Origin of the sequence: Bacillus sp. 7_6_55CFAA_CT2, assembly GCF_000238655.1 — a bacterium.
In the GTDB taxonomy this organism is placed as follows: Bacteria; Bacillota; Bacilli; order Bacillales; family Bacillaceae_G; genus Bacillus_A; species Bacillus_A cereus.
Map to the genome: position 1 here is coordinate 1 of NZ_JH414713.1, position 115343 is coordinate 115343.

Genomic DNA, 115343 nt, shown 5'->3' on the forward strand with positions numbered 1-115343 from the left:
ACCAGTTGTTCTGCCAAGGGCATAGCTGGGTAGCTATGTGCGGAAGGGATAAGTGCTGAAAGCATCTAAGCATGAAGCCCCCCTCAAGATGAGATTTCCCATAGCGTAAGCTAGTAAGATCCCTGAAAGATGATCAGGTTGATAGGTTCGAGGTGGAAGCATGGTGACATGTGGAGCTGACGAATACTAATAGATCGAGGACTTAACCATATAATATGTAGCAAATGTTATCTAGTTTTGAAGGAATATGCCTTCATAGTTTGGTGATGATGGCAGAGAGGTCACACCCGTTCCCATACCGAACACGGAAGTTAAGCTCTCTAGCGCCGATGGTAGTTGGGACCTTGTCCCTGTGAGAGTAGGACGTCGCCAAGCAAGAACCTAAGTCATTTTGACTTAGGTTTTTTTGTGTTTATTTCTATTTACCGAATGTTATAATCCATAAATTTAATAAAGCTAAAGACGAAAAAAGAATGAAATAGAGACTGTTTAAAATAATAGCAATAACTTTTAGTGTTCCTGATTTTCCTAATGCCACTAAAGTAATACTTAAAATAGGACACATTATTTCTATCATAAGTATATATTTTAAATAATGAGATGCTATAAATAAGTATTTAATAATTACAGAAATTACTGCAATAGAGAAAAATAAATAGGATGATAGCATAGTTCTTTCTTTAACAGTTATCCTCCTTAGAAATTAAATCGTTATAATAATACAAGAGTATATATATTTTGATTTAAAACATACTGAAGTGCCATTTAAACGATTATACGTAAAATAGATGTCTAGAAATATATATTCTAATTCCCTTTTCTTCTTGCATATAGTTGCAATTCTTCTTTTGAATATAACTAAAACACGAACGTTATTGACTACTAATAAAAAAACATTCGATTATTTATTGACATTGTTTATGAAATATTGTTAATATAGCCATAGAAACAATAATATAAGACCTCATATAATCGCGGGGATATGGCCTGCAAGTCTCTACCTAACGACCGTTATTCGTTAGACTATGAGGGAAAGTCACTCGGTATTTTTCTATTCACAAGGGATACGTATGCCTGAGTAGAGCGCTTTCTCTCATAGTAAAAGAGAAACTGTTCTATTTCAGGCTTTTTTTATTTGAATCGGGGGGATTCTAATATGAAATCACTAGTTGGAGTCATAATGGGAAGCACGTCAGACTGGGAAACAATGAAATATGCTTGTGACATTTTAGATGAATTAAATATACCGTATGAGAAAAAAGTTGTATCCGCTCATCGGACTCCGGATTATATGTTTGAATATGCAGAGACGGCTCGTGAACGTGGATTGAAAGTTATTATTGCTGGAGCTGGTGGAGCAGCACATTTACCAGGAATGGTTGCAGCGAAGACAAATCTTCCTGTAATTGGAGTTCCAGTTCAATCAAAAGCATTAAACGGCTTAGATTCATTATTATCCATCGTCCAAATGCCAGGAGGTGTTCCAGTTGCAACTGTTGCAATTGGTAAAGCTGGTTCAACGAATGCTGGATTACTTGCCGCACAAATACTTGGATCATTCCATGATGATATACATGATGCATTAGAATTGAGACGAGAAGCGATTGAAAAAGATGTGCGTGAAGGTAGTGAGCTAGTATGACGAGAATCATTTTACCTGGAAAAACAATCGGTATTATTGGAGGCGGCCAGCTAGGAAGAATGATGGCATTGGCAGCTAAGGAAATGGGATATAAAATTGCTGTTTTAGATCCTACAAAGCATTCACCATGTGCACAAGTTGCTGATATTGAAATTGTTGCACCATATGATGATTTAAAAGCAATTCAGCATTTAGCAGAGATAAGTGATGTTGTCACATATGAATTTGAGAATATTGATTATAGATGTTTACAATGGCTTGAAAAACATGCGTACTTACCACAAGGTAGTCAGTTGTTAAATACAACGCAAAATCGTTTTACAGAAAAGAATGCGATTGAGAAGGCTGGGTTACCAGTAGCAACGTATAGATTAGTTCAAAATCAAGATCAGCTTACAGAAGCAATTGCTGAGTTATCATTCTCTTCCGTCTTAAAAACGACGACAGGTGGATATGATGGGAAAGGACAAGTTGTTTTAAGAAGTGAAGCTGATGTTGAGACAGCAAGAAATCTTGTGGATAAAGCAGAATGTATTTTAGAGAAATGGGTGCCTTTTGAAAAAGAAGTATCAGTTATTGTGATTCGTAGTGTAAGTGGTGAAACAAAAGTGTTTCCAGTAGCAGAAAATATTCATGTAAATAACATTTTACATGAATCTATCGTTCCAGCTCGCATTACAGAAGAGCTTTCTCAAAAAGCAATTGCTTATGCAAAGGTACTTGCGGATGAATTAGAACTTGTGGGAACACTAGCTGTAGAGATGTTTGCTACAGATAATGGTGAGATTTATATTAATGAATTAGCGCCAAGACCTCACAATTCAGGACACTATACACAGGATGCATGTGAGACGAGTCAATTTGGTCAACATATTCGAGCAATCTGTAATTTACCTCTAGGAGAAACAAATTTGTTAAAACCAGTTGTCATGGTAAACATTTTAGGCGAACATATAGAAGGGGTCCTAAGACAAGTGAATAGATTAACCGGGTGCTATTTACACTTGTATGGAAAAGAAGAAGCAAAAGCACAGCGAAAAATGGGGCATGTTAATATTTTAAATGATAATATTGAAGTCGCTCTAGAAAAAGCGAAGAGTTTGCATATTTGGGACCATCAAGAACAACTGTTGGAGGGAAAAAGATGATTAGTCGTTATACACGCCCAGAAATGGGTGCAATTTGGACGGAAGAGAACAAATTTAAAGCATGGTTAGAAGTTGAGATTTTAGCTTGTGAAGCATGGGCTGAGCTTGGCGATATTCCAAAAGAAGATGTTAAGAAAATTCGTGAGCATGCATCATTTGATATTGATCGTATTTATGAAATTGAAAAAGAAACACGTCATGACGTAGTTGCATTCACTCGTGCTGTATCAGAAACGCCAGCATTAGGTGAGGAACGTAAATGGGTTCATTACGGTTTAACATCTACAGACGTAGTAGATACAGCATTATCTTACATCTTAAAACAAGCGAATGAAATTATATTAAAAGACTTAGAGAACTTTGTAAGCATTTTAGCTAACAAAGCGAAAGAGCATAAATACACAATCATGATGGGAAGAACACATGGTGTTCATGCAGAACCAACAACATTTGGTTTAAAACTTGGTCTTTGGTATGAAGAAATGAAACGTAACGTAGAGCGTTTCAAACAAGCTGCTGATACAGTTCGTGTTGGTAAACTATCTGGTGCGGTTGGTACATATGCAAATATCGATCCATTCGTAGAAAAATATGTTTGTGAAAACTTAGGATTAGAAGCAGCACCAATTTCAACACAAACATTGCAACGTGATCGTCACGCACACTACATGTCAACACTTGCACTAATTGCAACATCTATCGAAAAGATGGCAGTTGAGATTCGTGGTTTACAAAAGAGTGAAACACGTGAAGTTGAAGAAGCTTTCGCAAAAGGTCAAAAAGGTTCTTCTGCAATGCCACATAAACGTAATCCAATTGGTTCTGAAAATATGACTGGTTTAGCTCGTGTTATCCGCGGTTATATGATGACAGCTTACGAAAATGTTCCATTATGGCATGAGCGTGACATTTCTCACTCTTCGGCAGAACGTGTAATTTTACCAGATGCTACAATCGCATTAAATTACATGTTAAATCGCTTTGGTAATATCGTTAAAAACTTAACTGTATACCCAGAGAATATGAAACGCAATATGACAAGAACATACGGCTTAATTTATTCTCAGCGCGTAATGCTTACACTAATCGACAAAGGTATGGTACGTGAAGAAGCTTATGATATCGTACAGCCTAAAGCGATGGAAGCTTGGGAAACACAAGTACAATTTAAAGAGCTTGTAGAAGCTGATGAGCGTATTACAAGCAAGTTAACACAAGAAGAAATTAATGAATGCTTCAACTATGAGCATCATATGCAACACGTTGATACAATCTTTGAACGCCTTGGATTAAACGAAGCGTAAAATTTCATATGGCACAGAATAGAGTCATTCTGTGCCATTCTTTATAAAAACATTATTCACATTTTTCAAACTACAGGGGGCTTGCGAAATGCAAAAGCTAGAATTGCTGTATGAAGGTAAGGCAAAAAGAATTTATCGTACAGAATCAGCAGATATGGTTTGGGTAGAGTACAAAGATAGTGCGACTGCTTTCAATGGGGAGAAAAAAGAGACGATTACAGGAAAAGGTCGTTTGAACAATGAAATTACAACTTTATTGTTCAGAAAGTTACAAGAAGTGGGAATTAAAACACATTTTGTTGAGAAGTTATCTGAAACAGAACAACTTGTTAAAAAAGTGAGTATTATTCCTTTAGAAGTTGTCACAAGAAATGTAATTGCAGGAAGTCTTTCAAAACGATTAGGAATGGAAGAGGGAACTGTACTTGCAGAACCAATCGTAGAATTTTACTTCAAAGATGATGATTTAGGAGATCCGCTTGTAACGGAAGATCATATTCGTGTATTAAACGTTGCATCACCAGAGCAAGTAAGTGTATTACGAGATATGGCTCTACAAATCAATCAAGTGTTGATTGATCATTTCGCAAGCTGTCGTGTAAGATTAGTAGATTTCAAATTAGAGTTTGGTATAACGGAAGAAGGAGAAATCATTTTAGCGGATGAAATTTCACCGGATACTTGCCGTTTATGGGATGAAACGAGCAATGAAAAGTTTGATAAAGACGTATTCCGTCGCGATCTTGGAAATTTAACAGATGCTTATGAAGAGATTTTAAAACGTTTAGGGGGAATTTCACATGTATAAAGTTAAGGTATATGTAACATTAAGAGAAAGCGTATTAGATCCACAAGGAACAGCAGTAAAAGGAGCACTTCATAGTCTTTCATTCACAGAAGTACAAGATGTTCGAATCGGAAAGTACATGGAACTAACAATTGATAAATCTGTATCTGATTTAGATAGCAAGGTAAAGGAAATGTGTGAAAAACTATTAGCGAACGTTGTAATGGAAGACTTCCGTTATGAAGTTGAGGAGGTTGTCGCACAGTGAAATTTGCCGTAATAGTATTTCCGGGTTCGAACTGTGATGTCGATATGTTCCATGCAATTAAAGATGAGCTTGGCGAAGAAGTAGATTACGTTTGGCACGATACAGAGAATCTAGATGAATATGATGCAATTCTACTACCAGGTGGATTTTCTTATGGTGACTACTTACGCTGCGGTGCTATCTCTCGCTTTGCTAATGCAATGAAAGCAGTGCAAAAAGCTGCTGAGCAAGGAAAGCCGATTTTAGGTGTATGTAATGGATTCCAGATTCTTGTTGAATCAGGATTACTACCAGGAGCGTTAATGAGAAACGAAAACTTAAAATTTATGTGTCGCACTGTTCAGTTGCGTGTTGAAAATAATGAAACGATGTTTACATCACAATATGGAAAAGATGAAGTAATTAATATTCCAATCGCGCATGGTGAGGGGAATTACTATTGTGATGAAGCGACGCTTAAACAATTAGAAGAGAACAATCAAATCGCATTCCGTTACGTAGAAAACCCTAACGGTAGCGTTTCAGATATTGCTGGTATTGTAAATGAAAAAGGAAATGTACTTGGTATGATGCCACACCCAGAGCGTGCGGTAGATGAATTACTTGGCGGTGCTGAAGGGTTAAAAGTCTTTCAATCTATCTTAAAACAGTGGAGGGAAACATATGTCGTTAATGCTTGAACCAAATCCAACACAAATTAAAGAAGAGCGTATATATGCGGAAATGGGGCTAACAGACGAAGAGTTTGCCATGGTTGAAAAGATTTTAGGTCGTCTGCCAAATTATACAGAAACAGGGTTATTCTCTGTAATGTGGTCTGAACATTGTAGTTATAAAAATTCGAAACCAATTCTTCGTAAGTTTCCAACTACAGGTGAGCGCGTTCTGCAAGGACCTGGAGAAGGTGCTGGAATTGTAGATATCGGTGATAATCAAGCAGTTGTATTTAAAATGGAAAGTCATAACCATCCTTCAGCTATTGAACCATATCAAGGAGCTGCAACAGGTGTTGGTGGTATTATTCGTGACGTATTCTCTATGGGAGCACGCCCGGTAGCTCTATTAAACTCACTTCGTTTCGGTGAATTACAGTCACCACGTGTGAAATATTTATTCGAAGAAGTAGTAGCAGGAATTGCAGGATACGGTAACTGCATCGGTATTCCGACTGTTGGCGGCGAAGTACAATTTGATCCATGTTATGAAGGAAATCCACTTGTAAATGCAATGTGCGTAGGTTTGATTAACCACGAAGACATTAAAAAAGGGCAAGCGCACGGTGCTGGTAACACAGTAATGTACGTAGGAGCATCAACTGGTCGTGACGGTATTCACGGTGCAACATTCGCGTCGGAAGAACTATCTGAAAGCTCAGAAGCGAAACGTCCAGCGGTTCAAGTAGGGGACCCATTTATGGAAAAACTTCTTATTGAAGCATGTTTAGAATTAATTCAATCTGATGCACTTGTTGGAATTCAAGATATGGGTGCGGCTGGTTTAACATCATCATCTGCAGAAATGGCAAGTAAAGCAGGAATGGGTATTGAAATGTACTTAGATGATGTACCACAGCGTGAAACAGGAATGACACCATATGAAATGATGCTATCTGAATCACAAGAGCGTATGTTAATTGTTGTGAAAAAAGGTAGAGAACAAGAAATAGTAGATTTATTTGAGAAGTATGGTCTTGCAGCGGTTACGATGGGGAAAGTAACAGAAGATAAAATGCTTCGTTTATTCCATAAAGGTGAAAAGGTAGCTGAAGTTCCAGCAGATGCTTTAGCAGAAGAAGCACCAATTTATCATAAGCCATCAAAAGAAGCAGCATACTTTGCTGAATTCCAAGCAATGAAAATGGAAACGCCAAAAGTAGAAAATTATAAAGAAACGTTATTCGCTTTATTACAGCAACCAACAATTGCAAGTAAAGAGTGGGTATACGATCAATACGATTACCAGGTTCGCACAAGCACAGTTGTTACGCCAGGTTCAGATGCTGCAGTTGTACGTGTACGCGGTACAGAAAAAGGATTAGCAATGACGACAGATTGTAACTCTCGCTACATTTATCTAGACCCAGAGATGGGCGGTAAAATTGCAGTAGCAGAGGCAGCGCGTAATATCGTATGTTCTGGCGGAGAGCCACTTGCAATTACAGATTGCTTAAACTTCGGTAACCCAGAAAAACCAGAAATCTTCTGGCAGATTGAGAAATCAGTAGATGGTATGAGTGAAGCTTGTCGCACATTACAAACACCAGTTATCGGCGGAAACGTATCGATGTATAACGAGCGTAGTGGTGAAGCTGTATATCCAACACCAACTGTTGGGATGGTCGGACTTGTGCATGACTTAAAACATGTAACAACACAAGAGTTTAAGCAAGCTGGTGATTTAGTGTATGTAATTGGTGAGACGAAAGCTGAGTTTGGCGGAAGTGAATTACAGAAAATGATTCACGGCAAAATTTTCGGTCAATCACCAAGTATTGATTTAGATGTAGAATTAAAACGCCAAAAACAAGTATTAGAAGCAATTCAAGCTGGTCTTGTTCAATCTGCACATGATGTTGCTGAAGGTGGTTTAGCAGTTGCGATTTCAGAAAGTGCAATTGGTGCTAAAGGCTTAGGTGCTACTGTGAAATTAGATGGAGAAGCAACAGCAGCATTATTCGCTGAATCACAGTCTCGCTTCGTGATAACTGTAAAACGTGAAAATAAAGAGGCGTTTGAGAAAGCAGTAGAAGCAATCCAAGTTGGAGAAGTAACAAGTACAAATGAAGTAACAATTCATAATGAAGAAAATGAAGTATTACTTACAGCAAATGTAGATGAAATGAGAAAGGCTTGGAAAGGGGCAATCCCATGCTTGCTGAAATAAAGGGGTTAAACGAAGAATGTGGCGTTTTCGGAATTTGGGGGCATGAAAATGCAGCACAAGTTTCATACTACGGATTGCACAGTTTACAGCACCGTGGGCAAGAAGGCGCAGGCATTGTCGTAAATAATGGGGAAAAAATCGTCGGTCACAAGGGGTTAGGTTTAATATCAGAAGTGTTTTCAAGAGGTGAGCTAGAAGGATTAAATGGAAAATCAGCAATCGGACATGTACGATATGCAACAGCTGGTGGAAGTGAAGTTGCTAACGTTCAACCATTGTTGTTCCGTTTTTCCGATCATAGTATGGCGTTAGCTCATAACGGAAATTTAATTAATGCAAAAATGCTTCGTCGTGAATTAGAAGCAGAGGGCAGTATTTTTCAAACTAGTTCAGATACAGAAGTACTTTTACATCTTATTAAACGTAGCACGAAAGATTCTTTAATTGAAAGTGTAAAAGAGGCTTTAAATAAAGTGAAAGGTGCGTTTGCGTATCTTTTACTAACTGGAAATGAAATGATCGTTGCATTAGATCCGAATGGGTTCCGTCCGCTTTCAATTGGAAAGATGGGGGATGCTTACGTTGTAGCATCTGAAACATGTGCTTTTGATGTAGTAGGTGCAACATACATTCGCGATGTAGAACCGGGTGAATTACTTGTCATTAATGATGAAGGAATTCACGTGGATCGTTTCACAAATGATGTAGAACATGCAATTTGCAGTATGGAATACATTTACTTTGCACGCCCAGATTCAAATATTGCTGGTGTTAACGTCCATGCAGCACGTAAAAACATGGGGAAACGGTTGGCGGCAGAAGCGCCTATTGAAGCTGATGTTGTTACTGGTGTACCAGACTCTAGTATTTCAGCTGCGATTGGCTATGCGGAGGCGACAGGTATTCCATATGAGTTAGGATTAATTAAAAATCGTTACGTTGGACGTACGTTTATTCAACCTTCTCAAGAACTGCGCGAGCAAGGGGTTAAGATGAAGCTTTCCGCAGTAAGAGGTGTAGTTGAAGGGAAACGAGTTGTTATGATTGATGACTCTATCGTAAGAGGAACGACAAGTAAACGAATTGTTCGTATGCTTCGTGAAGCTGGAGCGACAGAAGTTCACGTAAGAATTGCTTCACCACCTCTGAAATATCCATGTTTCTATGGCATTGATATTCAAACGAGAAAAGAATTAATTGCAGCAAATCATACAGTAGAAGAAATCCGTGAAATGATCGGAGCAGATTCTTTAACATTTTTAAGCGAAGATGGATTAGTAGATGCAATTGGACGTCCATATGAAGGGAAATATGGCGGCCTATGCATGGCTTACTTTAATGGGGACTATCCAACAGCTCTTTATGATTATGAGCAAGAGCTTTTAGAAAGTATGAAATAAGAAAAGTGAGAAAAGCTTCTACTTCTTTTGATGTAGGAGCTAGATCCTTTCTTAAAATAGCCCGCCCTGGATGGGGAGAAATTAAAAGACGAGGTGTAAATAACGATGGCGAATGCATATAAGCAAGCAGGAGTAGATATTGAAGCTGGATATGAAGCGGTATCTCGCATGAAAAAACACGTACAAACAACTATGAGAAAAGAAGTACTAGGCGGTTTAGGCGGTTTTGGAGGTATGTTTGATCTATCAAAATTTGCATTAGAAGAACCTGTATTAGTATCTGGAACAGATGGCGTGGGAACGAAATTGATGCTCGCTTTTATGGCAGATAAACATGACACAATTGGTATTGATGCAGTAGCAATGTGTGTAAATGATATTGTTGTCCAAGGAGCAGAGCCGCTTTTCTTCCTTGATTATATTGCTTGTGGTAAAGCTGAACCTAGTAAAATTGAAAACATCGTCAAAGGTATATCAGAGGGCTGTCGCCAAGCTGGTTGTGCATTAATCGGTGGAGAAACAGCTGAAATGCCAGGAATGTATTCTACGGAAGAATATGATTTAGCTGGTTTTACAGTTGGGATTGTTGATAAAAAGAAAATTGTAACAGGTGAAAAGATTGAAGCTGGTCACGTGCTAATTGGCTTAGCATCTAGCGGTATTCATAGCAATGGTTACTCTTTAGTACGAAAAGTGTTATTAGAAGATGGGGAACTATCTTTAGAGCGTATTTATGGCCGCTTAGAACTACCTCTTGGTGAAGAATTATTAAAACCAACGAAAATTTATGTCAAACCTATTTTAGAACTATTGAAGAAACATGAAGTATACGGTATGGCGCATATTACAGGTGGTGGATTTATTGAAAATATTCCACGCATGTTGCCAGAAGGAATCGGTGCTGAGATTGAACTAGGATCTTGGGAAATTCAGCCGATCTTTAGTTTGCTTCAAGAAGTTGGAAAACTGGAAGAGAAAGAAATGTTCAATATTTTTAACATGGGTATTGGTATGGTAGTAGCAGTGAAGGAAGAAGATGCAAAAGATGTTGTTCGTCTTCTTGAAGAGCAAGGAGAAATGGCTCGTATTATTGGACGTACTATACAAGGAGCTGGCGTTACTTTTAATGGGGGCACAGCACTATGAGTAGATTAGCAGTTTTTGCTTCTGGAAGCGGATCTAACTTTCAATCTCTCGTTAATGCGGTAGAAGAAAAAAGATTGGATGCAGAAATTAGTTTATTAGTATGTGATAAACCAGAAGCACGCGCTGTTGGACGGGCAAATTATCATCATATTCCGTGTTTTGCTTTTTCAGCGAAAGCATATGAGTCAAAAGAAGCGTTTGAAAAAGAGATATTAAAGAAGCTAGAAGAATATGAAATTGATTATGTTATTTTAGCTGGATATATGCGTTTAATCGGGCCGACGTTACTAGAAGCATACGGCGGGAAGATTATTAATATTCATCCATCATTACTACCGAGCTTTCCGGGTAAAGATGCTGTCGGTCAAGCGTTAGAAGCAGGTGTGAAAGTAACTGGAGTAACAATTCATTATGTAGATGCAGGTATGGATACAGGGCCAATTATTGCACAAGAAGCAGTGGTTGTTTCTGAAGGGGATACGAGAGAAAGCTTACAAAAGAAAATTCAACAAGTTGAACATAAATTATACGTAAATACAGTGAATCAAATTGTTCAGTCTGTGAAAGAATCAACTGTTAACTAACATACAACCAGGGGTGAAGGATAAATGAAAAAGCGTGCATTAGTAAGTGTTTCAGATAAAACAGGAGTAGTAGAATTTGTTAAAGGGTTACTAGAACAAGGGATTGAAGTTATTTCAACAGGTGGTACGAAAAAGTTACTAGAAGAAAATGGCTTACAAGTAATCGGCATTTCTGAGGTAACTGGTTTCCCTGAAATTATGGATGGCCGTGTGAAAACATTACATCCAAATATTCATGGTGGTCTATTAGCAGTTCGTGATAATGAAACACATGTAACACAAATGAATGAGTTAGGTATAGAGCCAATTGACTTTGTTGTTGTTAACTTATACCCATTTAAAGAAACAATCGCTAAGCCTGATGTAACATTTGCTGATGCAATTGAAAATATTGATATCGGTGGCCCGACAATGATTCGCTCTGCTGCGAAAAATCATAAATTTGTATCGGTAATTGTAGATCCAGTAGATTACGATGTTGTATTAGCAGAACTGAAAGAAGACGGTGAAGTAAAAGAAGAAACGAAACGTAAATTAGCAGCGAAAGTATTCCGTCATACAGCGGCATATGATGCGTTAATCTCTAACTACTTAACAGAGCAAATGGGTGAAGAAAGTCCAGAAACATTAACTGTGACATTTGAGAAAAAGCAAGACTTACGTTATGGCGAGAACCCACATCAAAAAGCAACTTTCTATAAAGCGCCATTCGCAGCAACTTCTTCTGTTGCATACGCAGAACAATTACACGGTAAGGAATTATCGTATAACAATATTAATGATGCAGACGCAGCGCTTAGCATCGTAAAAGAATTTACAGAACCAGCAGTAGTAGCAGTAAAACATATGAATCCATGTGGTGTTGGAGTAGGAACTAATATTCACGAAGCATATACTCGTGCTTATGAAGCAGATCCAGTATCAATCTTCGGCGGTATTATCGCAGCAAATCGTGAAATTGATAAAGCTACAGCAGAAAAGTTACATGAAATTTTCTTAGAAATTGTTATCGCACCTTCGTTCTCGCAAGAAGCTTTAGAAGTGTTGCAAAGTAAGAAGAACTTACGTTTATTAACTATAAATATTGAAAAAGCGACAAGTGCAAGCAAAAAACTAACTTCTGTACAAGGTGGACTTCTTGTTCAAGAGGAAGATACGTTATCATTAGATGAAAGTACAATTTCAATTCCAACGAAACGTGAACCTTCAGAGCAAGAATGGAAAGATTTAAAACTCGCTTGGAAAGTTGTAAAACATGTGAAATCAAACGCAATTGTTTTAGCGAAAGATGATATGACAATTGGTGTCGGTGCGGGACAGATGAACCGTGTAGGTTCTGCAAAAATCGCAATTACACAAGCTGGTGAAAAAGCACAAGGTAGCGCGCTTGCATCTGATGCTTTCTTCCCAATGCCAGATACATTAGAAGAAGCAGCAAAAGCAGGAATTACAGCAATCATTCAACCGGGCGGATCAATCCGTGATGAAGATTCTATTAAAGTGGCAGATACTTATGGGATTGCTATGGTGTTCACTGGCGTACGTCATTTCAAACACTAATAGAGGATGTTTAAAAAGTCCGGTTAAGATAACCTTCGCATGTCGTCGTTGCATCGCCAGTGCGGTACTCATGTAGGAAAGCTACACTCCGTGTCCTCCTGGCAAATGCGCCTAGACCTGCTCGGTTCTCTTAATCCTCCTTTTTAAACCTTTATTGATATGGATGTTTAAAAAGTCCGGTCGAGATAACCTTTTATTGATATGAAAAAGCAAACTAGGAGCATAGCTTCTAGTTTGTACTTATTTAATTATTGGGGGATGAAATATGAATGTTTTAGTAATTGGCCGCGGTGGGCGTGAGCATGCTTTAGCTTGGAAGTTTGCACAATCTGAAAAAGTAGAAAAGGTATATGTAGCACCAGGTAATGAAGGTATGAGAGATGTTGCAACACCAGTTGATATTGATGAAAATGATTTTGATGCATTAGTTTTATTTGCGAAAGAGAATAATGTTGAGTTAACTTTCGTTGGACCAGAAATTCCGCTTATGAATGGAATTGTTGATCGTTTTAAAGAAGAGGGACTTCGCGTATTTGGTCCGAATAAAGCGGCTGCTGTTATTGAAGGTAGTAAAGCTTTTACAAAAGAGCTTATGAAAAAGTATGATATTCCAACTGCGGCGTACGAAACTTTTACAGATTATGAAGAAGCAGTACAGTACATTCAAAAAGTTGGTGCACCAATCGTTATTAAAGCTGACGGCCTAGCTGCTGGTAAAGGTGTAACGGTAGCGATGACGCTTGAAGAGGCATTACAAGCTGTGAAAGAAATGCTGCAAGATGTGAAATTCGGCGCGGCAAGTAAGAAGGTTGTTATTGAAGAGTTTTTAGATGGACAAGAATTTTCATTAATGGCATTCGTGAATGGAACAACTGTACATCCAATGGTAATCGCCCAAGATCATAAAAGAGCTTTTGATGGTGATAAAGGTCCAAATACGGGTGGAATGGGTGCATATTCTCCAGTACCACAAATTCCAGAATCAGCAGTTCAAGAAGCGATTCAAACCGTATTGCATCCAACTGCTAAGGCGATGATTGAAGAAAACCGTTCGTTTACAGGTATTTTATACGCAGGTCTTATTTTAACAAATAATGGTCCGAAGGTAATTGAATTTAATGCACGCTTCGGTGATCCTGAAACAGAAGTTGTATTACCTCGATTAGAAAACGATTTAGTTGATGTATGTAACGCTGTATTAGATGAAAGTGAACTAACGTTACAATGGTCAGAAGAAGCGGTAATCGGTGTTGTACTTGCTTCTAAAGGATATCCAGAAGCATATAAAAAAGGTGATATTATTAGCGGACTAGATGCACTGCAAGATGTGATTGTTTTCCATGCAGGTACAGCAATGAAACATGGGGACTTTGTAACGAACGGTGGCCGTGTATTATTTGTTGCTTGTAAGGCAAATAGTTTACAAGAAGCAAAAGATAAAGTATATAAAGAAATCGGTAAAATTGAGAGTGATGGTCTATTTTATCGAAGTGATATAGGATATCGTGCAATTGGGCATGAGATGACGAAAAGTTAATATGTAAAAATCCCGCTGAGGAATCAGCGGGATTTTTTATGCATCTTTATCTTTTTTTAATTTCCCTTTTTGCTTTGCCATTTCTCGAAGTAAATACTCGATGTGTGCATTGACGCTACGAAATTCATCATTTGCCCATTTTTCGATGACTGCGTGTAATTCAGGATCAATACGTAATGGAAAGCTTTTCTTTTTAGCCATAATTACTTATAGCCCTTAGTATAGGCTTCCTGTATTAATAACTGGCTGCGCACCTTTATCTGAAACGATGGCAACTAATAAGTTGTTTACCATATTTGCTTTACGCTCGTCATCGAGTTCTAGTACGCCTTCTTCATCTAACATATGGATGGAATCTTTCGCCATCTTCACAGCACCTTCAACAATTTCTTTTCTAGCAGCTAATACTGCTTTTGCTTGCTGGCGTTGTAGCATTGCATGGGCAATTTCTGTTGCGTAAGCTAAGTGCGTTAAACGAGTTTCTAATACTTCTACACCAGCAATTTCAAGACGCGCCTCTAACTCACGTTTTAATTCTTCAGAGATTTCTTCAGTATTTCCGCGTAACGTAACGCAGGTTTCATCTTGGAAATTGTCATAAGGATATTTTGTTGCAACATGGCGGATTGCCGTTTCGCTTTGAATTTCTACAAATCGATCATAATGTTCAACACCAAACATTGCTTTTGCAGAATCAACAACTTTATATACGATAACAGCTGCAATTTCAATTGGATTTCCATCAACGTCATTTACTTTTAATTTTTTACTGTTAAAGTTTTCAACACGTAAAGATACAGTTTGACGGAATGCGAACGGAATCGTTAAAAATAAACCGTTTTGACGAATTGTTCCTAAATAATTACCGAAGAACGTAATAACCTTCGCTTGATTCGGTTGAACAATACCGATACCTGTAGCGAGAACTGCGGCTAATATAATAGTTAGTGCCGCTCCTATGAAAATTTCTTGTGCAAGGAAAAATACACCGATAGCAGCTAAAATCAAAATTCCAATAATACCGAGAAAACCATTTACATAAAATACTTGTTTTTCTTTCATATGATCGCCTCCTGATATAAAAATGATATCACTTTTATATCATTTTAAGCAAGAGGTATGCATCTAATTTTCTGAATTTTATTGGTTGATATCTTTTATATACATTTTAAGGTTCAAAAAGAGAATATACGTTCTGTTTTATGGTAAAATAAAGAAGACTTAACCGCCCACTGCAGCAGCTAAGTCCCTTTGAGAGCATCTTGCATCGTGACAAATGATTCAAAGCGGTTTTGCCAGGATTATATCTTCAATCGCTGACTCAATCTCTTTGTCAGAAGCGTCATAACTTCCTTTTGACTCTGGCTTGTCATGAGTGGAAGTTTGATTCACTTCTTCTTTAGCATGTCCTTTTTCAGCAAAATTCATGCTAGGCATTTTAAATGCCCCCATGTTCATATATTTTCCGAATTTCCACATTTCAACAACAGGGCAGAAACGAACAATTCCTTCTGCAACTTTCATTGCACCAATCCATAGAAAAATGTTAGACCAAGTGCACCACGGCTTGCGTACAAGTTTAGTTGCACTACATCCGAAGAGGACGAGCCCAAGTGTAATTCGAATTAGAGCGTTTATTGTCCCGATATTTTGCTTCATTAGAAAAACACTCCTTTTTATGAAAGTTGAAATAGATAATACTATTTCTTTTATTAGTATCCCGTTTGATTTTTGGGATATGTAATCCAACATTTGACGTGGAAAAAGATGTTGGAATGTGCGTGTGTGTAAGTAACTTTTTTTGTTATAATGAAAGAATGCATAAAAGAAACTTCAAAATTAAATCCTCTAGTTTAAAAAATATGGAAGAGGTAATTCCAAACTTAATTCTCCGTTTTAAACAAATATTTAAGATGAAGTTAAAACAATAATGATGAAAATAAACTGTTATTTTGAACAGAAATATATATAACTAGAGAAAAGGAAGGGTGTTTTCATGTACGATATTTCCGGATGGAAACATGTATTTAAGCTTGATCCAAATAAGGAGTTAAGCGATGAACATTTAGAAATGATTTGTGAGTCTGGAACTGATGCGGTTATTGTAGGCGGAAGTGATGGAGTTACAATTGATAACGTATTACACATGCTAGTTAGCATTCGTAGATATGCAGTTCCTTGTGTATTAGAGGTTTCTGATGTAGAAGCAATTACACCAGGATTTGATTTTTATTACATCCCAAGTGTTTTAAATAGCCGAAAAGTAGAATGGGTAACAGGTGTTCATCATGAGGCATTGAAAGAATTTGGGGATATTATGGACTGGGACGAAATTTTTATGGAAGGGTATTGTGTTTTAAATCCAGAAGCGAAAGTAGCCCAGCTTACAGAAGCGAAATGTGATGTAACAGAAGATGACGTTATTGCATATGCTCGTTTAGCAGACAAGCTATTACGTTTACCGATATTTTATTTAGAATATAGCGGTACGTATGGAGATGTTGAACTTGTTAAAAATGTAAAAGCAGAATTGAAACAAGCTAAGTTATATTATGGCGGTGGTATTTCTAATGCAGAACAGGCGAAAGAAATGGCACAATATGCTGATACAGTAGTTGTTGGAAATATTATTTATGATGATATAAAATCGGCGTTAAAAACAGTTAAAGCAGTAAAAGGAGAGTAGGTGCAGGCGTATATGAGTATGACAGATAAGTTATTAAACGGTTTAAATCCACAGCAACAAAAAGCAGTACAAACAACGAATGGACCACTTCTATTAATGGCAGGTGCAGGTAGTGGTAAGACACGTGTGTTAACACATCGTATTGCGTATTTACTTGGTGAAAAAGGTGTAGCACCATGGAATGTACTAGCTATTACCTTCACAAATAAAGCAGCTCGTGAAATGCGTGAGCGTATTGATACACTTGTGGGACCAGAAGCAGAAGATATTTGGATTTCGACGTTTCACTCTATGTGTGTACGTATTTTACGACGCGATATCGATCGTATTGGTATTAATCGTAACTTTACAATCTTAGATTCAGGTGATCAGCTAACTGTAGTCAAAAAAATTATGAAAGAGCGCAATGTTGATCCGAAGAAATTTGAGCCGCGCTCTATTTTAGCGGGTATTAGTAATGCGAAAAATGAACTGTTATCTGCGGATAAATATGCAAAAAAAATTACAATGGCTGATCCATATGAAAAATTAACGAGCGATGTATACACAGAGTATCAAAAACGTCTTTTGAAAAATAATTCATTAGACTTTGATGATTTAATTATGACGACGATTCAGCTATTTGAACGTGTTCCAGAAGTACTAGAGTTTTATCAGCGTAAGTTCCAATATATTCATGTTGATGAGTATCAAGATACGAATAAAGCGCAATATCTTCTTGTTAAACATTTGGCAGCGCGTTTTAAAAATCTTTGCGTTGTGGGTGACTCTGACCAGTCTATTTATCGCTGGCGTGGTGCAGATATTTCTAACATTTTGTCATTCGAAAAAGACTATGAGAATGCACAAGTAATTCTGTTAGAACAAAACTATCGTTCGTCACAAAATATTTTAAATGCAGCGAATGCTGTTATTGAAAAAAATACGAATCGTAAGCCGAAGAAATTATGGACAGACAATCAAGTTGGAAGTAAAATCTCGTATTATCGTGCTGCAACTGAAAAGGACGAAGTGTATTTTGTTGCAAAAAAAATTCGTGACGATATTCAAATGGGGAAACGAAAATATACTGATTTTGCAGTGCTATATCGTACGAATGCTCAGTCTCGTATGGTCGAGGAGATTTTCCTTAAATCTAACATTCCATATAAAATTGTCGGGGGTACGAAGTTCTACGATCGTAAAGAGATTAAAGATATTTTGGCGTACTTACGTTTAATCGGTAATCCAGATGATGAAATTAGTTTTGCACGTATTATAAATGTGCCAAAGCGTGGCATTGGTGCGACTTCTATCGATAAAATTATTAATTACGGTGTGCAAAATGGAATTTCATTAACTGCTGTATTTGATGAGATTGAGCATGTTGGAGTAAGTGCAAAAATTACAAAGGCAGTAAAAGAATTCGCGAATTTATTAAATAACTGGGTAAATATGCAAGAGTATTTATCTGTTACAGAATTAGTAGAAGAAGTTATTGAAAAAACAGGCTATCGCGATATGTTGAAAAATGAACGTTCTTTAGAAGCGGAAGGTCGTTTAGAAAACTTAGACGAGTTCTTATCTGTTACGCAAACATTTGAATCTCAAAGCGAAGATAAGAGCCTTGTTGCATTCTTAACAGATTTAGCACTTGTTGCTGATATTGATCGTGTAGATGAAGACCCAACTGCTGGTGAAGAAGTTATTTTAATGACGATGCACTCGGCGAAAGGATTAGAGTTCCCGGTTGTCTTTATTGTTGGCTTAGAGGAAGGGATATTCCCTCATACTCGTTCTCTTATGGAAGAGGATGAAATGCAAGAAGAACGTCGTCTTGCTTATGTAGGTATTACTCGTGCAGAAGAAGAGCTATATTTATCTAACGCGCAAATGCGTACATTATTTGGTAGAACAAGTATGAACGCTGCGTCTCGATTTATTACAGAAATCCCGACAGAACTAGTGGAATCATTAAATGAAACAGCGCCGAAGCGTGAAACATCGTTTGGTACAAAAGGCAGAACGGCAAGTAGCGGCAAAACGACAATCACAACAGCAACACGCTCTCGTTCAGCTTTCGCGCGCCCTGCAGCTAAGACGACAGGCGGCGAACAAATTGGCTGGGCAGTAGGAGATAAAGCTTCCCACCAAAAATGGGGAGTCGGTACAGTTGTAAGTGTAAAAGGTGAAGGTGATGCAAAAGAATTAGATATTGCGTTCCCAAGCCCAATTGGTGTTAAACGTTTGTTAGCAAAATTTGCACCTGTGACGAAACAATAGGAAAGGAATGAGGATATGTCAAAAGAGATAGTAAAAAAACGTATAGAAGAATTACGTGACTTGTTAAATACATTTAACTATCAATATCACGTATTAGACAATCCTTCTGTTTCTGATGCGGAATATGACCGTAATATGCAGGAGCTTATAAAATTAGAAGCAGAGAACCCAGAGTTTATGAGTGAAGATTCTCCCTCCGTTCGCGTTGGGGGGACTGTTCTTGATATATTTGAAAAAGTAACACATAAGTCACCAATGTTAAGTTTAGGAAATGCATTTAACGAAGGAGATTTACGTGATTTCGACAGAAGAGTACGTCAAGGAATTGATGGTGCGAATGTAAGATATATATGTGAATTAAAAATTGACGGGCTTGCCGTTTCGCTTCATTATGAAAAAGGACGCTTCATTCAAGGGGCGACACGTGGTGATGGTGTAACGGGTGAAGATATTACTCAAAATTTAAAAACGATTAAAGCTATCCCACTTCGTTTAAATGAAGAAGTAACGTTAGAAGCAAGAGGCGAAGCTTATATGCCGAAGCGTTCATTCGTTAAACTAAATGAAGAAAAAGAGCAAAATGGAGAAGATGTATTTGCGAATCCGCGTAATGCAGCAGCAGGTTCAATACGTCAACTTGATCCGAAAATTGCAGCGAAGCGTAACTTATCTATGTTTGTGTATGGTCTTGCGAATGTAGAAGAAAAAACAATTTCATCACATAGTGAATCGCTGGATTTCTTAGGTGAACTCGGATTTAAGACAAATCCAAATCGCCGTACATGTGAAACAATTGAAGAAGTTATAGCTTATGTAGAAGAATGGCAAGAAAAACGTCCGCATCTTGATTATGAGATTGATGGAATCGTTATAAAAGTAGATGATGTTGCTCTTCAAGAAAGTCTAGGAACTACAGCGAAGAGTCCAAGATGGGCGATTGCTTATAAATTCCCAGCTGAAGAAGTTGTAACGAGATTAACAGGCATTGAATTAAGTGTTGGCCGAACAGGGGTTGTAACACCGACTGCAGAACTAGAGCCAGTGAGAGTTGCTGGTACGATTGTTCGTCGTGCTTCTTTACATAACGAAGATTTAATTCGCGAAAAAGACATTCGAATTGGTGACTACGTTGTTGTGAAGAAGGCTGGAGATATTATTCCTGAAGTTGTGAACGTTATTTTTGATAAGCGTACTGGTGAGGAAGAAGAATACCGCATGCCAACTCATTGTCCAGCATGTGAGAGTGAACTTGTTCGTTTAGAAGAAGAAGTAGCACTTCGTTGTATAAATCCAACTTGTCCTGCTCAAATTCGAGAGGGATTAATCCATTTCGTTTCAAGAAATGCGATGAATATTGATGGACTTGGAGAACGTGTCATTACACAACTCTTTGATGCAGATTATATTCGTACATTTGCTGATTTATATGCATTGACGAAAGAGCAATTATTACAGTTAGAACGTTTTGGTGAAAAATCAGCAACAAACTTAATACAAGCAATTGAAAATTCTAAAGAAAACTCGTTAGAGCGATTATTATTTGGTCTTGGAATTCGCCACGTTGGAGCGAAAGCAGCACGTACATTTGCAGAGCACTTTGAAACGATGGATGAGCTTGTAAAAGCAACGGAAGAAGAACTAAAAGCAATTAATGAAATTGGCGAAAAAATGGCTCAATCTGTTGTGACATATTTTGATAATGAAGATGTATTAGAGTTATTACAGCAGTTTAAAGAGTATGGCGTAAATATGACATACAAAGGTATAAAAATTGCAGATTTACAAAATGTTGAATCTTACTTCGCAGGAAAAACGGTTGTTTTAACAGGTAAGCTAGAAGTTATGGGACGAAGTGAAGCGAAGAAGAAGATTGAGGCATTAGGTGGAAAAGTAACAGGAAGTGTTAGTAAGAGTACGGATTTAGTTGTTGCAGGTGAAGCAGCTGGTTCGAAATTAGCACAAGCGGAGAAACATAATGTTGAGGTTTGGAATGAAGAGAGGTTCTTACAAGAGCTAAATAAGTAAGAGGTGCAAACTTACCATGAAAAAAATAGCATTAGCGGTATTAAGCCTTGGCCTACTTGTAAGTGGGTGTAGTGCAGGTGCCGACAAAGATGAAAAAGTGGCTGGGAAATCGGGGAAAGCAAAAGAACAATCAGTTGTTCCAAAATACGCTATTTCGGATGAATATTATAAGACGACTATTCCATTTGATGGTGGAAAGGCACGTGGTTTAGTGGTGCAAGGGTTAAATAGTCGCCTTGATATAGATGAATTTGAAACAGGATTAATGCGAATTGCAAAAGAATCATTTAGTACGAAAGATAATTTTTTAAAAGGCGGAAAAGCTCTAGATACTCAAACTATACAGATGCTTGTTAAAAGAAAACGTACAGATGCTGAACAAAAGGAACTAGAGGAAAAATTAAAAAAAGATGCAGTTAAATTTCCTAATATAGGATTAAATCCTGCATTAGGAACAGGATCCGAATCACTAGAAGTGAAAAATAAAAAAAATCCAATATATATTTCAAATATTTTAGAGCATGATTATTATGTGAAAAAAGGCGATAACGGCGAGGAACGTGTTGGTATGGTAGTTGGATTAGCGATGAATTCTGTTCAATATTTTAACGAAGAGCATGGTTACCCACGTGAAGCTGCAATCCCAGATGAAAAGATGTTAGCTGAAGGGAAAAAAATGGCGCAAGAAATTTTGAAAGTCATACATCAAAAAGAACCTGAAACAAAAAATATTCCGATAACATTTGCGATTTATCGCCAAGCTCCAAAGTCTTCGCTCGTGCCAGGTAATTTTGTTTCTTATGCAAATGTCGAAAAAGGTAGTGAAACGGTTGAAGATTGGAAACAAATTAATGAAAAATATTATTTGTTCCCATCAGAGCAAGCGAAAACAGATAATAAACGTGAAGATCTTGCAAGAGTATCCAACTTTAAGGCAAAACTAAGCGATTATTTCCAAGGCGACTATACAGCTGTTATTGGTACTGGTATGTATAGAGATGATGAATTAAGAGAAATGAAGCTTGATATTCCTGTCCAGTTTAATGGAAAAGCGGAAATAGTTGGTTTTACACAATATGTGGCAGGGCTTGTTATGGAATACTTCCCGAATTATATGAAAGTACAAGTAACGATTAAATCTGTAGAACGCCCAGAAGCTATTATTATACGTGAAGCAAAACAAGATGAACCACTTGTGAAAATTTTAGATTAAATATGAAGGCTGTTCCTCTATGGAACAGCTTTTTTTCTTATGTAATTTTGTTATAATTTAAAATGTTGTAAAAAATAGGGGTAAGGGGTAAAGCTCATGGAAGAATTAAGTTTTCAAGTCATTATTTTATTAATTGCATTCGGTTTTTTAGCAGCTTTTATTGATTCCGTTGTTGGAGGAGGAGGGTTAATTTCGCTTCCTGCACTTATGTTTGTTGGCCTATCGCCAGCTTCGGCAATTGCAACGAATAAATTAGCGGCAACAATGGGGACGTTTACGAGTGCGATGTATTTCATTCGATCAGGAAAAGTTGATTTTAAAATTGTAGGAAAGTTAATCCCGTTAACTATTGTTGGAGCTGTTGCAGGTGCTTTAGTAGTAAAATTTATTCCATCGGATATTTTACGCCCATTAGTACTTGTAATGTTGGTATTTATTGCTATTTATATTATTGCAAAAAAGAATTGGGGAAGTGTGTCTACCTATAAGAAGATGACGCAAAGAAAAACATTAATATTTTTCTTTGCTATTTTAATGATAGGATTTTATGATGGTTTTTTGGACCAGGGACAGGGTCGTTTTTAATTTTTGCATTTTTATTAATTGGCTTGGATTTTATTCAAGCGGCAGCATCTGGAAAACTTTTGAACTTTGTTAGTAATATTGTATCTTTAATTACTTTTTTATTCTTAGACATAATTCATTTTGAATACGGTATTATCATGGGATTATCAATGATCTTAGGTGCTTATTTTGGATCGAAGTTTGCGGTTCAAAAAGGTGTTGGATATGTAAGGACTTTATTTTTGTTGGTTACTATATTATTGATCGGGAAAAATGTTTTGGAATATACTCATATTTTGTAGATTCATACGCATGTATGAATCTCTTTTTTTATTATATTTTAAAAATTTATTAATTTTTAAAATATAAGTCTAGGAATATTTGAATAAATCTAAATTATCGTGTAGAATAATGTTGTAAAATGTAAACGTTTTTCTAAGGGGAGGCTAAAAAAATGGTAGTAGCATACAAACATGAGCCATTTACAGATTTTTCAGTGGAGGCTAACAAATTAGCGTTTGAAGAAGGTTTAAAGAAAGTAGAATCTTATCTTGGACAAGACTATCCATTAATTATCGGGGGAGAAAAAATCACTACAGAAGACAAAATTGTTTCTGTAAACCCTGCAAATAAAGAGGAACTTGTTGGTCGTGTTTCAAAAGCAAGCCGTGAGTTAGCTGAAAAAGCAATGCAAGTAGCGGATGAAACATTCCAAACTTGGAGAAAATCAAAGCCAGAAATGCGTGCAGACATTTTATTCCGTGCTGCAGCAATCGTTCGTCGCAGAAAACATGAATTCTCTGCTATTCTTGTAAAAGAAGCAGGTAAGCCATGGAATGAGGCAGATGCTGATACAGCAGAAGCAATCGACTTTATGGAATATTATGGTCGTCAAATGTTAAAATTAAAAGACGGTATTCCAGTAGAAAGCCGTCCAATTGAATATAATCGTTTCTCTTACATTCCATTAGGAGTAGGTGTTATCATTTCTCCTTGGAACTTCCCATTCGCAATTATGGCAGGTATGACAACAGCTGCTTTAGTTTCTGGTAACACAGTATTACTAAAACCAGCTAGTACAACTCCTGTAGTAGCAGCGAAATTTATGGAAGTATTAGAAGAAGCTGGCTTACCAGCTGGCGTAGTAAACTTCGTTCCAGGTAACGGTTCTGAAGTTGGTGACTACTTAGTAGATCATCCTCGTACACGTTTCATAAGCTTCACGGGATCTCGTGATGTAGGTATCCGTATCTACGAGCGTGCAGCGAAAGTAAACCCAGGACAAATTTGGTTAAAACGTGTTATCGCTGAAATGGGCGGTAAAGATACAATCGTTGTTGATAAAGAAGCAGATCTTGAATTAGCAGCTAAGTCTATCGTTGCATCAGCATTCGGATTCTCAGGACAAAAATGTTCTGCATGTTCTCGTGCAGTAATCCATGAAGATGTATACGATCACGTATTAAATCGTGCTGTTGAATTAACAAAAGAATTAACAGTTGCTAACCCAGCGGTATTAGGTACAAACATGGGTCCTGTTAATGACCAAGCTGCATTTGATAAAGTAATGAGCTATGTTGCAATTGGTAAAGAAGAAGGTAGAATCTTAGCAGGTGGCGAAGGAGACGATTCTAAAGGCTGGTTCATCCAACCAACAATCGTTGCTGACGTTGCAGAAGATGCTCGCTTAATGAAAGAAGAAATCTTCGGACCAGTAGTAGCATTCTGTAAAGCGAAAGACTTCGATCATGCACTTGCAATTGCAAACAATACGGAATACGGTTTAACAGGTGCTGTTATTACTAACAACCGTGACCATATTGAAAAAGCACGCGAAGACTTCCACGTTGGTAACTTATACTTCAACCGTGGATGTACTGGTGCAATCGTAGGTTACCAACCATTCGGTGGCTTTAACATGTCTGGTACAGACTCTAAAGCTGGTGGACCTGATTACTTAGCACTTCACATGCAAGCAAAAACTACTTCTGAAACTTTATAAGAAATAGTAGAGGAGCTCTTCACAGAATGTGAAGAGCTCCTTTTAAAATTGAACCCCCATATATTACCGTCGTTCGAAGAGAATGAGCTAAAACCTATTAATAGCGTGATAAACATGTGAACAGAAATAAAATGATGAGAAAAGTTGACTTATTAGTCATATTTTTTAGTATTCATTTTGAGAATTTCCTGTATAATACAATTTGAAAGAAAATCTATGGTTCGACAAGGAACACTCCTTTCAGTTTTGCTCACTGAAAGGAGTGTTTTTTTATGTAGCTAAAAATTCTTGCGTGTTTATTACATTTGCATATACGCCATTTAAACTAGCTAAAATTGTATTGTGAATATAAACAGCTGGTATAGTAGCGCTCTTAAAAGAAAGGTCTTTTGTAGCACAAGCGTCATGTATAACGGTACATTGAAAGCCAAAATCGAATGTAGCCCTTACTGTTGCATCGATACACATATGAGTCATCATCCCGCATACAACGACATGTTCAATATTTAAACGTTTTAATTGCTCTAGAAGATTAGTTTCTCGGAAGCTATTTGGATAATGTTTGACTATAACTGTTTCTTCTCTAAGTGGACGTACGCTTTCATGAATATGTACACCTTCTGTATTAGGTAGGAAAAAAGTAGCGTCCTCTTTTATAGCTACGTGTTGGATATGAAAAATAGGTTCGCTGTTTGTTCTAAAGTGTTGTAATAACTGATTAGCATATTCGCTTGCTTCTACTGGATTACGCAATTCCATCTTTCCATTTGGAAAATAATCGTTTTGAATATCGACGAGTAAAAGAGCTGTTTTCATATATTTATCTTCCTCCGAGTTTCATATTCAAATAAATTTATTCAATTCGTAGAGAGGATTCTCCTGTTTAAAAATATGAGGAAGAAGAATTTTAAATAACCTTGAAAGTTACTATTTTTCAGATGAATATTCATCTGAAAATTTTAATAAAGGAATAATTAATATTTTTCTAAAAAATGTATTGACTCTTATTATTCTGAGTTCTATAATGAGAATTAATTAAACGACAATTAAATCGATACATTCTTATCCAGAGAGGTGGAGGGACTGGCCCTACGATACCTCAGCAACGGGTTTTTTAATACCGTGCTAACTCCAGCAAGCCATATAAAGGCTTGGAAGATGAGAAGATGTGAACGAGTACATATAAGTGCTCTCCTTCTTATCTTTATGGTTGATAAGAAGGAGGGCACTTTTTATTTTACCTCGAAAGCTCTGCTTCAAGTTTTTACAGCATATAGGAGGGAAAAAAATGATTTCTTTTACCAATGTAAGTAAAGTGTATGAATCAGCTGGCCAATCTGTTCATGCGGTGGAGGATGTAACATTATCAGTTGAGAAAGGCGAAATTTTTGGCATTATCGGTTTTAGTGGCGCTGGAAAGAGTACGTTATTACGCCTAGTAAATATGTTAGAGAGACCGACGGCAGGAACGATTTCAATAGATGATAAAGATATTACATCATTATCGACGAAAGAATTGCGTAAACTAAGACAAAGAATCGGAATGATTTTTCAAAGTTTTAATTTATTTAATTCAAGAACAGTATTTGGAAATATTGCTTATCCATTAAAGTTAGCGAAAGTACCAAAGAATGAGATAAAAGAAAGAGTAAATGAACTGCTGAAGTTTGTAGGGTTAGAAGATAAAGCAAACTATTATCCAGAGCAGCTATCAGGTGGGCAAAAGCAGCGTGTGGGCATTGCTAGAGCACTTGCGACATCGCCAGATATTCTTATATGTGATGAGGCAACATCAGCCTTAGATCCAGAAACAACGACAGAAATTCTAAACTTATTAAAGAAAGTAAATCGAGAATACAATTTAACAATTCTTCTTATTACACATGAAATGCATGTTGTGAAAGAAATTTGTCACCGTGTAGCTGTAATGGAGAAGGGGAAAGTTATTGAAGAAGGAAAACTGTTTGATGTTTTTACGCAACCAAAAACAAAGACGACTCAAAACTTTGTACGTTCTGTCATTAATGATCATTTACCGGAAAGTGTTCTAGCGAAAATTCAAAATGGTGGTCAAATTTATCGTCTAACATTTACTGGTGAGGAGACAGGACAGCCGGTACTATCATATATCGCAAAAAACTATAACGTCGATGTAAATGTACTGTACGGAAATATTATTGAACTTCAAAATGTGCTATTTGGAAATCTTCTTGTAGAGTTGCAAGGTGAGCAGAGGGAAATTCAAAAAGCATTACAACATCTAAGACTGCAAGTGCAGCTGAAGGAGGTAGAAGCTCATGCGAGTTGATTGGAGTATATTTTGGCCGCGCATACTAGATGCGACGGGGGATACCCTCTTAATGGTAATTGTAACCCTTATATTCGCTACAATTCTGGGTATACCTCTAGGTTTACTTTTATATGTAACGAGAAAAGGAAACTTTTTAGAAAATAAATGGGTCTTTTCTATTCTTAACATCATAATTAATACAATTCGTCCGGTACCATTCATTATCTTTTTAGTAGCCTTGAGTCCACTAACAAGAAGTGTTATCGGAACGACGATTGGAACAGCAGCGGCAATTTTCCCGATGACGTTAGTCGCATCAATTGGTATTGCTAGAATGGTTGAAACAAACCTTGTTTCCGTTCCGAAAGGAGTAATTGAAGCAGCGCAAGCAATGGGCGCCTCGCCAATTAGAATTGTTTTTGAAATCCTTGTACCAGAAGCGTTAGCACCATTAATCTTAGGTGTCACATTTATGACAGTTGGTTTAATCGAATTTTCTGCAGTTGCTGGGCTTGTCGGTGGTGGAGGTCTTGGTGACTTGGCAATGACATATGGTTATCAACGTTTTGATACATCAGTTATGTTCGTAACGGTCGTGTTACTTATCATTCTCGTACAGATAGCTCAAAATTTAGGAAACTACTTTGCGAAAGTCTTGTTACGCAGATCATAAAAAGGAAGAGAGGAAAAGAAAATGAAGAAAATTTTAGCATTTGCATTATCAGTGATTGTAGGAGTCTCAGCATTAAGCGGCTGCTCAAGTGGAGACACGGGTGCAGGAGCGAAAGAAAAAGTAGTTCGCGTCGGTGTAACTGGAACGGATGGAGACGCTTGGGAAATTTTGAAGAAAAAAGCTGAAAAAGAAGGGATTAAGATTAAACTGGTGGAGTTCTCTGATTACACAACGCCAAATAAAGCGTTAGCTGATGGAGATATTGAATTAAACTCATTCCAGCATATTGCTTTCTTAGAGCAATTTAAAAAAGAGCATAAGTTAGATATTACAGCTGTTGGTACAACGCAAATTGCGCCAATGGGTTTATACTCTGAAAAATATAAGAAAGCAAATGAAATCCCAGATGGTTCAGAAATTGCAATTCCAAACGATCCAACGAACCAAGCACGTGCATTAAAACTTCTTGATGCAGCTGGATTATTAAAGCTTAAAAAAGACTTTGGTCTATTTGGAGATCCAAGTGGTATTGCTGAAAATCCGAAGAAATTAAAAATTACACCGGTTATCGCACAGCAAACACCTCGTGTGTTAAAAGATGTTGCAGCATCAGTTATTAATAACGGTGTTGCTGGTCAAGCTGGATTAGATCCAGCGAAGGATCCTATTTTCTTAGAAGATCCAAAGAATGAAAATGCGAAGCCATATATTAATATTTTTGCAGCTCGTACGAAAGATAAAGATGATCCAACATTGAAAAAAGTAATTGAACTATATCATTCAAAAGAAGTAACAGATGCAATTAAGAAAGAAACAAATGATGGTTCCATTTCAGTAGATCTTTCACTTGATGAGCTTGAAAAAATCGTAAAATAATCATTGGGTTTAATGGACTAACAGAAGGAACCCCTCCGCTGTTAGTTCGTTCAACATATAAACTTAACAAACAAACCCTAACTCTGTACCTTCCAATTTTGTATAACATAGAATCCAATGTTTGTTAAGTAGAGTGATAGACCAGGAATTTTCCTGGTCTTTTTTTATGAATGAAAGTAGCTAGCGAACAGTAAGGTGATCCAAATTATAATGGGATAAGAAAATAAGCTGAAAAGGAGTGTAATTACGAATTGCTTTGGATGAATTAAGTGTTTTTTTGATAAAAAAAGAAAATAGAAAAGAGAGTAATGAAAAATGCTGATATTACGCCGGGGTTATAAGAGCGATAAATGAAAAACAAAATAATATGTTGAACAGAGTTGAAGAAGATGGCCCCTTGTATAAAAATAATCCAGCATATAGAAGACAAGAAGTTAAGTTGATATAGAAAGACGATAAGTAATACAAAGATTGTTAATACGGAAATGGCGATGAAAAATTGTTGGCTAGTTATAAGACGGATTGAAAATTGATTAGCAAGGTATTGTGGCATTTGGAAAGCTTCTTCAAGGTTATGAATGAAAAATAATAAGGGAATGATCCAGAATATAGTAGTGGAATGTTTTTTCATCAATTTACATCACTCCAATAAAGTATAGAAAGCCTAAAAAAGGCCCTCTATACAGAGATGGTTATTCAATTATGATATTTTTTAAATTAACTTCATGATGCTCTCGTTCTTTCAGATAAGCAGCTAGTTCCTCTTGTAAAATATTTAATATTTGCTTAGCTGATTGTTGGATTGGATTAGGTAGCTCTTCTAATATATGCATCCCGACTTTTACTTTTGTACGAATTACCCTTCGTAGTAATTCCTCATGCATGTACTACACCTCCAAACCGAATATTTAGTATATCTTCTTCAAATTTTGCTCCTTGAATAGAAAGGTGTGTTAATGTTTTTGGTAACGTGATGTTCCGTTTAACAGAACCCGCTCGAATAATAAGTTCATCACCTTTTTGATTTAAGGAAAGTTCACTTTTGTTTGAGAAGGGAATGGACAGAACGAAAATATACTCATCGCCATCCTTTTTTACATATTGAGTGCGCCCGTTAAATTTTACTTCTGTAGGGGAATGATCAGTTTTAAATAAAGAATCTCCTACACGTTCTAACATAGACAAACCAACAACTTCTTGTTCAAACATTGGAGCTTCGTAAATAGGAAGGGGTTGAAAACTATCTTGAATTAATGTTTTATATTTCTTCTGTGTATCTTTCCATGCCTGAAAATAAGGATCGGTGACAGTGTTAGGGATGACGCGGTTAATCATAATGGCATCTACGTTATAATCGTATAAATTCAAATAAGTAAAGCTGCGCTGGGCTTCCTTAATGACCATTTTTTCAGGATTTACAACGATGCGGATACTTGTTACTTCTCGATTTGATAAAATATCTCTCATTTCTCCGAGCTTTTCAAGTGTACTTGTTAATTCGTCCATAATATCGTCGGTTGGAAGAGGAACACCAAGGAGTGGTTGAGCTACAGGACGAACGACTTTTAAAACTTTTCTTTTAATAGGAAATAATTTTTCCATCCACCAGCCGAGCATGTCTGGAAAGCTTAACATTGCTAATGTTTCTCCTGTTGGAGCACAATCAATGATAATAACATCATATGTGTTTTGTTTATAATAATCGAGTACGCGAAGTAGGCTAATTAAATCTTCCATACCAGGAAACATCGTTAACTCTTCTGTTGTAATATCATCAGCTGCTTTGGAAGTGAAGAGTAGTGTAATATATTTCTGTAATTTTCCCCAGCCTTTTTCCATTTCATAAATTGTATTAATTTCTTGTGCCCACAAATTTTCACGAATTTCTAGTGGTTCAGAAGATAGCTTTATACCAAATGAATCTCCTAAACTATGAGCAGGATCTGTGCTCATTACTAATGTTTTTAATCCTTGTTTCGCACTTTGAATTGCTGTTGCTGCTGAAATGCTAGTTTTTCCTACGCCGCCTTTACCTGTATACAAGATAATTCTCATCATTCATATCCCCTTTGTTTCGAATGTCGAATATTACGAGTGTCGAAGTAAATAGTTGAATAAAAACCCAGATAGGGTTTTATTCAATCGGAATGTTTTTCATTTTAGGTGTAGAAACTTTTTCTTCTGTTTTCTGCTGTGACGTAGCGATGTGATTCATGATTTTTTGGAAGATTTGTAGTAAGAATGCTTTTTCTTCTTCTGATAATGCTTCTGTTACTAAGCTAAAGTAATGGGCCGCATTTTGTTTTACTTCTTGAACGAGCATTACGCCGTTTTCTGTTAACCGAATTAATACAATACGTCGGTCATTTTCATCACGGTAGCGTTCAATAAATCCCTTTTTTACAAGGCGATTTACAACGCCCGTTGTTGTACTCATCGGTATATCAAGAAGATCAGCAATTTTCGTCATTGTAATATCGGTATTTCGTTCCATCCAAAGTAAACAAAATACTTCTGTTTTAGAAAGTGTTAAATCTAGGCTTACCCATTCTTCAGGATAGAAAAGTTTCTTGGCGTTATCTAGCAGTAAGTCTAAAAAATGTTCATATTGCAACAATTAATTCCACTCCCGTATATTTCGAGGTTCGTAATATTTATTTTTATTTTATGTAGAATAGAAATAATTGTCAATGATTTTAAATGTTTTTTCAGATTAGGCAGAAAACTTTCTTTAAAATAGTATTCTTTTATGATAGATTTATAAATATAAAACTAGAATTTACATAAAAATCCATCATGGTAAATATACTTATCTATAATGGGTATACAGCTAACGAGGGGGAGAACGATGAGAAGACGTAATACGCAAGCGTTCACGTTTTTAGCATGGACTTCATTTGTTTGTGCGCTTTCAGGTATGCTAATTGGGATTTATACGTTAGATGAAACGCTTAGTGTAAAAGGATACTATTTAATTGGAACATTATTTTTAACGATGTCTTGTTTTGTATTACAAAAAACAATTCGTGATAATGAAGAAGATAACGAGAGATTTCCGAAAAATAAACCGTTAGATAAAGAGTAAATTGTAAAGAAAGGCATTTGCCTTTCTTTTTTTATGTAAAAATGGCGTAAGTACTCTGTGTTGACTTGCTTGAAGTACTGAAAATTTGGTATCATCAATAGTATTGTAGATTGAACGATATATTATGGAGGTGGCCTAGCCGTGTCAAGAATTTCCGTTGAGAATGTAAAGCACGTAGCACATTTAGCACGTCTTGCAATTACTGATCAAGAAGCAGAAAAATTTCAAAAACAACTAGATGCAATTGTTACATTTGCAGAACAGTTAAATGAATTAGATACAACAGATGTAAAACCAACAACTCATGTATTAACTATGAAAAATGTTATGCGTGAAGATGTACCAGAAAAAGGTTTACCAGTTGAAGAAGTATTAAAAAATGCACCGGATCACAAAGATAATCAAATCCGTGTTCCAGCAGTATTAGAATAGAGGAGGGGAATTTCGATGTCATTATTTGATCATTCAGTATCAGAGTTACATAAGAAGTTAAACAGCAAAGAAATTTCCGTTACGGATTTAGTAGAAGAATCTTACAAACGTATTGCGGATGTTGAAGATAACGTAAAAGCTTTTCTTACATTAGATGAAGAAAATGCACGCGCAAAAGCGAAAGAATTAGATGCAAAAATTGGCGCTGAAGATAATGGTTTATTATTCGGTATGCCAATTGGTGTAAAAGATAACATTGTAACTAACGGTCTTCGTACAACTTGTGCGAGCAAAATGTTAGCAAACTTCGATCCAATTTATGATGCGACAGTTGTGCAAAAGCTAAAAGCTGCTGACACAATTACAATCGGTAAATTAAACATGGACGAGTTCGCAATGGGTTCTTCAAATGAAAACTCAGGATTCTACGCTACGAAAAACCCATGGAACTTAGATTACGTTCCGGGCGGATCTAGTGGTGGTTCTGCAGCAGCTGTAGCAGCAGGAGAAGTACTATTCTCTCTAGGTTCTGATACGGGTGGTTCTATCCGTCAGCCAGCTGCATATTGCGGTGTTGTAGGTTTAAAACCAACTTATGGACGCGTATCTCGTTACGGATTAGTAGCATTCGCATCTTCACTTGACCAAATCGGACCGATTACACGTACAGTAGAAGACAATGCATACTTATTACAAGCTATTTCAGGTATTGACCGCATGGATGCAACTTCTGCAAACGTTGAAGTTGGAAACTATTTAGCTGGTTTAACAGGCGATGTTAAAGGTTTACGCATTGCTGTACCGAAAGAATACTTAGGCGAAGGTGTTGGCGAAGAAGCTCGTGAGTCAGTACTAGCTGCTTTAAAAGTATTAGAAGGTATGGGCGCAACTTGGGAGGAAGTATCGCTTCCACACTCTAAATACGCTCTAGCAACGTATTACTTACTATCTTCTTCTGAAGCATCTGCGAACCTTTCACGCTTTGATGGCGTGCGTTACGGTGTTCGTTCTGATAATGTCAATAACTTATTAGATCTTTACAAAAACACACGTAGTGAAGGTTTCGGTGATGAAGTTAAACGTCGTATTATGCTTGGTACATTTGCGCTTAGCTCTGGTTACTATGATGCATATTACAAGAAAGCACAACAAGTACGTACATTAATTAAAAACGACTTTGAAAATGTATTTGCTAACTATGATGTTATTATTGGACCAACAACGCCAACTCCGGCATTTAAAGTGGGCGAAAAAGTTGATGATCCAATGACAATGTATGCAAATGACATTTTAACAATCCCAGTAAACTTAGCGGGTGTTCCAGCGATTTCTGTTCCATGTGGATTCGGTGCTAACAACATGCCACTTGGTCTACAAATCATTGGTAAACACTTCGATGAAGCGACAATTTACCGCGTTGCACATGCGTTTGAGCAAGCAACAGACTATCATACAAAAAAAGCAAGTCTGTAAGGAGGCGAGCATAGATGAATTTAGAAACAATTATTGGTTTAGAGGTTCACGTTGAGTTAAAAACAAATTCGAAAATTTTCTCTGCGAGTCCAACAGAATTCGGAGCGGAGCCAAATACACAAACAAGTGTAATTGACTTAGGATACCCAGGGGTACTTCCTACTTTAAATAAAGAAGCAGTTAACTTTGCAATGAAAGCTGCAATGGCATTAAACTGTGAAATCGCAACGGAAACAAAGTTTGACCGTAAAAACTATTTCTATCCAGATAACCCGAAAGCTTACCAAATCTCTCAATTTGATAAGCCAATTGGTGAAAATGGTTGGATTGAAATCGAAGTAGACGGTAAAAAGAAACGTATCGGTATTACACGTCTTCATTTAGAAGAAGATGCTGGTAAATCAACGCATACAGCTGATGGTTCATTAGTAGACTACAACCGTCAAGGTATGCCTTTAATCGAGATCGTATCTGAGCCAGATATGCGTACGCCAGAAGAAGCATATGCATACTTAGAGAAGTTAAAATCAATCATTCAATACACTGGTGTATCTGATTGTAAGATGGAAGAAGGTTCATTACGTTGTGATGCGAACATTTCTCTTCGTCCAGTTGGACAAGAGAAGTTCGGTACAAAAGCGGAACTGAAAAACTTAAACTCATTCACTTACGTACAAAAAGGTCTTGAGCATGAGCAAGTGCGCCAAGAAAAAGAACTGTTATCTGGTGGCATCATCCAACAAGAAACACGTCGTTATGATGAAGCAACAAAGAAAACAATCTTAATGCGTGTGAAAGAAGGATCTGACGATTACCGTTACTTCCCGGAGCCAGACTTAGTTGAACTTTACATTGATGATGAGTGGAAAGAAGCAGTTCGAGCTTCTATTCCAGAACTTCCAGATGCACGTAAAGCTCGCTACGTTGCAGAATTAGGCTTACCAGCTTATGATGCACACGTGTTAACATTAACGAAAGAAATGTCTGATTTCTTTGAAGCAACTGTTGCAGACGGTGCTGATGCGAAATTAACATCGAACTGGTTAATGGGTGAAGTACTTGCATACTTAAACAAACAACAAAAAGAATTAAAAGACGTTGCATTAACGCCTGCTGGTTTATCTAAAATGGTTCAATTAATTGAAAAAGGTACAATTTCTTCTAAAATCGCGAAGAAAGTATTTAACGAATTAATTGAAAAAGGTGGAGACCCAGAAGAAATCGTTAAAGCGAAAGGTCTTGTTCAAATTTCTGATGAGGGTACACTTCGTAAAGTTGTAACAGAAATTCTTGATAATAATGAGCAATCTATCGAAGACTTTAAAAACGGTAAAGACCGTGCAATTGGCTTCTTAGTTGGTCAAATTATGAAAGCTACAAAAGGACAAGCAAATCCACCACTTGTTAACAAAATCTTACTTGAAGAGATTAATAAGCGATAATAGTAGTGACTTTTAAAGATTAAGCAGAAAAACACCCGTACATGGGTGTTTTTCTAGGTTAATCAAACGTTTGTTTAAATGAGACAAAATCGTTTAAACAAACGTTTGATTAACTGTCAAAAGTGGAAAAATGTTTGTATAGCAACTATGGTATGATAGTTGCAAAAAGGTGGGAATAATGATAAATCTAAACATAGAGGTTTTTTTTCATCTCATGAAATAATAGATAGTTATTATTCGTTATATGTAAATTTTTATGGAAGAATGGATAGAAATAAAGTGAAACTTTAATCAGTAGGAGGTTCATCCACCATTGATTATTAGCCCTCACCAATCGGGCATTTACTGCCCGCAAATAGCGGGATAAATTTTGGAGTCAAATAAAAAAACCATTGAAATGAATATTTACTTTTGATGGACTACACGAATCGGGTTCTTACTGCCTGTTTGAGCGGGATAAAAGAAGGATAGCAAGATGAGAGGAGGTAGGCATGGGAATACTGAATAGAAGTTCAGTATGTTCTTTTTCGATACATAAAGAAATTTCCTGTGCTAATAAATGATGAAGCGAGCAAGAATTATTTATAATCCTACTTCTGGGCGTGAGCTATTTAAGAAGAGCTTACCAGAAGTATTACAAAAATTAGAACAAGCTGGCTATGAGACATCTTGTCATGCGACAACGGGTCCTGGAGACGCTACTGTGGCGGCGAGGCAAGCTGCGGATCGTAAGTTTGATGTTGTTATTGCGGCTGGTGGCGACGGTACATTAAATGAAGTAGTAAACGGTTTAGTTGGGCATGAATTCCGTCCGAAATTTGGAATTATTCCAGTTGGAACGACAAATGACTTTGCACGTGCAATTGGTGTACCTCGTTCTATTGAAGAGGCAGCAGATATTATTTGCGAAGGAAAAACAGTGCCATTAGACCTCGGTAGAGCGAACGATACATATTTTATTAACATCGCTGGTGGCGGTCGTATTACAGAATTAACATACGAAGTACCGAGTAAGTTAAAGACAGTATTAGGACAACTTGCTTATTACCTAAAAGGTATCGAGATGTTACCATCATTGCATCCGACATATGTTGAAATTGAGTATGATGGAAAGTTACTACAAGAAGAAATTACGATGTTTTTAATTACGAATACTCGTTCAGTAGGTGGATTTGAAAAGGTAGCACCGTATGCATCTATTAACGATGGGTTATTTGACCTATTAGTACTGAAAAAAGGTTCTATCGCTGATTTAATTAAAGCAGCAACACAAGCACAACGTGGTGAACATATTAATAATCCAAAAGTGTTATATACACAAGCGAACCGAATTAAAGTACATTCACCAGATAAACTAATGATTAATTTAGATGGTGAGTATGGTGGAGATGCACCGATGGAATTCGAAAATATATATCATTGTTTAGAACTATTTGTTCCTGAACATCAAGAGGATGCCCTGTAAAGGCATCCTTTTTACTTTGTTAAAATGAATTGTAAATTGGGAGTTAGTTTGATTTTTATGGTATTTTTACAATTCTTTTATTTTACATCCATACTTTATTGATACACTGGAAGAGATAAGAAATGAGAGGTAGGGTAACTAACTGTTACGATTTATTTAACCGATTATAACCAATGTTAATTAAATATATCAGTAAGCCCTGCTAGTCAAGTGATTGGCTAGTAGTGAGGGTTAACTGCGGGCAATCCCTAAAGCTGATTGAACTACAACGTGGCTAGAAATAGCGAGCGTGAATGTTGCGAAAGCAGAAAAAATCAATCAGATGGTGCAAGGTTAAATCCTAAACACTAGAACAATGGGTCTTCCGCCTCGAATCATCTAAGTCAAAAGTGATAGGATGAACGTTCAACGACTATCTCGTATAACTGACGAGAGTACATCACAAGCCTATGGTGGTGGAAAAATCCTCTATCTCTAAAGAGATAAACATATAGTCTGCGCTCATGTGAAAACATGAGAAGTTCATAAGAGAACTGGCTAAGGAATTGCGCCCTTAGTTGAACAAGATAAATTTTATTGAATCTATCAAACTTTATTGATTTTATCGAACGTACGTGCTATGTTTGGTTCGATGAGGTGAGAATAATAATGAAATTTTCACGAGTTAGTCAAGTATCGGAATTAACAGGTTTGCATCCGAGTGGTCTCAGGAGAATGCTGGTGGAACACGCTACGATTCAGAAGAACAAATCTTTCATTAAAGGAGTTACATTCTGATGATATTGGCGAAGAAAGTTAGACTGATTCCAACGCCTGAACAAGAAAAAGTGCTTAGAAACCATGCTGGTGCTGCAAGATTTGCTTATAACTATTGTAAAAGAATAAGTGATAGATATTATAAGCTATTTGGAAAATCTGTTTCACAGTTAGCTTTACAGAAACGATTTACAAAGATCAAGAAGCGAAAGAGATATGAGTGGTTACATGACATCAACGCACAAGTTCCTAAACAGGCTTCAAAAGATTTTGACAAGGCGCGAAAACATTCGTTCAAAAAGTACAAAAATGGTTATCACACTTCTTATAAATCCAAAAAAGATTTAATTCAAGGGTTTTATGCCAATTATGAAAGACTGATTATAGGAAAGAAAGTAGTTGATATTCAGTCTATTGGAGAAGTGAAAACAAGCCAACAACTACCAAGAAACAAAAAGCCATCCAATCCAAGAGTTACCTTTGATGGTCGTCACTGGTGGATTAGTGTAGGGTTCCAAGAAGACTTTGAATCACAAGAACTAACCAATGAGTCGATTGGTGTGGATGTTGGTTTAAAAGAGCTGTTTGTAGCTTCTAATGGTACGAAAGAACGAAATATAAACAAAGATGCTAAGGTTAAAAAACTTTTGAAAAGGAAAAAGTCAGCACAAAGAGATATGTCTAGGAGATTTAAAAAAGGTGTAAAAATTCAATCTGCCGGATATGAAAAAGCGAAAGCTGAGCACCTGCGGTTATCTAGGAAAATTACGAATATCCGAAATAACCATATCCATCAAGCAACAGCTAAATTGGTGAAAACCAAACCAATGAGAATTGTTGTGGAAGACTTATCTATTTCAAACCTGTTAAAAAACAAAAAACTATCGAAAGCATTTTCATTTCAAAAATTAAACTTCTTCTTTCAATGTTTGTCATACAAGTGCGAGAAGTATGGCATTGCGTATGTAAAAGCTGATAAATGGTTCGCCTCAAGCAAGATTTGTTCATATTGCGGCATGAAATACGACCATTCAGTTCAACCAGAAGGACAGTGGAGTTTAAAAATACGTGAGTGGCGTTGTGCTTCATGTAATAGCCATCACGATAGAGATTTAAATGCTTCGATAAATTTATCAAGATGGGTAAAATAAAAGCTTGATAATAGGAGGTAACGATACTGCCTCGTGTGGAGTGTTATACCCCTCGTCCCTTTGGGGCTGCGAGAACACGATGAAGCACTAACTTGTGTGAATTTGATTGAATTGTATAGATTTAGTTAAGTTTATCGTATCGGTGCTATGGAGAAGGTAAAAGCAATATTATTTGATAAAGATGGGACATTAATGGATTTTCATTCAATATGGATAAAAGTAGCTGAAGAACTTGTAGCTGAATGTATAAGTTTATATCATTTACCAAGTACAATGCGGCAGACCTTATTAGAAGAGATTGGTGTAGAGGGGGCATTTGTTAATCCAAGGAGTGCAATAGCTGCTGGAACAAGCCTTGATGTAGCGAAGGGGCTTTGTAATTATATTGAGTCTGCTAGAGAAGAAGAGATGCATCAGTGGGTAAGTGAGAAGTTATTTTCCCTTATGTATGAGCATCGTTCGCATATGAAAATGACAGCAGATTTACCGAAAGTGTTACAGGCATTAAAAGATAAAGGATTTATATTAGGGGTTGTCACGGCGGATGATTTTGCACCAACAGAATTATTTTTAAAACAATATAAGTTGGAGAACTTTTTTGATTATATTATAGCCTCGGATACATTCCCTGCGCAAAAACCAGATAAAAAGATTATAGAAGTGTTTTGTGAAAAATTTAATTTAGCATCATGTGAGGTTGCGGTTGTTGGAGATACGCCAACTGATTTACATTTAGCCCAAAATGGCGATTGCTATGCAATTGGGGTGCTATCTGGTACGGGAGACCGTCCAACATTAGAACCACTTGCTGATTTAGTGTTAGATTCTGTTGAAGAGTTTATTTCTCAATCGGGTGAGTTTTTCTGGGAGAAAGAAAAGTCTAATGTGTAAGGAAAATAAGTCTATAAAGACTCTTAATGAGTCTTTATAGACTTATTTTTTATGCCTGGATACAAAGAATATAGGATAAATGCTAGAAAAGAAAGTTGGCATACATTTTGCAATAAAAAGAGAAAACAATGTAAAGAAAAGGATGGGGTACGCAATGAACACAAAAAAATTTGCTAAAATAAATGAACAAATTCCAGGACCGAAAGCGGCATCTTTATTAGAACGCCGTCAAAATATAGTACCAAAAGGAGTAAGTAACGGCATCCCAACGTTTGTACAATCTGCAAATGGTGCTCTTGTAACAGATGTTGATGGTAATCAGTACATTGATTTTGCAGGAGCAATTGGGACAATTAACGTAGGGCATTGTCATCCAACGGTTAAAGAAGCGCTCCATAAACAAGTCGATCAATACATTCATACTGGATTTAATGTCATGATGTATGAGCCATATATTGAATTAGCGGAAAAGCTTGCGGCATTGGCACCGGGAAGTTTCGATAAGCAAGTCCTCTTTTTAAATAGTGGTGCAGAAGCAGTTGAGAACGCGGTGAAGATCGCTCGTAAATATACGAAGAGACCTGGTATTATCGCATTTTCTAAAGGTTTCCACGGGCGTACATTAATGACAATGACGATGACAAGTAAAGTGAAGCCATATAAATTTGGGTTTGGTCCCTTTGCTCCAGAAGTATATAAAGCGCCATTTCCATACGAATACCGTCGCCCAGAGGGATTAACGGAAGAGCAGTATGATGATTTTATTATTGAAGAGTTTACGAACTTCTTCATATCGGAAGTAGCACCAGAAACAATTGCAGCTGTTGTAATGGAACCTGTTCAAGGGGAAGGTGGATTTATCGTCCCAAGTAAGAAATTTGTTCAAGAAGTACGCCGCATTTGTTCAGAGAACGGCATCTTATTTGTAGCGGATGAAATACAAACAGGCTTTAGTCGTACAGGAAAATATTTTGCAATTGATCACTATGATGTCGTTCCAGATTTAATTACAGTGTCTAAATCATTAGGTGCTGGTGTACCGATAAGTGGTGTCATTGGACGTAAAGAAATTATGAATGAGTCTGCACCAGGTGAACTTGGTGGAACGTATGCAGGAAGTCCATTAGGATGTGCGGCTGCATTAGCTGTTCTCGATGTAATAGAAAATGAGAAATTAAATGATAGAGCGATAGAATTAGGAAAAGTCGTAATGAACCGATTCGAAGAGATGAAAAATAAATATCATTGCATCGGTGATGTGCGTGGGTTAGGAGCAATGTGTGCATTTGAGGTCGTTCAAGATCGTAAGACGAAAGCACCTGACAAAGCGTTAACAGCTAATCTATGTACAGAAGCAAATAAGCGTGGGTTACTGTTATTATCAGCAGGAACATATGGAAATGTTATCCGTGTGTTAATGCCTTTAGTTATTACAGATGAGCAACTTGAAGAAGGATTAACAATAATTGAAGAATCGTTGCAAGCTTGTTATGAACAAACAAACATCGCTCGCGTTTAAAAACTGAAGTATAAATAGCAAACATTCTAGCTGACTCTATATTAAATGCAGAAAATTCACTTTATAATAAAGGTAGTGAAGTGGATCGATGGATTTGAAGTTAGGGGTGGCTAGGATGGTTGCAGAAAAGGAACGAGTGTTAATGGATTTAAAAGATGTATTTGAATATGCGTTTGACGAAATTTTTGTTACAGATGAGCAAGGGATCGTTGTGCGTGTAAATAGTACATGTGAAAGGCACTACCAACTAGCTGCCGAAGAGTTAGTTGGTAAGCATGTAAAAGAACTACAAAAGGATGGAATCTTTTATCCATCAGCGACATTAGAAGTGATTGAAAAAAAGAGGCCAATTGAACTCGTTCAAACTACAAAATCAGGAGAGTATTTACACGTTCGTACAAGGCCTGTTTTTGATGATGAGGGAAATTTAAGAAGAGTGATTAGTTATTCTCGGGACCTTACTGAACTCTATCAATTACGTCAAAAGGTAGAGGAAATGGATAATCAGCTAAAAACATATAAAAAAGAATTAAGAGAAACATATGAGCATGAAGGACTTATTTTTAAAAGTCTAGCTATGCAAAAAATAGTCGATACAATCAAAAAAGTATCTGTAGTGGATAGTACTGTTCTCGTTTTAGGCGAGACTGGAGTTGGGAAAAGTCGATTAGTACGCCATTTACATGAAGTGAGTCACCGTAAGAATGAAAGTTTCTATGAAATTAATTGTGCGGCATTGCCAACTAATTTAATTGAATCAGAGCTTTTTGGATATTCAGGTGGATCTTTTACAGGTGCGAATCGTGAAGGGAAAAAGGGACTATTAGAATCCGCGCATAAAGGAACTCTTTTTTTAGATGAAATCGGTGAAATGCCGCTTGAAATTCAAGCGAAGCTTTTGCAAGTATTGCAAGAAAAAACATTTCGCCCTATAGGCGGAAGAGAATTAAAAAAAGTGGATGTCCGAATTGTGGCGGCAACAAATAGAGATTTAAGCGAGATGGTGAAACAAGGAACATTTCGGAAAGATTTATACTATCGTTTGAATGTCATTCCAATTGCAATTCCCCCGCTTAGGGAAAGAACAGAAGATATTTTGCCGCTTATTTATCATTACTTGCAGCAATTTAATAAAAAGTACGGACGTGATGTGAAACTAGCGCCGAGTACGTTACAAATGTTTGTTGGATATCCGTGGGAAGGAAACAATAGAGAAATAGAGAATGTAATTGAGAGAATTGTTATTACTGTCGATGATGTTGTAACGGTAGAGGATTTGCCACTCTCTATGCAAGAGGCTGCAGTTGAACAATCGGGGCAAAGCCTTTATAAAATGCTGGAAGAGGTAGAGAGAAATATTATTCTTAAAGCGTATAAAACGTATGGATCAAGTTATAAAGTAGCTGAGTTTTTGCAAATTAGTCAATCTGCTGCTACTAGGAAAATTAAGAAGTTCATAGAGGAGGAAGAAAACATTGGATAAAAAGGCGACTTTTGTAAGTATAGATAAAAAGGCGATGTATATAAATGGTGAGTGGATTACACTACAAGAACAAATTGAAGTAAATAATCCTGCGACGAAGGAAATATTTGCAACTGTACCAAAAGGCGAAGTAACAGAGGCAAAGCAAGCTGTTGATGCTGCACATGAAGCTTTTAAAACGTGGTCTAAGTTAACGGCAGCAGATCGTGCCACGAAGTTAAAAAAGTGGTTCATGCTTATTGATAAAAATAAAGAAGAGATCGCAGCGATTATGACGAAGGAACAAGGAAAGCCGTTTGCAGAAGCGCTTGGTGAAGTAAATTATGCAAATAGTTTTGTTGAATGGTATGCAGAAGAGGGGAAACGTGTATATGGTGAAATGATTCCTGCTTCTCATCCGAATAAGCGCATTTTAGTTATGAAGCAACCAGTTGGCGTTATGGCAGCTATTACACCTTGGAACTTCCCGGCAGCGATGATTACGAGAAAGGTAGCCCCAGCGCTTGCAGCAGGCTGTACAGCCGTTGTGAAACCGGCGAGTCAAACGCCATTAACTGCATTGAAATTAGCTGAATTAGCTCATGAAGCAGATATTCCAAAGGGCGTAATCAATATCGTAACAGGTAGTGCAAAAGCAATTGCTGATACGTGGATGGAAGATAGTCGTGTTCGAAAAGTGTCCTTTACAGGGTCAACGGAAATCGGGAAAGAGTTAATGGCTAGTGCTGCGCAAACGATGAAAAAAGTTTCACTTGAGTTAGGTGGTCACGCTCCGTTTATCGTAATGAATGATGCAGATTTAGATAAAGCGGTAGAAGCGGTGATTGGTTCGAAATTCCGTAACGCAGGACAAACGTGTATATGTACAAACCGAGTATTCGTTCAAGAAGAAGTATACGAAGTATTTGTAGAGAAGTTCCAAAAGGCAGTAGGGCAGTTGAAAGTAGGAGACGGTTTCGGTGACGGAACGACTGTCGGACCACTTATTGATGAGAATGCAGTTTCAAAAGTACAAGAACATATTGAAGATGCTATTCAAAAAGGTGGAACAGTTTTATATGGTGGTCAAAAGGTCGCAGAGTTAGAGGGACATTTCATTCAACCGACTGTAATTGGATTGGCAAATGATACGATGCTTTGTATGAATGAAGAAACATTTGGGCCAGTGGCACCAGTTGCGAAATTTAAAACAGTTGATGAAGTAATCGAACGTGCAAATAATACACCATACGGTTTAGCTGCGTATATTTTCACGAAAGACATTAGCCAAGCATTCCAAATTAGTGAAGCGTTAGAGTACGGTATTATCGGTCTAAACGACGGTCTTCCATCAGTTGCACAAGCACCATTTGGTGGATTTAAAGAAAGTGGTATCGGTCGTGAAGGAGGCCATTTCGGCATCGAGGAATATTTAGAAATTAAATATATTTCATTGGGACTATAAGTAGTATACTAGAATCTCTATAAGGTAACAGAGAAGGAGATTTTAGTATGGTATATTGGCTATTATTACTTGTTACAATTATTTTTGAAGTAGCTGGAACAATTGCGATGAAACTATCAAATGGTTTAACAAAGCTCGTTCCGAGTGTACTAATTTTCGTATTCTATGGTATTTGTTTTAGCGTATTTGCTATCGTCGTTAAAAAGATTCATTTAAGCATTGCTTATGCTATTTGGTCTGGCGTTGGAACATTACTTATTACAATCATTAGTGTTTACTTTTTTAAAGAGCATATTAGTTTATTTCAAGCATTTTGTATTCTTTTTATTGTTTTGGGTGTCATTGGGCTTAAGGTTTCATCGGCATCATGAAAGCTATCTTTTGTAGAAGATAGCTTTTTTCTATTTGTGCAGTTAGCAATTAATACGACAAAATATGACAAGAAAGCGTAAAGGATTTTGTTATGATACATATGAAATATTGTCTTATGTGGGGGAAATAGTATGTTAAAAAAGGTGAGTCGAATTTTTTTGATTTCTGGCATAGCTTTTAGTTTAAGTGCTTGCACTGAGACTAAAGATAGTAATGAAAGTAAACAAGAAGATGTTCAAGATAAAGTGTATAAAATAGGGGAGACGGTAGACGTAGATGGTTTGCAAGTAACTATCGATTCAGTTAAATTAGGATATCCAAATTATGATGAGGATAAAAAGAAAGAGGAGATTTTGGGGATTATTTTCAAAGTGGAAAATAATAGTGAAAAGGAAATGCCTTTTGCATTTTATGAATTTGAGATTACCGATAAGAAAGGTACAAGATTTAAAGAATATAATAACCCTGATAGCTTTATTAGTAAAAAGTTAGCACCAGAAGAAAAAATTCAAGATATCATGCTATTTGACGTAGCGAAAGAAAATACGTATATCGCTACGTATAGACCAGAGTTTACGCATGAAAATAGAACAATAAAATTTGAATTGAAACCAAATAAATAAAGAAACACATTGGATTATCCAATGTGTTTCTTTATGGTAATAAATTTAAAACGCCCAGTTACCTTTACGGAAGATAGGCTCATGTCTGCCATCAGCAGTAATACCGTCAATATCAAGCTCAGCTGATCCAATCATGAAGTCGTTGTGTGTAATACTAGCGTTTGCGCCGTTTTCAGCAAGTTCTTCTTTAGACATTGTTTTTCCGCCAACTAAGTTAAATGCGTAAGCATTTCCAATCGCAAGGTGGCAAGATGCATTTTCGTCAAATAGTGTATTGTAGAATAAAACATTTGTGTTTGAAATTGGTGAGTCATGAGGTACTAAAGCTACTTCCCCTAAGAAGTGAGAACCTTCATCTGTTTCTACTAAATGTTTTAAAGCTTCTTCACCAGCTTCAGCTTTATAGTCTACGATACGTCCGTTTTCAAATGTTAACGTGAAATTATCGATAATATTACCTGCAAATACTAACGGTTTTGTACTAGAAACTTGGCCGTTTACACCTGTTTTAAGTGGCATTGTAAATACTTCTTCAGTTGGAATATTAGCCATAAATGGTACGTTCTTTTCATTTAAGCTACCAGCACCAGCCCATACATGTTTTTCTGGAAGTTCGATTGTTAAATCTGTTCCAGGACCTGTATAGTGAAGAGCTTTATAATGCTTTTCGTTTAAGTAATCCACTTTTGTATGTAATGTTTCATCATGTTCTTTCCATGCTTCTACAGGATTTTCTAAATCAGCACGAGTAGCTTTGAAAATAGCATCCCATAACTTGGCTTCTTGTTCTTCTGGCGCTACGTCAGGGAATACTTTCGCAGCCCATTCTTTCGTAGGAACAGAAATGACACACCAGCTTACTTTATCTGCTTGTACGTAATCACGGTATACTTTCATTGCTTCTCCAGCTACTTTATGAGCTGTTGCGATACGCGATGGTTCTACACCTTTTAATAAATCAGGGTTTTCTGCATAGATAGACATAAATGCAGCGCCTTCTTTTGCTAATTCTTCACGAGCATGTGCTTTCCAAGATGGAAATTCAGCGAAAGCTTCTTCAGGAGCTAGATCGAATTTTAAGCGTGTTAACGTCTCATCATTCCAATCTACATATACGTGTTTTGCACCAGATTTATATGCTTTTTCTGTAACGAGGCGTACAAATTGTACAGCTTCAAGAGGTGCACTAATTGATAAAGTTTGTCCAGGTTGAATATTAACACCAACATTAACTGCAAGAGCAGCATATTTCTCTAACGTTTGTTCAAATGACATATGTATAATCTCCTTTAATTTGAAAGATTTCTTACTATATATAATACAAGAAAATTCTAAAAATATATATAAATATAAAGTAAAAAGAGAGCTCAAAATGTATTGAGCCCTTATATTTACTTAATTGAAGAAGCAAACTGCTCTACAGTCGTTGTATGGTGTATACGAACGCGCTTCATCTTTAACAATTCATCAGGTTCACCCTTCGTAATGAATTGCCCAGGCTTTGTCGTCGTCGCAAATTGATAATACTTCTTCGTTTCTGCAACAACCTTATCATCTACATGACCGAATGGATAAGCAATCGCGATAACAGGCTTACCTGTTATTTTTTCTAGCTTTTCTTTTGAACCTTTTAACTCTTCCTCATAGTTTGTAATTTTCGGTAAGTCTGCATGTGTTGCAGTATGAGATTGCACCGAGAAAATGCCGGAATCAACCATTTCTTTTATTTCAGAAGTAGACAATGCTCCTTCTACATCAACGTTATCAACAATCATATATTCTGTTGCTGCCGGTTTAAAAGTATCATCTTTTAGCTTTTGTAAAATGCGAAATGCATTCATATTATTTTTCATACCGTCATCAAATGTAACGAAAATCGGTTTATTTACTTTATTTATATCGCCCCAGCGTTCAAACGTTAAAAGCGTATAACCATTGTCCTTTAAATGTTTCATTTGTGCTTCAAAGTTAGCTGGTGATACGAATAAGTCTTTAATGCCTTGACCATGATAATCATCAATTGCGTGATACATAAGAACAGGAACCTTTTGTTCAAAAGTAATAGTAGATTTCGTACGCGGGATTGTTTTCCCATCTTCTTTCATTCCTGTTGCTTCAATTTGGAACTCACCGCGTTTTCCTTCAAATTCCTTTATATCAAAAGGAAGTGTGAATTGTTTCTCTTTTTCTTTAGAAGAAAAAGATTTAGCACTTTCCTTGCCATCAGCTGTGCGCCAAATTTTATATTGTACTTCATTTAAAGAATCTTTTATGTCTGTAATATGAATGCTTGTGTTTGTAGATTCGTGTGTAACTGAATTATATGAGATTTTACCTTGTTCTTGCACAGTCTCTCCTTGTTTCTTAATCCCTTGAGCCGTTTTCTCTTTTTTAGGTTCTGGACTTACATTGTTAGTATTACAGCCTGCTAGAATGGCAGACGTACATAAAGCAATTGCTGCGTATTTTCTCATAAAAATCACCTTCTATTGTGTAGTATGTTGCATATTGACATTAAAATCCCCACCGCTATAAGAGTGGTGGGGATATACCCTTGTTCATCATATCATTTGAAGAAAATGAGGGGAATATGATTTTTAGGAGGCTATTAATGTAATAGTTTAGTGACTTTGAATAGATGTATTTTTTTGTTTCTTATTAGAATTAATAATAATATAACCGACTACAAAGATAAGAGGAATAATGAAGACATAGATAGGCATTCCCCATACATAATAGCTTTTCAGCGTTAAGACTAGTAAATGTAAGAAATCGAAAATTGCGTGAGCTTTCATAATATCCTCCAATGGTTTTTTGAAAATTATAACATTTTAAACTTGTTATTTGTATAATTTGGAAAGTTATTTAAGCTAATTTTAAAGTAAGAAGAATACATATTAATATGCAATTTTGCATAAGGATATGTATTTTATTAAAATATAAAGATTTTATACTATAATGAAAACCGCTATAAAACTAAGTAAGAATAATGTATGGAGTGGAGAATAGAAATGAAATATAAAAAAATAATATATATCTTTTTCATATCACTATTTATAGTTGGTTGCCAAAGTGAAGTGAGTAAAGTGAATAGTGTGGAAGAGTATATTCCACCGCATCTTATGAATGCGGAAGTGACGGCGGATATTATGACACTTGAATTTCCTTATGAGATAAAAGAGAAATTAGAGAAAATCGGAAATAAAATGAGCGATAGTATTACAAATAATTTAGATTGGTATTTGAAGTATGCCGAAGAAGAAATTATACCGAAAAAAACGTTTCCTTATCATCAAAACTTAGGTATTACAAAAGAAGAATATGATTTTATGATAGATAAAATGGATAATGCAGAATATATAAATACCAAAGATGGAAAACTCTTTTTTAAAAAGAAAGATCATGAAATTCAAATTCTCTCTGATGAAAATTTGAATCTAATTAAAAATATTCGAATTGATACAGAGAAGAATACAATTAAAACTCCTTTGGGAGAATGCGAATATGAAGGTGAAATCAAGGCGTCTGATGAACAAAAAGCTACTGGTCCATGGAGTGGAAAGATGTGGACTTTAAAAAGCAATGGATTGCTTTATCATTTTTCATTAGGAAAGTTAAAAAACATAAACAAATCTATCATTTACATTTCAATAAAAGGTATATATAAAGATAGGATTATCAATACAGAAGAAGCAGTTGAATTTCACTCGGTTTCATAAATAATCAAAAAAATCACCTTACTCGTTAAAGTAAGGTGATTTTTTATTAAATAAACAATCCAGCGATTGTCGCAGATAAAATAGAAGCAAGTGTTGATGCAAATAGCATTTTCCAACCAAATTTAGAAACAACGCTTCCTTGTTTTTCAGAAAGGGCACGGATTGTACCAACGATTGCACCAATTTGGCTAATACTTGCGAAGCTAATTAAGAATACTGTAACGATTCCAACTGTACGTGGAGCTAATGTTGTAGCTGTGTCTTTTAAATCAAGGATTGCTACAAACTCATTTAAAACAATCTTCGTACCCATAATACCACCAGCTGGGATAATATCTTGAGTTGGAATACCCATTAAGAATGCGAATGGAGAAAGTACGTAACCGAAGATTTGTTGTAAAGTAATGGCATGTCCCATTGCGCCTGAAGCTGCACTAATTACGTAGTTTACAACTTCCATCACACCGATAAAGGCGATCATTAATGCGGCAACGATACCAGCTACTTTTAAACCATCAAGCGCACCGTTAATCATTGCACCGATAAAGCTGTCCCCGAATAGCGTTCTATCAAATTTTTGAATCACTTCATCTTCTTTCTTCGTATCAACTGGTGTTAATAACGAACAAACGATTAAGCTTGAGAATAAATTTAGCGGAAGAGCTGCTAGTACGTATTTTGCATCTAACATCATTACGTATGATGCTGTAACAGAAGCAGAAACGGAGCTCATCGCAGAACAACAAATGATAAACATACGGTTTTTATTGAAATGCTGTAAATCGTTTTTAATAACGATTAACGCTTCACTTGAACCGAAGAATACAGAGTTTACTGCGTGGAATGACTCAACGCGTGGCAAACCAGTAATTTTTGAAATTGCACCGCCGACAACACGAACGATGAATGGTAAAACACCTAAATAACTAAAGATTGAAAGTAGTGCTGAGAAAAATACGATAATTAATAATACGTTTAAGAAAAAGACAAAATCTCTGTGAATTCCATTAAAGAGAAAATCGACACCTGTCGTACCAAGTTTAATTAGTTTGTTGAAAACTTTACTAATGAAAATAATGATTTGTTGACCAACCTTTGTAGCAAACATAAACCAACCGATTAAAATTTGGAAACCAATCATAATTGCAATTGCACGGAAGTTGATTTTACTTTTGTTGTTTGACAAAGCAAAACATAAACCTAACACGGCAAGAATACCGATAATGCTCATTACATATTGCATGTAGTTGCCCCTTTCAGAAGTTCGTATAAAGTTTGTACATAAAACGCTCGTTATATTACTAAAAATAAAAGAACGAGGTTTTATGTCATACGTAAGATGTCTGACCTTTTAGAAAAATAAAAATAAAAAAAGACCCATATGGATTCACTTTCATCTATGAGAGAAAGCTAATCAATATGAGTCCTTTTTTGCGCATAGGCTAATATTCATTAGTTTTCCCCATAGTCCAGCAATTTAAGGTTGCCGGGTAGAAACTCTCGATCCATATTATCAAGTATATATGAGGTAACATCGTCCGTATTAAATTAGTAGTAGCGTAACATTAACAGAGAAGTATCGTCAATAGCTTTTTTTCTTCCAATAGAAAAAGACCATATAAGTATGATAAAATGTAACGCAGTGTTATGAAAAAGAGAGGTCGGAAAATGAGTACTAAAATGACGCCACCAGTTGAGAAAAACGAGTTTATAGATGTAGTATTTGAAGATTTAACACATGATGGTGCCGGTGTTGCGAAAGTAAAGGGCTATCCTATTTTCGTTAAAAACGGATTACCAGGTGAAGAAGCGCAAATTAAAATTATTAAAGTGAAGAAAAACTTCGCATTTGGTCGTTTAATGAAGCTTTATACAGAAAGTCCATATCGTAAAGATGCTGAATGTCCAGTATATAATCAGTGCGGCGGTTGTCAGCTTCAGCACTTAACTTATGAAGGACAATTACAAGCGAAAGAAAAACAAGTACGTGACGTTATGCAACGTATCGGAGGACTAGGTGATGTTCCTGTTCATCCTGTACTTGGCATGGAAAATCCGTGGGTATATCGCAATAAAGCACAAGTACCAATCGGAGAACGTGAAGGCGGACTTGTAGCTGGTTTCTATCGCCAAGGAACGCATGATATCATTAATATGGAATCATGCTTAATTCAGGCAGAAGAAAACGATACATTAATTCAAGAAGTAAAACGTATTTGTGAAAAGCACGGTATCACTGCGTACAACGAAGAGCGTAACAAAGGAACACTTCGTCACGTAATGGCTCGTTACGGACAAGTAACAGGGGAAATTATGCTTGTCTTCATTACACGTACAGCAGAATTGCCGAACAAAAACGCAATCATTGAAGAAATTGCAGCGAAATTCCCAGAAGTAAAATCCATTGTTCAAAACGTAAATACGAAGCGTACGAATGTAATCTTCGGAGATAAAACGACAGTACTGTACGGATCAGAATATATTTATGACTTTATCGGTGACATTAAATTTGCGATTTCAGCACGTTCATTCTATCAAGTAAACCCAGAACAAACGAAAGTGCTATACGATAAAACGTTAGAATACGCAAAATTAAACGGTAACGAAACAGTAATTGATGCCTATTGCGGAATCGGATCAATCTCGTTATTCCTAGCGCAAAAAGCGAAAAAAGTGTACGGCGTTGAAATCGTCCCAGAAGCAATTGAAGACGCAAACCGAAATGCAGCACTAAACAACATGACAAACGCTGAATTTGGCGTAGGAGAGGCAGAAGTAGTCATTCCAAAATGGTACAAAGAAGGCGTAATTGCTGACACAATGGTCGTAGACCCACCGCGTAAAGGCTGTGACGAAGCATTACTAAATACAATCATCGACATGAAGCCAAAACGCGTCGTATACGTATCGTGTAACCCAGCAACATTAGCACGTGACTTAAAAGTACTAGAAGAAGGTGGATATAAAACACAGGAAGTACAACCTGTTGATATGTTCCCGCATACGACTCATGTGGAGTGTGTGGCTTGGCTTAAGTTGGTATAATAGGAAAGCAGTTGATATAGGGGAAATCTATACCACCTGCTTTTTGGTTTACAAAAATACCATTCATAAGCGATTTTAGTTAAAATAAATATTGCTGATTTTCACAAATTATAAATTAAGATTTTGAAATTGTATTCATAGTGAGAGGATTTGAATTTGAAATGATAGATAATTTTTGGCGTGAATTACCACGACCATTTTTTGTACTTGCACCAATGGAAGATGTGACAGACGTTGTTTTCCGTCACGTAGTAAGTGAAGCAGGTCGTCCGGACGTATTCTTCACAGAGTTTACAAACTCGGATAGCTATTGCCATCCAGAAGGTATGAAAAGTGTACGTGGCCGTTTAATTTTTACAGAAGATGAACAACCGATGGTAGCACATATTTGGGGAGACAATCCTGAATACTTCCGTCAAATGAGTATCGGTATGGCAGAGCTAGGATTTAAAGGTATCGATATTAACATGGGTTGCCCAGTTCCGAACGTTGCATCAAGAGGAAAAGGTAGTGGCCTTATTCTACGTCCAGACGTTGCAGCAGAACTTATCCAAGCAGCAAAAGCGGGCGGACTACCTGTCAGCGTAAAAACACGACTTGGCTTTAAAGAGTTAAGCGAGTGGGAAGATTGGTTAACGCACATTTTCAAACAAGATATTGCAAACCTTTCTATTCACTTACGTACAAGAGAAGAAATGAGCCAAGTAGATGCGCATTGGGAACTAATTCCGGAAATTAAAAAATTACGTGACCGTATCGCACCAAATACGTTAATAACAATCAATGGAGACATTCTTGATCGTAAAATGGGGCTGGAACTTGCTGAAAAATACGGCATTGATGGCGTAATGATCGGACGAGGCATCTTCAAAAATCCATTTGCTTTTGAAAAAGAGCCAAGAGAGCATAGCAGTAAAGAGCACCTAGATCTTTTAAGACTACAACTTGATCTTCAAGATCAATATGCAGAAGTACTGCCACGCTCAATCACAGGGCTTCACCGCTTCTTCAAAATTTATGTAAAAGGCTTCCCCGGAGCTGCTGAATTGAGAAATCAATTGATGAGTACGAAATCGACTGATGAGGTGCGTGCTTTGTTGGATAAGTTTGAGGATAGTGTTGGTGTGGCTCAGGATAGTGAGACGGTTTAACTTTTAAGCACTTAAATCATTTCATATGTAGTGCATGACATGAGTGAGTTGAAAATAAGTGCAGAGCTGGAAAAGAACAGTGTATTTGAGAAATCAAAACACTGTTTTTTTCTTTTAGTTAATGTTAAGAGAGAAATCTTTTTATAGGCATATAAAAAACATGTAAGAGCTCTGTAGATACAATGATAGAGAAAAGTTCGGGTAAGACTATAAAACATATCTTTAAAATGTTAAAGTATTAATTTAGTAGACAATAACTAAAAGGCTAGATTAAACATGATAATTTAAAGCAGGTTATAGCATAAACTTTAACCGCTGAATAAATAATCAACATTTCAGGAGGGAAACCCAATGGCAATGAGCAACAACGATATATTAAAAAGAGTACGATACGCTTTAGATATAAGAGATATAGATATGGTGGAAATCTTTAAACTTGGCGGGATGGAAGTAACGAAAGAAGACGTAGTTGATATGCTTACAAAAATAAAGAGAGCTCCTCAGCATGAAGCTGAAAATGATGAGGTAGCTGAAGATGAGTACGTAAAAATATGCGATATGATGATGTTAGAGGCATTTTTCAATGGATTTATTACTTTAAAAAGAGGGAAGCAAGATCCGAAACCAGGACAACCGGCACCTGTACAAAGCAAGGAGAGTGCTAATAACCTTCTTCTAAAGAAAATGAAAATCGCACTATCTTTAACGAGTGAGGATGTACTTGATATATTAGATAGCGTAGGCGTTACGGTAACAAAAGGAGAGTTAGGCGCTCTATTAAGAAAAAAAGGTCATAAAAATTACAAAGAGTGCGGCGATAGATACGCAAGGAATTTCATTAAGGGATTAGGTGTAAAGTATAGAGGATAATGAGTTCGTTAAAGCAGTAAATGATATAATAGGTAGAGTAGGACGTTTGTATCCTACTCTTTTTTATTTGTAAAATAATACGCTAGGTGATGAAATGGTACATACATATTTAGGTGAGACAATTAATTTTCATATAACTTATAAGAAGAAAAAGTCCGTGCGTCTTTTTGTGGATTCGTATGGAAATGTGGAAGCGCAGGCTCCGAAAGGGACACCTGTTGAATACTTAGTCCAGTTGCTAGAGGAGAAGTGGGATTGGATTCAGACAACTCGTAAGGAAATGGCGGAACGAGCGCATGGACCACAGGAAAAGGATTATGATCAAGGAGAGGGCTTTTTGTATTTAGGGAATACGTATCCGATACAGATTTCCCAAGATGCAAGCATTGAGCAAGACAACGCAGTATTTGAAGGGGATAAGTTACATATTTATGTGAAAGAGCTTAAGGATGAGAAAATACAACAAGCTTTAAAACGATTTTACTATAAGCAGTGTAAATCTTTAGTAGAGAAGAGTATTAAAGTGCATCAAAGTAATTTCAAAACAAAACCACGTTCTATTCGTATTACAGATAGTAGTCGTACTTGGGGTACTTGCGATTCGAATTTACAACTAACATTCAATTGGAAGCTAGCAATGGCACCACAGCGAGTAATTGACTATGTAGTTGTTCATGAAATGTGTCATATGGTTCATTTAAATCATGATCGATCGTTTTGGCGTCTTGTCGGGAAGATAATGCCTGATTATAAAGAAATGGAGAACTGGTTAGCTTTATCTAGTTGGAAGATGACGGTTTAATGTTGCGCTTTGTATAGGTTGCAATTATTGTCAATCTTTGTCGGTAAGTCGATATATTTCGAAAATCGCTGATATATTTGAAGTTGCGCCGATATATTTCGAAAATCGCTGATATATTTGGAGTTGCGCCGATATATTTCGAAAACCGCCGATATATTTGGAGTTGCAATCGATATGTTCAATGAAGAGAAAGTAAAAGGAGATGTCATAGCAGGCATCTCCTTTTTTTGAGTATATAGATTATCGTCCAAACTTCACAACAAATTCTTCATCAACTTTCTCCATCTCATACCCACGATACCCCTCCGAAAGCAAAGCCTGCTGTCCACTAGCATCATTCATTAGAATACTTTGAACATCTGTCCAATCGTTTTCCTTATCTCTGCGCAATTCCTTCACAAAAACATACCGCAGGCTACCACCATACTTTTCCTTCAGCGCAGCAATCTCCATTCCTTGCGCAAATTTATCCTTCAAACTCGGAATGTTAAAAGGAGCAACGGTGCAGCATACATAATCATATTTGCTGTCTTCTTTTTGCAATTCTTCCATAATGACTTTTGCTAATATTTTTTGCATACCATTTCCTCGGCAGTTCGGATGAACGTTTGAGATTTCTTGATAGATGACGCGGTGTAGTTCACTTTCTGGCAAACCAATATCAAGCCCTAAATGTTCATCGTCGATAGGAGGGACGAGTAGAGCGCGAAATGCGATGAGTTCGTTTTCGATAAAAGCACCGATCATCATGCCGTTTCCTTCTAGAATGTATTGAAATTCTTCTTGTGAGAGTGGTTGTAAACGACTTTTATCTTCTAGTGCTTCAACTACGATGTTTTGTAGTGATAAAATTTGTTCGATGTGCTCTAGTGATAGTAATGTAACGTGAAATGATTCGTTATTTTGTTTTAATGTTCCTTCGTATAGAACCGTCATATGATAGTCCTCCTTTAGCGTACAACGTCTTGAAAGACGGTTAGTTCTTGTAGTGTATCTTCGTTTATTTCAATGCCGAGTCCGGGCTTTTCGTTTAAGCGAATGAATGGTACATCGTAATGTAAGTTTCCAATGTCTTTCGTGAATTTTAATGGTCCTGTTAGCTCTACGCTCGTAATGATTTTCTTTGAGAAAGCGACATGGAATCCTGCGGAAGAGGCAACAGATGATTCGACCATTGATCCCACTTGGCATTCAATGCCTGCCATTTCTGCTTGATGAGCGAGCTTTACAGCTGGATATATGCCGCCGCATTTCATTAGTTTTATATTTACTTTATCAGTAGCTTCTAATTTAATAATTTGGCGCATTTCACGAGAACTTTTTAATCCTTCATCAATCATAAGCGGGAGGTCTGTCTTAGAACGGATATGAGCCATGGCATCAATATCGTCCGCGATAACAGGTTGTTCAATCCAGTCAATGTTTAAATGTCCTAATGAACGCAGTGCTGTTAATGTGTTTGCGCTATTTTTCCAGCCTTGGTTTACATCAACGCGAATAGCAATGTCATTTCCTACACGTTCTCGTACAGCTTCAATACGTTTCACATCTTCGTTTACATTCGTACCAACTTTCATTTTGAAAGATTGGTAACCTTTTGGAATCATAGAAGCAGCTTCTTCAGCCATATCTTCAGGATCGGCAATACTTAAAACGTGAGTGACAGGGAATTCTTCATGATAGCGCCCGCCAATTAATTGATATACAGGTTGATTTAGTTTTTTGCCCATTATATCAAAACAAGCAATATCAATTGCGGCTTTCGCTGTTGGAACACCGTAAATTGTATTGTCCATCATGTCGTGTATTTTTTCGATATTCATTGGATTTTTCCCGATTAGAGCAGGGGTTAGCGTATGTTTTAAAGTATGGAAAGTACTTTCCCATGATTCACCTGTGACGTGATCATCAGCAACGCCTTCACCGTAACCGATAATACCTTCATCTGTTTCCATTTTGACGATAATAGAGGGCATATCAGAATAAGATCCATAACTAATAACAAACGGATTGCGAAGCGGTAAACGAATTGCGTAAAGATGAATAGCTGTAATTTTCATTGAATAGAAACCCCTTCCTGTTTACAATAGTTTTGTACATTTGATATAGTTGACGTTAAATAGTCGTTAATTAATGATAAGGAGTTAGAGAAAATGATGATAAAAATTGCAGTTGTCGGTTCAAAGGAGTTTATGGAGAACCTTTTTCCTATTGCTCAAAAATTAGAAGGAATAGAAATTGATCCATATATTTACCTTCATCCGACGGAATCTTCTGAACTATTAAAGTGTCTAAAGCCTTGTGATGTCATCTTTTTCTCAGGTGCTTTACCTTATTATATGGCAAAAGAAATAAGAGAACAATTAAGAATTCCAAGTACATACTTACAGCAAGACGAGACAACTGTCGCATCTTCAATTCTTTCTATCATGTATCATCAAAGTATTCAACCACATAACATTTCCATCGATTTAGTAGACCGCTCGTTTATTACAAATGTGTTCCATGATATTGGTATAAAAGAAAGCCCGCAAGTGTTGGATTATGAAAATATGCTGTGGAGTAAAGATGAGATAAATAGAGTTATCGATTTTCATGTAGCTAAATATCAATCTGGAGAAGCTCATTTAGCTTTAACTAGTATTCACGCTGTTTACGACGAGCTTCAAAAAATAGGTGTTCCTTCAGAGCGCATGATTGATCCAACACAATCCATTATACATGGTCTAAAAGATGCAAAAATAAAAGCTGAGTTAGCAAAAAGCTATTCAGCTACTGTTGGTGCTTGTATTATTTCTTCCTTAGAATTACGAGCGAGTTTGCTTGAAAAACTAGATGTCATTTCAAAAGAACTACGTGGTTCATTTAAACAAGTGGATGAAATGACATGCATTTTGTATACAACTCGTGGTGATATCGAATCAATTATTAAAACAAATGCGATAGATAACTTGTTTGCGAGCGTAGAAGGAACGATAGCTATTGGATTTGGTTATGGGAAAACCGTGAAAGAGGCGGAGCAAAATGCAAAAATTGCTCAAAGTTTTGCAAAGAATAATCCAATAGATCGTTGTTTTTATATACTAACAAGTGATAAAGATTTGTTTGGTCCGTTCCCGAAAGAACAGAGAGTACAAAGTTTGAAAAATGATAATCCGGAACTAATGAAAATAGCGAAGGAAACGAAGCTTAGTCCGGCCAACTTGTCAAAAATCATTCAATTTAGTCAATCGCATCCGTCATTGAAGTTTACAGCAGCTGACCTTTCTGAGTACTTACAAGTGACTCGAAGATCGACAGAAAGGTTGTTAAAGAAATTAGTTGATTACGGGTATGCTCATATTTGTGGCGAGGAAATGCCCTATCAACAAGGGCGACCTCGCGCACTATATGAACTGAATTTACCGCTATTTTTAAGCTTCTAGTTGAGCTTTTTGTTTCTTTAGTAATTCTGCTTTTTCAATGTCTGATAGTTTTACAATTGTGAAGCCTGTTATGCCATAAATGATTGAGATAATAGGTACGATGAAATTCAAAATAGCATAAGGGGCATATTCAAATGCACCTACGCCAAGTGTAGCGAGAATAAATACACCGCACGTATTCCAAGGAACGAAGACAGAAGTTAATGTTCCGCCATCTTCTAATGCTCTGGATAAGTTTTTTGAATGTAGTCCTTTTTCTGTGTATGCATTTGCGTACATTCTTGAAGGGACAACAATTGAAATATATTGTTCAGAGCAAGTAAGGTTTGTTGCAAAACAAGATGCGATAGTAGAAGCGATAAGCCCTTTTGCTGATTTCGCTAACTTTAAAATTTGATTTACAATTGAGCGAAGAATACCTGTATGTTCTAATACTCCTCCGAAAGTCATAGCGACAATTGTCATAGAGACTGTATTCATCATCGAATCTAAGCCACCGCGGTTAAATAGTTCGTCTACTAGCTTGTTTCCAGTGTCTATAACAAATCCAGCTTGGAGTGCACCGACAGATGCTGAGACAGAACCACCTTGAATAAAGACTTGTGATAAAAATCCTAAAATAATACCGACGAGAATCGCTGGTATAGCAGGGACCTTTTTTGCGACCAATACCATAACGACTACGGGTATAATGAGTAGGAAAGGTGAGATAACAAAGTTTTGTTGCAATACTTGTAACGTTTGATCGATGCTCTTCGCATCAATATTGTTAGCGCCGAAGCTTCTTCCTAAGAGAGCATAGACGATAAGAGTAATAATTAAACCTGGAACTGTAGTAAATAACATGTGACGAATGTGTGCGAATAAATCTGTATTTGTTAATCCTGCGGCTAAGTTAGTTGTGTCTGAAAGCGGTGACATTTTATCGCCAAAATAAGAGCCTGAAATAATGGCACCAGCAACCATTGGAGCTGGGATTCCCATACTTAGGCCAATTCCCATTCCAGCAACACCAATTGTCCCCATTGTAGACCAAGAGCTACCAATTGCTAATGCAACGATAGAACAAATGACGGTAATGGAAACTAAAAATAGTGATGGAGTTAAAAGTTTTAAACCGTAATAAATCATCGTTGCGACGATTCCACCGCCAATCCAAGCACCAATTGTTAAGCCAACAAGAATAATAATGACGATAGCAGGTAATGCAAGACGAATCCCTTTATACATTGCTTCTTCAAGATCATTCCATTTGTAACCGTAACGCCAAGCGACAATAGAAGCAACGGTTGTACCGATAATAAGTGGAACGTGAGGGGTTTGTTTTAATACAACAATTGTAACCATCATAACTGCAACGGTAATGATAATAGGGATAATCGCTATTCCAAAGGGTATTTCTTTTTTCATAAAGTTCCTCCTTGTTACGTATGTTTGTTTGTATTTTTAGAATTGTCGTAAAATAGACGTTTATTAGGTTATGATAACTAAAAGTTTATGTAAGCGTCAACATAAAAAACAGAAAATAAGGAATGTTCTAGTTGTTTGTTTAGTTTGTAATATAAGTGCAGAGTAAGGTTTTTAAGTATTTAAAAATAAATAATTGACTTTTTTCTTAAAATTCAATATGTTCATAAAAACATCTGTTTTTCATAAGTATAATTAACCCGAATCGTTTGTAATGTGGGAAGGAGACTGGAACGTTGAAAACATTAGAACTACAAGAGCGCTTAACGGAGATTTTTCAGCATTTACACGAAAACCCTGAAGTAAGTTGGAAAGAATATGAAACGACAGCGTATATTACTGACTTTTTAAAAGAAGAAGGAATTTCATATAGAACATTTGATGATTGTCCAGGTGTAATTGCTGAGATTGGAGGCGGGAATCCAGTTATTGCGATTCGTGCTGATATGGATGCACTTTGGCAAGAAGTAAATGGAGAATTTAAAGCGAACCATTCATGTGGCCATGATGCTCATATGACTATTGTAATGGGACTTATTTTACAATTGAAAAATATGAGATGGAAAAGTGGTACGGTTAGATTATTTTTCAGCCGGCAGAAGAGAAGGGTAATGGTGCTTTGAAGATGGTGGAGAAAGGTGCTGTAGATGATGCCGATTTCTTATTTGGTGTCCATCTAAGACCAATTGAAGAACTATCTTTGAAACAAGCAGCCTCATCTATTCGCCATGGAGCAGCAGGATTTTTAGAGGGTATGATTCATGGGGAGGATGCACACGGGGCAAGACCACACCAAGGTGTGAATGCGATTGATGTCATTTCCATGATTAATGTCGGTTTGAAAAATATTTGGCTGCCACCGCAAAGTTCTTATTCAGTAAAAATGACGAGATGCCAAGCTGGTGGTGATAATTTAAATATTATTCCGGGAAATGGTCATTTCAGTTTAGATGTAAGAGCAGAGAGTAATATACTATTAGAAGAATTAAAGAAAAAGATTGAGCATGTAATAGAATCAGCTGCATCGATGGGGTCGAAAACTTCATACGAATGGATGGATCTTGCACCAGGAGCAGAGGTTTCCGAAGAAGCAGAGCGCTTTATGCGTAAAGGTATTCTCGAAGTGTATGGGGAAGAGAGATGCACAGGGCCTCTCTATACGACAGGAAGCGATGATTTCCATTACTATACAGTGAAAAGACCACATTTAAAAGCTGTCATGCTTGGACTAGGAGCAGACCTACAACCTGGATTACACCATCCGTATATGAGATTTGATCATAGTTGTATTATGGATGGGGTAGAAATATTGAAACAAACTGTATTGAAAGTGTTAGAAGACAGGGGCTAAAGAGCTCCTGTTTTTTGTGGTGAATTGTCGGTAAATCGATATATTGAGAAAATCGTTGATATATTTGAAGTTATGATAGATATATTGAGAAAATCGTTGATATATTTGAAGTTACGATAGATATATTAAGAAAATCGTTAATATAATTTCACGTACCTATTAATTTGATGAAAAATGAGCCTCCAGTACATGGTGTATAATAATAAGTACCATTTTTTAATAGGAGAAAACGAATGAACGAACAATATTACGATGCAGTTTTACATATAAAAACAGTCGGTGAGCAAAAAGGGTTTAACAAGTCTATGCATTATCACCGCTACGAACCGACGCCGTATAGCGGGTTAGATGAGTTATTGAATCAATATGAAATACGAAGTAGCGACCGAATTGTAGACTTTGGGTGCGGAAAAGGGCGATTAAACTTTTATATGCATCATAAATGTGGGGCTTCAGCAGTTGGAATTGAAATGAATGAAGAATTTTATAAAGAAGCGATGGATAATCGAGATCGTTATGCACGAAAGGCACGAAACAGTAAGGGGAAAATTCAATTCCAATGTTGTTTAGCGCAGGAATATAAGATTGATCCACATGATAATAGGTTTTATTTCTTTAATCCGTTTTCTGTGCAAGTGTTTATGAATGTAGTAAATAACATTTTGCTTTCAGTAGAAAACACGGGGAGAGAAGTGGATATTATTTTATATTATCCTTCTGAGGACTATATTTTCTTCTTAGAAAATCAGACTGCGTTTGAGCTGAATAAAGAAGTAAGGTTGCCTGGGGCTTATGAGAAGAATGGGAATGAGAGGTTTTTAGTTTATACATTAGGGTAATAAAAAACAGGTGCCAAGGCACCTGTTTTTATTAGTTACGGATTAAGTAATCAAATGCACCTAAAGCTGCGTTTGCACCTGAACCCATAGAGATGATGATTTGTTTGTACGGATTATTTGTACAGTCACCTGCAGCAAACACTCCTGGTACGTTTGTAGCGCCGTGCTTGTCTGTTACGATTTCACCGCGAACGCGTTCAACTGTTTCGCCTAACCAGTCTGTGTTTGGCACAAGACCGATTTGTACGAATACACCTTGTAATTCAACGTGATGAACTTCTTCAGTTTCACGATCGATGTAAGAAATACCGTTTACTTTATCAGTACCAGTGATTTCTTTCGTTTGAACGTTTTTCAGAACAGTTACGTTTGGTAAGCTGTTAAGACGCTCTTGTAATACAGCATCAGCTTTTAATTCTGGCATGAATTCAAGAACAGTTACGTGCTTAACAATACCTGCTAAGTCGATAGCTGCTTCAATACCAGAGTTACCTCCGCCGATAACTGCTACGTCTTTTCCAGTGAATAATGGACCGTCACAGTGTGGGCAATATGCTACACCTTTATTTTTGAACTCAGCTTCACCTGGTACGCCAACATTACGCCAGCGAGCACCTGTAGAAACGATTACGCTCTTACTTTTCAGAATAGCGCCGTTTTCAAGTTCCACTTCAATAAGTTCTTTTTTCTCTAAACGTTTCGCACGTTGTAGATTCATTACATCGATGTCGTATTCTTTTACGTGCTCTTCAAGGCTTGCTACTAGCTTAGGACCTTCAGTCTTTTTTACGTCTGATGAAGTTCTCAATGCCCATAGTATCCATTACTTGACCACCGAAGCGCTCAGCAACGATACCAGTGCGGATGCCTTTACGTGCTGCGTAAATTGCTGCACTTGCACCAGCAGGGCCGCCACCAACAACAAGAACATCGTATGGATCTTTATCAGAAAGCTCTGATGCATCTGGACCGTTACCCATTTTAGCTAAAATTTCTTCAAGTGTCATACGACCGCTTCCGAAAGATTCGCCGTTTAGGTAAACAGTTGGTACTGCCATGATGTCTTTGCTTTCTACTTCCTCTTTGAATGCAGCGCCATCAATCATAGTATGTGTAATACCAGGGTTAAGAACGCTCATTACGTTAAGAGCTTGTACAACATCAGGACAGTTATGACAACTTAGGCTGATATAAGATTCAAAATGATATTCGCCTTGAATGTTTTTAATTTGATCGATTAATTTTTGTTCAACTTTTGGAGCGCGTCCACTTACTTGTAGTAAAGCTAACACTAATGATGTAAATTCGTGTCCTAATGGAATACCAGCGAATACGACACCAGTGTCTTCACCAGGGCGGTTTACGCTAAAGCTTGGTGTTCTCTCTAATTCAACTTTTTCTACTGTAATCTTAGATGACATAGTAGCTAATTCGTCTACTAGAGCTAACATATCTTTAGATACGTTATCGTCTCCTGCGCTTACCTTAAGTAAAATATCGTTCTCCATTAATTGAAGGTATTGGGATAGTTGTGTTTTTATATCTGCATCTAGTATCATTTTGATCGAACTCCTTAGATTTTGCCTACAAGGTCAAGGCTTGGTTTAAGTGTTGCAGAACCCTCTTGCCATTTAGCTGGGCAAACTTCACCTGGGTTGTTACGTACGTATTGAGCAGCTTTAATTTTGTTAACAAGAATGCTTGCGTCACGGCCGATACCGTCAGCATTGATTTCCATAGATTGGATAACGCCGTCTGGATCGATGATGAATGTACCACGAGCAGCAAGACCTTCTTCTTCCATTAAAACGTTGAAGTTTGTAGTGATTGTGCGAGTTGGGTCACCAATCATGATGTACTCGATTTTGCCGATAGTTTCTGAGCTATCATGCCATGCTTTGTGAGTGAAGTGAGTGTCTGTAGATACAGAGTATACTTCAACGCCTAAGTCTTTTAGAGTTGCGTATTGGTTTTGTAAGTCTTCAAGTTCAGTTGGGCAAACGAATGTGAAGTCAGCTGGGTAGAAACAAACTACACTCCATTTTCCTTTTAAACTTTCGTCAGTAACTTGGATAAATTCTCCATTATGGTAAGCATTAGCTTTAAACGGTTTTACTTCTGTGCCGATTAATAACATATTAAAATTCCTCCTAAATGTTGGTTTTGAGCATCAAAAAATAGTGTGCTCATAAAATATATTTTTTAATTAACTATAATAATTCTAATTCGATATTAATTATCATATAGAAGTGGTTATTTTGTCAAGAGAATAAACCAACTTTATACCGATTTAATTAATATTTATTCTCAATTAAGGCTAACAGGGAATGGAAAGGTAACTTTAAGTTTATAAATTTTCAATGATTGTTTGAAAGAGTAGTGTGTATGTTAGAGATATGGTGTAAGTGTAAATTCTTAGGAAGGAAATATTTCTTAGAAGTTATGTATTTGAAAAGGAACTGCTTATTTCTATTTTACAAAGAATTGTGCGATAAATAAAATAAAATGAATCGAAATCTTTTTGAACAATTTTTGTCATCTCAAATATATAATTAGGAAGTATATTACGCTGATAGTTAGAAATATTGACTCAAAGTGCTAACGAGATATAATAAAACCTAGATATACCTTTCAAAAAGAAGAATACATATTTATAGGATGAAAAAATTCAACCTATTATTTTTTATAGCTTTTAGAAAACGCTTACAATTGGTGTGGAGGGGAAACCATGTCTAAGTTCACAAAGTATTTTTTAATGGAAGCTAAAGATGTGATTGCATATGTGAAAGAGAAATTATCTAAGTTTGAACATGCAAAGGGGCTAAAGTGTAAAGAAATAGGTGATGGCAATTTAAATTATGTGTTCCGCGTTTGGGATGAAAAAGAGAACATCTCTGTCATCGTAAAGCAAGCTGGGGATACAGCTCGCATTTCAGATGAGTTTAAGTTGTCGACGAATCGTATTCGCATAGAATCAGATGTTTTGCAGTTAGAGGATGAGTTAGCACCTGGACTTGTTCCTAAGGTGTATTTATTTGATAGTGTGATGAACTGTTGCGTAATGGAAGATTTATCGGATCACACAATATTACGTACAGCACTTATAAATCATCAAATATTTCCGCAGCTTGCTGACGACTTAACTACTTTTATGGTAAATACACTTTTATTAACATCTGATGTTGTAATGAATCATAAAGAGAAGAAGGAACTTGTGAAGAATTATATAAATCCTGAATTATGTGAGATTACAGAGGACCTCGTATATTCAGAACCATTTACAAATCATAATAAGCGTAATGAGTTATTTCCTTTAAATGAGGGATGGATTAGGGAGCATATTTATAGTGATAAAGAGCTTCGTATGGAAGTAGCGAAACGTAAATTTTCTTTTATGACGAATGCACAGGCATTGCTTCATGGTGATTTACATACTGGTTCTGTTTTTGTAAGAGATGATTCTACAAAGGTTATTGATCCTGAGTTTGCTTTTTATGGACCTATGGGATATGACGTTGGGAATGTAATGGCGAATTTAATGTTTGCTTGGGTGAATGCAGATGCAACGATGCCACCTGGAGCTGAGAAAGATACGTATATGGATTGGTTACAAACTACGATGGTAGAGGTAATTGATTTATTTAAGAAGAAGTTTTTAGATGCTTGGGATATTCATGTGACCGAGATTATGGCGAAGGAAGAAGGCTTTAACGAAGTATATTTACAATCTGTATTAGAGGATACAGCTGCAGTGACAGGTCTTGAATTAATCCGCCGTATTGTTGGATTAGCGAAAGTAAAAGATATTACTTGTATTGAGAATGAGGAAGCACGTGCTAGAGCGGAGCGAATTTGTCTTAAAGTAGCGAAGAGTTTTATTTTACGAGCGAATCAATATAGAACAGGTACAAGTTTTGTAGAAACGTTAAAAGAACAGTCAATGCACTACGCGGAGTAAGGGGAGAATATGATGGAAGAGCAATTAATACCAATTCAGTGGAAAGATGATGCTTTAGTTTTGTTAGATCAAACGTTATTACCGAATGAAATTGTCTATGAATCATTTAAAACAGCTGAAAGTGTGTGGGATGCCATTCAAGTAATGAAAGTACGAGGTGCACCAGCGATTGGTGTTTCAGCAGCTTATGGAGTGTATTTAGGGGTAAAGGAATTTGCTGAAAGTACGGAAGAAGGATTTATGGATGAAGTAAGAAAGGTATGTACATACTTGGCGACATCAAGACCGACTGCAGTAAATTTATTTTGGGCACTTGAAAGAATGGAAAGTGTAGCGGCAGATAATATTCATTTATCAATCTCACAGTTGAAAGATAGATTACTAGAAGAGGCAAAAGAAATTCATAGAGAAGATGAAGAAATTAACCGTCAAATTGGAGAACATGCATTAACATTATTCCATGATGGAATGGGAGTATTAACACATTGTAATGCTGGTGCGTTAGCGACGACTAAGTATGGTACTGCGACGGCTCCAATGTACTTAGCAAAAGAAAAAGGATGGGACTTAAAAATCTTTTCGGATGAAACACGTCCAAGATTACAAGGGTCAACGTTAACGGCATTAGAACTACAGCGAGCGGGAATTGATGTTACTGTCATTACGGATAATATGGCAGCTATGGTCATGTCACAAGGGAAGATTGACGCTGTAATTGTTGGATGCGACCGTGTGGCAGCGAACGGTGATATAGCAAATAAAATTGGAACATTAGGCGTATCTATTTTAGCGAAATACTACAACATTCCGTTTTATGTAGCAGCGCCAACGCCGACAATCGACTTGAAAACACCGACAGGAAAAGAAATTCCCATCGAGGAAAGAGATGCTTTTGAAGTGATTAATCGCTTCGGACAATATTCTGCTCCGAAAGAAAGTAAAGTATATAATCCAGCATTTGATGTTACTCCACATGAAAATGTAACAGCGATTATTACAGAAAAAGGGATTGTAAAGGCACCGTTTACGGAGAATTTAAAAAAGCTATTTCAATAAATAGATAAATATAAAAGTCAGTCATCATAAGCTTCATACTTAGGGGGATGTATATGTTATTACAAAAAGAAAGAGAAGAAATTGTAGCGTATGGAAAGAAAATGATTTCTAGTGGTTTAACAAAGGGAACGGGCGGTAATATTAGTATCTTTAATCGTGAACAAGGTCTTGTTGCGATTAGCCCAAGTGGTTTAGAGTATTATGAAACAAAGCCTGAAGATGTGGTTATATTAAACTTAGATGGTGAAGTAGTAGAAGGAGAGAGAAAACCATCAAGTGAATTAGATATGCACCTTATTTACTATAGGAAGCGTGAAGATATAAATGCGCTTGTGCATACACATTCTCCTTACGCGAAGACGATTGCGTCATTAGGATGGGAGCTTCCGGCTGTGTCATATTTAATTGCTTTTGCAGGTCCGAATGTGCGCTGTGCACCGTATGAAACATTTGGTACGAAGCAATTAGCAGAGGCTGCTTTTGAAGGCATGATTGATCGCCGTGCTGTTTTACTTGCGAATCACGGTTTAATTGCAGGTGCAAATAATATAAAAATGGCATTTACTGTTGCGGAAGAAATTGAGTTTTGTGCACAAATTTATTATCAAACGAAAAGCATTGGGGAACCAAAGCTATTGCCAGAAGATGAGATGGAGAATTTGGCGAAGAAGTTTGAAGGATATGGGCAGCAGTAGAATGAAACAAAGACACCCTCAAGAAAAAATCTTGAGGGTGTCTTTTAAGCTTTTTTAAGCAACAAATACATAAAGTAAGGAGCCCCAATTAAAGCAACGACAATACCTGCTGGAATGCCATTAGGATCAACGATATTTCTTCCAATTGTATCTGCTAATAATAATAGCCATCCGCCGATTAAAAGGGCGATAGGCATGAAGATTTGATGTCTTGGACCTACTAAAGATTTCGCGATATGAGGAGCCATTAATCCGATAAAGCTAATTCCTCCTGTTACGGAAACAGCTGCAGCTGCAAGTGCAACGGCTGCAACTAATAAGTATCTGCGTTCTTTTTCAATTTCAATTCCAACGCCGATTGCGACTGGTTCGTTTAATGCTAAAATGTTTAATCGATTTGCTTTATAGAAAACGAACGGAATTAATACGATTAGCCATGGGAGCATTGCTAAAACGAATATCCAGTCATCTCCCCAAATATTTCCGGCAATCCATTTTGAAATAAAGTCTACTTTCATACGATCCGCGGATGAAATAAGGACAATCATCGTTCCAGATAGTGCAAATGCAAAACCGATACCGGTTAATGTTAATCGGATTGGTTGAAGTCCAGTTGATTTACTATATGAAAATACGTAAATTAGAACAGCTGTCAGAAATGCTCCGATAAATCCAACGACAGGTAGTAAGTAAAGAAATGAACCTACATCTATTGGAAAGTATAAAAAGAAAATAGCGACAGCAACACCGGCCCCAGAGTTGATTCCAAGAATACCAGGTTCAGCTAAATCATTTCGGGTAATTCCTTGCAGAATAGCCCCTGATAAAGCGAGAGCCATACCAGCTAATAATGTAATGACAATTCTAGGTAGCCTTAAAGAGTATAAAACGAAATCCTCTTTAAACGTCCCTTGCCCCATTAATGTTGGGAGTAGTCGATCATAAGATAAAGATGCTGAACCAAGTCCCATTCCAACTACAATGGTTGTGATGATTACTATAAGTAAAGCGAGTATAATAAGACGTTGTTTTCTTAGCATAGATTGCATCATGAGAATGTTTTTCCTCCTTTACGTACAATGAATAGGAAGAATGGTAATCCTACAATTGCGACAATAGCGGCAACTGGTGTTTCGTACGGAGCGTTAATAGTACGTCCGATTGTATCTGCAAGTAGCATAAAGGAGGCCCCAGCAATTGCTGACATCGGTATAACAAATCGGTAATCTGGACCGACAATTGGGCGTACCATGTGAGGTACCATTAAGCCGATAAATGCCATATTTCCAACAAGCGCTACAGATGCACCTGCAAGTAAGATAATAATGATAAATAAAATAGTTTTAATAACAATAATTTTTTGACCTAGTCCAATAGCCACTTCCTCACTGAAACTAAGAACTGTCAATTTTTTTGCTAGTAAGATAGCGATAAAGATACTAATTGAAATGACTGGAATAATAATTTTTAATTGGTTCCAAGTTGTTCCAATTACGCCACCAGCAGTCCAAAGTGATACCTCTTGTGAAATTTTAAAGTAAATGCCGATTCCTTCTGAAATTGCGAGTAGAAATGCTGAAACTGCAGCGCCCGCTAATACAATTCGAAGAGGAGAAAGGCCACCTTTTTTCACCATACCAATTCCAAATACCATAATTGCGCCAATTGCAGCACCGATAAAGCAAGCTAATGTTAAGTAAAGATAGCTGATGGAAGGGTTGAAGGCCAGCGTTAACGCAAGCGCAGCATTTGCTCCACCAGATAGCCCTAATAATCCAGGATCCGCAAGTGGATTTCGTGTTAATCCTTGCATAATTGCTCCAGAAACAGCAAGTCCAGCTCCTACAAAAATAGCAGCTACTTCACGTGGTAAACGAATTTCGCGAATAATAGATAGTTTGTCCCCTTTAGCGGAAGAAGTGAGTGCTAACCATACATCTTTTATTGAAGTATCTGCAGCCCCTAATACCATTGCCACCATAAAAATAAGAAAGAATGCAATTATGCTTAAAATAAGCTTGTATGTAAAAGCTATAGAACGTGGATTGTCGTGATCTTTTGTCATTCGTTTCACATCTTTTCTGTTCATAGAATAAAGGAAGAGGAATTCTTAATTTAAGAATTCCTCATGTTTGTATTATTTACCAAGAAAGCTTTTCTTGAAGAAGTCTAGTTGGAAGTCTAATGTAAGTGGATCATTGAAATAGAATTCCATCATGTTCGCTTCGTATACGCGATTATTTTTTACTGCTGGGATGTTTTTATATGATTCTGTCTCTTGGAATGAGTTATCAGTATCTTTGTTTTTACTTACGATTAAGTAATCACCAGCAAACTCAGGTAATACCTCAGTAGATAATGCGTAGTAACCTTCTTTTAATGCTTTTTCTTTTACTTTTTCAGGCATTTTTAATTTCATTTCTTGGTACAGAATTTCTGTTCCGCGGCCCCAGTTCTCGCCGTATACATAAAGCTGTTTGTTGAAGTTTTCTACAACAGAAACTGTAGCATCTTCACCGATTTTTGCTTTAATTTCTTTACCAGCTTCTTGTGCACGTTTCTTGAAGTCATCAACCCAAGTTTTTGCTTCTTTTTCTTTGTTTAATAATTTACCGATTTCTAAATGCTGTGTTAAGTAATCAACTTTTCCGTAAGTGTATGTTACAGTAGGCGCGATTTTCTTTAACTTATCGACATTTTTAATATTTGATAAACCGATGATTAAATCTGGATTTAGTTCAGCGATTTTTTCAACATTTTCATCTGATACTTCAGCAACATCTTTAAGTTTGCTATCAAAACGTGGGTTTTGTTTAGACCATGAATCTACCCCAACAAGATTTACTCCTAATGACATTACGTTACCAGCGAATGATGATAATACAACAACGCGTTTTGGATTTGCAGGAACCTCTACTTTTTTACCATCTTCAGATTGGTATGTAATTGTTTCTGATTTGCTACCTTTTGCATCGTCCTTTTTGTCTGTAGAGCTATTGCTACAAGCACTCATAACAAGAACGAAAAGAACTGTTAGTGAAATAAATAACTTTTTCATCGTCTTTCTCCTTTAACATAGATGATATGTGTATACAATAATTTGTTTAACTGTAATCTTTTTGAAATAGTAGTGGTAATGCAAAATAATTTATTAAAAATCTTGAATATGAGATTTTATAATATAGTAATAACCATATTAATGAAAGAAGATGTAATCTCAAATTTGCTAATTATTAACAAAATGATAATGATTATCACTATTGATTCTTTAAATAATATAATTTTATATAGGTGTATTGTCAATAGTAATTTTGATTGTAAATTTTGCGGAAACAGGTTATATTTTATTGAGAATGATAATCAATGATTAATAGCTGAGGAGTGAGCACGAATGAATCGAGAAGAATTGTTTGATGTAACCGTGATAGGCGGAGGACCTGCAGGGCTTTATTCAGCTTTTTATAGTGGACTCAGAGAAATGAAAACGAAAATAATAGAATTTCAACCACATTTAGGTGGAAAAATACATGTGTATCCGGAAAAGATGATTTGGGATGTAGGAGGACTATTACCAGTTACAGGTGATAAGTTAATTGAACAACTTGTACAGCAAGGGTTAACATTTAAGCCAGAAGTTGTATTAGATACAAAAGTAGAATCGATTATTCGTAATCAAGATGGTACTTTTACATTAAAAACAAGTACTGGCGAAGAACACTTTTCAAAAACAGTTATCGTCGCAACAGGAAGTGGTATATTGAAACCGCAAAAGTTATCTATTGAAGGTGCTGAGCGATTTGAAGTATCGAATTTAAATTATACAGTTAAATCTTTAAAGCGTTTCAAAGGTAAAACAGTTATTATTTCCGGTGGAGGCAATTCTGCTGTTGATTGGGCAAATGAATTGGAACCAATTGCGAAAAAAGTGTATGTAACGTATAGAAAAGAAGAATTATCTGGTCATGAAGCACAAGTAAAACAACTTATGAACAGCTCGGCGGAGTGTTTCTTTAATACATCGATTACAAAATTAATTGCTGGTGATAATCATGAAGCAATCGAATATGTAGAATTAACAAATCATGAAACAGGTGAGGTTTCTCATTTACCTATTGATGAAGTTATTATTAATCATGGATATGAACGCGACATTACATTATTAGAAAATAGTGAGTTAGACGTTGCAATTATAGATAATTATTATATTGCAGGTAATGCAAATAGTGAGTCTTCAGTAGATGGATTATATGCTGCTGGAGATATTTTAAAGCACGAAGGGAAACTACACTTAATTGCAGGTGCATTCCAAGATGCGGGAAATGCTGTGAATAAAGCAAAACAATTTATCCAACCAGATGCAAGTGAGTATGGAATGGTTTCTTCTCATAATGAAGTATTTAAGAAGAGAAATCGCGAACTGATTAAGCAGATGATGAAATAATAAGGAACAAGTATACCCCCACGTATTTCTCTATTCAAATGGATGAGAGATGTACGTGGGGGTTTTCCTGTTTACTATATTTTCTATCATTATAATGACACCGGTTTCATCAGTTCATATGATATGAACATTTTATTGGTAAAGCATCCTAGAAAACAATTTAGCTATGTTTTGCTTACGCAGAACATGGCTAAATTACGCTGTCCCTTTAGCGCGTTCATTAGGAAATGGCATATTTAGTATAGAAGCAATATACTGTTTTCCATGCATTCGAGCTAATGATTCTAATATTTGGCGAACACGTTTTGTAAGATGACCTTGTTTTTTGATGGCTTCACAATATGCGTCATAGAAGGCATATTTAGCCCAAAGGAAATCATCTTGTTGGAATAAGAAGTGATTTTTGTACCATTCACCAATTGTATGATAACAATTGTTTTCATGTATTGCTGTGCTTTGAGAAAGAAAACGATCAGATAAAGATACATTCAAATGAGAAATTGTGTTTTCTGTTTCAACTTGTAGTGTTTTTTCTAACATTGTAATGATGTGACGAGTAGCCATATGTTAACTCTCCTTTGTGTAAATGGGTAATACCATTCTATATTTAAAAAATTCTTACTATATAATACTATACAATATATGGAATGCATCTACCTGCTTTTTGAACTGCATTTACAAAATCTTTTTTATTTGTTTACAAAAATAAAGTAAGATACAGTATAGATGAAAAAATAATAAAGGAATGAACGCATTGTATATAACAGTAGAAGAGACTGCGGAGTATTTGAATTTATCAAAATCGTATATTGAAGAGTTAATTCAGCAAAAGAAAATTCGTGCGCTATTCGATGGAGAGCAATATTTAGTAAATAAAGAACAATTTAATACACATTTAGAACAAATGGAGAAATATAAGCAATTAGTGGAAGAAATATTGAACGAACCAATTCCAGAAGATATGGATGTTAAAGACGAAGATTAAACTATGGAAAATCCCTTATGAAGATATGCAGAAATGTATATTCATAAGGGATTTTTTGTTTGAAGATATCAAAAACATAAGGAGTTCTTAGCCTTTCTTCAAATTTTGATAGGTAGTAGTCTACCATGTTAAAAGCATATTTTTTTCTAGCTAGGACAAACATAGAGAACGTAACCTGTACAGATACATATACTATCAGTGCAAAAGCTTATAAATTAATGGAAGGGGTTTTCTCGTGAGTTTATTTCATTGTGATTTTCTGAAAGACTTAATTGGATCTTTTGTGAGAGTAAACAGGGGTGGTCCAGAATCTCAAAAAGGGACAATAGTCGCTGTATGTTCGGATTACTTTGTATTAAAGAATGAAAAAGGAGAGCTCTATTACTATCAGATTCGTCATCTGAAAAGTATTACAAAAAATGCGAAAGATTGTAAAGCAGATGATTGCAGATGGTTGGAATGTGAATGTGAAGATGACTTTGAAAAGTTACTTCAAAGCTTCAAATATTGCTGGGTGAAAATTAATCGTGGTGGCCCAGAGAAAGTTGAAGGTATTTTACAAGATGTTTCTTGTGAATTTGTGACACTAATTGTAAAAGAAGAAGTTATATTAGTTGCAGTATCTCATATTAAGAGTGTAACAGTACCTTGTAGAGAGAGCGAAGAAAGCGAAAGTGAAAGCGAAAGTGAAAGTAATAATTCAGGTCGAGCTCGCGCACAAAGACAGTCAAGAAGAGGAAGATAATAAGAAAGGAGGATATAAATTTGGAAAGTATATTATGCTGTGAACAAATTAAAGGCTTAGTCGGTGAGACTGTAAAAGTAAATCTTCGTGGACCAGAGAGTCGAGTGGGGGTACTTGTATCGTTAGGAAGAGATTACCTTACATTACAACTTCCTCTTGGTGAATTAGTATATTACCAATTGAAACATGTGAAAAGTCTAGTTAAGAAAGTGAAAGAAAGTAAATGTGGCGATGGCTATGTTTCATGTTTCTGCTCTGATGATGATACTTTTGTCGATGTATTACGTGACTTGAAGTATAAGTGGGTAAAGATTAATCGTGGCGGCCCAGAGTGTGTAGAAGGCTTGTTAAGTGAAGTGCATGAAGAATGTATTACGCTAGTAAATGGTGATGAAGTTATTTATATCATTAATTATCATATTAAGAGTGTGAGTCAAGTAGTGAAATGTAAAAAGAATGAAGATGAATAATGTTTAATAAATAAGAGGGGCATTATGAGGGAAAGAGAAGAACAATTTCTTATTTCGATAGTATGAAAAGGAATTACTTACTATTAAGACAGAACATTGCCCTGATTATTTTTTTGAAACGGAAGATAGGAAAGCTGAAATTCATAGGAAGGAGGATATAGATGAATGAGTTAAACAAAAGTATTGGGGAAAATATATATGTTAAATTAATCGGTGAAAAAAGGTTTAAAGGTATATTAATAGACGTAGGAAATGACATTATTGTTCTTTACAATGGACAAGACTATGTATATATATCTTTATATCATGTACAATACTATAAATTTTTAAGACCACACGACGAAGACATACTAAAACCAGATGTTGATTCTGTAATTAAGAGGGAATCGCCTTCAATTTCTTTGAGAAAAGTATTAAGTACTTCTAAAGGGATTTTTACAGAAGTTTATGTAGCAGGAAATGCTCCAATACATGGTTATGTTACAAGTGTGATGAACGACTATATTGTTTTTTATAGTCCGGTTTATAAAACGGTATATATATCTTTAAAGCATTTAAAATGGTTAATTCCGTATAAAGAAAACCAAGTACCGTATGCCCTCAATAAAAATGAACTCCCCGTAAATCCGTTAAATATTACATTAGCTAGAACATTTGAAGAACAGCTTATTAAAATGACTGGGAAAATTATGGTGTTTGATTTAGGTGAGGAGTCCAATAAAATTGGAAAAATGGCGAAAATTGATGAAGGTCATATTGAAATATCAAAAGCACGTGATGCAAAAATGTATGTGAATATTCAACATGTAAAATCCGTCCATTGTCCGTAGATTAGTTGGAAGGGCTGACTTTTTCTTTTATATGCAGAAGAAAAGGTCGAGCCTATTTGTTTTAGTTTAATTTGAAGATGAGGGGAAAAATGAATTGAATATAAACATAGTATAGTGTGATTTTTTAAAAGGTAACTTTGTACTAACTTATAAAAATTGTGTACGAGCTATCTTTTTATGTATTCAATTTATTTTTTGAGGAGGAGTTGCTCAACTAATTTATTAAAGGGGTTTTGTTCGTGGAGCAGTTTCCGAATTCGGTATCAATTACATTGCTTGGTAGTGCTGGTGGAGCAGCAAAAGCAGTTTTAGCAATTTTAAATCAAGCGATAGCAAATGAAAAAGATCCAATTTATGAAGTATTAAAGAATGCCAAATTTCATTTAGTGGATATAAAACAAAAAGATAGGACTTATTATGATGAGTTGTTTTCGAATTTGAAAGGTCAATTATATTTATATGAGATAAACCTTCAAAATGTTGTGGAATTTAAACAACATTTAAAAGAAAAAAGTACGAGTGTTGTGATTGATGTTTCAGGGGCAGATACAATTAGAGTATTAAGCTGCTGTAATGAATTAGGAATTTGTTATATTAATTCAGCCTTGGAAAATGAAGCAGTAGATCAGGACGACAGCTTAATCGGCTTTCAGCTTACGGAAAGATATACAAGGTTTGAGAAGGAGAAAGAGAAATTTACAAATACAAAAGCGATTATAGGTTCAGGTATGAATCCAGGTGTTGTTCAATGGATGGTTGTTGAGCTTATGAAGGAACGACCAAATGAAAGGCCAAGAGCATGTTATATTGTAGAACATGACACGTCGTTTTTGCATGATACAGCACTTATAAAGCCACATACACTTTATGCTTCATGGGCAGTAGAGCGATTTTTAGATGAAGCAATCTGGAGTTATCCGATGTATATGAGTCATCATCGTCCTCTTTACTTTTATGAAGATGTATATGCTTCAGAGTATAAAGTGAAGTTAGGAGAAAAAGAATTCTATGGTTGTTTAATGCCACATGAGGAAGTATTAATTTTAGGGAAAAACTTCAATATGGAAGTTGGTTTTCTTTACCGAATTAATGAGTATACAACAAATATAATTAGACAGAACTTAGATCAAGTAGAAGATTTATGGAACTGGAATCGTAAAGTGTTTAATCCAGCGGAAGAAGAGGTTGCTGGAGAGGACTTGGTTGGTGTGTTACTCGTTTATGAAAATAGTGAGACATATATGTATAATGTGATGAATAGTAGCCAAGTTTTTCGTAAATATAAAACGAATGCAACGTATTTTCAGGTAGGGTGCGGAATTTATGCGGGCTTGTCTAGTTTACTTTTAGATCAATTTGAACAAGGTGCTTATTACGTCGAGGAGTTGTTATTAAATACAGAAAGTAAGTACGGTGAGTATTTAAATTTATATATGAAGGATTTTGTAATAGGGCATAATAATTTTACTGATGGATTGTTACATGATAGGGTAAGGTGGATGTAAGTTGTTACTAAAAGGAAGGAGAGATCTCCTTCCTTTTAGTATTATAAGGTTAAATATTGCCCTGAAAGCAATTTCATACTTATACTTTAAGGAGATAACAATGAAAGTTTTTTGTATCGATCAAGGGGAGTTTTTATATGAACAAATACAAGAGCTTGATTTATGAAGAAAGAAGAGCCTTAAAGGTATTTATATTATTATTTTATATTATATTCTTTTTATATGACGCTATATATTATTTTGTATATCCTGCTATGAATATTAGTGGAACAGCGGTAGGGTGGCCAGAAGGTGGTCTTGGGATAGGTGTGCCTATATTTGTAATAGCATTATTTCCTATTTCTATATATCTTCAAAAAAGAGGGTATGTATATTCTGTAAAATATTTATTTTTATTTGGATACATGTTTATCAATCTTGTTAATAATTTAATGATTTATTTGCGAACGGATAGACCTTTTGAACATGGTAGTATGGTAGAAATGCTGTTAATTTTATTTGCCCCAGTTTTCGTGAATAGAAAATACTTTTATTTAGTTTCCTTTAGTGTAATTGGAAAGTACGTATTTTTCACATTGCTATTACAAGATTTAAAAGTGATAATTCCACTTGTTTTATGTGTATTTTATTTCATTATTTCACATTCTTTATTAAAACGATTTCAATCTTATGTAAGAACAGTGGTTGAAATGATGAACAATATGAAAGAGACGGAAAATTTAGCTGTGATTGGGACTATGTCTACAACAATTGCCCATGAAATTCGAAATCCACTAACAGCGTTAAAAGGGTTTACGCAAATGCAAAAAGAAAGAAATCCAACTGATACGATGAGCTACGACATTATGCTACAAGAAATTGAAAGGGTTAATGGATTTGTTAGTGAATTGATGTTGTTAGGGAAACCAAAGCCAACAAATTATGAAAGGTGTAATATACGAGACACCCTTCTATATGTTGTGCATCTAATGGAAAGTTATGCAACGCAATATAGAGTTAAATGTAATTTACAAGTAGATGGAAATCTACCGGCTATAAACGGTGATGATAAGCAATTAAAACAAGTGTTATTAAATATCATTAAAAATGGAATAGAATCAATGCCAGAGGGTGGAGAAATTCATATCCGTGCATATCAAAAAACGCAAGGACATTTGTGTATTTCTGTTGAAGACCAAGGATGTGGTATAGAGAATGAGAAGTTAGAAAAAATCGGCAAGGCGTTTTACACAACAAAGGAGAATGGTACAGGACTTGGATTAATGATTACATATAAAATTATTAAGGAACATCAAGGGAGTATCACGATCCAAAGTAGTCTAGGAGTAGGAACGAAAGTAGAAATTTTTCTGCCGACCGTTTAATGTATTTGAGAAAAGATTTTTCAGAAAAGTGTTCTTGTTGTGTAAATATAAACATTTTATAAAATGTTTCAAGAAGGGTTTTTTTTATAAAATACTTCGTTTATAATGGAGGAAAATATCGACATGAGATTGATTGCTCATGTAACGGTTCAGTAGTGTTATGAAAAGATAAGAAGGGGTGCACGCGCATCCTTTTTTCTATGCAGATATTATGAAAGAGGTGGTATGATGGAATTAACATTAAATTCGACTGTATGTTTACACACGATTCAATTTCGAAAAGAGCAAAAGAATTATACTGTAAAAGACACAATTACAGGAGAAAAGTATGAAATGCCGCCACTTTGGATTGATGCATTGGCAATGATGCGTGACGGTTTTTTATTGGGGGAAATTGAGGAGAAATTAAAAGAAGAGTATCCATCCGAAGAAGTGAATATGTTAGCATTCACGAAGCAACTGTTAGAACTAGAACTTGTTGAAATGGTAGATGGGGAAGAAATAGCTTGTACAAAGAAGAAAGAGAAGGATTATTTAGCTTGGTTACGTCCTCATGTTGAGCAATTCTTTCTTAATTTAAATAAAAAAAATAGAAGCAAAGGTCAATGATGATCTTTGCTTTTTTGTATAGTTTGTTTAAAAAATTACAGCAAATGCTCTTGCAAAAGCACCGTCGCTATCTTTAATTTTTAAAGGTGCTGCTGAGAAGAAGAAACGTTTCGTGTGAATGGCATCTAAGTTTGTTAAGTTTTCGATTAAATAAATATTATTCCCAAGTAGTATGTGATGAATTGGTGATGTTGCTGTCGTTACCTCATCAGGAGAAATAAAATCTAAACCGACAGATTTTACTTTTAATTGTACTAGTTCCTCGGCTAATTCTTCAGAAAGATAAAAAGCTTCTTTCTCATACGCCTCCGTGTTCCATTTAGTAGATAGATTGGAATGGAAAATAACAATATCTCCTTCTTTTATATCAGCATCGTGCAGTACTTCTTTAGGTAGTTTTCGTTCTTGTACATGAGTTACATCAATAAGAACAGCTTCACCTACAAATTGATCCAGCGGTAATTGATCGATGGTCGTTGCGCCTGAAATAAAATGCGCAGGAGCATCACAATGCGTGCCAACATGAACGACAGAATGAAAATCTGTAACTTGATAGCCTGATTCTTCAACACTTGTAACAGCTTCTAGTTGTATTTTAGGTGTTCCAGGAAATTGAGACATATTATTTTCAAATGTTTGCGATAAATCAATTACTTTCATTTTACATACCTCCAATATATGTTTTTCAAATAATAAAAAGCTCATCCTTCAGTATCAAGAAAGATGAGCTTTACATGCTAATTGAGTTTTATCTTCCAAAATGCAATGCATTTTGCAGGAATTAGCACCTATTCAGTTCGTATAAACTGAGGTTGCTGGGCTTCAAAGGGCCAGTCCCTCTGCCTCTCTTGATAAAGAAGTATTCAGTTTCGGAATCTTAATTTTCTGATAGTTAAATTGTAATTCATTTCCTTTTTATGTGCAATACAAAATAGGTATTCACCCAAATAAAGCCGCTCGCATATTGTAGCTTATGTAAATAGAATGCTGCGAAGGAGTGAGTGCAGTGACAGGAAATGTATTGAATTATTATGCTGGTGGTAATACAGCTAGGGGATTTCACAATTTATACGAAGAGAATTTAAAAGGATTAGACAGATTATTTATCTTAAAGGGTGGTCCAGGAACGGGAAAATCTTCTTTAATAAAGGCAATAGGTCGTGAATGGGTTGGAAAAGGATATGATATTGAATTTTTACATTGTTCTTCTGACAATAAATCGGTTGATGGTGTAATTATCCCACAATTAAAAGTAGGAATTGTTGATGGGACATCACCGCATGTTATTGAGCCAAAAATGCCAGGAGTTGTTGAAGAGTATATAAATTTAGGAATTGCTTGGGACTCAGATAAACTAAGAAAGCAGAAGTTAGAAATTGAAAGATTTGTTTCAGAAGCAAGCAAAGCTTTTCAGTCTGCTTACGCACGTTTTAAAGAGGCATTGGTTATACATGATGAGTGGGAGAAGATATATATTGATAATATAAATTTTAATAAAGCAAATGAACTAACCGATCAGCTAATCCAGAAATTATTTGCAGATAAAAGCGGGAGACAATCGCTTGTCAAACATCGTTTTTTAGGAGCTGCAACACCGAAAGGAGCAGTTGACTTTGTTCCTAATTTAACAGAAGGGTTACCACATCGTTATTTTATAAAAGGCCGCCCAGGCTCTGGAAAATCAACGATGCTCAAAAAGTTAGCTAAGGCAGCTGAAGAAAAAGGATTTGAAGTTGAAGTATATCATTGCGGATTTGACCCGCATAGTCTTGATATGGTTATCGTAAGAGAATTAGGCTTTGCAATTTTTGATAGCACCGCACCGCATGAATATTTTCCAAGTCGTGAGGGTGATGAAATTATTGATATGTATGCCCTTATTGTTACGCCAGGGACTGATGAGAAATATGCGAAGGAAATTCGTGATGTTTCCATTCAGTATAAAGCAAAAATGAATGAGGCAATGTCTTTCTTAGCGAAAGCAAAATCGGTTCGTGATAAATTAGAACGAATTTATATTGCTGCTATGGATTTTTCAATAGTAGATGCATATAAAGAGGAGATTCAAAAAGAGTTTGAACGAATTGCTGCTACTGTAATCGAAAAGCAACAATAGAAGTTTTATTAGGCTGTCAGTAATTTCTGACAGTTTTTTTAGTATGTAGTAAAATTAATAGTGTATTGTCGAATTTCCAAGGAAATAATCAAAAAATGGAGATGTTATGAAATGAGAGAGAAAATCGAGTTGGAGTTAGAAAGAATTGAAAAAGAGAATGATGTAAAAATTTTATTTGCGGTGGAATCAGGGAGTCGTGCTTGGGGATTTCCATCGAAAGATAGCGATTATGATGTTAGGTTTGTTTATATACATCCGGTAGAATGGTATTTATCAATTCATGACAAACGTGATGTAATTGAATATCCAATTAGTGATGATTTAGATATAAGTGGTTGGGATATTAAAAAGGCGTTGCAACTATTCGCGAAGTCGAACCCAGCTTTACTTGAGTGGATTCGATCACCAATTTTTTATTCGAAAAACTCTAATTTTCCAGAACTACTTCAACAGATGAGTGAGAAGAATTTTGATCCAAAAGCAACGATATATCATTATTTACATATGGCGTCGAAAAATTATCGTGAATTTTTGCAAGGTGAGAATGTAAAGCTGAAAAAGTACTTTTATGTATTACGTCCTATTTTAGCTTGTAAGTGGCTAGAAGAGAAAGCAACTTTACCACCTGTAGAATTTGATCGATTGATTACAGAATTACCATTAGAACGTAGTGTGTTAGATGAGATTGAAAAGTTGTTAATAAAGAAAAAAGCAGGTACTGAATTAGATGTTGGATTGAAAATTAAGGTGCTAAATCAATTTTTAGAAGAACAAATTCATTACTATGGGCAATATGTAAAAGGAATTGAAAAGGGATCAGGGATCGATATTGAAATTTTAAATACACTATTTCGAGACATGCTGTTTGGAGCATATGAAAAAGAGCACAAGTAAGTTTGTGCTCTTTTTATTTTGTAGGAATGAAGAAAACAGATATAGCTGCGATAAGACCTGCAAAGGAGAATAAGTAAAAATTCCATGCTAAGTCATATTGCATTTTCATAATAATACCGATGAGAATAGGGCCAGCAATTGCACCAACTCGGCCAAGTCCCAGTCCCCAGCCTAAGGAGGTAGCTCGGATATGTGATGGGAAGTATTGTGTTACATATGCATTTAATATTTGAGTAATACCGACCGATCCAATACCAGCAAGGCCAATTAAAAGATAAATGATTGTAACAGATGGCTTAATTGTTAATAGTCCGATACATATGGCTGCCATAAGATAAGAGATGCTAATAACAATTTTTGCGCCTATACGATCAGCAATTGCTCCAGCGAATAACGCACCAACAGCTGCGGTAATATTTAGCATAAGTAGAAAAGACAGACTAGATCCAAGAGGATATCCCGCCTGGCGCATCATCTGTGGTAACCAAGTATTTAAACCGTATATTAAAAACATTCCCATTATATAAGTGATCCAAAAAAGTAGTGTTGCTTTTATGTATTCTTTTGAGAATAAAGTAAAAAATCCATTTTTCTTTCGTATAGTAGATGGAGCTTGATGAGTTTTATTTTTTACATGAAATTCAATTTGAAAACGATTAAGAATTTGGTTCACTTCTTCTTGGCGATTACGTGATAATAAAAATTGAATGGACTCAGGTAAATAGCGAATAATGAAAGGAATGAGGAGTAGTGGAATCATTCCGATACCAAACATAATTCTCCATCCGAAATCTTCTAACATAAACATAGACAAAATAGCACCTAATACGATACCTAAAGGATAGCCAGTAAACATAAGAGCATAAATAAAAGATTGCCTTTTTTTTGGTGAATATTCAACAGTAAGTGCTGAAGCCGTTGGGATAACACCGCCTAATCCGATTCCTCCTATAAATCGAGATAATCCAAATAACTCAGGAGAAGAAGCGATAGCCGCTAAACCCATTGTGATAGAAAAAAGTGCTAAACAGCATATAAGCGTCCATTTACGCCCAATTAGATCTGTAATCGTTCCAACTAGAATAGCCCCAATAAACATCCCAAATAAAGCATAGCTTGCAATTGTACCAGCGTGCGCTGGTACAATTGCAAGCTATGCTTTTGTCTTCTAGGAGCTTTGGTAGAACGGCACCGTAAATACCTAAATCATATCCATCAGCTAAAATGGCTAGCCAACAAATAAAAACAACAAGTTTTGTAATAGAGCTTGAAAAGATAGTTTCTGTAGATTCTAGATGAGGTGGAGCTGAAGGTTGCATAATATTCACCCCTTTTAATTTGTAGATGAATATATTATTTTATTTAATGTTAATATTTCCCTCCCTGTGTCGAAATTTATCTGAAAAGATTTTATAACAAATAAAGAAGTTCAACCGTAATTCTGTTGAACTTCTTTATTTGTTTACTCATTATCAACTCGTTTTAACGGTTGATCTGCTGGGCCTTCAAGAACGTCTCCCTCAATTGAAAAACGAGAACCATGGCAAGGGCAATCCCAAGTACAATCACCATTATTCCATTCAACTTCACAGCCGAGATGTGTACAAGTTGTATCGACGATATGTAATTTTCCTTCTTTGTCCTTATAAGCACCTGCTCGTTTACCGTTAACATGTACGACAGATCCTTCACCAACTTCGAGATCTTCTGGCTTACGTAATGCGGTTTCAATCTTACCTTCAATTAAATGTTTCGCAACATCAATGTTTTGGGAGAGGAACGTTTTTATATCTGGATTTGCATGGAAGCGTGATGGTGCATACAGTTCTTTATAGGGACTGTGGACTTTTAGGATGGAGTCCTTCAGTAGGTGAGCGGCAGCAGTTCCAGTTGTCATGCCCCATTTGCGATATCCAGTTGCAACAAAGATATTTGGATTTCTTTCGTTAATATGTCCGATATAAGGAAGCTTATCTAGAGTGATTAAATCTTGTGCTGACCATCTATAAGGAACTTCGTCTATTCCAAAAGTTGCTTCAGCAAAAGAATAAAGTGCTTCGTAATGAAGCATCGTATTTATTCCTTGTCCTGTTTTATGACTCTCTCCGCCAATCAAAATTAATTTTTCTCCATTGTTTGTTATATAGCGTAAGGAGCGCTTTGGATCATCAATACTTAAATACATGCCACCTGGATAATCCGTTTTTGCTTTTATTGCAAGAGCGTAGGAGCGTTCTGCGTACATTCGCGTAAAGAAAAAGCTATTTGCATCATAAAAAGGAAAATGTGAACAAGAGACGACATATTCACAAGTGATATGATGGCCCTCTTTTGTAATTATTTGTGGATGATCTCCCTTTTCCACATCCATAGCTGTTGTTTGTTCGTAGAGCTTTCCGCCCATCTCCACAAACTTTTCTAAAAGTGTTTTTAAATAAAGAAGGGGATGGAATTGTGCTTGATTTTTCATTATAAGCGCAGATTGTACTGGAATAGGAATCGATAGAGATTGAACATAGTCACAAGGTATATTTAATTTTTGATAAGCTTCATATTCTTTCGATAAATTTCTTAATCCGTTATCGGTAGTTGTATATAAATATGAATCTTCATTTGAGAAATTACAGTCGATTTTATATGTTTGAACAGTTTCATTTATGAATTGTAGAGCCTGATTATTTGATTCATAGTAAAGCCCGGCCTTTTCTACACCGAAATGGTTTATTAATTCATCATAAATAAGATCATGTTGTGCTGTTACTTTCGCTGTTGTATGCCCAGTCGTTCCGTTTAAAATACGACCAGAATCAATTAAAACAACATCGATGCCTTCTTTTGCAAGTAAATAGGCAGTAGTAATACCTGTAATACCAGCACCGATAATAGCAACTTTTGTCTTTATATTTTCGGATAAACGAGGGAAAGTAGGAAGCTGAGTAGATTCAATCCAATAAGATAGCGGCAGTTGTGGAAATGTATCACTTGTCATTGCGGAAACCTCCTGATTTTAGAACAATTTTCCTTTTAATATTTCCATATTATATGAAATTTATGTGTGTTGTTTTAGAAGTAGTCTATTTTTATTAAAAGAGGTTATAAATTATTTTAATATAATTAATTAGGTGGGGCATTATGAAGTAGTGGGATTTATATAAAACTAAATTCAAGTGATTCTGTTTGTTGATTACATAGGGAGTTATTGAATGAGATAGAGTCTATGGCTTTTAAGAAAATGTCTATATATAGTGGGTAAATCCTTATGGAATCTATACATTTTCTTTAGTGAAATAAAGTATGATTATAAAAATATAACCACCTTTTATTACTAGGTCATAAAAGGTGTTGACAATATAGAAATTCTATTGTTATGATTCATCATGTGGAAAGGTTGATAGAGAGTAAAAAGAGAAATGTTTTTCATTGATAATAAAAGCGAAAAATAAGTGACGATAGAGTGAGTATATTTTCCTTATAATAGATGCTTTTTGGATCATCTAGTAAAATCAATCTGGAAGCAAGAATTGATATATGTAAGTTGCGCAAGGCGCGGCATAAGAAAGGAGCAAAAGGATGAAGGAGCTTCATACGTTTGGGTGGTATGCAGCACGTGTATCACCACATTTGCCGAAAAAAGCATTTAAACCAGTGCCTACTCGTTTATTTGGTGGACTGGCTTATTTGCTTGTGGCATTGGCGGGGTTAATATCGATTGGTGTATTTGAATTGAATGTGTGGGCGAATCTAGGAATTGCGATTGTTCTTGGATTATGTTTTGCTTCACTTGGATTTTTAGGGCATGAAATTTTACATGGAACTGTTGTAAGAAAGGCATGGCTTCGTGACTTCTTAGGCGCGATTGCATTTATGCCATTATCAACAGGGCCAAAGCTTTGGAGAAAGTGGCATAATGCAACGCATCATGTTCATACACAGCATGAAGAGAATGATCCGGATGCATGGCCGACACTTGAGAAACTTAAGAAGAGTAAGTTTTTGAGTTGGGTATATCGTATGCCTTTACATGTACGTTCATTCTTTAGTTTTCTGTCACTAACAATTCAATTTACATTGCATTCGACTCGAATGTTCTTTCATTTTATAAAAGAGTTCAAGTCATCCAATCAAAAATCTGTATGGCTTCAACTTCTTTTGCCTTGGACAGTTTGGATTAGTTTATTGTTTATTATGGGACCTGGAAAATGGTTATTTGCATATGTCATTCCGTTGTTAATTGCTAACTTTATTGTAATGGCATATATCGCAACAAATCACCGCTTAAATCCAATTGTTCCAGTAAATGATCCGTTAGCAAACTGTTTGTCAGTAACAGTGCCGCGCTGGGTAGACGTTTTACATTTCAATTTCTCATATCATACAGAACATCATCTGTTTCCTGCTATGAGTTCTAAATACTATCCGTTAGTAAAAGAGAAGATTAAAGAAATGTGGCCGGAACGCTATCATGAGATGCCGATGACAAAAGCTTTGGCAGCGCTATGGAATACACCACGTGTGTATTATCAAGGAAGTGAATTAGTGGATCCGCATAGAGAGCATTTCTATGGTTCTTTAGGAAATGGACTAGATCCTCATAATATTTCATATCGTGAGGAACATATAGAGGAAGAAAAGAGTATTAAAAAAGTAAATCAGTAAAAATTAATATATTTTTGCAATGAAAAAGCAAGCCATCTCAGGCTTGCTTTTTCTTATAAAGAAACTTCCTTTTTGTTCTTTTTATGGAATTGGACGGAGTTAGTTTCTTTTCGTTGTAGTCGTTTTTCTAAGAGATTAACAAAATAAGTAAATAGAAGAACAAGTACGAGATAGTATACACCAACGATTATGTAAGTATCTAATTGTTGGAAGTTACCTGCTGCAATTGATAAACCTGATCCCCATAACTCGGACAGTCCTACGTAAGCGACAAGTGAAGAGTCTTTTAATCCGATAATAAATTGGTTTCCTAGAGGAGGAAGAGACAGACGAAATGCTTGTGGTAATATAATCCGGCGCATAGCTAAAGGGTAAGGCATACCTAAGGAGCGAGCGGCTTCCAATTGTCCCCGGTCGACGGATTGAATGGATCCTCGGAAAATTTCCGTAATATATGCACCGTTATGAATTGCTAAAGCGATTGCTCCTGCCCAAAAAGGGGAGAAAACAATGACAGATGTAATGCCAAAATAGAGAATTGCGATTTGAACGATTAAAGGTGTACCACGAATAATAGCAATATAGATATGAGCAATGCTATTTAAAACTTTGTTATTCGAGATCCGAAAGAAAGCAAATAATAATCCAATTAATGAACCGAGTACTAGGGAGGTTAATGTTAATTGTAATGTGACAATAGTAGCTTTTAAGAGTGTGGGATAGGTAGAGATAAAAATTTCAAACATGCGTTTCACCTCATATTGTATAGATTTTAGTAGAGAATGAAATGCCCCACATAAAATGAACATTTAATCAGTGGGGCACTGTTTATGAATCTTTTGAATGGCTAACTTACTTCGTTTTTTCCTCTTCACCGAGAATATTACGCCCGAACCATTTTTTACTGATCTTTTCATACGTACCATCTTTAATGATTTCATCTAACGCTTTATTTACTTTCTCAACCATTTCTTTATCATCTTTGCGAATAGCAATTCCCATTTCATCAAGATTTAATGGTTTTCCGGCTTCTTTTATATTTGATTTTCCTTCTTTTATCATACGTAGACCAACCATTTGATCCGTAATTACTGCGTCAACACGCCCAGGCTCTAAATCCATAAGAGCAGTAATATCGCTGTCATATTCAGTGATTTGATCTGTATATTTTGCAACAAGATTTTTAAAGGTACTAGCTTTTACAACACCAATTTTCTTACCTTTTAAATCTTCTGGAGAAGAGATAGCGTTATTCTTTTTAGCTACAAAAATTTGGGCGCCAGAGCGATAGTACGGATTTGAGAAACTAACAGCTTTTAAGCGCTCCTCTGTAATTGCCATACTACCCAGTATTACATCATATTTCTTCGCTTGAAGACCTTGAATCAGCGTTTCCCATGGGTTTGTAACTGGCGTAGCCTTCATGTTCATCTTTTTAGCAAGAGCTTCACCGATTTCTACATCAAAACCGACAAGTTTGCCGTCATTTTCTTTATAGTTAAAAGGTTTGTATAATCCACTCATCGCATAGCGAAATTCTTTTTCACCATTTGTTGAAGTAGTAGAGCTTTCTTTGCTACAAGCTCCTAGTATGAAAGATGTACATAGTGTAATGCTAGCAACAATGGTTAATAGTTTTCTTTTCATAAAACCCCTCCTATATATTGATCATACGGATGGTTTTTTAGTATGTTATTGAAATATTTTATTTGGATGATTAGTTGTGCACCGTATGAATGTATTGTTTTTCGTTCGAAACAAAAGTTACATTATAAAACGTTGCGTAAAAATTGTTTTGCCCGTTCATGTGATGGAGCTGAAAAGAATTGTGCTGGCGGAGCATCTTCTACAATCTTTCCATCATCCATAAAGATGACGCGATCAGCTACATCTCTTGCGAAATTCATTTCATGAGTAACAATAACCATTGTCATCCCTTCTTCAGCAAGTTCTTTCATAACTTGCAATACTTCTCCAACAAGTTCAGGGTCTAAAGCTGAGGTAGGCTCATCAAATAGCATAATCTTAGGGCTCATTGCAAGAGCTCGTGCAATGGCAATGCGCTGTTTTTGACCACCTGAAAGAAGATGAGGAGTTACATCCGCTTTATCTTGAAGGCCGACTTTTTGGAGAAGTTGAGTTCCAATATCCTTTGCATTTGCTTTCTCTAATTTTTTTACGTGAATAGGTGCTTCTATGATGTTTTCTAGTGAGGTCATATGAGGAAAGAGGTTAAAGTGCTGAAAAACCATACCGACATTTTCACGGACTTTATTTAAATTTGAATGCTTTGGATCAATTCGCTCACCTTGTAAGTGAATTTCGCCTTCATCGTACATTTCTAAAAAGTTAAGACAGCGAAGTAATGTACTTTTACCAGAACCACTGGCACCAATTAAAACAACAACTTCTTTTTCTTTTACTTCTAAATCAATTCCTTTTAACACATCAAGTGAACCGAATGATTTTACTAGATTTCGAACTTGAATCATACAAAACCCCCAGTTAAAAATATATTTTACAAATGTTGCCCCTTATTTCTGTTATTAGTCATAAATTGTCAGAATCCTTTATTTTTTTCGTGCAATTTGATATTCAAAGAAATAATATTTTTAAAATCCCTATATCCTTCTATAATGAAAATATGGATAATAATATATAGGTAGTATTTATATTGCTTATAAAAAGGGGGAAAGGGAAGATGGAAAAAGAAAGGAAAACATTTTCTTTTGGATTACGTACACAACTTATGCTATTCACTACAGTTTTAGCTTTCATTACATATTCAACAAGTATCTTTTTTATTTACGTGATATACGATTATTTTCAAAGTTATGTAAGTCAAACTGTATATAATATTATCGTTATGTTATTAGGGGTAGTATGGTCTGGAATTTTAGCATATGGAGCAGCCGTATTTTTAATTAAACCGCTTCGCAAGTTAGAAGAGGCGGCAAGAAAAGCAGCTGAGGGTGATATTCGTGAAGATGTTCCATTACCGAAGACAGATGATGAAATTAAATCTTTAAGTGTTGCATTTAATATGATGTTAGGAAACTTAAGGGGCATGGTAAAAAATATTGATACAACATTTTCGTATACAAATAATCAAGTACAGCAGATTAGAAAACAAACAGGCGAAGCAACGAGACAAGCGCAAGGTGTATCAGAGACACTTGCAGAAATTTCTTCAGGCGCTGAGCAATCAGCGGCATCAATTCAAGCAATTGTTTCTGCTGTTGATACAACGACTTCTATTGCAAGTGAAGTAGAAGAAAAAGCGAAGCAGTCTGATACATTGTCTTCAGAAATGGTTGAAGCTTTAGGGCATAGTACTCGTGTCTTTACGTCTTTAATTCAAGGTATTCAAACATTGGCAAAAGAAAATGAAGATTCAATGCAAAATGTACAGAAGTTAGAAGAACGAATGAAACAAGTAGAACATATTGTGTCTGTTGTGAGTGCGATTGCTAGCCAAACGAATTTATTAGCACTAAATGCTTCTATTGAGGCAGCTCGCGCAGGAGAGCATGGAAGAGGCTTTGCGGTTGTTGCGGAAGAAGTACGGAAACTTGCTGATGAAAGTGATCATTCTGCAAGAAACATATCGCAGTTATTACGGAATATGCAAGATGAAGTACAACAAGTTGCAATGAAAATGACAGAACAAGTGAAAATAGCTAAAGAAGAGGCGAAACGTGGGGAAGCTACGGAATTAATTTTAAAAGAAATGTCATCAAGTGTTATGGAAGTAGCCGATGCAACTCAGCAAATTAGTAGTTATATGAATGAACAAGTGAGCCACATTCATCAAACAGGAGCACAAACAAAAGCTGTAGCAGCAATTGCTGAAGAAACGTCAGCTGGTTCGCAAGAAGTGGCGCGTGTGACGCTACAACAGTCTAAAAATATGATAGTAATCGATCAATTATTAAAGGATTTAGAGAAGCAAGCAACTGATTTGAAACAAACAATTGAACGATTTTCAATGTAAAAGGAAGAACAGAATGCTGTTCTTCTCTTTTTTATTTAGCTTGATTTAATATTTACAGTTAAACTATGAACGTTTCCGCAACATTCTTTTCTGTCCCTTTCGGATGAAAATTATAGCGAGCTATAATATTAAAAGGGGTGTCTTTTATGAAAAAAGAAAAAAGACAACGGTTAATTAAACAATTTGTAAAGGAGTATGAAATAGATAAGCAAGAAAGATTAGTAGAATTGTTAGCAAAAAAAGATGTATTAGTAACACAAGCTACGGTTTCTCGCGATATTCGTGAGTTAAACTTAACGAAGGTACCTTCTCAAGAAGGATTAATGATATATAAAGTTTTCTCAGAAGAGCATGTACAAACTGATATAAAGTTAAAGAAAAAATTACGAGAAGTGGTTGTGAAAATTGATTGTGTAGATCAATTAATGGTTATTAAAACATTACCTGGTAATGCACATGTTATTGGTGTTTTATTTGATGAGTTAGATTGGAAAGAAAAAATAGGATGTATATGCGGAAATGATACATGCCTTATAATTTCACAGTCGAAATCAGATAGGGAGATTATAGAAGAAAGATTAAATTTAATTATTTAGATGCAAAAATCCTGTTTTTAATAAAATTAAAAACAGGATTTTTGTTTAAATACGGAAGTTAAATATTCAACATATATGCGTAATATATGTATTTTTTATTGAGAAAGCGAGATAGTTTGTTATAAAAATACATATTCGTATGATTTTAAAAAAATAACTTGTTTAATATTTCACAATGATAATGTGGATACTTTCACAAAGATGAAAGTGCAGAGCATTTATTATGTACTTGTAAGACATCAAACATATTTAAAAGGAGGTACAACAAATGAAACATCCGATACATGTTACTTCAGAAATTGGGGAATTACAAACGGTTTTATTAAAACGACCGGGTAAAGAAGTGGAAAACTTGACGCCAGATTATTTGCAGCAATTATTATTTGACGATATTCCATACTTACCAATTATTCAAAAAGAGCATGATTATTTTGCACAAACGTTACGCAATCGGGGTGTTGAAGTTCTTTATTTAGAAAAACTAGCCGCTGAGGCGTTAGTAGATAAAAAACTTCGAGAAGAATTTGTTGATCGTATTTTAAAAGAAGGACAGGCCGACGTAAATGTTGCACATCAAACTTTAAAAGAATATTTACTTTCCTTTTCAAATGAAGAATTAATTCAAAAAATTATGGGCGGTGTACGGAAAAACGAAATTGAAACAAGTAAGAAGACACATTTATATGAATTAATGGAAGATCACTATCCGTTTTACTTAGATCCAATGCCTAATTTATATTTTACTCGTGATCCAGCAGCTAGCGTGGGCGATGGCTTAACGATAAATAAGATGAGAGAACCAGCGCGTAGACGTGAATCATTATTCATGGAGTACATCATTAAATATCATCCAAGATTTGCAAAACATAATGTACCAATCTGGTTAGATCGTGATTATAAATTTCCAATTGAAGGTGGCGACGAGCTAATTTTAAATGAAGAAACAATTGCGATTGGAGTATCTGCTCGTACTTCAGCTAAAGCAATTGAACGTTTAGCTAAAAATCTCTTTAGCCGACAAAATAAAATTAAGAAAGTGTTAGCAATAGAAATTCCAAAATGTCGAGCATTTATGCATTTAGATACAGTATTTACAATGGTTGATTATGACAAGTTTACAATTCACCCAGCCATTCAAGGGCCAAAAGGGAATATGAATATTTATATTTTAGAAAAAGGATCAGATGAGGAAACTCTTAAAATTACACATCGTACTTCTTTAATGGAAGCATTAAAAGAGGTATTAGGCTTAAGTGAATTAGTTCTTATTCCATGTGGAGGAGGAGATGTAATTGCTTCTGCTCGTGAACAATGGAATGATGGCTCGAACACATTAGCAATCGCGCCAGGTGTAGTTGTTACATATGATCGCAACTATGTATCTAATACGTTATTACGGGAACACGGTATAGAAGTGATTGAGGTGCTAAGTTCGGAATTATCTCGTGGTCGTGGGGGTCCACGTTGCATGAGTATGCCAATTGTTCGTAAAGATATTTAGTATAAATAACGGAGAAAGTAGGGATGAATTATGTTAATGACTAGACCAAATTTAAAAGGAAGAAGCTTTCTAGCAGAAAAAGATTTTACACAAGAAGAATTATTATATTTTCTAGATTTGGCAGCAGAATTAAAAGAGAAAAAGAAAAATGGTATTCCGCATCATTATTTAGAAGGTAAAAATGTAGCGCTCTTATTTGAAAAAACTTCTACTCGTACACGTTGTGCATTTACAGTAGCATGTACAGATTTAGGAGCAAATCCTGAATATTTAGGGAAAGGTGATATTCAACTTGGGAAAAAAGAATCTGTAGAGGATACAGCAAAAGTGTTAGGGCGTATGTTTGACGGAATTGAGTTTCGTGGATTTAATCATGAAACCGTAGAATCTTTAGCACAAAATTCTGGTGTGCCGGTTTGGAATGGATTAACAGATATGTGGCATCCAACACAAACACTAGCAGATTTATTAACAATTAGAGAACATATAGGGAAATTGAAAAGTGTGAAGCTCGTTTACGTTGGCGATGGACGAAATAATGTTGCTAATAGCTTACTAGTTGGTGGAGCAATCGTTGGAATGGATGTACGTATTTGTACACCGGAATCTTTATGGCCTGCACAAGAAGTAATTGATTTAGCAAAAAAATATAATGAACAGGTAATGATAACAAGTAATGTGGAAGAAGCTGTTGCGAATGCAGATGTAATTTATACAGATGTATGGGTGTCTATGGGGGAAGAAGAAAAATTTGCTGAACGTGTCGAGTTATTGAAACCTTATCAAGTAAATATGAAAATGATTAAAGCAACAGGGAATGAAAACGTGATTTTCTTACATTGTTTACCTGCATTTCATGATGTTGAAACGATGTATGGCGAAGAAGTTTATGAGAAATATGGGTTGAAAGAAATGGAGGTAACTGACGAAGTATTCCGCAGTAAACATTCAAAAGTATTTGATCAAGCTGAAAATAGAATGCATACAATTAAAGCGGTTATGGCAGCTACTTTAGGAAACATGGAGTAAAGAAGAAAGGGAGTCTTCCTTTCTTCTTTCTCCTCCTTTAGACACTATCATTCACTATTGCTTTTGTATTGTTATTGCAATTTAAGAGAGGTGAGTGGAATGGGTGAAGATAAGAAATTAGGGTTGTTTACACTAACGGCTCTTGTAGTTGGGTCTATGATTGGCGGTGGAGCCTTTAATTTAGCGAGTGATATGGCAAAAGGTGCTGGTGCTGGAGCCATTATTATTGGCTGGGTTATAACAGGAATTGGGATGATTGCACTTGGATTATCTTTTCAAAATCTAACTGTAAAACGGCCAGATTTAGATGGTGGTATTTTTAGCTATGCAAAAGCAGGATTTGGTAATTTTATGGGGTTTAATAGTGCGTGGGGATACTGGCTATCTGCTTGGCTTGGAAATGTAGCTTACGGTACATTATTGTTTTCTTCATTAGGATATTTCTTCCCAATCTTTGAAGGCGGGCAAAATGTAGCGTCCATTATTGGTGCAAGCGTATTATTATGGTGTGTTCACATGTTAATTTTACGTGGAGTTCAATCAGCAGCACTTGTGAATTTAGTAACTACAATCGCAAAATTAGTACCTGTATTTGTATTTATTGTCATAGGAATCTTCGCGTTTCATATTGATACGTTCTTAGATGGATTTTGGGGGCAAACTGGTTCTTTTTCATGGGGAGCAGTTGGCAGCCAAGTTAAAAGTACAATGCTTGTAACTTTATGGGTATTTATTGGGGTAGAAGGGGCTGTTGTTTTATCCAGTCGAGCAAAAAATAGAAGTGATGTAGGGAAAGCAACCGTTATTGGCTTAATTGGTACACTCATCATTTACATTTTAATCACATTATTGTCTCTTGGACTTATGCAGCAAGCAGATATTGCAGGTTTGAAAAATCCGGCTATGGCTTATTTATTTGAAAGTGTTGTTGGAAAATGGGGTGCTATCTTTATTAATTTAGGTTTGGTCATCTCTGTATTAGGTGCTTGGTTAGGTTGGACTTTGCTCGCTTCTGAAATTCCATATTTAGCGGCTAAAGATGGAGTATTTCCAAAATGGTTCGCAAAAGAAAATAAAAATAAGGCTCCAGTAAATTCATTATGGATAACAAATGGTTTAATACAAATGTTCTTGTTAACATTCGTCGTTTCTGATCAGGCGTATAACTTTGCATTCTCTTTAGCATCTTCAGCTATTTTAATCCCATATGCTTTTTCAGCGTTTTATCAACTGAAGCATAGCTTAAAGTCTGAAGAAGCAGATCGAAATAAAAATATAATAATTGGCTTGATAGCAAGTATTTATGGCGTGTGGCTAGTTTATGCAGCTGGTTTAGAGTATTTATTATTAACAATGACTTTATATGCGCCAGGTATTTTTATTTTTTACAATGTTCAAAAGCAAAAGAGTTCGAAGCAAATATTTACTCGAGTGGAATTAGCATCATCCGTAGCAATTGGTGCTTTAGCATTCTTTGCGATTTATGGATTAATTACAGGCAGTATTACTTTATAAAGCGCTGTGAAAGCGAAATCAACTGGAGGGCTGGAATATGGCACGAAGAAAAATTGTAGTTGCACTAGGGGGAAATGCGATACAGTCTGGAGAAGCTACTGCGGGAGCGCAGCAAGAAGCGTTGGAAAAAACGGCAGAACAACTTGTGAAAATAATGGAAAATGATGTGGATATAGTAATTGCGCATGGAAATGGCCCACAAGTGGGGAATATTTTATTACAGCAAAAAGCTGCAGAAACGGAAAAGACACCTGCAATGCCATTAGATACTTGTGGGGCAATGAGCCAAGGAATGATTGGATATTGGATGGAAAATGCGATTGAAAAGGCATTGAAAAAACGGAATATAAAAAAAGACGTAGCAACGGTTATAACACGCGTTGTTGTGGATAAAAAAGATGAGGCATTTAAAAATCCAACTAAACCAATCGGTCCTTTTTATACAGAAGAAGAGGCCAGAAGATTAATGGATGAAACAAAAGCAGTGTTTAAAGAAGATGCTGGTAGAGGGTGGAGACGCGTTGTTCCATCACCGAAGCCTGTAAGTATTCATGAACATAAAGTGATTAATTCTTTGGTCGAAGATGGAAATATAGTGATAGCTGTTGGCGGAGGTGGAATTCCAGTAATTGATTCCGAAGAAGGGCTAAAAGGAACTGAAGCAGTTATCGATAAAGATTTCGCTGCGCAGAAATTAGCAGAATTAGTAGATGCCGATACGCTCGTTATTTTAACTGCAGTTGATCATGTGTATGTAAATTATAATCAACCGAATCAAAAAAAATTAGAGCATGTCACAGTGAATCAATTAGAAGAATATATTGAAGAACAACAATTCGCTGCGGGAAGCATGCTTCCAAAAATTGAAGCTGCTATTAATTTTGTTAATACAAATCCAAAAAGAAAAACAATTATTACGTCTTTAGAAAAAGTATATGAAGCACTAGAAGAAAAAGCTGGTACTATTATTTCAAAACAGAATGTATGCATATATGTTTAAATTCTTATGTACGCTACTTAGTAGTAAAAAAGAATGGAGTTAGTAACTTCATTCTTTTTATTTATTAATATTTTTTGTACTCATTGTTCATAAAGTTTTCATGATGAAATCTGAATATGTAAGTTAATTATGATAAAATTCAAATTGAATACGCTTTCTTGATTTTTCGCTCCAACATACAGCAAGAGAGAGGGAATTTTATGAATAGACGGAACGTAGTTAAGGACTTAAAGCAGTTCGAATTATTTGCTCATTTAACAGAAAAAAAATTGAAAGGCTTAACAGAGTTTGTTTATTGGCGAACTTATAAAAAAGGTCAATTTTTATTTTTAGAAGGAGATTCAAGGGAAAGAATCTACTTCATGTTAGATGGTTTTGTAAAGTTAGAGCGGGTTAATCAAAATGGGAACTTATTATACGATGACTATGTAAAGCGATATTCTATTTTTCCTTATGGTGGCATGTTTACAGACAGAGGATATAACTATACAGCAGAAGCAATGACGGATGTGGAGGTATATTATATTCCAACGGTAATCTTTGAAGATATGGTAAAATCCAGCAGAACGCAATTGATGTACGTTGTTCAGCAATTATCATCTATATTAAAATTGAACGAAAATCGAGTGCAAAATATTACAATTCCTAATGCACAAGATCGTGTTATCCAAACGTTAAATTATTTAATGCAGGATTTAGGAGAACAGAGTGGGGAAAAGATTGTAATTTCATGTCCACTTACAACAATTGAAATATCCAAAATATCTGGAACATCTCGAGAGACAGTTAGCAGCGTATTAAAACAATTAAAAAATGATAGCATTGTTACAATTTTAGATAAAAAAATTACAATACATGATCCAACATATTTTGAAGAAATTTCAATGTGAAAATTGTATATTGATTTTTTAATTCATAGTGTATATTAATAAGGTTCTTTATATATTTATAAGGAACTTTTTTACGTTATCCTCTATAAAAAGATTGTATAGTATGGTAATAATAGCTAAAATCGATAATAAAATACAAAGTGAAGGGGAGAAAGAATGATTCGTATTGAGTATGATCGATTAGTAGCTATTTGTTACAGTATAGGGGTTTTGTTATTATTAAAAATTCCAAATGATAATGAATTAATTGGGGAAAAACTATTCAATGTCTATAAGGTTCCGATACATACGTATGTTTATATGGATTATAAAGTCTCAAATATATTGATTGTTTCTTTCATACTACATGTAATTGCATTTATATTATTTTTAAAATGGCTAGGAAAAAAGGAGTCTAGTACATTTAGAAAAACGAATAAGATAAAAGTAGTAGGCATTAGTATTTTGATTGTAATGATGCCGTTTATTTTAAATACAATCCTCCAGACATTGAATAAAACATGGTACTACGCAGGAAAAACAGGGGTAGAAGCAATAGAATATAAAAAAGAAGATAGCCAGTGTAGAATGGAGAAAAATGGAGAGAATATCCAACCGAAGTGCATTGTTACTTTAAAAAATTATCGTAATCATTCACAAGCATTAAAAGTTGTTTTATACGATAATGCAAACGAGAATTCAAAAAGCTATCCAGTACCGAAACCAGTCTATTTACAAAAACATGAGACAAAGCAATTCGAATTTCAAGTTCCTGTTTCTTATAATAGAGGTATTGAAAAAGATAAAGTACCAAATATTAAATTACATTCATTGCATGAAAATGATACGAAATACAATTAATCTGTAAGTAAAAGTTTATGAGTAGGAGCAAGAATTTGAAACGATATAGAAAATCAACTTGAATCATCCAACATACTGCGAGGTAACGGTATATTGGGTGATTTTTTTATGTTATCCCCTTTTTTCACGTATGAAAAGGAGGGATACTTTGTTGGAAATGAAAAACATCACAAGGATCATACATGATTTTTACTTTACGTAATCTGTGAAAGTTAGAGCCATAATAACTAGTTTGCCAATTTTTAATGTCGATATCGGGCCAGTTCACATAGTCACCTAATGTATAAGGATCTAAGTTTTCTCGTAAACCTTTAACCCAGCATATATTTCGATTTTCTTCATCATCGCATTTCCAAGAGGTAATGTATTCTTGAGCAATAATTGCTTTACGATGAAAATAAACCGTTTCATTCGGCGAAATATTTTCAACAGCACCTATGGGCGATTGATGCCAAATACTAGCATCTTTATTTGGTGCATGAGAAAGAAAGTATTGCATGATTTGAATGCCTTTAAGGGGAATAGGTTTATAGACATAGGAACCAGAGCGCTTGAAATTTTCAGGGATGTTACCGCCATTAAAAAGTTCAACAGCCTTTATATAAGGAACTTCTTCTATAAAGAGAGAGGGGCTACCAGTTTCAAGAAGAGGTGAAGAATGAGATTTACCTTTGTGAGAAATAAATAAAGCATAAGAATAAAGAATCTACATAGAGTTCAATGAAAACAGTTGCAAACTGTTCATATTTTGTTATGATAGTGTTACGAAAACGTTTGCATAAAAATTCCGATGGGATGCAAAAGGAGAGAATGACTATGAATAAGACATGGTGGAAAGAAGCGGTTGCTTATCAAATTTATCCACGTAGCTTTATGGATTCAAATGGAGATGGTATTGGAGATTTACAAGGTATTATTGCGAAACTGGATTATTTAAAAGATTTAGGTATAGATGTAATTTGGATTTGCCCAATGTATAAGTCACCTAATGATGATAATGGTTATGACATTAGTGATTATCAAGATATTATGGATGAGTTTGGTACAATGGCAGACTTTGATGCTTTACTAGATGAAGTTCATAAGCGTGATATGAAGCTTATTATTGATTTAGTTATTAATCATACGAGTGATGAACATCCATGGTTTATTGAATCACGTTCATCTAAAGATAATCCGAAGCGTGATTGGTATATTTGGCATGATGGTAAAGATGGTGCGGAGCCAAACAACTGGGAAAGTATTTTTAATGGTTCGGCATGGGAATATGATGAAGAAACAGAACAATATTATTTACATCTATTCTCACGTAAACAACCAGATTTAAACTGGGAGAATAAAGAAGTTCGCGAAGTACTATATGATACGGTTAATTGGTGGCTTGATAAAGGTATTGATGGTTTCCGCGTTGATGCGATCAGTCATATTAAAAAAGAAGAAGGCCTCAAGGATATGCCAAATCCAAAAGAGTTAAAATATGTGCCATCTTTTGATAAACATATGAATGTGAAAGGTATTCAACCTTTATTAGAAGAGCTAAAAGAAAATACATTCTCTAAGTACGATATTATGACTGTTGGTGAAGCAAATGGTGTTAAGATTGAAGATGCTGAGCTATGGGTTGGAGAAGAGCAAGGTAAGTTCAATATGGTATTCCAATTTGAACATTTAAGTTTATGGGATGCAGAGAAGAAGAAAGACCTTGATGTTGTAGGATTGAAAAAAGTATTAACGAAATGGCAAAAAGGATTAGAAAATAAAGGATGGAACGCTTTATATATTGAGAATCACGATAAACCACGTATCGTTTCAACATGGGGAGATGATAAACAATATTGGCGTGAAAGTGCAACAGCTCTAGGGGCGATGTATTTCTTTATGCACGGTACACCGTTTATTTATCAAGGCCAAGAAATTGGTATGACAAATGTTCAGTTACCAAATATTGAAGATTACGATGATGTAGCAATTAAAAATTTATATCGCGAGAAAATTGCAGAGGGCGTACCACATCAAGATATGATGGAGATTATATGGGCTTCTTGCCGCGATAATTCACGTACACCTATGCAGTGGAATGATGAGATGAATGCTGGTTTCACAACAAGTACACCTTGGTTTAGCATGAATCCAAATTACAAAGAAATTAATGTTGAAAAGCAAAAAAATGAAGAAAAGTCTATTTTCAATTTCTATAAGAAAATGATTGCCCTGAAAAAAGAGCACGATGTACTGAACTATGGTACGTACGATTTACTTTTAGAAGACGATCCACAAATTTATGCATATACACGTACGTTACAGGATGAAAAAGTCATTGTAATTAGTAATATCTCAAAAGAGGAAGCTGTGTATAATGAGGGTTCATTTGCACTAGAACGCAAACGTTTGCTTTTAAATAACTATGAAGTTGCGGAACATGAAGAAGTAACAACAATTGCTTTAAAACCTTATGAAACAAGGGTTTATCGCATTTCATAAAAAAAGGATGCTCTTTGAGCATCTTTTTTTATGAAAAAAATAAATTTCTATTGCAAAGTGAAAACGCTTTTATTAAAATAGATTTATGAAAACGGTTGCGTAAAAAGAAAAATGATATGAGGAATCGTTTTCATAAAAGGGACAGAAATTATAATTTAAATCATTATGTTGTTATAAATAAAGGGGAGGAAGAACAGATGAAAATTACGTCTTTTGATTTTTGGCAAAAGTTCGGGAAAGCTTTATTAGTTGTTGTAGCCGTAATGCCAGCAGCTGGTTTAATGATTTCCATCGGTAAGTTAATTGGTATGTCTGCTGGGGATGTTAACGCAGTTCATACAATCGCTCGCGTAATGGAAGACATCGGTTGGGCAATCATTACAAATCTACACATCTTATTCGCAGTAGCAATTGGGGGATCTTGGGCGAAAGATCGCGCGGGTGGTGCATTTGCAGCGCTATTAGCATTCGTCTTAACAAACCGAATTACAGGAGCTATATTTGGCGTAAACGCTGAAATGTTAGCGGATTCAAAAGCGAAAGTTTCTTCAGTAATAGCGGGAGATTTAATTGTAAAAGATTACTTTACTTCTGTACTTGGTGCACCTGCATTAAACATGGGAGTGTTCGTAGGGATCATCACAGGTTTCTTAGGAGCTACTTTATATAACAAATATTATAACTATAATAAACTGCCACAGGCATTAGCATTCTTTAATGGAAAACGATTTGTACCATTCGTTGTAATTCTTTGGTCTACAGTTACTGCGATTGTATTATCACTTCTATGGCCATTCATCCAAAGTGGGTTAAATGAATTTGGTCGCTGGATTGCAGCTTCAAAAGATAGCGCACCAGTTGTTGCACCGTTTGTATATGGAACGTTAGAGCGTTTATTATTACCATTTGGTTTACACCATATGTTAACGATTCCGATGAACTATACAGAGCTAGGCGGAACATATACGATGTTAACTGGTTCAAAAGTTGGACAAGTTGTAGCAGGACAAGATCCATTATGGCTTGCATGGATTACAGATTTAAATAATTTACTAGCAAATGGAGATACGAAGGCATATAACGATTTATTAAATAACGTTGTACCAGCTCGTTTCAAAGCTGGACAAGTTATCGGCTCAACAGCAGCGTTAATGGGGATTGCATTTGCGATGTTCCGTAACGTGGATAAAGAAAAGCGTGCAAAATATAAACCAATGTTTTTATCAGCAGCATTAGCAGTATTCTTAACAGGTGTAACAGAACCAATTGAATTCATGTTCATGTTTATTGCTCCAGTATTATATGTTGTATATGCTATTACAACAGGACTTGCATTCGCGCTAGCTGATTTAATTAACTTACGTGTTCATGCATTTGGATTTATTGAGTTAATTACTCGTACACCAATGATGGTTAACGCAGGTTTAACAAGAGACTTAATCAACTTTGTTATTGTTTCATTAGTGTTCTTCGGTCTTAACTTTACACTATTTAATTTCTTAATTAAAAAATTCAATTTACCAACACCAGGGCGTGCAGGTAACTATATTGATAATGAAGATGAGGCATCAGAAGGAACAGGAAATGTAAAAGACGGTTCACTAGCAACAAAAGTTATCGATTTATTAGGTGGAAAAGAAAATATTGCTGACGTAGATGCTTGTATGACGCGCTTACGTGTAACAGTAAAAGATTTAGATGTTGTTGCACCAGAAGCACAGTGGAAACAAAATGGTGCTCTAGGGCTTATTGTAAAAGATAAAGGTGTACAAGCGGTATATGGTCCGAAAGCTGACGTATTAAAGTCAGACATTCAAGATATGTTAGGTGCGTAATAATATGAAATTGCTAACTTTAAACTGTCATTCTTGGCAAGAAGAGAATCAAATAGAAAAGATACAATACCTTGCTAAAGTAATTCAAGAAGAAGAGTACGATGTCATCGCATTGCAAGAAGTAAGTCAGTCCATACAAGCTGAAAATGTATGCGGTAACAAGAAAGAAGATAATTTTGGACTTTTACTATTAGAAGAGTTAAAAGCGCTACATGTAAAAGATTACAATATTACTTGGGATTTCTCTCATATTGGTTATGACGTGTATGAAGAAGGATTAGCGATTATAGCGAAGCATAATATTATAAAAGAAGATACGTTCTTCATTTCAGAAAACGAGGATACAACGTATTGGAAAACACGTAAAATTGTAAGTACAACAATTGCTTATAATGGTAAGGATATAACGTTTTACTCTTGCCATCTCGGTTGGTGGAATGATGAAGAAGAGTCATTCAAAGGTCAAGTTGATCGTTTGATGGAGCGTGTAGATAGCAATAAGCTCGCCTTCTTAATGGGGGATTTTAATAACAATGCTCGGTTGGAAGGCGAAGGTTATGAGTATATGATGCAAAAAGAGTTGTATGACACATATGAATTAGCAATAGAGAAGGATGAAGGAACGACTGTCCAAGGTGAGATTGCTGGTTGGGATGAAAATAAACATAATTTGCGAATCGATCTAATATTGTGTAACCAAAGTAAAAAAGTTCATTCTTCAAAAGTTATTTTTAATGGTACAAACAGAAATGTAATTTCAGATCATTTCGGTGTAGAGGTTCAATTGGATATATAATAGAAGAAATCCTCACAGAGAATAAAAGCTGTGAGGATTTTTTTTAGGAATACAAGTATTTCCAAGAGAAAATACTTGTATTTTTTATGACATTTCATATATATTTGTTATTATTGAATGTAAAACCGATTTGGTCATTTTGTATTCATACTTTGGCTCACTTCGTTATATAATGAAGTAAGTGAAAGTTAATGGGAAAAAATAGTACGTTTTTGGTTAATACACGATGTAGAAAGTGATATAATTGCAAAATGCATGTATCATTTTCTAAAGAAGGAAAAATATATAATTAGGTGATAACTTCTATGAAACAAATTTGGCGTATTTATAAGACAGATTTACGGAATGTAGCCAAGCATTGGGCTGCAATTGTTATTGTTTTAGGATTAATGATTTTACCATCGTTATATGCATGGTTTAACATTAAAGCTTCTTGGGATCCGTATGGAAATACAAAAGAGGTTCCCATTGCAGTTTCTAACCAAGATGCAGGTTCTAATTTAAGAGGGAAAGATATTAATATCGGGAAAGAGATTGTAGACTCCCTTAAGAAAAACAAAAATCTTGGCTGGAAATTTGTAGATGAAAAACAAGCAATTTACGGAGTTGAGCGTGGGGATTATTATGCAAGTATTACGATTCCAAAAGACTTCTCTGAAAAAATCGCAACTGTTCTGGATGAAAATCCGAAAAAACCAGAACTGGATTACTATGTGAATGAAAAAGTAAACGCGATTGCACCGAAGATTACAGCAAAAGGTGCATCAGGTATTACAGAAGAAATTAGTAAAAACTTTGTTAAAACAGCAAACGGTGAGATTTTTAAAATTTTCAATGACCTTGGAATCGATTTAGAAACAAACTTACCAAGTATCGAAAAAGTAAAAGATCTTGTCTTTAAGCTAGAAGCGCAGTTCCCAGAAATGAATACACTCATGGATAAGGCGTTAGATGATGCAACTCGAGCAGAAGATGTTGTGAAAGTAGCGCAAAAAGAGTTGCCGGTTGTAGAGAGTGTTATGAATGATGGGCAAGAAGCGTTAGGGAATTTAGATAAATTCTTTGCGAGAAATGATGAAACATTGAATCGCGCTCCGGGAACTATTAAAAATAATTTAACAGTAATGCAGCAGGGACTGGATGCTGCAGCGAAAATTACGGATTACTTAAAAAATCCGGCATTTGACTTTAATCTGACATTGCCAGATCCAGCTAAATTACCAGTCTTACCTAATATAACTATTCCACAAATACCAGAGATTCCAGCATTACCACAAGTGAATGGTGAAGGGTATAAAAATATTGCTAAAAATATTGATCAAACTGTAAACACTGTTTTCAATTCTACTCGTGTTGGAACGGCATATGTAAAGAGTGTTATGGATGGCCTTCAAAATAAAGGCGTGGATCCAGCTGTAGCACAGAAAAATGTGCAGGATGCTTCAAAGCTCCTCCAAGAGCGTATCGATAGTGTTTCATATTTGATTGATTTCTTTACAGCTTTCAAGGAATCAGCTTCCACGGAATTCGGTAAACAGTTCTTTGGAAACAGAGTGGAAAGTTTAACGGTGCTTAAAAATTCTATGGTGGATGCTAACAATAGGGTTAAGCATGTAGGAGATTTAATTAGTTCCGGACAAGAAGTTAAACAAGATGTGCGAGATGCTGTAAATCAAAAATTAGATGCAGTAAATAATTTAGTAAATCAAGCTGAAAAGGATTATAATGCAACGTTTGTAGCTGATTTTGAAAAAGCAGTAAGTACAGCTGAGCAACTGAAAAGTAAGGCTGAAAATGCGCAAGAAAATGCACAGCAGCTTAGAGGCAATTTAAATCAAGATATAAATAAGGCTAATGAGATATTAGACAATGGTAGAGAGAAATATGATAAAGCTGTAAATGATTACAGCAGATTAAAAACAGAGCTTGAAAAAGCAAGAGAAGACTTAAGTAACAAAGGGGTTAACGGATTAGATTCTACAAAAGTAGCCTTAAATGATTTGAATGGGCAGTTCAAAGCAAGTTGGAATTTAGTTAATGACATGATTCCAGTTCTGGAAAGTACAAATAAAGTGTTAGCTGATGTGAATAGTGATAAAAACCTTAATGGTACAATTTCTAAGTTAAATAAAGCAAAAGATGGTTTGCAAAAAGGAATGGATTTAACTGATAAAGGAATTGACGCTATTAATAAAGGTCAAAAACCAGCAGCTGATGTTATTGAAAGTATTAATCAAGTGTCTAAAAGTGTTTCGGGCCAAATTGGTGACATTTTAGCTAAATATGACTCAGAAATCACTCCAAATTTCAATGCAGCAATTGCTCGCACAAAAGAGATGTCTAAAAACACATCTCAAATTTTAAAAGAGGCAGACAAAAAGCTTCCAGATGTTAAAAAATTACTAGAAGATTCATCAAAAGGTTTAGTAGATGGTAAAAAGAAATTAGCAGACATTAAAGCTGAAATGCCAGCTACTGAGAAAAAGATTAAAGAATTAGCAGATAAAATTCGTGATTTTGAATCTGAAGAGGATTTAAAAGACATTATACGCTTATTGAAAAATGATGTTGAAAAGCAAAGTGATTACTTTGCGAATCCAGTAAATTTAAAAGAAAATAAATTATTTGCGATGCCGAACTACGGTTCAGCGATGTCACCATTCTATACAGTGCTTGCATTATGGGTAGGCGCATTATTAATGGTTTCATTATTAACGGTAGAAGTACACGAAGAGGGCGCGAATTATAAGAGCCATGAAATTTACTTCGGACGTTTATTAACATTCTTAACGATAGGTCTTTCACAAGCGTTTATCGTATCGATGGGAGATATATTCTTACTCGGTACGTACGTAGTCGATAAGTTCTGGTTTGTGTTATTTAGTTTATTTATTGGTGGAGTCTTCGTTTGTATCGTATACTCACTCGTTTCTATTTTCGGAAACGTTGGGAAATCGATGGCGATCATTTTACTTGTACTACAAGTAGCAGGATCGGGCGGAACATTCCCAATCCAAATGACACCAGCGTTCTTCCAAGCGATTTATCCGTTCTTACCATTCACATACGCAATTAGCGCAATTCGTGAAACAGTTGGCGGAATGCTTTGGGATATCGTAACGCGAGATTTACTTGTGTTAAGTGCTTTCGTAGTAGTTATGATCGTTGCTGCGTTATTACTGAAAACACCAATTAACAAATCAAGTGAAAAATTTGTTGAGAATGCAAAAGGAAGTAAAATCATTCACTAAAATAAAAGGTTCCTACCGATAGAGGTAGGAACCTTTTTGTTTAATCAAATTTTAATTTTTTTAATGCTTCTGCGAATGGGTTATTTAATGGTTCTTCTTCTTTTTTCTGTTGTTTCATATATTTTTGAACGTCGCGTTTATCGGCTTTGTTTCCAGATTCTTTTTTACGTCGCTCTTGGAATGTTGATAATTTCTCGCGATAGCCACATTTACATGCGAAAATTTGGCCTGCACCCTCACCACGTAATTCTAGTTTCTTTTTACATTGCGGACAGCGAGCGTTTGTTGTACGAGATACATTTTTACGATGACCACATTCACGATCTTGGCATACGAGCATTTTTCCCTTTTTGCCATTTACTTCTAGCATTGGTTTACCGCAATCTGGACAAGACTTCGTTGAAATGTTGTCATGTTTATATTTTTTATCACTCGATTTAATTTCAGAAACAATTTCTTTCGTATAGTTCTTCATTTCCGAAATGAATACTTCTTTCTTTAATTTTCCTTTTGCAATTGCCTCAAGTTTTTGTTCCCACTCACCAGTTAGTGTAGGTGATTTTAATTCTTCTGGTACTAAATCAAGTAATTGACGACCTTTTGATGTAATGTGAATATCTTTACCACGTTTTTCAATTAAGAAAGAATTGAAAAGTTTGTCGATAATATCTGCACGTGTCGCTACAGTACCTAATCCACCAGTTGATTTTAACGTATCAGCAAGTTGTTTATTTTGCGTATCCATATATTTTGTAGGATTCTCCATTGCTGAAAGTAAAGTTGCTTCATTAAAGCGTGCAGGTGCTTTCGTTTGACCTGATGTTTGCATAAGTAACTTTACAGTTAATGTATCGCCCTTTTCAATGTGAGGTAGAATCTGCTCTTTTACGTCATCAGTTACATCATCGTCTTCAAATCGATTTTCGTATACTTCCTTCCAACCAGCATGTAAAATCGTTTTTCCGCGTGCAATGAATGTTTCATTGCCGATCTTTGTGCGTAACGTTAGTTGTTCGTATTCGAATGCTGGGAATAAAACAGCTAAGAAACGTTTTACAACTAAATCATAAATTTTGCGTTCTTTATCTGTGAATGCTGCGAAGTTAACGTATCCTTCTGTTGGAATAATCGCATGATGATCGCTTACTTTACTATCATCAACAAATGATTTGTTAGGTTTGATAGGCTTTTGTAATACTTTATGTGCGAAGGGACGGTATTCTCCAACACCACATGCTTTTAGACGTTCTGGAAGTGTTCCAACGATATCAGATGAAATGTAGCGTGAATCTGTACGAGGGTACGTTAGTACTTTATGCTGTTCATACAATTTTTGCATAATATTTAATGTTTCTTTAGCAGAGTAACCGAACTTTTTATTTGCATCACGTTGCAATTCAGTTAAATCGTAAAGACCAGGAGAGAATGACTTCTTCTGTTTCTTATCAATTTCCACAACAGTAGCATTTTGTTTATCTAAACTTTTTACAATACCATCGATTTTTTCTTTATTAAAACTACGGCTATTGCCATTTGCATCTTGCCAAGTAAGTTTGAGCTTCTCCATTGTTTGAGCTTCGATGCCGTAGTAAGTTTGAGCTTTGAAGTTCTTTATTTCATCCTCACGACTAGCAATCATAGCAACAGTAGGGGTTTGTACACGGCCGCAATTTAACTGGGCATTAAAGCGAGTCGTTAAAGCACGAGTTGCATTAAGACCGATATACCAGTCAGCTTCTGAACGTGCAACTGCTGAAGCGTATAAATTGTCATAGGCTTTACCTGGTTTTAAATTTGCAAAACCATCTTTAATTGCTTTATCGGTTACAGAAGAAATCCATAAACGTTTGATTGGTTTATTTAGCTTAACTTTATCGATAATCCAGCGTGCGACTAATTCCCCTTCACGTCCAGCGTCTGTTGCTACAATAATTTCATTTACATCTTTTCTAAGTAGCTGACTTTTTACAGCATTAAATTGTTTACCAGTTTGTTTAATAACCGTTAATTTCAAACGCTCAGGTAGCATCGGTAAATCTTCTAAATTCCACTTTTTATATTTCACATCATAGCTTTCTGGATCTGCTAATGTAACGAGATGACCTAAAGCCCAAGTTACAATATATTTACTACCTTCAAGGTAGCCATTTCCTTTTTTATCGCACTTAAGTACACGAGCAATATCTCGTGCAACGGAAGGTTTTTCAGCGATTACAACGCTTTTCGACATATTAAAAACATCCTTTCAAATTTCCATAAGTTAAATATAGCATACATCTTCTTGAGATTCAGTTTCGCTCCATATTTGATCGGTTTTTAGTGGGATGAACAAAACACTCATTGATTAAAGTTTCACTTGATTATGTTTATTGTTATATAGGTTGCTTCTATATTAAATAGAAAAGTAAAGAACTTGTTATTTTAGTAGAATAAGAGTAGACTTTGAAGTAGATGAATAATAAGCACATGGGAGTTTGTGGATGCAAACTGAGAGTATGACTAGTCCGTCATTGACCATTTGAACCTGTTGGATAATGCCAGCGTAGGGAGAGTGTAAAAGCACATGTTCAGGCACTTTGCGTACGCGCAAAGTGTCTTTTTGTGTATCTCCCATCATTATAGTTAGGAGATGAAAAGGATGAATATGAAAGAAATTAGTAAAGTAGTGGATTTGGTGAGAGAATCTAATCCGCTCGTTCATAATATTACAAATGTTGTTGTAACAAATTTTACTGCTAACGGTTTGTTGGCACTTGGAGCATCGCCTGTAATGGCGTATGCAAAAGAAGAAGTAGCAGAAATGGCTAGCATTGCTGGAGCGTTAGTATTAAATATGGGGACACTTCGTCCTGAAGAAGTAGAAGCGATGTTACTCGCGGGTAAATCAGCAAATGCGAGCAATGTGCCAGTACTATTTGACCCAGTTGGTGCAGGAGCAACTTCGTATCGAACAGAAGTTGCGAGACATATTCCAGCCGAAATAGATTTAGCAATTATCCGCGGAAATGCGGCTGAAATAGCAAATGTTATTAATGAGAAATGGGAAATTAAAGGGGTAGACGCTGGTACTGGAAATGGCAATGTTGTAAGTATTGCAAGGCAGGCAGCAGATGAACTAAATACAGTTGCGGTCATTACTGGAAAAGAAGATGTTGTTACAGATGGAGAGAGAACTATTGTTATTCGAAATGGTCACCCTATTTTAACGAAAGTTACGGGAACAGGTTGTTTACTAACTTCTGTAATAGGAGCATTTGTAGCAGTGGAAAAAGATTATGTAAAAGCAGCAGTAGCCGCATTAACGTTTTATGGTGTAGCTTCGGAACTGGCAGCTGCTAAGGCGGTAGAAAAAGGGCCTGGTAGTTTCCAAATTGAATTTTTAAATCAATTAGCTAATACAACTTCAGGTGATATTGAGAAGTATGGGAAGATTGTGGAGTTAGAGTAAGAGGGAGTGAAAGAAATGGCACGCATTGAAATAGATAAAATGTCTAAGCTATTGCAAGTGTATTTTATTATGGGAAGTAATAACTGCACGAGGGATCCTTTAGCTGTATTGAAAGAAGCGTTAGATGGTGGAGTGACACTTTTTCAGTTTCGCGAGAAGGGGGAAGGTTCTTTAATCGGAGAAGATAGAGTGCGCTTTGCAAAAGAATTGCAGACGCTTTGTAAGGAATATAGTGTTCCTTTCATTGTAAATGATGATGTAGAATTAGCCATTGAATTAGATGCAGATGGTGTTCATGTTGGACAAGATGATGAAGGAATTACATCTGTTCGTGAAAAAATGGGAGATAAAATTATCGGCGTATCTGCTCATACAATTGAAGAAGCACGCTTTGCAATCGAAAATGGAGCAGATTATTTAGGCGTTGGACCTATTTTCCCAACGAGTACGAAAAAAGATACGAAAGCGGTTCAAGGAACGAAAGGATTAGCTTATTTTAGAGAACAAGGAATTACAGTGCCAATCGTTGGTATTGGTGGGATTACAATTGAAAATACAGCGGCAGTTATAGAAGCGGGTGCGGACGGTGTTTCAGTTATTTCAGCAATTAGTTTAGCTGAATCTGCGTATGAAAGTACGAGAAAATTAGCTGAAGAAGTAAAGAGAAGTTTGTAGGGAAGGAAGTGTAGTATTTTAAGTGCTACATGAAGAAATAGACTGCCCAAAAATTTAAACAAACATTTGATTAAAAAAGCACAAACCTTTTTAAATAAAGGTTTGTGCTTTTTCTTTAAAACATAATTGAAATTAAGAGCATTCCAATTCCGATAGAAGTAAATGTTGCAATTAGACCAGGAATCATAAAACTATGATTTAATACGTATTTACCGATACCTGTTGTACCAGTGCGGTCAAAGTTAATGGCAGCAACGATTGTCCCATAGTTTGGAATGAAGAAGTATCCATTTACTGCAGGGAACATCGCAATCAGTAGCGCTGGTGGAATGCCAAGGGATAGTCCAAGTGGCATTAAGGCACGAACTGTTGCTGCTTGGCTGTACAGTAAAATAGATAGAATGAATAGTGCGATGGCAAATAGCCAAGGTGCACTTGTTACTAAATGCTGAATGGATCCTTGAATCATATTTAAGTTTCCATTAAAGAAAGTATCTCCCATCCAAGCGATACCGAAAATAGCAACAACTGCTGTTGCTCCTGCTTTAAAGACGTTACCAGACACAATGCTTTCTACATTTGGTTTACAGAAAATAATAATAAGAGCCGCGATAGTTAACATAACCATCTCAATTGTGTTCGGCATGGAAAGACGAGCTAACTTCCCATCAACTGTCCATCCTGGACGAAGTGCTTCAAATGAACCGAGAAGTACAACAAGGAAGGTTCCTACAAGGAAAAGGATAACTGATAATTTTGCACCCTTTACACCTACAAATTCTTTTTTCTCTTCAAGCTTAGGAATCATTCCTTCTTTTAATCGTTTTAAGTATTCAGGGTCTTCATTTAATTCTTTTCCCATCTTACTAGCAACAAATGCTGCTAACATACAAGCAATGAAAGTAGAAGGAATACTCACTTTTAAAATATCTAATAAAGTGATTTTATAGTCAGCTAACATTGCTAAAAGAGCAACTGTGGCAGCTGAAATTGGACTAGCTGTAATTGCTTGTTGAGAAGCGATTACGGCAATCGACATTGGGCGTTCCGGTCTAATCCCTGATTCACGAGAGACTTCTGCAATAACAGGAAGTACAGAATAGGCAACGTGACCAGTACCTGCACATAGTGTGAATAAATAAGTAACAATTGGAGCAAAAAAAGTAATACGCTTTGGATTTTTTCGTAATGCTTTTTCAGCTAGATGAACAAGATAGTCCATTCCTCCAGCAGCTTGGAGTGCACCAGCAGCTGTAATTACTGCCAAAATCATAAGCATTACATCGATAGGAGGCGCCGTTGGTTGTAAGTGGAAGACAAAAACGAGTATTGCCATACCAACTCCACCCATTACTCCTAAACCAACTCCGCCTAGGCGTGCACCAATAAAAATACAGAGTAACAAGGTAAGAAATTGTAGCCAAAACATGATAAACTACCTCCGAAATTCATTAGTTAAGATATATTCGAATAGTTTAATTTGAATGAAAATTAAATAAATACCCGAAGAAATCCTTGTTATTTATACATTTTTTATTATATAACACAAAAAAAGTAACATTCACGTACTTTTTGAAATTATTTTGAAAAAGCAATGCGTTAAAAATTTGTATTTATATCTCTAAATAAGTAGACATTTTGATTTATATGTTGTAATCTTTGAAAGAGAATAAATTAATTCTCATAGAACTCCCATATCGTTCAACTCGTTCAGCGAGAAAGGCAAACTGATGGAAACATGAGGACGCAAAACTACAGGAGCTAAGGTCGAAAGGCTACGCTAGCCAGTTACCGGACGGATAGGGTTGGTCTTTGCCAATGCTTTTACATTGGCTTTTTTTTATTCTCGAACATATTGAGAAACATTTTCAAACAAAATATTCATATATTTTGTTTTTTTGTTTATGTTAGTTAAGGAAGGTGGATATTAATGAAAAAATATTGGCATAAGTTATCGTTCCTTCAAAAGAACGTCTTATTAACCGTACTAGTTATTTTGACGCTTGTTGGAAGTATGGGTGCGTTAAGTTTCAACATGTTTCAAAATAGTATGATGTCTTTATTTGAAAGGCAGTCTATTGAAACAGGAGAAATAGTATTAAAAAAATTGGATTTAGAGTTAGTTAGAGACATGGCGAAAGATCCTACAGCCGAAAAAGTGAAAAAAGAAAAGTTAACAGAGAAATTAGATGAAGTTTCAAAAGAATTGAAAAGTGTTGGACAAACGTATGTTACAGGAGCAAAGCCGAATGAAAAGCGAGAATTACAACTCGTTGGTTTGACTACAGAGTTAACAAATGCATTCCCTATAAAGACGGGAGATTATTATGAACAACCCGCTCATTGGATGAAGGCATACGATAAAGTGATTGATACGAAAAAGGCACAAATGACAGAAGTATATGAAGATGAAATAGGTTCGTGGGTGACAATATTAGAACCAATTACGGATGGAGAAAACAATATTGTTGCAATTATTGCGGCTGACTTAGATGCTTCCATTGTTCCTATTACAAAAGAGAAGTTTATGATACAGGGTTTACTCTTTATCATTATTTCATTAGCAATTGCGACTATTACTCAATTCTTTATCGTGCGTCACTCGTTAGCTCCATTAAAAGATTTAAGAGAAGGGTTACGTAAAATTGGTGAAGGTGACTTAAGTGTTAAATTAAAAGAAAGACCAGATGATATTGGAATTATTAATGTTTATTTCAATAACACGATTGAAAAATTTAAAGGGATTATAGATAAAGTAAGGCAAACTGCTGAGCAAGTTTCTTCTTCTTCACAAGAATTGTCGGCGAGTACAGAGGAAAACAGCATGGCAGTTCAAGAGATTGCAAGTTCGATTGAAGGTTTAAGAGTAGGGGCACAGTCTCAAAAAACTTCAGTACAACAATGTTTAGGAATTGTACATGGAATGGAAGATAAGGTAGAAGAAATAACTGGGGCTGCAAAACAAGTTGCGGTTGCTTCTGAAGGTATGGAACAACATTCAATTGAAGGTAATGAAGTGATTGGACAAATTATTAATCAAATGAGTTTAATCCAAAATGCAGTACAAGATTTATCTTCCATCATTTATTCGTTAGAAACAAGGTCAAAAGAAATTAGTGATATCGTAACTGTAATTACAGGTATTTCAAATCAAACAAATTTATTAGCTTTAAATGCTTCTATTGAGGCTTCACGTGCTGGAGCAGCTGGAAGAGGGTTTGCAGTTGTTGCTGATGAAGTACGAAAATTAGCAGAACAAACGGAAGCGTCTGCTAAAGATATAGCGAAATTAATTGGTGAAACACAAGCTGAGACAGAAGATGCTGTAGTTTCCATGCAAAAAGGTTCAAGAGAAGTAGAAACTGGAATTTCGCTTGTTCAAAGTAGTGGAGATTTCTTTGAAAAAATCTCAAAATCAGCGCAATCTGTTACAGATCAAGTAAAAGCTGTTTCTGGTAATTCGAGTGACATTTTACAAAATAGCCAGAATATTGTTCAAGTCGTAAATGAATTATCACATATTGCAAATACTTATGCCAACAGCAGTAGTAATGTTGAAGAAAGCATGAAAGAGCAAGAAATATCAGTACAAGATATTGCAGAATTAGCGACTTCTTTAAGTTGGCTTTCTCAGGAATTACAAGAGCTTATTGGTGAGTTTAAAAGCGAATAAGGAGAAAGTTCAATTCTAATCAAGGGAATCCTCCCTTGATTATGAATTGAACGAATCTGCCCTTTAATAAGGGATGAAAAAGGTGTGAATTTTCACACCTTTATTATATTTAAGAGAGGAATTTACATAAATATGAAATTAGCAATTTCTTATAGTGAGATGGTAAAAGAATTTTTAGGAAAAGTAGAAGGAAGTATTAAAATACCTAAAGATGTGCAAGGAACGGAACTTAGGATAAAAAGGAAAACGGAACTGTTTTCAAATTTGACTCGCATTGTGGATTTAATAGGAGCGACTACAACGTGGTTATATCATATTTCTAAAGAAAAACATATTGTCGTGCTTTATCATGTAAGAGGAAGTTTATTTCCGATTACTATTGAAGTTTCTAATTTTCTCTCCTATGAAAGTTTAAATTTACAAATTGAAGAGCAACTGGAGCAAATTAAAGAAATGAATGAGGAAGAAATAGAAGAGTTTCAAAACGGTAATACATTATATGAAATGTCACCTATTATTATTGGTGAAACATATTATGAGCTACAAGACATGAATACATTACAATTTGTATTTAGTAAAAATATGAAAAGTGTAGAAATAATATTTAATAGTGTTAATTGGAAAGAGACAACGATTACTCGTTATGCACAACAAATACAAGGTGTTTTAGTTGATATATCACAAAATAATAATAAGTATATAAAACATTTTAATATTATTACAGAGGCCGAGATGGCACTTTATAGTCAAGTGAATGATACGACAGCAGTATATCCTGAGAAAAGTATCGTCGATATGTTCTATAATACTGTTACTCAATTTCCAAATCGTATAGCTTTATCTTCAAGGGAAGGTACTTTAACTTATGAGGAGCTAAATAAAAAAAGTAATCAAATAGCTCATATGTTAATTAAAAACGGCGTCCAATTAGGAGACTATGTTGGAATATTTATGAAACGTAGCATAGACACAGTAGTAAGTATGGTAGCTATATTAAAAGCTGGTGCAGCGTATGTTCCAATTGATCCAGATTATCCCGAAAGTAGAATACAGTACATTATTCAAGATAGCCAAGCGAAAGTTATATTGATGAAAGAGACGCCTATAACATGTGATGGGGTTCAAACAGTTTCAATGTATAATAGTGAAACTTATGAAGATATAGATGTAAAGTTGTCTATTCATTGTGACGATGTAGCTTATATGATTTATACATCTGGTTCAACAGGGAATCCAAAGGGAACGATGTTAGCACATAGAGGCGTTGTTAATCTGTATACTTGGATGAAAAAGCAATATGAATTGACAGAAGAGGATGTATTTGCCCAATTTCCTTCCTTTAGTTTCGATGCCTCTGTATGGGAGTCATTTGCTTCTTTATTCTGCGGAGGAAACTTGTATGTACTATTAGAGGAAGAGCGATTGTCTGTAGAGGCATTTGCAAATGCAATCTATAAAGTGAAAGCAACTTCAATCTTGGCATTAGCAACAATTTTTGTTCGACAAGTAGCAACTTATTTAGCAGAAGAAGATATATATAAGCTAGCTTCCCTAAAAAGAATTGCGATTGGTGGTGAAATGTTGCCTGTAGAGGTTATTAAATTGTGGAGAGAAAGAATAGGTACAAATGTTGAAATTTATAATGTATACGGACCGACAGAATGTACTGTAGTGACGACAACCTATAAAATACCTAGTCAGTTAAATGAGGATGTTGCGAGTATTCCCATTGGTAAACCATGTGCTAATTATCAAGTTATGATTTTGGATGAGAATATGAATCTTTGTCCAATTGGTGTACCTGGTGAATTATATATAGATTCAGTGGCATTAGCAAAAG

The 115343-nt window shown here is 35.8% G+C and carries 95 protein-coding genes, 2 rRNA genes, 9 pseudogenes and 6 riboswitches (1 of these 112 running past the window's edge); of the genes and pseudogenes, 75 read left to right on the forward strand and 31 right to left on the reverse strand.

Translation table 11 applies throughout. The features are described 5' to 3' along the window. Together HMPREF1014_RS24650 and rrf are read left to right on the forward strand one after the other, a co-directional pair. Positions 1–210, forward strand: a 23S ribosomal RNA gene (locus HMPREF1014_RS24650); the annotation flags it as partial. A 49-nt stretch (positions 211–259) separates the two neighbouring features. Beyond that, positions 260–375: ribosomal RNA gene (rrf, locus tag HMPREF1014_RS24655) — 5S ribosomal RNA — on the forward strand. Between the two features lie 43 nt (positions 376–418). Here rrf and HMPREF1014_RS32310 read toward each other — a convergent pair. Then, complete coding sequence (locus HMPREF1014_RS32310) at positions 419–670, reverse strand: hypothetical protein (protein WP_000953258.1); 252 nt, start codon at positions 668–670, stop codon at positions 419–421. Positions 671–944: 274 nt separating this feature from the next. Further along, positions 945–1046, forward strand: a riboswitch (purine riboswitch). Positions 1047–1156: 110 nt separating this feature from the next. On the opposite strand from HMPREF1014_RS32310, the gene purE reads away from it, so the two are divergent. The 12 genes from purE (at position 1157) to purD (ending at position 14259) form a co-directional block, all read left to right on the forward strand. Further along, on the forward strand, positions 1157–1642 hold the full coding sequence (gene purE / locus HMPREF1014_RS24665) for a 5-(carboxyamino)imidazole ribonucleotide mutase (protein WP_000839367.1): 486 nt from the start codon (positions 1157–1159) through the stop codon (positions 1640–1642). After that, positions 1639–2790, forward strand: coding sequence for a 5-(carboxyamino)imidazole ribonucleotide synthase (gene purK / locus HMPREF1014_RS24670; RefSeq protein ID WP_000196772.1), 1152 nt, complete (start codon positions 1639–1641; stop codon positions 2788–2790). Before purE ends, purK begins: the two co-directional genes overlap by 4 nt. Next, complete coding sequence (gene purB / locus HMPREF1014_RS24675) at positions 2787–4094, forward strand: adenylosuccinate lyase (RefSeq protein ID WP_000625682.1); 1308 nt, start codon at positions 2787–2789, stop codon at positions 4092–4094. Before purK ends, purB begins: the two co-directional genes overlap by 4 nt. Positions 4095–4182: 88 nt before the next feature. Further along, on the forward strand, positions 4183–4902 hold the full coding sequence (gene purC, locus HMPREF1014_RS24680) for a phosphoribosylaminoimidazolesuccinocarboxamide synthase (RefSeq protein ID WP_001170539.1): 720 nt from the start codon (positions 4183–4185) through the stop codon (positions 4900–4902). Continuing rightward, complete coding sequence (gene purS / locus HMPREF1014_RS24685; protein ID WP_000278823.1) at positions 4895–5149, forward strand: phosphoribosylformylglycinamidine synthase subunit PurS; 255 nt, start codon at positions 4895–4897, stop codon at positions 5147–5149. Before purC ends, purS begins: the two co-directional genes overlap by 8 nt. Beyond that, on the forward strand, positions 5146–5829 hold the full coding sequence (gene purQ, locus HMPREF1014_RS24690; RefSeq protein WP_000666787.1) for a phosphoribosylformylglycinamidine synthase subunit PurQ: 684 nt from the start codon (positions 5146–5148) through the stop codon (positions 5827–5829). The genes purS and purQ overlap by 4 nt, the downstream gene beginning before the upstream one ends. Next, positions 5813–8032: a phosphoribosylformylglycinamidine synthase II gene (gene purL / locus HMPREF1014_RS24695; protein WP_000055543.1), complete on the forward strand. Its 2220-nt coding sequence runs from the start codon at positions 5813–5815 to the stop codon at positions 8030–8032. Before purQ ends, purL begins: the two co-directional genes overlap by 17 nt. Then, entirely contained in the window at positions 8017–9432 is a 1416-nt protein-coding gene (purF, locus tag HMPREF1014_RS24700; protein WP_000879032.1) for an amidophosphoribosyltransferase, read from the forward strand. The genes purL and purF overlap by 16 nt, the downstream gene beginning before the upstream one ends. Positions 9433–9537: 105 nt before the next feature. Beyond that, entirely contained in the window at positions 9538–10578 is a 1041-nt protein-coding gene (gene purM, locus HMPREF1014_RS24705; protein WP_001262439.1) for a phosphoribosylformylglycinamidine cyclo-ligase, read from the forward strand. Next, complete coding sequence (gene purN / locus HMPREF1014_RS24710) at positions 10575–11162, forward strand: phosphoribosylglycinamide formyltransferase (protein ID WP_000088589.1); 588 nt, start codon at positions 10575–10577, stop codon at positions 11160–11162. Before purM ends, purN begins: the two co-directional genes overlap by 4 nt. A 24-nt stretch (positions 11163–11186) precedes the next feature. Next, positions 11187–12722 carry a bifunctional phosphoribosylaminoimidazolecarboxamide formyltransferase/IMP cyclohydrolase gene (purH, locus tag HMPREF1014_RS24715; protein WP_000745437.1) on the forward strand — a complete coding sequence of 512 codons (1536 nt, stop codon included), beginning with the start codon at positions 11187–11189 and terminating at the stop codon, positions 12720–12722. A 265-nt stretch (positions 12723–12987) separates the two neighbouring features. Then, positions 12988–14259, forward strand: a complete 1272-nt coding sequence (gene purD / locus HMPREF1014_RS24720; RefSeq protein ID WP_001101978.1) for a phosphoribosylamine--glycine ligase — start codon at positions 12988–12990, stop codon at positions 14257–14259. A 36-nt stretch (positions 14260–14295) separates the two neighbouring features. On the opposite strand, the gene HMPREF1014_RS24725 is transcribed toward purD, so the two are convergent. From HMPREF1014_RS24725 to HMPREF1014_RS24735, 3 genes are all read right to left on the reverse strand, one after another. Continuing rightward, positions 14296–14460 (reverse strand): type II toxin-antitoxin system antitoxin, encoded by a 165-nt coding sequence (locus tag HMPREF1014_RS24725; protein ID WP_001085171.1) that lies wholly within the window; start codon positions 14458–14460, stop codon positions 14296–14298. A 15-nt stretch (positions 14461–14475) separates the two neighbouring features. Continuing rightward, entirely contained in the window at positions 14476–15321 is an 846-nt protein-coding gene (locus tag HMPREF1014_RS24730) for an SPFH domain-containing protein (RefSeq protein WP_000660669.1), read from the reverse strand. A 219-nt stretch (positions 15322–15540) separates the two neighbouring features. Then, entirely contained in the window at positions 15541–15918 is a 378-nt protein-coding gene (locus tag HMPREF1014_RS24735; protein WP_000812345.1) for a YgaP family membrane protein, read from the reverse strand. 337 nt (positions 15919–16255) lie between these two features. Between HMPREF1014_RS24735 and pcrB the strand changes: the two genes are divergently transcribed. The 6 genes and pseudogenes from pcrB to pruA all read left to right on the forward strand — a co-directional run bounded on the left by pcrB (position 16256) and on the right by pruA (position 25011). Then, entirely contained in the window at positions 16256–16945 is a 690-nt protein-coding gene (gene pcrB / locus HMPREF1014_RS24745) for a heptaprenylglyceryl phosphate synthase (protein ID WP_000272103.1), read from the forward strand. Between the two features lie 12 nt (positions 16946–16957). Beyond that, positions 16958–19207: a DNA helicase PcrA gene (gene pcrA, locus HMPREF1014_RS24750; protein WP_009327583.1), complete on the forward strand. Its 2250-nt coding sequence runs from the start codon at positions 16958–16960 to the stop codon at positions 19205–19207. Positions 19208–19222: 15 nt separating this feature from the next. Further along, positions 19223–21232 (forward strand): NAD-dependent DNA ligase LigA, encoded by a 2010-nt coding sequence (gene ligA / locus HMPREF1014_RS24755; RefSeq protein ID WP_000031613.1) that lies wholly within the window; start codon positions 19223–19225, stop codon positions 21230–21232. Between the two features lie 16 nt (positions 21233–21248). After that, the gene (locus HMPREF1014_RS24760) at positions 21249–22445 is read left to right on the forward strand and encodes a CamS family sex pheromone protein (protein ID WP_000717034.1); all 1197 of its coding nucleotides are present in this window, start codon (positions 21249–21251) and stop codon (positions 22443–22445) included. 96 nt (positions 22446–22541) lie between these two features. Then, a pseudogene (locus tag HMPREF1014_RS24765) lies at positions 22542–23311 on the forward strand (TSUP family transporter). A gap of 152 nt (positions 23312–23463) precedes the next feature. Then, a complete protein-coding gene (gene pruA, locus HMPREF1014_RS24770; protein ID WP_000259551.1) occupies positions 23464–25011 on the forward strand; it encodes an L-glutamate gamma-semialdehyde dehydrogenase in 1548 nt (515 codons plus the stop codon). 250 nt (positions 25012–25261) lie between these two features. Here the strand turns inward: pruA and HMPREF1014_RS24775 are convergent. Beyond that, positions 25262–25827, reverse strand: a pseudogene (locus tag HMPREF1014_RS24775) (cysteine hydrolase family protein). Between the two features lie 243 nt (positions 25828–26070). After that, a riboswitch (SAM riboswitch) is annotated at positions 26071–26176 on the forward strand. 123 nt (positions 26177–26299) lie between these two features. Here HMPREF1014_RS24775 and HMPREF1014_RS24780 point away from each other — a divergent pair. From HMPREF1014_RS24780 to HMPREF1014_RS24790, 3 genes are read left to right on the forward strand one after another with little or no spacing between them, the layout of a single operon-like run. Then, the gene (locus HMPREF1014_RS24780) at positions 26300–27319 is read left to right on the forward strand and encodes a methionine ABC transporter ATP-binding protein (protein ID WP_000623013.1); all 1020 of its coding nucleotides are present in this window, start codon (positions 26300–26302) and stop codon (positions 27317–27319) included. Next, the gene (locus HMPREF1014_RS24785; RefSeq protein ID WP_001261865.1) at positions 27309–27974 is read left to right on the forward strand and encodes a methionine ABC transporter permease; all 666 of its coding nucleotides are present in this window, start codon (positions 27309–27311) and stop codon (positions 27972–27974) included. The genes HMPREF1014_RS24780 and HMPREF1014_RS24785 overlap by 11 nt, the downstream gene beginning before the upstream one ends. 21 nt (positions 27975–27995) lie before the next feature. Further along, the gene (locus HMPREF1014_RS24790; protein WP_000721612.1) at positions 27996–28850 is read left to right on the forward strand and encodes a MetQ/NlpA family ABC transporter substrate-binding protein; all 855 of its coding nucleotides are present in this window, start codon (positions 27996–27998) and stop codon (positions 28848–28850) included. A 164-nt stretch (positions 28851–29014) separates the two neighbouring features. On the opposite strand, the pseudogene HMPREF1014_RS24795 reads toward HMPREF1014_RS24790, so the two are convergent. From HMPREF1014_RS24795 to HMPREF1014_RS24810, 4 genes and pseudogenes are all read right to left on the reverse strand, one after another. After that, positions 29015–29481: pseudogene (locus HMPREF1014_RS24795) on the reverse strand (HXXEE domain-containing protein). 61 nt (positions 29482–29542) lie between these two features. Then, positions 29543–29734, reverse strand: a complete 192-nt coding sequence (locus HMPREF1014_RS24800) for a DUF3926 domain-containing protein (RefSeq protein ID WP_000544105.1) — start codon at positions 29732–29734, stop codon at positions 29543–29545. Further along, the gene (locus HMPREF1014_RS24805) at positions 29727–30908 is read right to left on the reverse strand and encodes an ArsA family ATPase (protein ID WP_001985980.1); all 1182 of its coding nucleotides are present in this window, start codon (positions 30906–30908) and stop codon (positions 29727–29729) included. The genes HMPREF1014_RS24800 and HMPREF1014_RS24805 overlap by 8 nt, the downstream gene beginning before the upstream one ends. A 76-nt stretch (positions 30909–30984) precedes the next feature. After that, positions 30985–31467 (reverse strand): MarR family winged helix-turn-helix transcriptional regulator, encoded by a 483-nt coding sequence (locus tag HMPREF1014_RS24810; protein ID WP_000942463.1) that lies wholly within the window; start codon positions 31465–31467, stop codon positions 30985–30987. Between the two features lie 231 nt (positions 31468–31698). On the opposite strand from HMPREF1014_RS24810, the gene HMPREF1014_RS24815 reads away from it, so the two are divergent. From HMPREF1014_RS24815 to HMPREF1014_RS24870, 13 genes are all read left to right on the forward strand, one after another. Next, the gene (locus HMPREF1014_RS24815) at positions 31699–31935 is read left to right on the forward strand and encodes a YiaA/YiaB family inner membrane protein (protein WP_001254393.1); all 237 of its coding nucleotides are present in this window, start codon (positions 31699–31701) and stop codon (positions 31933–31935) included. A 141-nt stretch (positions 31936–32076) separates the two neighbouring features. Further along, positions 32077–32367 carry an Asp-tRNA(Asn)/Glu-tRNA(Gln) amidotransferase subunit GatC gene (gene gatC, locus HMPREF1014_RS24820; protein ID WP_000086999.1) on the forward strand — a complete coding sequence of 97 codons (291 nt, stop codon included), beginning with the start codon at positions 32077–32079 and terminating at the stop codon, positions 32365–32367. Between the two features lie 15 nt (positions 32368–32382). Beyond that, positions 32383–33840, forward strand: a complete 1458-nt coding sequence (gene gatA / locus HMPREF1014_RS24825) for an Asp-tRNA(Asn)/Glu-tRNA(Gln) amidotransferase subunit GatA (protein WP_000051455.1) — start codon at positions 32383–32385, stop codon at positions 33838–33840. Positions 33841–33854: 14 nt separating this feature from the next. Next, positions 33855–35282, forward strand: a complete 1428-nt coding sequence (gene gatB, locus HMPREF1014_RS24830) for an Asp-tRNA(Asn)/Glu-tRNA(Gln) amidotransferase subunit GatB (RefSeq protein ID WP_001047685.1) — start codon at positions 33855–33857, stop codon at positions 35280–35282. Between the two features lie 559 nt (positions 35283–35841). Beyond that, positions 35842–36747: a diacylglycerol kinase gene (locus tag HMPREF1014_RS24835; protein ID WP_000977679.1), complete on the forward strand. Its 906-nt coding sequence runs from the start codon at positions 35842–35844 to the stop codon at positions 36745–36747. Between the two features lie 648 nt (positions 36748–37395). Further along, positions 37396–37524 carry a hypothetical protein gene (locus tag HMPREF1014_RS32315; RefSeq protein WP_000672782.1) on the forward strand — a complete coding sequence of 43 codons (129 nt, stop codon included), beginning with the start codon at positions 37396–37398 and terminating at the stop codon, positions 37522–37524. Then, positions 37524–38654, forward strand: coding sequence for an RNA-guided endonuclease InsQ/TnpB family protein (locus HMPREF1014_RS24840; RefSeq protein ID WP_000599309.1), 1131 nt, complete (start codon positions 37524–37526; stop codon positions 38652–38654). Before HMPREF1014_RS32315 ends, HMPREF1014_RS24840 begins: the two co-directional genes overlap by 1 nt. A gap of 147 nt (positions 38655–38801) precedes the next feature. Next, positions 38802–39545, forward strand: a complete 744-nt coding sequence (locus HMPREF1014_RS24845) for an HAD family hydrolase (protein ID WP_000416670.1) — start codon at positions 38802–38804, stop codon at positions 39543–39545. 154 nt (positions 39546–39699) lie between these two features. Then, positions 39700–41064, forward strand: a complete 1365-nt coding sequence (gene gabT, locus HMPREF1014_RS24850) for a 4-aminobutyrate--2-oxoglutarate transaminase (protein WP_001092997.1) — start codon at positions 39700–39702, stop codon at positions 41062–41064. Between the two features lie 115 nt (positions 41065–41179). Continuing rightward, complete coding sequence (locus HMPREF1014_RS24855; protein WP_000225144.1) at positions 41180–42547, forward strand: sigma-54 interaction domain-containing protein; 1368 nt, start codon at positions 41180–41182, stop codon at positions 42545–42547. Then, complete coding sequence (gene gabD, locus HMPREF1014_RS24860; RefSeq protein ID WP_000358121.1) at positions 42540–43991, forward strand: NADP-dependent succinate-semialdehyde dehydrogenase; 1452 nt, start codon at positions 42540–42542, stop codon at positions 43989–43991. The genes HMPREF1014_RS24855 and gabD overlap by 8 nt, the downstream gene beginning before the upstream one ends. Positions 43992–44038: 47 nt before the next feature. Continuing rightward, complete coding sequence (locus tag HMPREF1014_RS24865) at positions 44039–44362, forward strand: DMT family transporter (protein ID WP_000263262.1); 324 nt, start codon at positions 44039–44041, stop codon at positions 44360–44362. A 132-nt stretch (positions 44363–44494) separates the two neighbouring features. Then, on the forward strand, positions 44495–44986 hold the full coding sequence (locus HMPREF1014_RS24870; RefSeq protein WP_000915112.1) for a DUF4352 domain-containing protein: 492 nt from the start codon (positions 44495–44497) through the stop codon (positions 44984–44986). A 45-nt stretch (positions 44987–45031) separates the two neighbouring features. Here the strand turns inward: HMPREF1014_RS24870 and HMPREF1014_RS24875 are convergent, their stop codons facing one another. The 3 genes from HMPREF1014_RS24875 to HMPREF1014_RS31760 form a co-directional block, all read right to left on the reverse strand. Continuing rightward, positions 45032–46261 carry an aminopeptidase gene (locus HMPREF1014_RS24875; protein ID WP_000007357.1) on the reverse strand — a complete coding sequence of 410 codons (1230 nt, stop codon included), beginning with the start codon at positions 46259–46261 and terminating at the stop codon, positions 45032–45034. Positions 46262–46377: 116 nt separating this feature from the next. Beyond that, positions 46378–47460 carry a polysaccharide deacetylase family protein gene (locus HMPREF1014_RS24880; RefSeq protein ID WP_001233716.1) on the reverse strand — a complete coding sequence of 361 codons (1083 nt, stop codon included), beginning with the start codon at positions 47458–47460 and terminating at the stop codon, positions 46378–46380. 147 nt (positions 47461–47607) lie between these two features. After that, positions 47608–47781 carry a hypothetical protein gene (locus HMPREF1014_RS31760; protein ID WP_000643592.1) on the reverse strand — a complete coding sequence of 58 codons (174 nt, stop codon included), beginning with the start codon at positions 47779–47781 and terminating at the stop codon, positions 47608–47610. Between the two features lie 216 nt (positions 47782–47997). Here HMPREF1014_RS31760 and HMPREF1014_RS24885 point away from each other — a divergent pair, with 216 nt between their 5' ends. After that, positions 47998–48705 (forward strand): hypothetical protein, encoded by a 708-nt coding sequence (locus HMPREF1014_RS24885; RefSeq protein WP_000875612.1) that lies wholly within the window; start codon positions 47998–48000, stop codon positions 48703–48705. A gap of 46 nt (positions 48706–48751) precedes the next feature. Here the strand turns inward: HMPREF1014_RS24885 and HMPREF1014_RS24890 are convergent, their stop codons facing one another. After that, positions 48752–49948 (reverse strand): NupC/NupG family nucleoside CNT transporter, encoded by a 1197-nt coding sequence (locus HMPREF1014_RS24890; protein ID WP_001200493.1) that lies wholly within the window; start codon positions 49946–49948, stop codon positions 48752–48754. 202 nt (positions 49949–50150) lie between these two features. Then, positions 50151–50252, reverse strand: a riboswitch (purine riboswitch). Positions 50253–50373: 121 nt separating this feature from the next. Between HMPREF1014_RS24890 and rlmD the strand changes: the two genes are divergently transcribed. From rlmD to HMPREF1014_RS24910, 4 genes are all read left to right on the forward strand, one after another. After that, positions 50374–51750 carry a 23S rRNA (uracil(1939)-C(5))-methyltransferase RlmD gene (rlmD, locus tag HMPREF1014_RS24895; RefSeq protein ID WP_000105051.1) on the forward strand — a complete coding sequence of 459 codons (1377 nt, stop codon included), beginning with the start codon at positions 50374–50376 and terminating at the stop codon, positions 51748–51750. A 161-nt stretch (positions 51751–51911) separates the two neighbouring features. Continuing rightward, complete coding sequence (locus tag HMPREF1014_RS24900; protein ID WP_000566708.1) at positions 51912–52901, forward strand: tRNA dihydrouridine synthase; 990 nt, start codon at positions 51912–51914, stop codon at positions 52899–52901. A gap of 351 nt (positions 52902–53252) precedes the next feature. Beyond that, positions 53253–53771, forward strand: coding sequence for a YehS family protein (locus tag HMPREF1014_RS24905; RefSeq protein WP_001251726.1), 519 nt, complete (start codon positions 53253–53255; stop codon positions 53769–53771). A 94-nt stretch (positions 53772–53865) separates the two neighbouring features. After that, positions 53866–54573: a M48 family metallopeptidase gene (locus HMPREF1014_RS24910; protein ID WP_000233734.1), complete on the forward strand. Its 708-nt coding sequence runs from the start codon at positions 53866–53868 to the stop codon at positions 54571–54573. Positions 54574–54813: 240 nt separating this feature from the next. On the opposite strand, the gene HMPREF1014_RS24915 is transcribed toward HMPREF1014_RS24910, so the two are convergent. Together HMPREF1014_RS24915 and HMPREF1014_RS24920 are read right to left on the reverse strand one after the other, a co-directional pair. Continuing rightward, entirely contained in the window at positions 54814–55509 is a 696-nt protein-coding gene (locus HMPREF1014_RS24915) for a hypothetical protein (RefSeq protein ID WP_000217546.1), read from the reverse strand. A 14-nt stretch (positions 55510–55523) separates the two neighbouring features. Further along, complete coding sequence (locus tag HMPREF1014_RS24920; RefSeq protein WP_000704488.1) at positions 55524–56633, reverse strand: mandelate racemase/muconate lactonizing enzyme family protein; 1110 nt, start codon at positions 56631–56633, stop codon at positions 55524–55526. A 93-nt stretch (positions 56634–56726) separates the two neighbouring features. Between HMPREF1014_RS24920 and HMPREF1014_RS24925 the strand changes: the two genes are divergently transcribed. Next, positions 56727–57998 carry a hypothetical protein gene (locus tag HMPREF1014_RS24925; protein WP_000972818.1) on the forward strand — a complete coding sequence of 424 codons (1272 nt, stop codon included), beginning with the start codon at positions 56727–56729 and terminating at the stop codon, positions 57996–57998. On the opposite strand, the gene nhaC is transcribed toward HMPREF1014_RS24925, so the two are convergent. After that, positions 57987–59408 (reverse strand): Na+/H+ antiporter NhaC, encoded by a 1422-nt coding sequence (gene nhaC / locus HMPREF1014_RS24930; RefSeq protein ID WP_000711520.1) that lies wholly within the window; start codon positions 59406–59408, stop codon positions 57987–57989. The two genes, HMPREF1014_RS24925 and nhaC, sit on opposite strands and share 12 nt — an antisense overlap. 293 nt (positions 59409–59701) lie before the next feature. On the opposite strand from nhaC, the pseudogene HMPREF1014_RS24935 reads away from it, so the two are divergent. Together HMPREF1014_RS24935 and HMPREF1014_RS24940 are read left to right on the forward strand one after the other, a co-directional pair. Then, positions 59702–60816, forward strand: a pseudogene (locus HMPREF1014_RS24935) (M20 peptidase aminoacylase family protein). Positions 60817–61049: 233 nt separating this feature from the next. Beyond that, positions 61050–61655, forward strand: a complete 606-nt coding sequence (locus tag HMPREF1014_RS24940; protein WP_001005632.1) for an SAM-dependent methyltransferase — start codon at positions 61050–61052, stop codon at positions 61653–61655. A gap of 31 nt (positions 61656–61686) precedes the next feature. On the opposite strand, the pseudogene ahpF reads toward HMPREF1014_RS24940, so the two are convergent. Next, positions 61687–63214, reverse strand: a pseudogene (gene ahpF, locus HMPREF1014_RS24945) (alkyl hydroperoxide reductase subunit F). A 14-nt stretch (positions 63215–63228) separates the two neighbouring features. Then, entirely contained in the window at positions 63229–63792 is a 564-nt protein-coding gene (ahpC, locus tag HMPREF1014_RS24950; protein ID WP_000924420.1) for an alkyl hydroperoxide reductase subunit C, read from the reverse strand. Positions 63793–64383: 591 nt separating this feature from the next. On the opposite strand from ahpC, the gene mtnK reads away from it, so the two are divergent. From mtnK to HMPREF1014_RS24965, 3 genes are read left to right on the forward strand one after another with little or no spacing between them, the layout of a single operon-like run. Then, positions 64384–65613, forward strand: a complete 1230-nt coding sequence (gene mtnK, locus HMPREF1014_RS24955) for an S-methyl-5-thioribose kinase (protein WP_000033217.1) — start codon at positions 64384–64386, stop codon at positions 65611–65613. A gap of 9 nt (positions 65614–65622) precedes the next feature. Further along, positions 65623–66669, forward strand: coding sequence for an S-methyl-5-thioribose-1-phosphate isomerase (gene mtnA, locus HMPREF1014_RS24960; protein ID WP_025966258.1), 1047 nt, complete (start codon positions 65623–65625; stop codon positions 66667–66669). A gap of 53 nt (positions 66670–66722) precedes the next feature. Further along, positions 66723–67364 (forward strand): L-fuculose-phosphate aldolase, encoded by a 642-nt coding sequence (locus HMPREF1014_RS24965; RefSeq protein WP_000926557.1) that lies wholly within the window; start codon positions 66723–66725, stop codon positions 67362–67364. 44 nt (positions 67365–67408) lie between these two features. On the opposite strand, the gene HMPREF1014_RS24970 is transcribed toward HMPREF1014_RS24965, so the two are convergent. Genes HMPREF1014_RS24970 through HMPREF1014_RS24980 form a run of 3 tightly spaced genes read right to left on the reverse strand, consistent with a single transcriptional unit; the run spans position 67409 to position 70422 of the window. Then, complete coding sequence (locus HMPREF1014_RS24970) at positions 67409–68416, reverse strand: FecCD family ABC transporter permease (RefSeq protein WP_000983770.1); 1008 nt, start codon at positions 68414–68416, stop codon at positions 67409–67411. Beyond that, complete coding sequence (locus HMPREF1014_RS24975; RefSeq protein WP_002023144.1) at positions 68413–69453, reverse strand: FecCD family ABC transporter permease; 1041 nt, start codon at positions 69451–69453, stop codon at positions 68413–68415. Before HMPREF1014_RS24975 ends, HMPREF1014_RS24970 begins: the two co-directional genes overlap by 4 nt. A 48-nt stretch (positions 69454–69501) precedes the next feature. Then, complete coding sequence (locus tag HMPREF1014_RS24980; protein ID WP_000732591.1) at positions 69502–70422, reverse strand: iron-hydroxamate ABC transporter substrate-binding protein; 921 nt, start codon at positions 70420–70422, stop codon at positions 69502–69504. Between the two features lie 333 nt (positions 70423–70755). Here HMPREF1014_RS24980 and HMPREF1014_RS24990 point away from each other — a divergent pair, with 333 nt between their 5' ends. Beyond that, positions 70756–71805, forward strand: coding sequence for an NAD(P)/FAD-dependent oxidoreductase (locus HMPREF1014_RS24990; RefSeq protein WP_001078268.1), 1050 nt, complete (start codon positions 70756–70758; stop codon positions 71803–71805). A gap of 195 nt (positions 71806–72000) precedes the next feature. Here HMPREF1014_RS24990 and HMPREF1014_RS25000 read toward each other — a convergent pair whose 3' ends face one another. Next, the gene (locus HMPREF1014_RS25000) at positions 72001–72369 is read right to left on the reverse strand and encodes a hypothetical protein (protein WP_000235475.1); all 369 of its coding nucleotides are present in this window, start codon (positions 72367–72369) and stop codon (positions 72001–72003) included. Positions 72370–72550: 181 nt separating this feature from the next. Here HMPREF1014_RS25000 and HMPREF1014_RS25005 point away from each other — a divergent pair, with 181 nt between their 5' ends. The 7 genes from HMPREF1014_RS25005 to HMPREF1014_RS25035 all read left to right on the forward strand — a co-directional run bounded on the left by HMPREF1014_RS25005 (position 72551) and on the right by HMPREF1014_RS25035 (position 78313). Beyond that, positions 72551–72790 (forward strand): helix-turn-helix domain-containing protein, encoded by a 240-nt coding sequence (locus tag HMPREF1014_RS25005; RefSeq protein WP_002004306.1) that lies wholly within the window; start codon positions 72551–72553, stop codon positions 72788–72790. Between the two features lie 235 nt (positions 72791–73025). Then, the gene (locus HMPREF1014_RS25010; RefSeq protein ID WP_000051534.1) at positions 73026–73535 is read left to right on the forward strand and encodes a hypothetical protein; all 510 of its coding nucleotides are present in this window, start codon (positions 73026–73028) and stop codon (positions 73533–73535) included. 20 nt (positions 73536–73555) lie between these two features. Next, on the forward strand, positions 73556–74005 hold the full coding sequence (locus tag HMPREF1014_RS25015; RefSeq protein ID WP_000443836.1) for a hypothetical protein: 450 nt from the start codon (positions 73556–73558) through the stop codon (positions 74003–74005). 161 nt (positions 74006–74166) lie between these two features. Then, on the forward strand, positions 74167–74835 hold the full coding sequence (locus HMPREF1014_RS25020; RefSeq protein WP_001004268.1) for a YwrJ family protein: 669 nt from the start codon (positions 74167–74169) through the stop codon (positions 74833–74835). A 239-nt stretch (positions 74836–75074) separates the two neighbouring features. Next, the gene (locus tag HMPREF1014_RS25025; protein ID WP_000434756.1) at positions 75075–76340 is read left to right on the forward strand and encodes a hypothetical protein; all 1266 of its coding nucleotides are present in this window, start codon (positions 75075–75077) and stop codon (positions 76338–76340) included. Between the two features lie 137 nt (positions 76341–76477). Further along, entirely contained in the window at positions 76478–77704 is a 1227-nt protein-coding gene (locus HMPREF1014_RS25030) for an ATP-binding protein (protein WP_001046094.1), read from the forward strand. Positions 77705–77932: 228 nt separating this feature from the next. Next, entirely contained in the window at positions 77933–78313 is a 381-nt protein-coding gene (locus tag HMPREF1014_RS25035; RefSeq protein WP_000424119.1) for a hypothetical protein, read from the forward strand. A gap of 27 nt (positions 78314–78340) precedes the next feature. Here the strand turns inward: HMPREF1014_RS25035 and HMPREF1014_RS25040 are convergent, their stop codons facing one another. After that, positions 78341–78973 (reverse strand): cyclase family protein, encoded by a 633-nt coding sequence (locus HMPREF1014_RS25040; protein ID WP_000862982.1) that lies wholly within the window; start codon positions 78971–78973, stop codon positions 78341–78343. Between the two features lie 85 nt (positions 78974–79058). Next, positions 79059–79171, reverse strand: a riboswitch (SAM riboswitch). A gap of 148 nt (positions 79172–79319) precedes the next feature. On the opposite strand from HMPREF1014_RS25040, the gene HMPREF1014_RS25045 reads away from it, so the two are divergent. Next, positions 79320–80429, forward strand: coding sequence for a PRK06851 family protein (locus HMPREF1014_RS25045; RefSeq protein ID WP_000147488.1), 1110 nt, complete (start codon positions 79320–79322; stop codon positions 80427–80429). Between the two features lie 111 nt (positions 80430–80540). Continuing rightward, positions 80541–81323: a nucleotidyltransferase domain-containing protein gene (locus tag HMPREF1014_RS25050; protein ID WP_001208233.1), complete on the forward strand. Its 783-nt coding sequence runs from the start codon at positions 80541–80543 to the stop codon at positions 81321–81323. A gap of 13 nt (positions 81324–81336) precedes the next feature. Here HMPREF1014_RS25050 and HMPREF1014_RS25055 read toward each other — a convergent pair. Further along, positions 81337–82642, reverse strand: a pseudogene (locus tag HMPREF1014_RS25055) (MFS transporter). Positions 82643–82785: 143 nt separating this feature from the next. Then, positions 82786–84312, reverse strand: a complete 1527-nt coding sequence (locus HMPREF1014_RS25060; RefSeq protein ID WP_000199992.1) for an FAD-dependent oxidoreductase — start codon at positions 84310–84312, stop codon at positions 82786–82788. Between the two features lie 581 nt (positions 84313–84893). Here HMPREF1014_RS25060 and desB point away from each other — a divergent pair. After that, positions 84894–85979 carry a Delta(10) desaturase DesB gene (gene desB / locus HMPREF1014_RS25065; protein WP_000661226.1) on the forward strand — a complete coding sequence of 362 codons (1086 nt, stop codon included), beginning with the start codon at positions 84894–84896 and terminating at the stop codon, positions 85977–85979. Between the two features lie 53 nt (positions 85980–86032). Here desB and HMPREF1014_RS25070 read toward each other — a convergent pair whose 3' ends face one another. The 3 genes from HMPREF1014_RS25070 to HMPREF1014_RS25080 form a co-directional block, all read right to left on the reverse strand. Next, entirely contained in the window at positions 86033–86788 is a 756-nt protein-coding gene (locus HMPREF1014_RS25070) for an amino acid ABC transporter permease (protein WP_002004337.1), read from the reverse strand. 43 nt (positions 86789–86831) lie between these two features. Beyond that, a complete protein-coding gene (locus HMPREF1014_RS25075; RefSeq protein WP_000823768.1) occupies positions 86832–87626 on the reverse strand; it encodes an ABC transporter substrate-binding protein in 795 nt (264 codons plus the stop codon). A 122-nt stretch (positions 87627–87748) separates the two neighbouring features. Then, the gene (locus tag HMPREF1014_RS25080; RefSeq protein ID WP_000616925.1) at positions 87749–88471 is read right to left on the reverse strand and encodes an amino acid ABC transporter ATP-binding protein; all 723 of its coding nucleotides are present in this window, start codon (positions 88469–88471) and stop codon (positions 87749–87751) included. Between the two features lie 374 nt (positions 88472–88845). Here HMPREF1014_RS25080 and HMPREF1014_RS32670 point away from each other — a divergent pair. From HMPREF1014_RS32670 to HMPREF1014_RS25120, 9 genes and pseudogenes are all read left to right on the forward strand, one after another. Next, positions 88846–89031 (forward strand): annotated as a pseudogene (locus HMPREF1014_RS32670) (HAMP domain-containing protein); the annotation flags it as partial. A 369-nt stretch (positions 89032–89400) separates the two neighbouring features. After that, positions 89401–89973, forward strand: a pseudogene (locus HMPREF1014_RS32675) (methyl-accepting chemotaxis protein); the annotation flags it as partial. Between the two features lie 146 nt (positions 89974–90119). Next, positions 90120–90569 carry an arginine repressor gene (gene argR / locus HMPREF1014_RS25090; RefSeq protein ID WP_000711827.1) on the forward strand — a complete coding sequence of 150 codons (450 nt, stop codon included), beginning with the start codon at positions 90120–90122 and terminating at the stop codon, positions 90567–90569. A 268-nt stretch (positions 90570–90837) separates the two neighbouring features. Beyond that, on the forward strand, positions 90838–92070 hold the full coding sequence (gene arcA, locus HMPREF1014_RS25095) for an arginine deiminase (RefSeq protein ID WP_000682331.1): 1233 nt from the start codon (positions 90838–90840) through the stop codon (positions 92068–92070). 30 nt (positions 92071–92100) lie between these two features. Beyond that, complete coding sequence (gene argF, locus HMPREF1014_RS25100; protein ID WP_000930292.1) at positions 92101–93099, forward strand: ornithine carbamoyltransferase; 999 nt, start codon at positions 92101–92103, stop codon at positions 93097–93099. A 99-nt stretch (positions 93100–93198) separates the two neighbouring features. Further along, entirely contained in the window at positions 93199–94614 is a 1416-nt protein-coding gene (gene arcD / locus HMPREF1014_RS25105; protein WP_000503399.1) for an arginine-ornithine antiporter, read from the forward strand. Between the two features lie 37 nt (positions 94615–94651). Further along, a complete protein-coding gene (gene arcC, locus HMPREF1014_RS25110; RefSeq protein ID WP_000113947.1) occupies positions 94652–95614 on the forward strand; it encodes a carbamate kinase in 963 nt (320 codons plus the stop codon). 200 nt (positions 95615–95814) lie between these two features. Then, positions 95815–96504 (forward strand): Crp/Fnr family transcriptional regulator, encoded by a 690-nt coding sequence (locus HMPREF1014_RS25115; protein ID WP_001081905.1) that lies wholly within the window; start codon positions 95815–95817, stop codon positions 96502–96504. Between the two features lie 156 nt (positions 96505–96660). Further along, the gene (locus tag HMPREF1014_RS25120; RefSeq protein ID WP_000619194.1) at positions 96661–97344 is read left to right on the forward strand and encodes a hypothetical protein; all 684 of its coding nucleotides are present in this window, start codon (positions 96661–96663) and stop codon (positions 97342–97344) included. Between the two features lie 124 nt (positions 97345–97468). Here the strand turns inward: HMPREF1014_RS25120 and HMPREF1014_RS25125 are convergent. Then, a pseudogene (locus tag HMPREF1014_RS25125) lies at positions 97469–98005 on the reverse strand (BBE domain-containing protein); the annotation flags it as partial. A 155-nt stretch (positions 98006–98160) separates the two neighbouring features. On the opposite strand from HMPREF1014_RS25125, the gene HMPREF1014_RS25130 reads away from it, so the two are divergent. The 4 genes from HMPREF1014_RS25130 to HMPREF1014_RS25145 all read left to right on the forward strand — a co-directional run bounded on the left by HMPREF1014_RS25130 (position 98161) and on the right by HMPREF1014_RS25145 (position 105707). Next, positions 98161–99825 carry a glycoside hydrolase family 13 protein gene (locus HMPREF1014_RS25130; RefSeq protein ID WP_001044703.1) on the forward strand — a complete coding sequence of 555 codons (1665 nt, stop codon included), beginning with the start codon at positions 98161–98163 and terminating at the stop codon, positions 99823–99825. A 197-nt stretch (positions 99826–100022) separates the two neighbouring features. Further along, positions 100023–101660 carry a PTS transporter subunit IIBC gene (locus HMPREF1014_RS25135; RefSeq protein ID WP_000705559.1) on the forward strand — a complete coding sequence of 546 codons (1638 nt, stop codon included), beginning with the start codon at positions 100023–100025 and terminating at the stop codon, positions 101658–101660. Between the two features lie 4 nt (positions 101661–101664). Continuing rightward, entirely contained in the window at positions 101665–102456 is a 792-nt protein-coding gene (locus HMPREF1014_RS25140) for an endonuclease/exonuclease/phosphatase family protein (RefSeq protein WP_000771982.1), read from the forward strand. 305 nt (positions 102457–102761) lie between these two features. Continuing rightward, a complete protein-coding gene (locus tag HMPREF1014_RS25145) occupies positions 102762–105707 on the forward strand; it encodes a YhgE/Pip domain-containing protein (protein ID WP_000810090.1) in 2946 nt (981 codons plus the stop codon). A gap of 40 nt (positions 105708–105747) precedes the next feature. Here HMPREF1014_RS25145 and topB read toward each other — a convergent pair whose 3' ends face one another. Beyond that, positions 105748–107937, reverse strand: a complete 2190-nt coding sequence (gene topB, locus HMPREF1014_RS25150) for a DNA topoisomerase III (protein WP_000047296.1) — start codon at positions 107935–107937, stop codon at positions 105748–105750. Between the two features lie 226 nt (positions 107938–108163). Continuing rightward, positions 108164–108273, forward strand: a riboswitch (TPP riboswitch). A gap of 72 nt (positions 108274–108345) precedes the next feature. On the opposite strand from topB, the gene thiM reads away from it, so the two are divergent. Together thiM and thiE are read left to right on the forward strand one after the other, a co-directional pair. Continuing rightward, entirely contained in the window at positions 108346–109155 is an 810-nt protein-coding gene (gene thiM, locus HMPREF1014_RS25155; RefSeq protein WP_001056098.1) for a hydroxyethylthiazole kinase, read from the forward strand. A gap of 15 nt (positions 109156–109170) precedes the next feature. Continuing rightward, positions 109171–109830, forward strand: a complete 660-nt coding sequence (gene thiE / locus HMPREF1014_RS25160; RefSeq protein WP_000090966.1) for a thiamine phosphate synthase — start codon at positions 109171–109173, stop codon at positions 109828–109830. Between the two features lie 115 nt (positions 109831–109945). On the opposite strand, the gene HMPREF1014_RS25165 is transcribed toward thiE, so the two are convergent. Further along, positions 109946–111259, reverse strand: a complete 1314-nt coding sequence (locus tag HMPREF1014_RS25165) for an anaerobic C4-dicarboxylate transporter family protein (RefSeq protein ID WP_000498706.1) — start codon at positions 111257–111259, stop codon at positions 109946–109948. 282 nt (positions 111260–111541) lie between these two features. Continuing rightward, positions 111542–111626: riboswitch (cyclic di-GMP riboswitch) on the forward strand. A 134-nt stretch (positions 111627–111760) separates the two neighbouring features. Between HMPREF1014_RS25165 and HMPREF1014_RS25170 the strand changes: the two genes are divergently transcribed. Together HMPREF1014_RS25170 and HMPREF1014_RS25175 are read left to right on the forward strand one after the other, a co-directional pair. Further along, the gene (locus tag HMPREF1014_RS25170) at positions 111761–113503 is read left to right on the forward strand and encodes a methyl-accepting chemotaxis protein (RefSeq protein ID WP_000761076.1); all 1743 of its coding nucleotides are present in this window, start codon (positions 111761–111763) and stop codon (positions 113501–113503) included. A gap of 132 nt (positions 113504–113635) precedes the next feature. After that, positions 113636–115343: the start of a non-ribosomal peptide synthetase family protein gene (locus HMPREF1014_RS25175; protein WP_000761491.1), read on the forward strand. The gene runs 1874 nt beyond the window's last position; 1708 of the gene's 3582 nt are visible here — the first part of the coding sequence; it begins with the start codon at positions 113636–113638; its stop codon lies beyond the right edge, outside the window.

What these genes read in the sequence shown, in the direction of transcription:
- gatA (WP_000051455.1), top strand. Translation starts at nt 32,383, where the DNA reads ATGTCATTATTTGATCATTCAGTATCAGAGTTACATAAGAAGTTAAAC.
- HMPREF1014_RS32310 (WP_000953258.1), bottom strand. Translation starts at nt 670, where the DNA reads ATGCTATCATCCTATTTATTTTTCTCTATTGCAGTAATTTCTGTAATT.
- pcrB (WP_000272103.1), top strand. Translation starts at nt 16,256, where the DNA reads ATGTACGATATTTCCGGATGGAAACATGTATTTAAGCTTGATCCAAAT.
- HMPREF1014_RS24815 (WP_001254393.1), top strand. Translation starts at nt 31,699, where the DNA reads ATGAGAAGACGTAATACGCAAGCGTTCACGTTTTTAGCATGGACTTCA.
- HMPREF1014_RS25030 (WP_001046094.1), top strand. Translation starts at nt 76,478, where the DNA reads ATGAACAAATACAAGAGCTTGATTTATGAAGAAAGAAGAGCCTTAAAG.
- HMPREF1014_RS25165 (WP_000498706.1), bottom strand. Translation starts at nt 111,259, where the DNA reads ATGTTTTGGCTACAATTTCTTACCTTGTTACTCTGTATTTTTATTGGT.
- HMPREF1014_RS25115 (WP_001081905.1), top strand. Translation starts at nt 95,815, where the DNA reads ATGAATAGACGGAACGTAGTTAAGGACTTAAAGCAGTTCGAATTATTT.
- HMPREF1014_RS24910 (WP_000233734.1), top strand. Translation starts at nt 53,866, where the DNA reads ATGGTACATACATATTTAGGTGAGACAATTAATTTTCATATAACTTAT.
- purC (WP_001170539.1), top strand. Translation starts at nt 4,183, where the DNA reads ATGCAAAAGCTAGAATTGCTGTATGAAGGTAAGGCAAAAAGAATTTAT.
- HMPREF1014_RS25080 (WP_000616925.1), bottom strand. Translation starts at nt 88,471, where the DNA reads ATGATTCAAGTTCGAAATCTAGTAAAATCATTCGGTTCACTTGATGTG.
- purE (WP_000839367.1), top strand. Translation starts at nt 1,157, where the DNA reads ATGAAATCACTAGTTGGAGTCATAATGGGAAGCACGTCAGACTGGGAA.
- HMPREF1014_RS32315 (WP_000672782.1), top strand. Translation starts at nt 37,396, where the DNA reads ATGAAATTTTCACGAGTTAGTCAAGTATCGGAATTAACAGGTTTGCAT.
- purM (WP_001262439.1), top strand. Translation starts at nt 9,538, where the DNA reads ATGGCGAATGCATATAAGCAAGCAGGAGTAGATATTGAAGCTGGATAT.
- HMPREF1014_RS25070 (WP_002004337.1), bottom strand. Translation starts at nt 86,788, where the DNA reads ATGTTCATTTTATGTGGGGCATTTCATTCTCTACTAAAATCTATACAA.
- HMPREF1014_RS31760 (WP_000643592.1), bottom strand. Translation starts at nt 47,781, where the DNA reads ATGAAAGCTCACGCAATTTTCGATTTCTTACATTTACTAGTCTTAACG.
- pruA (WP_000259551.1), top strand. Translation starts at nt 23,464, where the DNA reads ATGGTAGTAGCATACAAACATGAGCCATTTACAGATTTTTCAGTGGAG.
- HMPREF1014_RS25135 (WP_000705559.1), top strand. Translation starts at nt 100,023, where the DNA reads ATGAAAATTACGTCTTTTGATTTTTGGCAAAAGTTCGGGAAAGCTTTA.
- HMPREF1014_RS24970 (WP_000983770.1), bottom strand. Translation starts at nt 68,416, where the DNA reads ATGATGCAATCTATGCTAAGAAAACAACGTCTTATTATACTCGCTTTA.
- arcA (WP_000682331.1), top strand. Translation starts at nt 90,838, where the DNA reads ATGAAACATCCGATACATGTTACTTCAGAAATTGGGGAATTACAAACG.
- purL (WP_000055543.1), top strand. Translation starts at nt 5,813, where the DNA reads ATGTCGTTAATGCTTGAACCAAATCCAACACAAATTAAAGAAGAGCGT.
- HMPREF1014_RS24870 (WP_000915112.1), top strand. Translation starts at nt 44,495, where the DNA reads ATGTTAAAAAAGGTGAGTCGAATTTTTTTGATTTCTGGCATAGCTTTT.
- HMPREF1014_RS25040 (WP_000862982.1), bottom strand. Translation starts at nt 78,973, where the DNA reads ATGAAAGTAATTGATTTATCGCAAACATTTGAAAATAATATGTCTCAA.
- argF (WP_000930292.1), top strand. Translation starts at nt 92,101, where the DNA reads ATGTTAATGACTAGACCAAATTTAAAAGGAAGAAGCTTTCTAGCAGAA.
- mtnK (WP_000033217.1), top strand. Translation starts at nt 64,384, where the DNA reads ATGTCTAAGTTCACAAAGTATTTTTTAATGGAAGCTAAAGATGTGATT.
- thiM (WP_001056098.1), top strand. Translation starts at nt 108,346, where the DNA reads ATGAATATGAAAGAAATTAGTAAAGTAGTGGATTTGGTGAGAGAATCT.
- ligA (WP_000031613.1), top strand. Translation starts at nt 19,223, where the DNA reads ATGTCAAAAGAGATAGTAAAAAAACGTATAGAAGAATTACGTGACTTG.
- HMPREF1014_RS24735 (WP_000812345.1), bottom strand. Translation starts at nt 15,918, where the DNA reads ATGAAGCAAAATATCGGGACAATAAACGCTCTAATTCGAATTACACTT.
- HMPREF1014_RS24890 (WP_001200493.1), bottom strand. Translation starts at nt 49,948, where the DNA reads ATGCAATATGTAATGAGCATTATCGGTATTCTTGCCGTGTTAGGTTTA.
- mtnA (WP_025966258.1), top strand. Translation starts at nt 65,623, where the DNA reads ATGATGGAAGAGCAATTAATACCAATTCAGTGGAAAGATGATGCTTTA.
- HMPREF1014_RS24855 (WP_000225144.1), top strand. Translation starts at nt 41,180, where the DNA reads ATGGTTGCAGAAAAGGAACGAGTGTTAATGGATTTAAAAGATGTATTT.
- ahpC (WP_000924420.1), bottom strand. Translation starts at nt 63,792, where the DNA reads ATGTTATTAATCGGCACAGAAGTAAAACCGTTTAAAGCTAATGCTTAC.
- purK (WP_000196772.1), top strand. Translation starts at nt 1,639, where the DNA reads ATGACGAGAATCATTTTACCTGGAAAAACAATCGGTATTATTGGAGGC.
- HMPREF1014_RS25035 (WP_000424119.1), top strand. Translation starts at nt 77,933, where the DNA reads ATGGAATTAACATTAAATTCGACTGTATGTTTACACACGATTCAATTT.
- HMPREF1014_RS25170 (WP_000761076.1), top strand. Translation starts at nt 111,761, where the DNA reads ATGAAAAAATATTGGCATAAGTTATCGTTCCTTCAAAAGAACGTCTTA.
- HMPREF1014_RS24915 (WP_000217546.1), bottom strand. Translation starts at nt 55,509, where the DNA reads ATGACGGTTCTATACGAAGGAACATTAAAACAAAATAACGAATCATTT.
- HMPREF1014_RS25140 (WP_000771982.1), top strand. Translation starts at nt 101,665, where the DNA reads ATGAAATTGCTAACTTTAAACTGTCATTCTTGGCAAGAAGAGAATCAA.
- HMPREF1014_RS24885 (WP_000875612.1), top strand. Translation starts at nt 47,998, where the DNA reads ATGAAATATAAAAAAATAATATATATCTTTTTCATATCACTATTTATA.
- HMPREF1014_RS24900 (WP_000566708.1), top strand. Translation starts at nt 51,912, where the DNA reads ATGATAGATAATTTTTGGCGTGAATTACCACGACCATTTTTTGTACTT.
- purH (WP_000745437.1), top strand. Translation starts at nt 11,187, where the DNA reads ATGAAAAAGCGTGCATTAGTAAGTGTTTCAGATAAAACAGGAGTAGTA.
- purB (WP_000625682.1), top strand. Translation starts at nt 2,787, where the DNA reads ATGATTAGTCGTTATACACGCCCAGAAATGGGTGCAATTTGGACGGAA.
- HMPREF1014_RS24790 (WP_000721612.1), top strand. Translation starts at nt 27,996, where the DNA reads ATGAAGAAAATTTTAGCATTTGCATTATCAGTGATTGTAGGAGTCTCA.
- gatB (WP_001047685.1), top strand. Translation starts at nt 33,855, where the DNA reads ATGAATTTAGAAACAATTATTGGTTTAGAGGTTCACGTTGAGTTAAAA.
- HMPREF1014_RS24725 (WP_001085171.1), bottom strand. Translation starts at nt 14,460, where the DNA reads ATGGCTAAAAAGAAAAGCTTTCCATTACGTATTGATCCTGAATTACAC.
- HMPREF1014_RS24840 (WP_000599309.1), top strand. Translation starts at nt 37,524, where the DNA reads ATGATATTGGCGAAGAAAGTTAGACTGATTCCAACGCCTGAACAAGAA.
- HMPREF1014_RS24835 (WP_000977679.1), top strand. Translation starts at nt 35,842, where the DNA reads ATGATGAAGCGAGCAAGAATTATTTATAATCCTACTTCTGGGCGTGAG.
- HMPREF1014_RS24975 (WP_002023144.1), bottom strand. Translation starts at nt 69,453, where the DNA reads ATGAACAGAAAAGATGTGAAACGAATGACAAAAGATCACGACAATCCA.
- purS (WP_000278823.1), top strand. Translation starts at nt 4,895, where the DNA reads ATGTATAAAGTTAAGGTATATGTAACATTAAGAGAAAGCGTATTAGAT.
- HMPREF1014_RS24730 (WP_000660669.1), bottom strand. Translation starts at nt 15,321, where the DNA reads ATGAAAGAAAAACAAGTATTTTATGTAAATGGTTTTCTCGGTATTATT.
- HMPREF1014_RS24780 (WP_000623013.1), top strand. Translation starts at nt 26,300, where the DNA reads ATGATTTCTTTTACCAATGTAAGTAAAGTGTATGAATCAGCTGGCCAA.
- HMPREF1014_RS25075 (WP_000823768.1), bottom strand. Translation starts at nt 87,626, where the DNA reads ATGAAAAGAAAACTATTAACCATTGTTGCTAGCATTACACTATGTACA.
- HMPREF1014_RS24875 (WP_000007357.1), bottom strand. Translation starts at nt 46,261, where the DNA reads ATGTCATTTGAACAAACGTTAGAGAAATATGCTGCTCTTGCAGTTAAT.
- topB (WP_000047296.1), bottom strand. Translation starts at nt 107,937, where the DNA reads ATGTCGAAAAGCGTTGTAATCGCTGAAAAACCTTCCGTTGCACGAGAT.
- pcrA (WP_009327583.1), top strand. Translation starts at nt 16,958, where the DNA reads ATGAGTATGACAGATAAGTTATTAAACGGTTTAAATCCACAGCAACAA.
- HMPREF1014_RS25060 (WP_000199992.1), bottom strand. Translation starts at nt 84,312, where the DNA reads ATGACAAGTGATACATTTCCACAACTGCCGCTATCTTATTGGATTGAA.
- HMPREF1014_RS25130 (WP_001044703.1), top strand. Translation starts at nt 98,161, where the DNA reads ATGAATAAGACATGGTGGAAAGAAGCGGTTGCTTATCAAATTTATCCA.
- HMPREF1014_RS25050 (WP_001208233.1), top strand. Translation starts at nt 80,541, where the DNA reads ATGAGAGAGAAAATCGAGTTGGAGTTAGAAAGAATTGAAAAAGAGAAT.
- purN (WP_000088589.1), top strand. Translation starts at nt 10,575, where the DNA reads ATGAGTAGATTAGCAGTTTTTGCTTCTGGAAGCGGATCTAACTTTCAA.
- nhaC (WP_000711520.1), bottom strand. Translation starts at nt 59,408, where the DNA reads ATGAAAAAAGAAATACCCTTTGGAATAGCGATTATCCCTATTATCATT.
- gabT (WP_001092997.1), top strand. Translation starts at nt 39,700, where the DNA reads ATGAACACAAAAAAATTTGCTAAAATAAATGAACAAATTCCAGGACCG.
- HMPREF1014_RS24925 (WP_000972818.1), top strand. Translation starts at nt 56,727, where the DNA reads ATGATGATAAAAATTGCAGTTGTCGGTTCAAAGGAGTTTATGGAGAAC.
- argR (WP_000711827.1), top strand. Translation starts at nt 90,120, where the DNA reads ATGAAAAAAGAAAAAAGACAACGGTTAATTAAACAATTTGTAAAGGAG.
- arcC (WP_000113947.1), top strand. Translation starts at nt 94,652, where the DNA reads ATGGCACGAAGAAAAATTGTAGTTGCACTAGGGGGAAATGCGATACAG.
- HMPREF1014_RS24905 (WP_001251726.1), top strand. Translation starts at nt 53,253, where the DNA reads ATGGCAATGAGCAACAACGATATATTAAAAAGAGTACGATACGCTTTA.
- HMPREF1014_RS24920 (WP_000704488.1), bottom strand. Translation starts at nt 56,633, where the DNA reads ATGAAAATTACAGCTATTCATCTTTACGCAATTCGTTTACCGCTTCGC.
- purD (WP_001101978.1), top strand. Translation starts at nt 12,988, where the DNA reads ATGAATGTTTTAGTAATTGGCCGCGGTGGGCGTGAGCATGCTTTAGCT.
- HMPREF1014_RS24990 (WP_001078268.1), top strand. Translation starts at nt 70,756, where the DNA reads ATGAATCGAGAAGAATTGTTTGATGTAACCGTGATAGGCGGAGGACCT.
- HMPREF1014_RS24760 (WP_000717034.1), top strand. Translation starts at nt 21,249, where the DNA reads ATGAAAAAAATAGCATTAGCGGTATTAAGCCTTGGCCTACTTGTAAGT.
- thiE (WP_000090966.1), top strand. Translation starts at nt 109,171, where the DNA reads ATGGCACGCATTGAAATAGATAAAATGTCTAAGCTATTGCAAGTGTAT.
- HMPREF1014_RS25000 (WP_000235475.1), bottom strand. Translation starts at nt 72,369, where the DNA reads ATGGCTACTCGTCACATCATTACAATGTTAGAAAAAACACTACAAGTT.
- purF (WP_000879032.1), top strand. Translation starts at nt 8,017, where the DNA reads ATGCTTGCTGAAATAAAGGGGTTAAACGAAGAATGTGGCGTTTTCGGA.
- HMPREF1014_RS24845 (WP_000416670.1), top strand. Translation starts at nt 38,802, where the DNA reads ATGGAGAAGGTAAAAGCAATATTATTTGATAAAGATGGGACATTAATG.
- HMPREF1014_RS25145 (WP_000810090.1), top strand. Translation starts at nt 102,762, where the DNA reads ATGAAACAAATTTGGCGTATTTATAAGACAGATTTACGGAATGTAGCC.
- HMPREF1014_RS24940 (WP_001005632.1), top strand. Translation starts at nt 61,050, where the DNA reads ATGAACGAACAATATTACGATGCAGTTTTACATATAAAAACAGTCGGT.
- HMPREF1014_RS24880 (WP_001233716.1), bottom strand. Translation starts at nt 47,460, where the DNA reads ATGAGAAAATACGCAGCAATTGCTTTATGTACGTCTGCCATTCTAGCA.
- HMPREF1014_RS25120 (WP_000619194.1), top strand. Translation starts at nt 96,661, where the DNA reads ATGATTCGTATTGAGTATGATCGATTAGTAGCTATTTGTTACAGTATA.
- HMPREF1014_RS25020 (WP_001004268.1), top strand. Translation starts at nt 74,167, where the DNA reads ATGAATGAGTTAAACAAAAGTATTGGGGAAAATATATATGTTAAATTA.
- arcD (WP_000503399.1), top strand. Translation starts at nt 93,199, where the DNA reads ATGGGTGAAGATAAGAAATTAGGGTTGTTTACACTAACGGCTCTTGTA.
- HMPREF1014_RS24785 (WP_001261865.1), top strand. Translation starts at nt 27,309, where the DNA reads ATGCGAGTTGATTGGAGTATATTTTGGCCGCGCATACTAGATGCGACG.
- HMPREF1014_RS24965 (WP_000926557.1), top strand. Translation starts at nt 66,723, where the DNA reads ATGTTATTACAAAAAGAAAGAGAAGAAATTGTAGCGTATGGAAAGAAA.
- HMPREF1014_RS24980 (WP_000732591.1), bottom strand. Translation starts at nt 70,422, where the DNA reads ATGAAAAAGTTATTTATTTCACTAACAGTTCTTTTCGTTCTTGTTATG.
- HMPREF1014_RS25005 (WP_002004306.1), top strand. Translation starts at nt 72,551, where the DNA reads ATGAACGCATTGTATATAACAGTAGAAGAGACTGCGGAGTATTTGAAT.
- rlmD (WP_000105051.1), top strand. Translation starts at nt 50,374, where the DNA reads ATGAGTACTAAAATGACGCCACCAGTTGAGAAAAACGAGTTTATAGAT.
- HMPREF1014_RS24805 (WP_001985980.1), bottom strand. Translation starts at nt 30,908, where the DNA reads ATGATGAGAATTATCTTGTATACAGGTAAAGGCGGCGTAGGAAAAACT.
- HMPREF1014_RS24800 (WP_000544105.1), bottom strand. Translation starts at nt 29,734, where the DNA reads ATGCATGAGGAATTACTACGAAGGGTAATTCGTACAAAAGTAAAAGTC.
- desB (WP_000661226.1), top strand. Translation starts at nt 84,894, where the DNA reads ATGAAGGAGCTTCATACGTTTGGGTGGTATGCAGCACGTGTATCACCA.
- HMPREF1014_RS24865 (WP_000263262.1), top strand. Translation starts at nt 44,039, where the DNA reads ATGGTATATTGGCTATTATTACTTGTTACAATTATTTTTGAAGTAGCT.